Origin of the sequence: Microbulbifer sp. GL-2 (genome assembly GCF_007183175.1) — a bacterium.
In the GTDB taxonomy this organism is placed as follows: Bacteria; Pseudomonadota; Gammaproteobacteria; order Pseudomonadales; family Cellvibrionaceae; genus Microbulbifer.
Genome location: NZ_AP019807.1, coordinates 4,867,142 through 4,950,731, shown reverse-complemented (window position 1 = coordinate 4,950,731; position 83,590 = coordinate 4,867,142). Strand labels below are relative to the sequence as shown.

At 49.9% G+C, this 83,590-nt stretch carries 72 protein-coding genes (1 of these 72 only partly in view); 42 read left to right on the top strand and 30 right to left on the bottom strand.

Annotated features, from left to right (window positions below):
• Window positions 1–34 precede the first annotated feature (34 nt).
• The 3 genes from GL2_RS22080 (at window position 35) to GL2_RS22525 (ending at window position 1,603) form a co-directional block, all read left to right on the top strand.
• A complete protein-coding gene (locus GL2_RS22080; RefSeq protein WP_232053710.1) occupies window positions 35–298 on the top strand; it encodes a DUF4442 domain-containing protein in 264 nt (87 codons plus the stop codon).
• Window positions 299–923: 625 nt separating this feature from the next.
• Complete coding sequence (locus tag GL2_RS21360) at window positions 924–1,106, top strand: hypothetical protein (RefSeq protein WP_143732731.1); 183 nt, start codon at window positions 924–926, stop codon at window positions 1,104–1,106.
• 275 nt (window positions 1,107–1,381) lie between these two features.
• Window positions 1,382–1,603: a cysteine hydrolase family protein gene (locus tag GL2_RS22525; protein ID WP_197736494.1), complete on the top strand. Its 222-nt coding sequence runs from the start codon at window positions 1,382–1,384 to the stop codon at window positions 1,601–1,603.
• Between the two features lie 847 nt (window positions 1,604–2,450).
• On the opposite strand, the gene GL2_RS21350 is transcribed toward GL2_RS22525, so the two are convergent.
• The 7 genes from GL2_RS21350 to GL2_RS21325 all read right to left on the bottom strand — a co-directional run bounded on the left by GL2_RS21350 (window position 2,451) and on the right by GL2_RS21325 (window position 7,361).
• Entirely contained in the window at window positions 2,451–2,684 is a 234-nt protein-coding gene (locus GL2_RS21350; RefSeq protein WP_232053709.1) for a hypothetical protein, read from the bottom strand.
• The gene (locus GL2_RS22245; RefSeq protein ID WP_305072254.1) at window positions 2,651–2,911 is read right to left on the bottom strand and encodes a TM2 domain-containing protein; all 261 of its coding nucleotides are present in this window, start codon (window positions 2,909–2,911) and stop codon (window positions 2,651–2,653) included. Before GL2_RS22245 ends, GL2_RS21350 begins: the two co-directional genes overlap by 34 nt.
• Before the next feature lie 209 nt (window positions 2,912–3,120).
• Complete coding sequence (locus GL2_RS21345) at window positions 3,121–3,708, bottom strand: DUF99 family protein (RefSeq protein ID WP_143732730.1); 588 nt, start codon at window positions 3,706–3,708, stop codon at window positions 3,121–3,123.
• Window positions 3,709–3,722: 14 nt separating this feature from the next.
• Window positions 3,723–4,268: a DUF1415 domain-containing protein gene (locus GL2_RS21340; protein ID WP_143732729.1), complete on the bottom strand. Its 546-nt coding sequence runs from the start codon at window positions 4,266–4,268 to the stop codon at window positions 3,723–3,725.
• A gap of 8 nt (window positions 4,269–4,276) precedes the next feature.
• Window positions 4,277–4,810 (bottom strand): DUF2058 domain-containing protein, encoded by a 534-nt coding sequence (locus GL2_RS21335; protein ID WP_143732728.1) that lies wholly within the window; start codon window positions 4,808–4,810, stop codon window positions 4,277–4,279.
• Window positions 4,811–4,959: 149 nt separating this feature from the next.
• Entirely contained in the window at window positions 4,960–6,054 is a 1,095-nt protein-coding gene (locus tag GL2_RS21330) for a PaaI family thioesterase (RefSeq protein WP_143732727.1), read from the bottom strand.
• A gap of 119 nt (window positions 6,055–6,173) precedes the next feature.
• A complete protein-coding gene (locus tag GL2_RS21325; protein WP_232053708.1) occupies window positions 6,174–7,361 on the bottom strand; it encodes an alpha/beta fold hydrolase in 1,188 nt (395 codons plus the stop codon).
• A 181-nt stretch (window positions 7,362–7,542) separates the two neighbouring features.
• Here GL2_RS21325 and GL2_RS21610 point away from each other — a divergent pair, with 181 nt between their 5' ends.
• The 5 genes from GL2_RS21610 to gndA all read left to right on the top strand — a co-directional run bounded on the left by GL2_RS21610 (window position 7,543) and on the right by gndA (window position 17,079).
• A complete protein-coding gene (locus GL2_RS21610; protein ID WP_172621003.1) occupies window positions 7,543–8,100 on the top strand; it encodes a hypothetical protein in 558 nt (185 codons plus the stop codon).
• 1,724 nt (window positions 8,101–9,824) lie between these two features.
• Entirely contained in the window at window positions 9,825–10,346 is a 522-nt protein-coding gene (locus tag GL2_RS21320; protein ID WP_143732725.1) for an RNA polymerase sigma factor, read from the top strand.
• 320 nt (window positions 10,347–10,666) lie between these two features.
• A complete protein-coding gene (locus GL2_RS22195) occupies window positions 10,667–12,727 on the top strand; it encodes a TonB-dependent receptor (protein ID WP_197736493.1) in 2,061 nt (686 codons plus the stop codon).
• A complete protein-coding gene (locus tag GL2_RS22190; protein WP_197736492.1) occupies window positions 12,727–13,674 on the top strand; it encodes a TonB-dependent receptor in 948 nt (315 codons plus the stop codon). Before GL2_RS22195 ends, GL2_RS22190 begins: the two co-directional genes overlap by 1 nt.
• A gap of 1,884 nt (window positions 13,675–15,558) precedes the next feature.
• Window positions 15,559–17,079 (top strand): NADP-dependent phosphogluconate dehydrogenase, encoded by a 1,521-nt coding sequence (gndA, locus tag GL2_RS21310; protein ID WP_143732724.1) that lies wholly within the window; start codon window positions 15,559–15,561, stop codon window positions 17,077–17,079.
• Window positions 17,080–17,191: 112 nt separating this feature from the next.
• On the opposite strand, the gene rdgC is transcribed toward gndA, so the two are convergent.
• Window positions 17,192–18,184, bottom strand: a complete 993-nt coding sequence (rdgC, locus tag GL2_RS21305; protein ID WP_143732723.1) for a recombination-associated protein RdgC — start codon at window positions 18,182–18,184, stop codon at window positions 17,192–17,194.
• An 899-nt stretch (window positions 18,185–19,083) separates the two neighbouring features.
• Between rdgC and GL2_RS21300 the strand changes: the two genes are divergently transcribed.
• The gene (locus tag GL2_RS21300) at window positions 19,084–19,923 is read left to right on the top strand and encodes a type 1 glutamine amidotransferase domain-containing protein (RefSeq protein WP_143732722.1); all 840 of its coding nucleotides are present in this window, start codon (window positions 19,084–19,086) and stop codon (window positions 19,921–19,923) included.
• Window positions 19,924–20,217: 294 nt separating this feature from the next.
• Entirely contained in the window at window positions 20,218–21,063 is an 846-nt protein-coding gene (locus GL2_RS21295) for an SDR family oxidoreductase (RefSeq protein WP_143732721.1), read from the top strand.
• A gap of 271 nt (window positions 21,064–21,334) precedes the next feature.
• Here GL2_RS21295 and GL2_RS21290 read toward each other — a convergent pair whose 3' ends face one another.
• From GL2_RS21290 to GL2_RS21275, 4 genes are all read right to left on the bottom strand, one after another.
• Window positions 21,335–21,673 carry a hypothetical protein gene (locus tag GL2_RS21290; RefSeq protein WP_143732720.1) on the bottom strand — a complete coding sequence of 113 codons (339 nt, stop codon included), beginning with the start codon at window positions 21,671–21,673 and terminating at the stop codon, window positions 21,335–21,337.
• 10 nt (window positions 21,674–21,683) lie between these two features.
• Window positions 21,684–22,187, bottom strand: coding sequence for a hypothetical protein (locus GL2_RS21285; protein ID WP_143732719.1), 504 nt, complete (start codon window positions 22,185–22,187; stop codon window positions 21,684–21,686).
• An 88-nt stretch (window positions 22,188–22,275) separates the two neighbouring features.
• Window positions 22,276–23,376 (bottom strand): lipase family protein, encoded by a 1,101-nt coding sequence (locus tag GL2_RS21280; protein ID WP_143732718.1) that lies wholly within the window; start codon window positions 23,374–23,376, stop codon window positions 22,276–22,278.
• A gap of 382 nt (window positions 23,377–23,758) precedes the next feature.
• Window positions 23,759–24,157, bottom strand: coding sequence for a VOC family protein (locus tag GL2_RS21275; RefSeq protein WP_143732717.1), 399 nt, complete (start codon window positions 24,155–24,157; stop codon window positions 23,759–23,761).
• 463 nt (window positions 24,158–24,620) lie between these two features.
• Between GL2_RS21275 and GL2_RS21270 the strand changes: the two genes are divergently transcribed.
• From GL2_RS21270 to GL2_RS21255, 4 genes are all read left to right on the top strand, one after another.
• Window positions 24,621–25,544 carry a linear amide C-N hydrolase gene (locus tag GL2_RS21270; RefSeq protein WP_232053707.1) on the top strand — a complete coding sequence of 308 codons (924 nt, stop codon included), beginning with the start codon at window positions 24,621–24,623 and terminating at the stop codon, window positions 25,542–25,544.
• A 219-nt stretch (window positions 25,545–25,763) separates the two neighbouring features.
• The gene (locus GL2_RS21265) at window positions 25,764–26,168 is read left to right on the top strand and encodes a hypothetical protein (RefSeq protein WP_143732715.1); all 405 of its coding nucleotides are present in this window, start codon (window positions 25,764–25,766) and stop codon (window positions 26,166–26,168) included.
• A 100-nt stretch (window positions 26,169–26,268) separates the two neighbouring features.
• The gene (locus tag GL2_RS21260) at window positions 26,269–27,132 is read left to right on the top strand and encodes a GNAT family N-acetyltransferase (RefSeq protein WP_143732714.1); all 864 of its coding nucleotides are present in this window, start codon (window positions 26,269–26,271) and stop codon (window positions 27,130–27,132) included.
• A 74-nt stretch (window positions 27,133–27,206) separates the two neighbouring features.
• A complete protein-coding gene (locus GL2_RS21255; RefSeq protein ID WP_232053706.1) occupies window positions 27,207–28,043 on the top strand; it encodes a polysaccharide deacetylase family protein in 837 nt (278 codons plus the stop codon).
• A gap of 217 nt (window positions 28,044–28,260) precedes the next feature.
• On the opposite strand, the gene GL2_RS21250 is transcribed toward GL2_RS21255, so the two are convergent.
• The 3 genes from GL2_RS21250 to GL2_RS21240 form a co-directional block, all read right to left on the bottom strand.
• Window positions 28,261–28,587 carry a YceK/YidQ family lipoprotein gene (locus tag GL2_RS21250; RefSeq protein ID WP_143732712.1) on the bottom strand — a complete coding sequence of 109 codons (327 nt, stop codon included), beginning with the start codon at window positions 28,585–28,587 and terminating at the stop codon, window positions 28,261–28,263.
• An 807-nt stretch (window positions 28,588–29,394) separates the two neighbouring features.
• Window positions 29,395–30,867: an aminoacyl-histidine dipeptidase gene (locus tag GL2_RS21245; protein ID WP_143732711.1), complete on the bottom strand. Its 1,473-nt coding sequence runs from the start codon at window positions 30,865–30,867 to the stop codon at window positions 29,395–29,397.
• 126 nt (window positions 30,868–30,993) lie between these two features.
• A complete protein-coding gene (locus tag GL2_RS21240) occupies window positions 30,994–32,964 on the bottom strand; it encodes a VacB/RNase II family 3'-5' exoribonuclease (RefSeq protein ID WP_143732710.1) in 1,971 nt (656 codons plus the stop codon).
• 349 nt (window positions 32,965–33,313) lie between these two features.
• Between GL2_RS21240 and GL2_RS21235 the strand changes: the two genes are divergently transcribed.
• Both GL2_RS21235 and GL2_RS21230 read left to right on the top strand, forming a co-directional pair.
• Entirely contained in the window at window positions 33,314–34,402 is a 1,089-nt protein-coding gene (locus GL2_RS21235; protein ID WP_143732709.1) for a Glu/Leu/Phe/Val dehydrogenase dimerization domain-containing protein, read from the top strand.
• Window positions 34,403–34,658: 256 nt separating this feature from the next.
• On the top strand, window positions 34,659–37,475 hold the full coding sequence (locus GL2_RS21230) for a pitrilysin family protein (protein WP_143732708.1): 2,817 nt from the start codon (window positions 34,659–34,661) through the stop codon (window positions 37,473–37,475).
• Between the two features lie 97 nt (window positions 37,476–37,572).
• Here GL2_RS21230 and GL2_RS21225 read toward each other — a convergent pair whose 3' ends face one another.
• Window positions 37,573–38,184 (bottom strand): glutathione S-transferase family protein, encoded by a 612-nt coding sequence (locus GL2_RS21225; protein WP_143732707.1) that lies wholly within the window; start codon window positions 38,182–38,184, stop codon window positions 37,573–37,575.
• Between the two features lie 91 nt (window positions 38,185–38,275).
• Between GL2_RS21225 and GL2_RS21220 the strand changes: the two genes are divergently transcribed.
• Window positions 38,276–39,637 carry an amidohydrolase family protein gene (locus tag GL2_RS21220; RefSeq protein WP_143732706.1) on the top strand — a complete coding sequence of 454 codons (1,362 nt, stop codon included), beginning with the start codon at window positions 38,276–38,278 and terminating at the stop codon, window positions 39,635–39,637.
• A gap of 118 nt (window positions 39,638–39,755) precedes the next feature.
• On the opposite strand, the gene GL2_RS21215 is transcribed toward GL2_RS21220, so the two are convergent.
• From GL2_RS21215 to GL2_RS21205, 3 genes are all read right to left on the bottom strand, one after another.
• Complete coding sequence (locus tag GL2_RS21215) at window positions 39,756–40,469, bottom strand: SIMPL domain-containing protein (protein ID WP_143732705.1); 714 nt, start codon at window positions 40,467–40,469, stop codon at window positions 39,756–39,758.
• Between the two features lie 521 nt (window positions 40,470–40,990).
• The gene (locus GL2_RS21210) at window positions 40,991–41,737 is read right to left on the bottom strand and encodes an aspartate/glutamate racemase family protein (protein WP_143732704.1); all 747 of its coding nucleotides are present in this window, start codon (window positions 41,735–41,737) and stop codon (window positions 40,991–40,993) included.
• A 107-nt stretch (window positions 41,738–41,844) separates the two neighbouring features.
• Window positions 41,845–43,041, bottom strand: coding sequence for a hypothetical protein (locus GL2_RS21205; RefSeq protein ID WP_143732703.1), 1,197 nt, complete (start codon window positions 43,039–43,041; stop codon window positions 41,845–41,847).
• A 75-nt stretch (window positions 43,042–43,116) separates the two neighbouring features.
• On the opposite strand from GL2_RS21205, the gene GL2_RS21200 reads away from it, so the two are divergent.
• From GL2_RS21200 to GL2_RS21165, 8 genes are all read left to right on the top strand, one after another.
• Complete coding sequence (locus tag GL2_RS21200; protein ID WP_143732702.1) at window positions 43,117–43,557, top strand: VOC family protein; 441 nt, start codon at window positions 43,117–43,119, stop codon at window positions 43,555–43,557.
• A gap of 60 nt (window positions 43,558–43,617) precedes the next feature.
• Window positions 43,618–44,724 (top strand): hypothetical protein, encoded by a 1,107-nt coding sequence (locus GL2_RS21195; RefSeq protein WP_143732701.1) that lies wholly within the window; start codon window positions 43,618–43,620, stop codon window positions 44,722–44,724.
• Window positions 44,721–45,392 carry a GntR family transcriptional regulator gene (locus GL2_RS21190; RefSeq protein WP_143732700.1) on the top strand — a complete coding sequence of 224 codons (672 nt, stop codon included), beginning with the start codon at window positions 44,721–44,723 and terminating at the stop codon, window positions 45,390–45,392. The genes GL2_RS21195 and GL2_RS21190 overlap by 4 nt, the downstream gene beginning before the upstream one ends.
• A gap of 337 nt (window positions 45,393–45,729) precedes the next feature.
• On the top strand, window positions 45,730–47,079 hold the full coding sequence (locus GL2_RS21185) for an aspartate aminotransferase family protein (RefSeq protein ID WP_143732699.1): 1,350 nt from the start codon (window positions 45,730–45,732) through the stop codon (window positions 47,077–47,079).
• 124 nt (window positions 47,080–47,203) lie between these two features.
• Complete coding sequence (locus tag GL2_RS21180; RefSeq protein WP_143732698.1) at window positions 47,204–48,589, top strand: glutamine synthetase family protein; 1,386 nt, start codon at window positions 47,204–47,206, stop codon at window positions 48,587–48,589.
• Window positions 48,590–49,078: 489 nt separating this feature from the next.
• Entirely contained in the window at window positions 49,079–50,491 is a 1,413-nt protein-coding gene (locus GL2_RS21175; RefSeq protein WP_232053705.1) for a glycosyltransferase family 4 protein, read from the top strand.
• Window positions 50,491–51,243: a class I SAM-dependent methyltransferase gene (locus GL2_RS21170; RefSeq protein ID WP_143732697.1), complete on the top strand. Its 753-nt coding sequence runs from the start codon at window positions 50,491–50,493 to the stop codon at window positions 51,241–51,243. The genes GL2_RS21175 and GL2_RS21170 overlap by 1 nt, the downstream gene beginning before the upstream one ends.
• Before the next feature lie 5 nt (window positions 51,244–51,248).
• On the top strand, window positions 51,249–52,355 hold the full coding sequence (locus tag GL2_RS21165) for a prenyltransferase (protein WP_172621262.1): 1,107 nt from the start codon (window positions 51,249–51,251) through the stop codon (window positions 52,353–52,355).
• Here GL2_RS21165 and GL2_RS21160 read toward each other — a convergent pair.
• Window positions 52,284–52,901 carry a class I SAM-dependent methyltransferase gene (locus GL2_RS21160; protein WP_143732695.1) on the bottom strand — a complete coding sequence of 206 codons (618 nt, stop codon included), beginning with the start codon at window positions 52,899–52,901 and terminating at the stop codon, window positions 52,284–52,286. The genes GL2_RS21165 and GL2_RS21160 overlap by 72 nt on opposite strands.
• Window positions 52,902–53,008: 107 nt before the next feature.
• Between GL2_RS21160 and GL2_RS21155 the strand changes: the two genes are divergently transcribed.
• Window positions 53,009–53,731 (top strand): DapH/DapD/GlmU-related protein, encoded by a 723-nt coding sequence (locus tag GL2_RS21155; RefSeq protein WP_143732694.1) that lies wholly within the window; start codon window positions 53,009–53,011, stop codon window positions 53,729–53,731.
• Window positions 53,732–53,767: 36 nt separating this feature from the next.
• A complete protein-coding gene (locus GL2_RS21150; protein WP_143732693.1) occupies window positions 53,768–54,280 on the top strand; it encodes a shikimate kinase in 513 nt (170 codons plus the stop codon).
• 48 nt (window positions 54,281–54,328) lie between these two features.
• Here the strand turns inward: GL2_RS21150 and GL2_RS21145 are convergent, their stop codons facing one another.
• Window positions 54,329–54,799, bottom strand: a complete 471-nt coding sequence (locus GL2_RS21145) for an Lrp/AsnC family transcriptional regulator (RefSeq protein WP_020413378.1) — start codon at window positions 54,797–54,799, stop codon at window positions 54,329–54,331.
• Between the two features lie 277 nt (window positions 54,800–55,076).
• On the opposite strand from GL2_RS21145, the gene GL2_RS21140 reads away from it, so the two are divergent.
• Complete coding sequence (locus GL2_RS21140; RefSeq protein ID WP_143732692.1) at window positions 55,077–58,634, top strand: indolepyruvate ferredoxin oxidoreductase family protein; 3,558 nt, start codon at window positions 55,077–55,079, stop codon at window positions 58,632–58,634.
• Between the two features lie 60 nt (window positions 58,635–58,694).
• Here the strand turns inward: GL2_RS21140 and GL2_RS21135 are convergent, their stop codons facing one another.
• Together GL2_RS21135 and GL2_RS21130 are read right to left on the bottom strand one after the other, a co-directional pair.
• Window positions 58,695–60,056 carry an OprO/OprP family phosphate-selective porin gene (locus tag GL2_RS21135; RefSeq protein ID WP_143732691.1) on the bottom strand — a complete coding sequence of 454 codons (1,362 nt, stop codon included), beginning with the start codon at window positions 60,054–60,056 and terminating at the stop codon, window positions 58,695–58,697.
• A gap of 248 nt (window positions 60,057–60,304) precedes the next feature.
• Window positions 60,305–61,195, bottom strand: coding sequence for a TraB/GumN family protein (locus GL2_RS21130; protein ID WP_143732690.1), 891 nt, complete (start codon window positions 61,193–61,195; stop codon window positions 60,305–60,307).
• Between the two features lie 190 nt (window positions 61,196–61,385).
• On the opposite strand from GL2_RS21130, the gene GL2_RS21125 reads away from it, so the two are divergent.
• On the top strand, window positions 61,386–62,492 hold the full coding sequence (locus GL2_RS21125; protein ID WP_143732689.1) for a glycosyltransferase: 1,107 nt from the start codon (window positions 61,386–61,388) through the stop codon (window positions 62,490–62,492).
• Between the two features lie 17 nt (window positions 62,493–62,509).
• Here GL2_RS21125 and GL2_RS21120 read toward each other — a convergent pair whose 3' ends face one another.
• From GL2_RS21120 to GL2_RS21110, 3 genes are all read right to left on the bottom strand, one after another.
• Window positions 62,510–62,947 carry an acyloxyacyl hydrolase gene (locus tag GL2_RS21120; protein WP_232053704.1) on the bottom strand — a complete coding sequence of 146 codons (438 nt, stop codon included), beginning with the start codon at window positions 62,945–62,947 and terminating at the stop codon, window positions 62,510–62,512.
• Window positions 62,948–63,195: 248 nt separating this feature from the next.
• On the bottom strand, window positions 63,196–64,344 hold the full coding sequence (locus GL2_RS21115) for an RNA polymerase sigma factor RpoD/SigA (protein WP_143732687.1): 1,149 nt from the start codon (window positions 64,342–64,344) through the stop codon (window positions 63,196–63,198).
• A gap of 206 nt (window positions 64,345–64,550) precedes the next feature.
• Complete coding sequence (locus GL2_RS21110; RefSeq protein WP_143732686.1) at window positions 64,551–64,970, bottom strand: hypothetical protein; 420 nt, start codon at window positions 64,968–64,970, stop codon at window positions 64,551–64,553.
• 295 nt (window positions 64,971–65,265) lie between these two features.
• Here GL2_RS21110 and GL2_RS21105 point away from each other — a divergent pair, with 295 nt between their 5' ends.
• Entirely contained in the window at window positions 65,266–65,583 is a 318-nt protein-coding gene (locus GL2_RS21105; RefSeq protein WP_143732685.1) for a hypothetical protein, read from the top strand.
• Window positions 65,584–65,653: 70 nt separating this feature from the next.
• On the opposite strand, the gene GL2_RS21100 is transcribed toward GL2_RS21105, so the two are convergent.
• The 4 genes from GL2_RS21100 to GL2_RS21085 all read right to left on the bottom strand — a co-directional run bounded on the left by GL2_RS21100 (window position 65,654) and on the right by GL2_RS21085 (window position 69,236).
• Window positions 65,654–66,412: a YciK family oxidoreductase gene (locus tag GL2_RS21100; RefSeq protein ID WP_143732684.1), complete on the bottom strand. Its 759-nt coding sequence runs from the start codon at window positions 66,410–66,412 to the stop codon at window positions 65,654–65,656.
• Between the two features lie 52 nt (window positions 66,413–66,464).
• Window positions 66,465–67,124, bottom strand: coding sequence for an HAD family hydrolase (locus GL2_RS21095; protein WP_143732683.1), 660 nt, complete (start codon window positions 67,122–67,124; stop codon window positions 66,465–66,467).
• Window positions 67,125–67,136: 12 nt separating this feature from the next.
• Entirely contained in the window at window positions 67,137–67,838 is a 702-nt protein-coding gene (gene ubiG, locus GL2_RS21090) for a bifunctional 2-polyprenyl-6-hydroxyphenol methylase/3-demethylubiquinol 3-O-methyltransferase UbiG (RefSeq protein WP_143732682.1), read from the bottom strand.
• Window positions 67,839–67,910: 72 nt separating this feature from the next.
• Complete coding sequence (locus tag GL2_RS21085; RefSeq protein WP_143732681.1) at window positions 67,911–69,236, bottom strand: TRZ/ATZ family hydrolase; 1,326 nt, start codon at window positions 69,234–69,236, stop codon at window positions 67,911–67,913.
• 189 nt (window positions 69,237–69,425) lie between these two features.
• Between GL2_RS21085 and gyrA the strand changes: the two genes are divergently transcribed.
• From gyrA to GL2_RS21025, 12 genes are all read left to right on the top strand, one after another.
• The gene (gyrA, locus tag GL2_RS21080; protein ID WP_143732680.1) at window positions 69,426–71,990 is read left to right on the top strand and encodes a DNA gyrase subunit A; all 2,565 of its coding nucleotides are present in this window, start codon (window positions 69,426–69,428) and stop codon (window positions 71,988–71,990) included.
• A 168-nt stretch (window positions 71,991–72,158) separates the two neighbouring features.
• A complete protein-coding gene (serC, locus tag GL2_RS21075; protein ID WP_143732679.1) occupies window positions 72,159–73,238 on the top strand; it encodes a 3-phosphoserine/phosphohydroxythreonine transaminase in 1,080 nt (359 codons plus the stop codon).
• Window positions 73,239–73,284: 46 nt separating this feature from the next.
• Window positions 73,285–74,388 (top strand): prephenate dehydratase, encoded by a 1,104-nt coding sequence (gene pheA / locus GL2_RS21070; protein ID WP_143732678.1) that lies wholly within the window; start codon window positions 73,285–73,287, stop codon window positions 74,386–74,388.
• On the top strand, window positions 74,388–76,619 hold the full coding sequence (locus GL2_RS21065; protein WP_143732677.1) for a bifunctional prephenate dehydrogenase/3-phosphoshikimate 1-carboxyvinyltransferase: 2,232 nt from the start codon (window positions 74,388–74,390) through the stop codon (window positions 76,617–76,619). Before pheA ends, GL2_RS21065 begins: the two co-directional genes overlap by 1 nt.
• 75 nt (window positions 76,620–76,694) lie before the next feature.
• Window positions 76,695–77,384: a (d)CMP kinase gene (gene cmk, locus GL2_RS21060; RefSeq protein WP_143732676.1), complete on the top strand. Its 690-nt coding sequence runs from the start codon at window positions 76,695–76,697 to the stop codon at window positions 77,382–77,384.
• A gap of 174 nt (window positions 77,385–77,558) precedes the next feature.
• Entirely contained in the window at window positions 77,559–79,238 is a 1,680-nt protein-coding gene (gene rpsA / locus GL2_RS21055) for a 30S ribosomal protein S1 (RefSeq protein WP_143732675.1), read from the top strand.
• Window positions 79,239–79,379: 141 nt separating this feature from the next.
• Window positions 79,380–79,688, top strand: coding sequence for an integration host factor subunit beta (gene ihfB, locus GL2_RS21050; RefSeq protein WP_143732674.1), 309 nt, complete (start codon window positions 79,380–79,382; stop codon window positions 79,686–79,688).
• Between the two features lie 123 nt (window positions 79,689–79,811).
• Window positions 79,812–80,120 carry a lipopolysaccharide assembly protein LapA domain-containing protein gene (locus GL2_RS21045; RefSeq protein ID WP_232053703.1) on the top strand — a complete coding sequence of 103 codons (309 nt, stop codon included), beginning with the start codon at window positions 79,812–79,814 and terminating at the stop codon, window positions 80,118–80,120.
• A 1-nt stretch (window position 80,121) separates the two neighbouring features.
• Window positions 80,122–81,312, top strand: a complete 1,191-nt coding sequence (gene lapB, locus GL2_RS21040; protein WP_143732673.1) for a lipopolysaccharide assembly protein LapB — start codon at window positions 80,122–80,124, stop codon at window positions 81,310–81,312.
• 75 nt (window positions 81,313–81,387) lie between these two features.
• Complete coding sequence (gene pyrF / locus GL2_RS21035; protein ID WP_143732672.1) at window positions 81,388–82,098, top strand: orotidine-5'-phosphate decarboxylase; 711 nt, start codon at window positions 81,388–81,390, stop codon at window positions 82,096–82,098.
• Window positions 82,099–82,240: 142 nt separating this feature from the next.
• The gene (locus GL2_RS21030; protein WP_143732671.1) at window positions 82,241–82,546 is read left to right on the top strand and encodes a ComEA family DNA-binding protein; all 306 of its coding nucleotides are present in this window, start codon (window positions 82,241–82,243) and stop codon (window positions 82,544–82,546) included.
• A gap of 270 nt (window positions 82,547–82,816) precedes the next feature.
• Window positions 82,817–83,590, top strand: partial view of a glycosyltransferase family 4 protein gene (locus GL2_RS21025; protein ID WP_143732670.1) — the 5' portion only. It continues 114 nt past the right edge of the window; the window shows 774 of its 888 coding nt (coding positions 1–774); the start codon lies at window positions 82,817–82,819; its stop codon lies off the right edge, out of view.

Genomic DNA, 83,590 nt, shown 5'->3' with positions numbered 1-83,590 from the left:
CCTTTAAGGCCCCATATTTCAGGTCTATCAAGCCATGTTTTCTAAAGTGTCAGCGGGGCGTGTAGAAGTACTCCTAAAAAAGCGATGGAGCGTTACTAATCATATCGGCACTGTACACGCTATTGCCATGTGTAATGCCGCTGAGCTCGCTGGTGGTGTCTGCCTGGATGTCTCCCTGGATCGCCGTTTCCGGTGGATTCCGGTAGGTATGGAAGTCAAGTACCTAAAGATGGCGAAGAGTAACCTGAAAGCTGTTTGCGAATATCCAGATTTCACGACTATTGGGCTGGTGATGTAGTCATGCCAGTAGGGTGTTTGATGTGAATGTGAGGAAGTGTTCCATGCGATATCACTATGCGCGTTTCTCCCAGACCAAATACCAAATAGCCATTGATCAGAGCGCTCTTGGGAGCGCTTGCTCTTTTATTCCCTGTTGGTGTAGCAAATGTCTTTGACTCGGGCTGCCCGCTCAGTATCCTTCCTTCTCTTGGCTGACTGCTTTCTGAGCGATCAGGTAGATATTCAACCTGATTTCCATCAATTGAACAGAAGTCAAACAGTTTCTTAATATGAAATCAGTAGATGTTGAGGCTGAGTAAAACCGTAACATACACGCAAGTTACTACAAATGGTTAATTTTCAGGGACATTATGGGACTGGAATGGAAGGAAGATCAATTGTTGAACCCATTTGTTTTGCAAATGATGACAATGGTGAATATGAAGTTTTTACAGCTAAAATGTTGCTGTCTCAATCGATGATATTTATCTAGACCTTGTTAAGTCACTGCAAATGGCTATTTCAAAGCTTGATGTAAATGTCACGGATTCTTCCTTATTCTTTCTGATCCACTGGAGCCGACTTCTTCAACCCTGACAATATCGGTAACTGATGATTGCAGGGCGAACGACTCCAGGGTTATTGTGCGTTGTAATTTTCTGGCGTTGGAGAAGAAAATTCAGGCTGCTGAATCTGCACAGGAGGAGTTTCCGGATACGTTGCGTTTCTGGTGTAAAGAATATTTATCCACCGATCAGGGCTTTGCCCAGTTTTCGCTGGTTGCACTATTTACTGATACAAATAGGGAAAGTGCTGTGATTCTCTAGCTTAAAAATGGTTTTCACAAATATTTAACTATCAATTCTCATGGTTCTGAGCGGGCAGTAAATTGGATGGTTTTCTTCATTATTTATGTGAATATAACGGGACCTGAGTATGGACGTATTATTAATTGTTGATATGCAAGAGGCTTCATTCTCGAATAGAGAGCAGTATGATACGGAGGGTGTCGTTATACGTATTAATGAACTTTCCGCTAAGGTAAGGAGCAGGGTGGAAAGGTTATTTTATACAGCATGATGGAACAGCGGAGGAAGGACTATTGCCCGGTTCGCCGGGTTGGGCACTTCTCGGTAGTTTATTGAAGGATGATAGCGATTTCATTATCAGGAAAACACTCAATGATGCTTTTAGTAAAACAGACCTGGACCTTTGCTTAAGAAATCTTGGTGTAGAACGACTGATTATTTCAGGCTGGGCGACAGATTTTTGTGTCGATTCTACTATTAGGTCTGCAGTGGCCATAATTACAATGTTGTGGTAGCCTCTGATTGCCATACTTTGAGAGACAGGCCTCACTTAAAAGCCTGGCAGGTGATAGAACATCACAACTGGGTATGGAGTGGGCTCCTCTCTGAGTGTTCGGCAGTGAGGGTGGCCCCATTAAGTGAAATTTTTTTGGAAAAATCTGAGTAGCCTAGCCCTTTACTGCAGCTTTGTAGAGTTTATTCTAAAGCTCACAAGTTATTTACAGATTTGTGGTGTTTTAAAACTCGCAGAATTCGGTATGAAGAGTAACCATCGCTAATGTGGTTTTTTTAGTTCCCAGTGTGTTATCCGATTCACCGATGTACTTATGAGGTTGGTACATTAGAAAAAGAATTTTCTATCAACGTGTACTACCTATGCATTGGAGTCCAGGCTTCTTTGCACTTCTTTTGGGATCTCTTGTCACCGCCAATCTTGGCGGTTTTGAAATTGTGGTAGGTCACTCACCAGACCTGATAATACCTTGCACAAATCGGTGAGTACGCATTCAAATATAGCTGAATACGCCTCTCTTTTAATGATCTTCATTTACCTTGCGAGCCTGGGTAAACCGTCCAGTTAGGTTTGGTGGTTTGTGGTCCTGCTCACCGCTTGCCGATATCTTTTCGTGGCTGGAGTTCTACTCCCTTCAAGCATGGCAAGGTCAAACTCAAAGCGTTATATTGGTGCCGAGGGGCCTACTTTTTTGGTTTTAGGGCTGTGTTTCGCGTTTATCTTTCAGGGTGTCAACTGATAACTGGCTAGGCTCGTTATCTTCAGTAAAAGAGGATAGTTAAAAAAGGAAAGACATTTTTTGATTAGGTCTGCCACAAGCTTAGTGGCAGACCTTTGCTATGTATTCTTTACCTGGCCTGCTGAGCCCGCTCAACATAATCTTGGTAGGCGGGAATGGAAACTGCAGCCAATATGCCTATTACCGGAATAATTGCCAGGAAGAAGATAAGTACCAGGACTAATGCTGAGACTCCCTGCTTATTACCATATTTTTGTGCCCAGTTGCTATCGGATGTGCAGAGGAAGACGATTCCCTCAATGAAAGAAACTATACCTGGAATACCTGTCCAGAAGAAAAGCAAGTAAAAAATCCCCACCACTGTCCCAAATAGAATCTATGTATTCCGAAAGTCCCTAAAAATATCGCCAATAGCGCTGCAGAAATTTTCCCCTTTCCACCTATAAATTGCGCCGCGCCACACCCAGGACAGGTGGTAGCACTTACTGAGATCTTCTGGCCACAATCTCGGCAAAATACCAGGTTTTTTTCCAGTTGTGATTCTGGTTGTCTATAGACGTTTTCTGTCATTTTTTATCTCTTTAATCGCGCTTTTCAGCTATTGTGCTTTCATCAGGCCCATTTTGGTGGGCTCTGCTTGTTATCAGTAAGGTCGATAAGTCGACGCCATATTATTATTCTGGGAAGAGGCAGGGCAAGAGGTGGCAATTTCATAAGGAGTGTCAGTAGAATAAAATAATGTAAAGGCAGGAATGGTCTAATAGGGTTGAGTTTTAAGTTTATGCGCGCTTACCACTCTGCCCTGTTATTATTGCGGCGCCAATCATATGGGCTAGACGGAGTGCTTCCGGGACATTGCCGTTATCGGTAATCTGCTCCAGTACCTGGGCGGCAATAAATGGGCTGCAACCGTACGCCTGAAAATGGAAACCTTTGAGGGTATGGACCTCTCCGGCTTTTAATAAGATTTCTTTGCGTGAAGCATAATCGGGAAAATTCTTTAATGCTATGTCAATCGCTGCCATATCTGGTGGTTTTCGCATAACTGCGATACAGGGGCGGTTAAGTACTTTGGCCAGCATTGGCAGATCGATAATATTGAAACCGCCTAGGGCAATGCCATCGATGAGCACTGCATTAATTTGGTTGTAAAATTTACTGCTTTTTAGCAGTTCTGCTAGGACCTGTGTTGCTTCCATGCCATCTTTTGCTACTTCGCCCCAAAGCATACCTTCGAAACGGGTATTGGAGTAGATGATGCCTGCGACTTTTACCGGTGAACCCCGTTCTTTTTCAAACGGGGCGTCGTCGAAACCGATAATGCGTATCAGCTTGTTAAGACGTATCAGCTCTTCCAGTGATTTCATTAATTAGGGTGTTTTTACTGAAACAAGAATGGGAACAAGTGAAGTTTCTCATCCTGAGTGAGAGATTGAACCCGACGGATATTATTCTCCGGGATGCTCTCGGGATCAGGATAGAGGTCAATCATCTTCTCCAGATTTTCTTCACGTAACAGGTGAATAATTGGGTAGGGAGCGCGATTGGTCAGGTTTTCAGTATCTTCTGGGGCAGTATCGGCGAACTGATAATCTGGGTGGAAGCTGGCCAGTTGGTAGGTGCCGGTGTAATTGTTGCGCTCCAGTAACCATTCTGCCAACTGGAGGAACTGATTGTAATCGGCAAAATCATTTAGGTGCTCGGGGATAATGAGTAAAGTAGTGAGTAGCTCATTGTCCGGAGTGCTGTCGAGTCGCTGTAGTTCAGTCAGCAAATCAGCCATCAGGGTTTTATCCTCTGTTGCCGCGCTGACCTTAAAAAGGACCTGACCTGCACGCATAGGTTTACGAGCAAAAGGACAGAGGTTAAGGCCCACCACCACGTCGGTGAGCCATTGTTCCACCTCCTGAATTATTGCTTTTTCCATTAACCTGCTTACCACATCAGGTCGTCGGGAATCTGGAAGTCTGCGTAGGGGTCATCTTCATCTACTGTCGCAGAAGTCTCGGTCGGCTTAACTATGATTTCGGTATTTCGCTCGGCAATCTTGTCGGCGATTATCCTGGGTACCAATTCAAAGCGGTCGCCCAAGGAGACTATCACCAAGCGGCCGGCAATCAGGTGATCACGCAGCTCTTCGTTGACATAAATAGTTTTCACTTTCTTATCGAAAGTGAAGTTATAGGCAGTTTCGCCGGAGTAGGGCTGGCGATTTGTTTCTACTAATTGCTTGATTTGAGCAGCGATGGCTTTCTGTTGTGCAGCTGCATCGCGCTCGGCATTCAGGGTGCGATCACGGGCGGCCTTTTCGGCGAGAGCCTTTTGCGCAGCCAGCTTGGTTTCATCTATCTGAGGTTGCGCAGACTTCTTCGCGACTTTTTGTTGCTTGCGTTTTTCCTTGCTGACTTGCTTTGCTTTCTTTTTGTCAACAAGTCCAGCTTGCAGGAGTTGATCTTGCAATGATGCCATGGTGTGGTTCCTACAGAATTTATAGAAATTGTAATCTACAGCTCTTATTTTTTGTGACTTTTTGGTCATATCTTGCCGAAGCGCGTTGTCCGGCCATGCCTACGCTCATTTTACCTGAAGATGGCCGCAGTGCCGCCAGTCAATTTTACCTAGGGATTCCAGGGCCTGCCGGAGGTGGCTGTGGAAATGATCTCATCGGGCTGTTTGCCATCGGCAAGCATCTGGGCGCCCCCGGGAATCACTAGTGCGGAGCCCGTAGCAATGGCTACACGTTTACCACTGGGTGTGTCGATATTGCAGGACGAAACCCTTAATTGACGACCGCGGTGCAGTACCTGAGATTCCAGGATAAGGTCGCCACTGTTGAGTTTGGCTGGGCGGGCAAATCTAATATGCATATCCAAGGTTGCGAAGATGGACCCTGCGGGTAGGGTGGAGTAAACAGCCCCGCCCATAGTGAAGTCTGCTGCCCAGGCGAGCAGGCCACCGTAAATAGATAAGGTCCCGTTAGAGAACCAGGGCGATGAAGGCATGGTGGAAATACAGCGACCGTTTTCAATCTCCACCGCCCGATAACCGGTAAGTAACCAGACCGGATGCATACGGCCTTCGTTGATCGTCAGGCGTTGAAGCTCAATGGGTACCTGCTCGGGGAAGTGCGCCATGTCGCAGAAGAATGTCTTTGGCGGTGGCCGCAAATAGGGGTCTGGCGGCTCAGTGGGACCAAGGTCTGGTAAGGGCAGCTCCTGGTCGGGGCTGACCGGAAAGTCGGCGATCAGGCAGCGAGTACTCCCGTAAGCCAGGGTCCTACCGTTCTGGTCGTTAATTTGAAGACTGGAGAGCCCAACCTGGCTGCCGGAATGAATTGTTGTGGCCCTACCAACAATATTTTGGGTACTTGTGGTAATGGGGCGGATAAAGCACATGTTGAGCTCTGAAGTGCTCAATACTTTACCGGCGGGCAGGGTAGTCCAGATAGCGGAGGCTAAGGGGGCATCTGCGAACATTGCGTAAATTCCACCCCAATAAATACCGGTACCATCGCATAGCCAGGGCGTTATGGGCATGGAGTATGTGGCTTTCCCTAGACCGGCTTCAATGGGCTGCATGCCTGTTAAATGCCAAAAAGGAGGCCCTGGCAGGCTTCCGCGAATATATTGCTTGAAAGTTTGCAAGCCAGGTTGCTGTAGCGCTCGCAGGTCGCAGATGGCACCGCGATGAACTTCGTCGGTGATATTGGTCATCCCCCGCCTCCAGTTACATCTATTGCAAGGTTAATGTGGCGGGCTGAGGGATGCGAGAGATTGTGGAATGGGGGCTGAGTGGCGTGATCTTGGGACCACACCACTTTTATCTATATCATTTACTCCTCACTGGGAGCCATATTCGGTAGATCTACAGTAAGGGTGGTTTTTTCAATGGGACGCCCCTCCATAAACAGGTTGATAGTGTCCTGAACCTCTTTGGATGCCATGAAAAGATTATGACCGGCATTTTTCACTGTCACATGGGTTACTGTTTTTAGTCCGGCAACGGCTTCTCGCTGGCTTTCAATATAGGTTCTGCCATCCAAGGTGCCACTCAATAAAAGAACGGGGATGTCACCCTCAGGGTTTACCCTAAAGCTATCACCCAGATCCAGTTCTGGCGCCAAGCCATCATAGTGGTAGGAGAAGTTGAGGTAGCTACCCAGGAGTGCAGTTCTGGATTGTTCCCCAATCTGCGCCTTACGACCTTTACTGATACCTGAGGCCATATCCATAGCGGTCGACATAGGACGCAGTGAAATAGCTGATCCCGGGCTCAAGAATCCATCGGGGAAATAGCGTCTGGGTACTTGATCGAAGGCGGGCATCTCCCCTCGATCTATTGCGCGATAAAAAGCAAGCAGGTGCGTTGCACTTTTGGGGTCGGCGATAAATGCTGCTGCGATCTGTTGCATATCTCTACGCTGCAACAGGGAGCCCAGTTTACTTCCATCGCTCTGGGACAGCTGGATCTTTAATGGCTGTCTGTCCAGCTTGGTGTGTACCCGCTGCATCAACCCCTTGATGTCAGGGTAGGCCAATTTGGCAGCGGGTTGTTGGTTCACTGCTAATTGAAGGCGATCCAGATACGATTCTGTCCTGGAAGGCAATTTTATGGTTTGATTCAGACCCTCGGCACTGGAAAGGATAACCCGGTCAATAGATGATTCCATCTCCCTTATCGCGGCCAAAGCCAAATGACTGCCGTATGATGTGCCCCACAATACTACCTTTTCAGCCCCAAGGTGTTGCCGAAGAGCCTCCAAGTCTCTCGCATTTTCTGCCGTATTGTAACCTGCAAGGTCGATACCTTTATCTCGCCAAAATGAGAGACATTCTCGCAGGGCACTACGATGTTGCTTGATATATTGAGTGTCTGTAGTGGGGGCTAGTGGTGGAATTATCTGCTTGGATTTACAATTTTCCAGATTGTTGGATTGCCCTGTACCGCGCTGATCAAGGGCAATAACATCACCGTACCTGCGCAGAGCCATAAACATACCGAAGCGATAGTTTACAGCCATAATTCCAGATCCACCTGGACCTCCAGCCAGATAAACTATCGGAGGGCCTGCTTTCTCTCCAGTTGCGGGAAAACGAACATATTGAAGGATGATTTTCCGGCTGTTTTTACTACTACGATTCTCCGGAACGTCAAAGAAACCACTGTAACCCTCTGCAGTTTCTTTACTCCAAGTGGTAAATGTGTACGGTTTTTCATTTGGAATTGATATTGCGAAGCTGCTAACCGCAGCCAAAAGAAGGCTGAAGAATGTAGTTATAGAAAGGAATTTGTGCTTTCTAAGTGCGTTCATGAAAAGTAGTTCCATCTTAATTATAATTCTATTTTCTAAGTTTTGTCCGGGTAATTTTGTGGCAAGCCAATTGACTATGAAACACGATAATTCTTCGGGCTTCTCTTTTATAGCAAAATGGCCAAAATCTTCAACGGCAAAGGCCAGGAGATCATTGATATGGTCTTTCAGTTCGGCTGTCAACCCAAGGGTTTTAATTTGGGTCCTGGGCGGGCCAAAGATAAAAGTATGGAATATTCAATTACCAATGCAGATTGGATTTTTGAAGCTCGTTCCAGATCATATCCATAGCCCGATACCGGTATATTCCGACCTTAAACTCAGTTCTCCTGAAAATGTCAGCATAGGTTTTCAATATATCCTCTGGGATAAAGAGAGTACTTTGTTTCTGGGGGTTGGGCATCACAGTGGCCAGATCCAGTTTTCTCTCAGGTGCATCTTTAGTTAAGTCAGAAAAATTCTGGGTCTTTAAATAATTTTTCTGGGAAAAGATCGACATTCTTTTTAAGAGTTTTTCAGAGATCTCCGTTTGTTGCATAAAACAGTTGTAGGCTGGCTTGTCGACAATATCTCTAACTTGTACTTTGATTCTGGAAGATCTCTGGGGTGAACATTAGGGGACGTCCCTATTTCAATTAAGCCAGCATAGCGCTCTGGATAGATTAAGGCTATGGCGTCAGCAACCGAGCTACCCCATCATGCCTATTAGATCATCGCAGGCCTCTGTAGTTACGTATGCTTATATATTCTGCGGTATATCGCTACGACCAAATCCGCGCAGATCTGCAACGATTGCTTGGTAACCTGCTTGGCTGCGGCATGCATTTTATAGTGTATAAAAGCGAGCCCAGGAAAGTCGTGGCTGAAGATGATCGGGAAGCCCCCCCCTTTTTTTATAGACGGCTAGGGTAATATTGTTTGTAGGTATAAATAATGAAATAGGGAAGCTGTCTGGTTTGATTTTAGAAGATTTCACTCCAAGAGCTATGTCTGGAGTGATTGGTCCTGAAGCTATAAACACAGACAACCAAAGGAAGTTTCTTCTATGTATTGTTTTTCTCTGGAGAGGCTAGGTGGTCTACAAGTGAAAACCCTGTGTCGAAAGTCCGTTGTTTTTTATCCTCGATAGTTCAACAATTCTTATGTGGACTAATTGGAAGGGATGATACTGAATGAGGGTCAAAAAGAGTTACTAAATAGATAAAGTTGGCGGTCATAAGCGGTGCTATAGAGAAGCAGAGAATCATTATTGTTGTCCTTATAAGATGTGTGTCTGCCTATTTGGCTTTCAATTGTGTATCTTCAGCTTAAGATGTTCGTAATATTTTGATTTTGGATTGTAAAGATAGTCTCCAATTGTCAGCAATGCTACTTAATGTACCGAATAATATAAACAAAGAAAAGAGATTTTTAGTTCTTTAGTCTGTTGATTTGCTGGCTTGAGGGGCCACCCTGGTTGCTGATTTTGTACCAGTTTAAGTAATGGGTAAGTGGTACTTAAAATAAAAGGCATCTTTTTTTGGGGTGCTGGGTTGATATTTTGCTGAACCTTTTTGGAAATATGGAGTGTCTCTGCTGTTCGCCTTCTGTTGCTGCTGCCTGTTATCGATTTGTTCTTTTCTATGAGTTGGATAAATCACCCTGCAAATAAATCGGATTATCCTTGATGTGGAAATTTCTTTGTGTGCCAGTTATACGCGGGTGAATAATTTTTGTTGTTGTTCAGTTGGTGGGGCTTCTAATAGTTTCCATCTGTCTGGTGAAGTGAAAACATTTTTGGTTGGAAAGTATGGCGTTAGATTCCAGGTATTGATGGTGTAAAGGGTATATAGGCGTACGATTCACCATTTCTGCTTGTTGTAGAAGTTTATCAATAAGTGTGCTGAGGTTATTCTGGGTTTTCTGGAAATCGAATAAGTCAAAATAAATGTAGGTAATTTTTCCAAAAAGAAATTTTTTAAATATTTCTCTTGACCTATCAGTCCGTACTTTTGCTTGTTTTTTGTGGACTGTTGGTCAAAGTCTTGTCGGTTTGTGAAATGTTCGTGTCGATTCAAAAAAATTTCTTTTCGTATTCGTCCAGTTTTGAGTGTCTACTTAGCGCTTTTTGAGTTTATGTTAGTATAGCTAAGTAGTTGGCACATTTTCAATTGACCAAATACTTGTTTGTCTATGAACAAAAGCTGCCAAAAAGATGTGGCCGTATGGGTGGGGGAATATCGCTTAGGGTTGAGGCGATACTTTTCTTCCAGGGTAAATTTTTCAGATGTGGATGACTTGGTGCAAGAGGTTTTTACTCATCTTCATTTGCAAGTCAAAAAATCTGACGCGGATATTGAAAACCCAAAGAGTTACATTTATACCATTGCCAAAAATCTTTTGGTTAGCCATGGTCGGTACCAAAAGTCCCGATGCAGGTCCTTCCATGAGTCACTGAGTTGTGAGATGGAGATTCCAGATGTGATCACACCCGAGCGTACAGTAATAGGCATGCAAGACTGCAGTCGTGTCTGTCAGGCTATTTTACGACTACCTCCAAGAGCTGGAACAGCTTTCAAGTTTCATCGTTTTGAAGGATTAACCTATCAGGATATTGCTGAACGTATGGGCATTTCCAGGGAGTCAGTAAAGGAGCTAATACAGCGAGCCCTGGTGAGGGTTCGTAAGGTGATGGAGGAAGTTTCAGAAAATTAAAGGGTTGAGTGTTTGGTGGTTGTTAAATGATTCCTTTAAAGTTTCTATCGGGTTTGATTTTTTGGCTATTATTTTCTGGTTGGAAGTTGGAAGTTGGAAGTTGGAAGTTGGAAGTTGGAAGTTGGAAGTTGGAAGCTTCTGTCAATAAAAATATAAGTTTTTGTTGGTGTTTTTGCTTTTTGTTTGTATCTGGTGTTCACGGGGATGTAAGAGTTTAATCCCCTGCTGTGAGTTTTTTCCGTCTTTAACTCGGTTGGGCCTGAGATAAGGTGCTGTTTGGCTGACTTAAGAATAATAGAGAAAAAATAGAGAAACTCAGTATGATGATGAGCCTTTGTAAGCAAGAAAAGTTGATTGCACGAGCAATTCGTACCACTAATCCAGTCAATAATAATACCCTTTGGTATAGCGTTGCGATTGCTTGTCTGATAATGACATCTACGCCATTGACGGCCTTATCACAGGATGAGCAAAACGATGAGAAGAGTATTCGCACAAGGCAAGCCATTGAGGAAGTGACTGTAACCGCTCAGAAGATAGAACAGAGCATTCAGGATGTTCCCATTGCAGTCTCTGCACTCTCTGGGGATAACATGGATGCCCTAAAGATTGAACGCGGTGAAGAGCTTCTGCGTGCGGTGCCAAATGTTAACTTCTCCAAATCAAATTTTAGTTCTTATAATTTTTCTATTCGCGGTGTGGGTACCAAAGCGGTTTCTGCTGCTTCAGACCCTGCAGTAGCAGTGAGCTTTAATAATGCTCCTCTAATACGTAACCGCTTGTTTGAACAGGAATTCTTTGATGTACAGCGAGTAGAGGTACTGCGTGGACCACAGGGCACTCTCTATGGACGCAATGCTACCGCCGGTGTAGTTAATATGTTACCGATTATGCCGGAGGGAGAATTCGAATCGGAGATTAAGGCAGAGATAGGCAGCTTTAATTCCAAGCGCACTAGCGGTATGTTTAACTTACCCATTGGTGAAACTATGGGGTTGCGCCTTTCTGGGGCTTTAACCAAGCGTGATGGTTTTGATTACAACCTTCATACCGGTAACGATGTTAATGACCGTGACCTCTATTCCACTCGTGTCATCTTTGAGTGGGAGCCGAACGAGTCTTTTAGCGCCAATCTTATCTGGCAGCATTTTGAGGAAGATGACAAACGTTCTCGTACCGGAAAGCAACTATGCACCAAAGATCCTGGGCTATCGAAGATAGGTGATACTGAATTAATAGGCCCTGCCCAGGTGTTTTTCAGTCAGGGCTGCTTGCCTGGCTCGGTTTACAGTGACAACGCTTACGATGTGCCCAATGCTAGGGGTTTTGCCAATATTCTTGCTACGGGGTTAATTTTTACGGATTATGGGCCTGTAATCGATTGGTATACCGATCCTTATGCTAATGCAAGTCAGTCGCGAGATCTTCGTGAGATTGAAACTAGCTATGATCCTGTCTTTCGGGCGGAGAACGACATTGTACAACTGAACTTTGAGTGGGCTCTGGGTGATTCCCTCACATTTTATTCCCAGTCAACTTACGCGAAAGATGATTACTATTCTTCCCAGGATTACAATCGCTACGTTTCAGGTCCTGTTTTTAATGATGGTGGTGACCTCAATCCGACCCCTGGTGGGATTTATACCGATCCGCAACTGGGCCCTTCAGATGGAATACTAGCGGTAGATATTAGTCGTTCCGATAACAAACAGTGGAGCCAGGAATTCCGCCTGCAGACATCTTTTGATGGCCCTTGGAATTTTTCAGTAGGCACTAATTACCTGGATTTTAAAACCCAGGACGACTATTTTATTTTCAATAATATATTTAGCATGCTCGCGGAATATCTATATAACCTGGATCGAGATGAGAATAACAATTTGATTACCCAAAATTGTACAGATCCAGCGGGGAATGTGGGTTCGGACTGTATATATGTTGACCCCAACTCTCTAGAGAATATTGACGAAGAGGGGCATAATTATTTTTTGAGTCGCAACTTGTTAGAAACTCGTTCCTGGGCACTTTTTGGAGAGGCCTATTGGCAAATTAATGACGATGTAAAACTGACCACAGGCCTGCGTTATACCGATGATCGTAAACGCTCAACTCCGATACCCAGTCAGCTGCTATTGGGCACTTTCTATAATATTGATACTGGTGAAATTGGGTCAGGTGAGACATCTGGTGGCCTTATTCACCGTGGTTACCCGGAGGGAAGTCAGTTTACCCTGGGCTGGCAGGAATATACAGGCCGTGCGGTATTGGACTGGCGGACAGAAACACCTTTTACAGATGATACCATGCTTTATATCTCCTTTGCCCATGGTTACAAAGGGGGGGTACCAATCCACCTCGTGCTGAAATTGATCCAACTGTAGTGCAATACCAACCATTGGAAGATAGTTTTGAACCGGAGTTTGTCAATGCAATTGAATTTGGTACCAAAAATATTCTACTTGATGGCAGTTTAACCCTGAATGCCAATGGCTTCTACTACGACTATTCCGACTATCAGGTTTCACAAATTGTCGACCGTATTTCTCTTAATGAAAACTTTGATGCGGAGAGTATGGGGTTGGAACTGGAGTTGGCTTGGCAGCTCACCAATGCTACTCGAGTGGATATGAATATTGGTTACTTAAAGACTCGTATTGCGGATGGAGAAGAGTCTATTGATGTCATGAATCGTACTCAGGGTAATGAAGACTGGGTACTGGTTCGACCAAGTATTCAGGTTCCATCCAATTGTATTGCGCCAACGGATTTGGTTGAAACTATTCTCAGTACTAGCAATGAATACTATGCAGATGCATTTGCTCTCTGGTCGCTTTGCTCCGGGTCGGCGCGGTATGGTTCATTTACGCCAGAGATTGAGACTAGTTTTCGTCACGATATTATCTATGGGGTTGCCCCCTACAACCCGCTCACCGATGCTCCAAACGGAGGGCGCGGCTTTGCCGCGGATCTGAGTGGAAATGAACTGCCAAATGCTCCTCGTTTTACCATCAACTTTGGTGTTGAGCATACTATTCCTATTGAAGATTGGGATCTTACCTTACGGGCAGATTATTATCGTCAATCGGAGAGCTATGCACGGGTTTATAATACGGAGTATGATCGCTTAAAGGCTTGGAGTAATCTCAATGCCTCAGTCAGTCTCAGCAATATTAACTCTGAATTATATATGCAGCTCTATGTGAAAAATATCTTTGATGATGCGCCAATCACGGATATGTTTACCAATAGTGATGATTCGGGGCTTACTACTAATGTCTTTACTTTGGAGCCGCGTATTGTGGGCTTTAGTATTAGCAAAGGATTTTAGTATTCCCATAGGCGGATTGCCATTTGATTGATAGTTGGCCTGTCCGAGAAAATATTTCAGCAAGCAGACCAAATAGGGGTATTGTCTGCTTGCAATTATATTAATAGATTATCTGCAAGACTCTAATTCGATTTTTATTGAACGAAGTGGTTTCTTATATAGTTAAATTGACCAACGAATAAGCGGAGGCGGGGTGCAGCATAATAATGCGTTGCTGTCGGTTATGGGGGAGGTCGGTTGTGTGAGGCAATAATGGAGGTATTAATGGATTTTTTATTTGTTTAATGTATCAATAGTATGGTTGTACTAGTGAGAGTCCCGTACTTTTTCTGAGGGACGGAAATAAAAATCTACACCTGCAGCAAACTCCTGAATGTGGAATGAAGTGTATAAGGAATGAATAAGTAATTTGAGAAAAAGCTACAGATACCACCAGCACCTGTTATCGGTATCTATGACAGTCCATATAATCAGGTAAATTTTAGGGTATAGTGTAAGATGATTGGGGATTGTAGAGGCAGCGCCATTAATTACACAGACACTAGCTGAACCTGAGTTAGATATTTGGGCATTGATAAATATAATCCTTCCGGTTGATTGATCAAACGAGTCGCTCAGACCTCCTAAAGCTAATGGTATTTTTGGCATTGCCAACCAGAGGGTATGGTAGGCTGTTAAATGAGACTCTGCGACAAATATTGAATGTACCACCCGAGAGTGACAGGCTACCTACTGAGGCATCTGCCCCGATTGAATTGACGCTTCAAGAAAGACTGCAGTCAAGCGTGAGGCCTTTTTTATCTACCTGGTTTTCTCCAGAGCGATAGCGCCTGGAGAAAACCAGGTTTCAGCACTCGCAAGCCCGGAAATGCCAAAGAACACAAGGCAGATAAAAACAGTGGTTAGGATCTTTTTAACAATAATATTCCTTGTATCTCAATTAATTATTTGTGCAGGTGTATTGCATAGTACTTAAACATCTTTCATACGCCGCCTTTAAAAACATTTATCATCGCTGGGAGATAGCAGAATTAGATCGACTGTATGAATGAGGCCGGTCCAATTTCTAATACCTTCCATTAGTAAAGACGAAATGGAATAAATTTTTTGTTGGGGGCGGTTCTTCCCAGTATCAGTAATATTTATGCAGCTACTAAATTTTCAGTAAGTGAGTTTGAGAGTTATGTATTTTTAGGATGGTATGTTGGGTGGGCTGGATGATTTCTGAAGCGTATTCGAATTACAGAAAGCCATGAAAATTAAGATGCCAGTGGGATATCGCTATTCAATAAATAGCCTAAGCATATTTTTAGGGTATCTACTTTTTCAATTTCTTTTAACTGTATTTAAATTCAATTCCAAAATTATTTATAACACAGATTTTGGTGGTACGTTAGGGCGTTGTGAGGAAGAAATGTGAGTCTATTAAAGTAGCGCCAACCACATTGTGTGCAAGCTGAAATGGGAACTCGAAATTGACAGGCTTTGAAGGGACTAACTAATAGCGCCAAGCTAAGGATTGAGGCATTGCTCTTATTGGAACTTACGCACTAACGCCTTATTGGGGATATCTAGTACCACTGTGCCCATATTTACACAGTCTGTTCAAATACGTCGGTAAGGCCTAGAAGCCGCTGGAGGGGGCTATAGCGAAGGCATGTGAAGCCAGGATTGTGGCATTAAAGGATAAAATAGGGGCTGTCTGCGATAGCCAACGGAATACTTAGGGCAATGACCTATTTTCACCATTCTCCACGCTTTGTAGGCTGTTTTTACCTTGTTCAGAGGGTATTTTGTTGGGTTTTTGCTCTCCCGGCCACGGATTCATATTGCTATACTCCGCGCCCCAGAAGGCCCCCTATCTTTCTTTATACGGAGAACTTGATGTCTGATTCACAGTGCGATATTGGCTTTATCGGCGCCGGTGTGATGGGTAAAAACCTAATCATGAACCTGGCGGATAACGGCTACAGGGTCTGTGCTTTCGACCTGGATCACAACCGGCTCAGTGCACTGCTGGAGCAGGACAAGAAAGAGCGTGGCGAACAGCCCGCACGGGTGGAAACCTGCAATTCGTACACTGAGCTGTTGGCAAAGGTAAAGGCACCGCATCTGATTATTCTGTCAGTGCCGGCGGGAGCGCCAGTGGACGATGTCTGTGGGAAGCTACTGGATGCGGGTCTAAAAGCCGATGATATCGTGGTGGATACTGGCAATAGTTTGTGGACCGACTCCGTTGAGCGCGCCAAGCGCTATGAAGGCAAACTGATTTTCTTTACCACGGCGGTATCTGGCGGTGAGGTGGGAGCGCGCTTCGGGCCGTCACTAATGCCTAGCGGAGATCGCTATGCCTGGAGTCGTATTGAGCCTGTTTGGCATGCCATCGCAGCCAAGGTAGATAAGGCCAGCGGCCAGCCCATTGAGCGCTTTGAGCCGGGCAATCCTGTGTGTGAGGGGGAGCCCTGCGCAGCTTATATTGGCCCAATCGGTTCCGGTCACTACGTAAAGATGGTGCACAACGGTATTGAGTATGCCGATATGCAGATGATCTGTGAGGCCTACCATGTCATGCGCAGTGCGCTGGCTATGTCCCCGGTAGAAATTGCCGAGGTGTTTCGCGAGTGGAACCGCGGGCCGTTGAATAGCTATCTGATTAATATCAGCGCGGAAGTCCTGTCTACCCTGGATTCAGTTACCGAGCAACCATTGGTGGATGTAATCCTGGATCGTGCCGGCCAAAAAGGTACCGGGTTGTGGACGGCAATGAGCAGTCTTGAGGTTGGCTGCCCTGCGCCGAGTATTGCCGAGGCGGTCTATGCCCGCTCGCTATCTACGCGCAAAACCCTGCGTACTCGAGCGGCACAAAAATTGAAAGGCCCGGAAATTTCCCCAGTGGCGGCGGAGCAGCGTGAGGAAGTCATTCAGCAACTACATGACGCGCTGTATTGCGCCAAGATTTGTGTGTATGCACAGGGCTTCGACCTGATGAAGCTGGCTGCGCGGGAGCAGGGCTGGCAGCTGAACTTCTCTGAGATTGCACGCATTTGGCGTGCCGGCTGTATTATTCGCGCGGTATTCCTGCAGTCTATTAGCGATGCCTATGAGCGCGATGCCAGGCTCTCCAATCTGTTGTTGGATGATTTCTTTACCCAGCAAATTGCCGAGAATCAGGCCAACTGGCGCCAGGCGGTGGCGAGTGCGACTTTGAACGGTATACCGGTGCCGGCGCTATCCTCTGCATTGAGCTACTACGATGCTTTCCGCACAGAATCATTGCCGGCCAACTTGTTGCAGGGGCAGCGGGACTTCTTTGGTGCTCATACTTTCTCCCGTGTGGACCAGCCTGAGCAGCGCAAGTATCACGTACAGTGGGGTGAGCCGGGCCGCCCCATTACTGAGATATAAGGCTCTGATCAAGCCGGGGTCTCAGGCCCCGCTGTGGGAGAACCCGCACAGGGAGAGGCGATATAGCGTTCTCCCCGGCCGACTTACCTGGCGCATCGCGCCGGGTAAGTAATCAAAACACGACTTCCTCCACTGCTCGTGCCAAGTTATCGGCTTCTGCACGGGAGGCCTTGGCCACGATTTCCTCTACGCTGACTGACTCAGTGTTTACTCCACCGAAAGCCGCAAGCAAGTCCTTGAGCAGGGCAGAGATTTCCAGGGTCATTACGGCAAAATCCGCATCAAAGCGCAGTGCTGCGTTATCCGCATCGGCGCTGTCAGCCTTTTCCAGCAACTCATCGCTGAACTTTACCCGCTTCAGGGATAACTGGTCGTCGACCAGGAATTCCACCCCTCCGCGCCAAACAAGGCCCAGTTTATGTACCTGCAGTCCAGCCACCAAGTGGTTGTGGATTTCTTCTGCACACAGATCCTGGTTTTTACAGCGAATAACACTACCGCTGTCTTTAGGGTCACGCAGTTCGCATTCGTGGCCAAATTCGAACTGTGTGGGGGCCTCAGGTGCGGTAAGCCAATGGGTCATGGTCTGCTGCGGCAGATTCTTGGCAGAAAGCGGTATTACCGCAAGACTGCTGATCGCTTCGCGCAGATTTTCCAGCAATTCTTCAGCGGCAGAGGCTGAGGAAGCATCCACTACCACCCAGCCGTCCTGGGGGGCGATGTAGGCGTAGTGCAGTCGCGAACGGGCGAAGGCTTTTGGGCGCATCTCCAGTAGCACTTCATCCTTGAGGTTTTGCCGCTCCTTGCGGCCAACCTGGCGGGCTTCCTTTTCAGAGATGGCTTGGGCAAGCTCCTCCACTTTTTCATTCACGACCGCTGCAGGTAGTACCTTTTCCTGCTTTTTGGCGCAGATCATTAAGTAGCCATTGGTGGAGTGCACCAGTTGGCTGCCATGGCGTCCTAAAGGGGGGACCCAGCCGTAGCGGGCGGAATCCTGGCTGCCACAGGGCACGAAAGCCTGGGTCTCCAGCAATTCGTTCAATTTTTCGGCGTCCAGGCTAAATTCTTTGGTTAAGCGATAGATACGAAGGTTTTTAAACCACATACATCAGGCCATTTTTATTCAGTTGCGTGTGCGGCCTTCAATTATGCGGAAACTGAGACGAAGCAGCTAGTGAGCTGTTTCCAAATGCCAGATTGTCTACTTTCAGACTGCTTCTTTTAGGTGATGATATGGGGGTTATCAATAGAGATCTCCCAGGCTTTTCGACACTTCAGCTGGTGGGTACCGGCTTCCATGACAAAATCGACGGGAGTGAGGCCCGGCAACTTTAATGTAACAGTAGTCTGGTTGATTGAATAAAGCAGCATTGTTCGGGTACGTCACTGCGTCTTCTGAAAGTTGAGCCCAGGAGGGGAATCAAGATCTCATCGGTGCGGGATACCCGAGATGGCTTCCCTTGCGAAGTATCGGGTCAGTGTTGTATCGCTAGTGTGATGCGGCCAGAAACCAACAGTCTCCCCCGAAGTGATAATCAGGTGGAGGTTGTCCCAGCAGTCATTAATTGACTGGGGAGTGTTCGATCGTATTGCAGAGGGAACAGATGCCAAGTATTAGCGGTGTTACTTATTGTTGGGAAGATCATCCTATTCAGCAGGAAAACCAGTAATTAAGCGGATTTATGCGGCACAAGGGTTTGCTGCCACACTCCATGGGGCGACGCTGGTGACAATGAAATCGATGGGGGCTGACTGATTGGATTCTTAAGTAAATAGCAGGATGCCAAAAATGCAGATTCAAACAAGAATGACCGCTACACCAGTACTTTGAGCCTCCTTTCTAGAAGGTTTAAAGGTTCCATGCCTCTGGTGCCAAGTATATGGATTATAAAAATCAACTGTTTCTAAGATGAGAACATTGAGTTTCAAAGTGCCAGATTGTGTCTATTTTGACAACACTTACAATGGATCCCACTTGCAAATGTACTCAAAGAGGTTTTTAAGATGAAAATTAAACAGGTGATAGCGGCTGCAGCCCTGCTATTTAGTCCAGTAGCATTCGCCGACAATATATTGGTGGTTATGTCTGATGCATCTGAGATGATGTTAAAAGGAGGCACCAAATATGAAACCGGTTTTTATAGTAATGAATTAATGGAACCGGTTAAGATTTTTCTGGATGAGGGACACACCCTGACCTTTGCGTCACCAAAGGGAATGGCACCTACTCTCGATGTAAATTCTGATACTCTCGATCATTATAAAAAGGATCAAGAATATTATGACGCGCACAACTCTTTACTTGAGGAATTAAAGATAACTGACCCGAGCAACTCTCCAGTTGTTAGTTTCTCACGCATTGAACAAATTGGTATTGAGAATTTTGATGCGATATTTGTTCCCGGTGGACATGCCCCTCTGGCTGATCTTGTAGCCAATGATAAGCTGGGTGAATTCCTGATTCACTTTAACAAAAAGGGAAAGCCAACAGGACTGGTTTGTCATGGTCCAGCCGCACTATTGTCAGCACTGCCTAATAGTAAGGAATTTGAGGCCAGTATGAAACGTGGTAAAGAGCCGAAGTCTGTGGCTGGCTGGATTTACGAAAACTATGACCTTACCTCTTTTAGTAATACTGAAGAAGCAACTGCAACCAAATATTACTTGAAAGGAGATGAGTTATTTTATACCCCTCAAGATGCTCTGACTTATGCCGGCGGTGATTATAAGCGTTCAAAAGCTGACTGGGGTGAGAAAATTGTTGTTGATCGCGAGCTTATCACTGGTCAAAACCCTGCATCAGCAGTTGGTGTGGCCAATGAAATGCTAAAAATGATGAAATAACCTGCTCTCTGCTTCATATTTAAGTGGTTTGTAAGCCCAGTCTTAACGACTGGGCCATTTTTTTTAATTGTACTATGTATAAACTCTGTATTTGCCCAATATCTTTTATGATATTTTCTTCGTAATTTGGAGGCGGAATAAAAGATTAGTGTGGAATTTTCATTATTGAATACAGGTTGGATAATTCGGGGCTGATAAGGAGTTTATCAGGTTTGGGGAATAAAGTCATGTTGCTAAGGCAGTAGATATTTCCCATACTTCTCTAAGTATTAAATGTATCGCATTGGTAATGCTATGAATGGCTCGATATTTCAGAAAGGTCATGTTGCTATTATTAGTGGTGGCGCTGACGGGATTGGATTGGCGGCGGCAAAGAAATTTTCATCCATGGGGATGAGAGTCGGCCTAATCGACTTGAATGAAGAAAAAATTTCAGAGGCCCTTGAGGTCTTGCCTGACTCTACGCTTTCATTCGTTGTAGATGTTGGGAATGTTCAGTCATTGGAGAAGGTTAAGGCTGAGATTGTTGATAAATTTGGTCGAATAGACCTTCTTATGAATAACGCTGGTGTAGATTTTCCAAACAAGTGTTGGGAAAATTTTGACAACTGGAAAAATATAATCAACACTAATTTTTGGGGTGTTGTTAATTCCATGCATGTATTTGTTCCTCAGCTTATTTCGCAGGAACATGCCTCCTTAGTAATTAATACAGGGTCTAAGCAGGGTATAACAACACCTCCAGGTAATCCAGCCTACAATGCGAGTAAAGCCGCTGTAAAAGTAGTAACCGAAGCTCTTGAATATCAGCTCAGAGAGCTATCCTATGAAGGTGGGCTACGCAGCAAAAGCAATAGGATTTCATCACACCTGCTAATACCAGGGTTTACTTATACGGGAATGAGTAACAGTCCTCAAAAACCCAAGTCGGCCTGGACGCCAGATCAAGTTATTGATTTTATGTTAGAGCGGATTGAACTTGGCGATTTTTATATTCTTTGTCCTGATAATGATGTAACCCGTGAGATGGATAATAAGCGCATAGCTTGGGCGGCTGGTGATATCATTGAGGATCGACCACCTTTGTCCCGTTGGCATCCAGATTATGCCGATGTCTTTAGACAATATATGGAAACCTGATCGCCTGGTATTAGAAAATTGATAGATTTTTGCTTTCTAAGCCGGTGAGCCGGGAAAGTGAAAACAGGTGAATACGGATGAAAGCCTTTGTATGCCGCCAGGCGGGCCCGGTGATTTTTCCAATATCCCTATTGATACTGTCAAATATTGATTGAATGCTGCTCTTAGAGAACTCAAATCCAATGTAGTTATAGACTAAAAAGAAAGAGAGCCTGGCAGCTCACTTTAGTGAGCTGCCAGGGAAGAAGTTTCGGTGATTGCTCGGTGATTGTTAGCAGGCTACTTTTAATGATATCCCAGTGCAGGCCTCTATTGCTGACCATATGACCCCAATGATCGCGTTCCATACCTTCTCAATAGTAACTGCCAGCAGACCTCGCAAGGTCTTGGCAAAGTTCAGGGCCATATCCTCAAGGGAGTCCAGGAAATAATCCCTTAAGTCTTCGTCTATCTCTTTTGTCGCGATAGCTTTGGCGATCAGTTTTGCCTGAAGGGCTAAGGCTGAAAGCTGACGTTCTGAGAAACCGCGAATCTCAGTGACATCGTGGCTGATAATTGAAGAGGCTGCATCTTTGATACTGGAAATCAGCTGGTTTACGTCTAGTGACATGTCGAAGTCCTTAGCGGTTTAAAAAAGATTCGTAGGTCAGTGCCTGGTCCATGGAAATCACAATCTCATTCTTGAAGAGAGCCACAGCGGTAACACGCAGCCCCTTATCTTCGTCTTCTTCACGCATCTGGTTTAGACTGCTGGAAATTCTCTCCAGAGAGGCAACGCTGGGAGGCTCAGCTTCGAAGGCAATATTGGTTCCCTTGGAATTGAGGTAGTTATTGATCTCCTCCAAGGTGCCTTTGTTGGGAATTGGGCGGGTATTTGACTGCATGACCAACGCATCAATTTTCCCAATCAGGGAATGATAGCTTTGACTTCTCTCTTTGTAGGAATTTTTGCTGGTGCCATGGGAAACTGAGGAAAAGAACTGCATCAGTTCAGCGTTAACTTCTGTTAGGTCTGAATAGAGCTCGGCATCATATCTGGGGGCCAGCTGGGTACAGCTACTGATTAGAATCGCCAGAAAAACGCACAGGGTCGAAATAACCCTCATTGGCTGGTTGGGCGACATCTCTATTCTCCTTGCTATTGGCGTGTTGTTGATATTTTAAATGCTCTGGTAATTATCTCCAGAGCAATTAATTTACGTTAGTAATGGACTAAACTGGTTTCAGGGTGACTTCGTCGCTGGGAATGGTTGTGTTATTTTGCCGCTCAAAGTGCGAAAGTAAAAGCCTCACTGCCTCTTGATTGTCGAAGTAGCGGGAGTGGACCCTGGCTGCCAGCTTGTCTGGAAAAGTACCGTAGGAGCCAATAATCCGCTCATAACAATGATGGGCTTCAGGAACCGCAGAGCCGCTGGCAAACCAATCTGAGTGAGATTTAATATCGATCCATTCGATCAGGTCCTGTCGCTGTGACAACGCCAATACCTCATTTTGTAACCACGGCGCCTGCTTGCCCAATACTTCGATTAGGGAGCCCATGGTCAGTATACGCACAGGAATTCCGATGGGCGGAAGGTCGGCAAACAAGTCTACGGTGACCACGCTGCCAAAGCTATGCCCGACAATAGTTACCGACTGGTATTCCTCCTGCGCCAAGTTGTTTTCCAGTTGCTCGCGTACGCGGCGGATAATTTCATAGCGGACTGCAGGCTTACCCCTAGATGCAGGCTCATTGGTGAGATAACGCTTACAGAAATCCGAAATGTCCACCAGTAGCGAGACTGGCATCAAGGCCACCACAGCAGTGGCCACCGCCCAAATCCGCCAGCCGCCAATATACTCCACTGAGTGTTTCAATTTTTCTACCAGGGGGTACAGGGGGTTATCAGCAGCAGGTTCAATCGCTTCCACAAATAAAATAATTGTACCAAGGTACCAAACAATAAAGGCAAGGGCGGACAAGGTAAGACCAAATGTCAGATACTTACGTTGGAGAACTCCCGTCCAGATATGCAGGTTTGCCAGCCAAAACCAGATAAGGGAGAAGCCCCTTGCGAGTCTTGTTTTCAGTGTTTGCTGGGTAATACTGGGAACCAGGTCGTTCCAGTAGGCCTCTGTCAGGTCCAGCTCCAGGGAATGTCTACTGGACGAAACCCGTAAGCGATTTACTCCGGGAGGTACAGACGGGTCTGCGATGGGGGTGAGGGGCATACGCTCACTTGCCGCGATAAGACCTTCGGTAAACTCAGAGAGTTGCGCGGTGCTGGTTACTCTTGTAAGCCCGGGGATCAGCAAAATCAGGCTTCTATTCATGATATTTCCAAATGATCGGCATCAGTAGCACAGGTGTTTCTTGTTGGTTGGAGTCCACTAGCCCTAATGGCCAGATTGGCTTTTATTGATCAGTACTAATTGGTAAAAAGTCAGCAGTACTACATCCCAGTGATGAAAACTTGCTCTATAACCGGATTAACCAGTTAAGTTGAATGAGGCTATGGGAGCCTGTTGCTGATCAAGCGAGTATTGCCGTTTTATATTTGATAGTGAAGGAGAAGTAAACAGCTGGTTATTGGTAAAGCATCGACTATCCATGCAAGTTATGAATTGTAGGTAGCCCTACAGAAGCTTAGGCTGAAATCAGGCAAAGCTCTGAAAGTCAGCTTGAGATGATTGACGATGCTTCGTTCCAGGTTGATTATTCAACAACTTCAGTTTTCAATTCCACAAGAACAAATTCGTTGCCGTATAAATCTTCAAAGTGGGCAAACTCTGCATTGGTTTCAGATCTGTGAGGTTTAGTGAACTCTACGTCATTATTGATCAGGCGTTGGTATTCATCTTCAAAATTATCTGTGTATATCACTGCGCAAGGCTGTCCGGCCGTCTGCCTCCCGATATTTTGCTTTTGGGTCTCAGAGGACGCTTGCAGTAGCCAAATACCCATATCTTTTTGCTTGGGGAGACGAACATGGACAAATCGAAGTGGTGGAGCTTCGGAGTCTATAAATACCTCAAACCCTAATTTATCCCGGTAAAACTGAATAGCTTCATCATAATCCCTTACCAGGATTACCAGTCTCCCAATAGAGTTCATAATTTATCTCCACCGTAATTTGTATAGTTTGTTATTTATATTCTGTCGATGGCGCATATTTTTCCGCCTGTGGAGAATTTTACTGAAGCCCAGGAAGAAGTGAATGTGGTTTGTCGGAAGGTGCGACAGAAATACAGCTTTGGACAGGGTTTTTTTTGAATTAAGACCACACTTCGTGAGCTGGGCATATATTGAGATTCGCTAAAAGACTATTTTTGCCCAGCCTAACCGTATATTCGATTTATTTCCAATAATTCAGCCTTCCAAGAGGAATGGATTCTGGCTGGCCCATAACAGGCGGAGAAAATTTATGGGATTACGTAATATTTGTAAAGCTAGAGTTCTGCTCTGCAGGCTGGTTTCAACTGCCCTAGTTATCCCTTTTACAATTACTACCCCAGCTGAAGCTTGTACACGAATACTATATGAAACTGGTAGTGGAGAGTACATCACTGGAAGAAGCATGGACTGGAGTGATGTTAAGGCGGCTATGGACTTCTGGGCTTTTCCCAAAGGAATGCAACGCAATGGTGGCGTTGGTAAGGGCTCTATATCCTGGAGATCCAAGTATGGCTCTGTCGTAATTAGTATCTATAAATCGGCAACCTCAGATGGCATTAATGAAGCTGGATTGGTAGGAAACCTGTTATATCTGGCTGAGGCTGATTATGGAAACCAGGATGCTCGAGATAAGCCAGGGATCTCAGTTGGGGCATGGCTACAGTACTTTCTGGACAATTATCGCACAGTTGATGAGGCCGTAAGTGCGATGAAGCAGGAGCCCTTTACAGTGGTTGGTACAGATTTACCAAATGGACGGCCTGCATCGGCACATATCGCCATTTCAGACCCATCAGGTGATTCAGCAATATTTGAATATATAAAGGGTAAGTTGCAGGTACACCATGGCAGGCAATATACAGTAATGACCAACTCCCCAGTTTATGGACAGCAACTGGCTATAAATACGTACTGGAACCTTATTGGAGGACAGAATTTTCTGCCCGGTACTATAAGTGCCGCTGATCGCTTTGCCCGAGCCAGCTATGCTCTTAAGTCTTCCCCAAAATACAATGAGCGGCGTGATGCACTAGCTTCTGTATTTTCTCAAATCCGTGCAGTCAGCGTCCCATTGGGGATGAGTGACCCAGAGAAGCCCAATATTGCCTCTACGCTTTGGCGTTCCGTGATAGACCAGACCTCAAAGCGTTATTATTTTGATTCAGTTATAAACCCTTCAGTCATCTGGGTAGATCTGGACAAGTTAAATCTCAGCGCTGGTGCTAAGGTTATGAGTATGAGGTTAGATACTCCTGAAAACCGTGGAGGGGAGGCGGATTCACTGTTTAAGCCGGCGAGCCCTTTTAAGTTCCTGGCACCGGAGTGAGTTAATTATTCGTCAACCATTGATGTGGCACAATTAACACTTGATTATAAAAAATAGAATTATTTCAGTAGAGGGTGTCGCATTTAAATTTCGATATGTATATTTATTAAAGCTCAATTGTCAGATTTGGGGTTCTTGGTTTCACGTTTTAATGTTGAGAAGTTAATTGTGAAAGTATGTTATTGTTGGTTGGAAAATTTAATTTTTATGGGAGTAATTGTGAGTAATGATTTTTATCAGGCACCAAGAGGTGATTTGATGGCGAGTAAAACTGGAGCAAAAAGCGTATCGGAATACTTGACCCAGTCGTGTATAGAGGTGGAGGGAGCTGCAGCTTTATCCCGGATAAAAATTATTTGGGGGCTTCGACTTTCTGGTAACTTCGTATTTCTTGCCGCCCTAGTATACTTTATTGCTTTGTTATTTTCCCTGGAGCTGGATGGAGGGCTAATAGTGCTCGGGGTCTTTATCGGGATGTGGGTATTGGAAAGTTATGTGATTATTGCATTTTTTTCAATAGCGAACCTGGTGTGTAGCTCCTCTGCATATATTTTCAAGCCTTTATTTGTTGAATATTCCATTTGGAACCATTCTCTCTGTAGTTCATTTCGTGAATATAAATAAAGTGCAGTTTGAAAAAGATTAGCAGGTATAAGGTTGAGGTCTTAATTTTATTGTTGTCGACGGGTGATGGAATTCGAAGTGCGACTTGAGGGAGGGAAGAATGTCCGAAGAGCTAACTGTTCGTTTAATGAAAAGAGAGGAAGTTACTCTTTTGGTGGATTGGGCAGCTGAAGAGGGGTGGAACCCTGGGTTAAATGATGCGGAGATTTTTTGGAATACTGACCCTGAAGCGTTTATTGCGGCGGATGTTGGCACAGAGCTAATTGGAGGTGGGGCAATTACTTCCTATGGTGGGGAGTACGGCTTTATGGGTTTTTTTATCATACGTCCTGAATTCCGTAAGCGCGGTTACGGAAACAGCCTGTGGCAGATGCGGCGGGACAAAATGATAGCACGACTCTCTCCTGGGACAGTTGTTGGTTTGGATGGTGTTTTTGAAATGCGGGACTTCTATGCTAGAGGAGGGTTTGTTTTCTCACATCGTAACCTACGTTTTGTTTATAGCTCATCGAGCAGGAAGGTCAGTTTTCATAAAAATATTATTCCTGCCGATCAAATATCTTTTGATCAGTTGGCTCAATATGATAGAACCTGCTTTCCAGCATCCAGAGATAATTTTTTACAGGAGTGGATGTCTCAGCATTACTCCAGGGCCGTTGGTTATGTTGATGATGGGCATCTGGAAGGATATGGAGTAATGCGCCAATGTAGAAAAGGATTCAAGATTGGGCCTTTGTTTGCAAATAATCAACAAACTGCTGAAGTTATTTACAGCTACCTGGTGAATTCTGTAGCAGGCACCGAGGTGTTTTTGGATGTTCCGGAAAATAACCCTGCAGCAATGTCTTTAGTCCGTCAATTTGGTATGAAGGAAATCTTTGGTTGTGCCAGGATGTACCTAGGGTCTACACCGAAAATCATGCATGATCGTGTGTACGGCGTAACAACTTTTGAGCTGGGCTGATGCTAAAGAGAGATCTAACTGGTTATGAGGGGAAACCTCCCCACCCACATTGGCCTGGTGGAGCCCGGGTTGCTGTGCAATTTGTCCTGAATATAGAAGAGGGAGCTGAATCCAGTATTGTTAATGGTGATACTCAGTCCGAATCCTATTTACACGAGTTGGTTGGCAGGCTGCCGCGGGTAGGGAAGAGAGATTTTAGTGTTGAGAGTATGTATGAGTATGGCTCTCGCGCAGGAGTTTGGCGGTTGCTTGACCTTTTTGGGGAGAGAAAGCTAAGCCTGACAGCATTTGCATCGGGATTATCTCTTGAGTTGAATCCTAAAATTGGAAGCGCATTGGTTGCTGCTGGACATGAAGTCGCTGGGCATAGTTACCGTTGGCTGGACTATCAAAATGTCTCAATTGAGGATGAGCGGAGAGATATAAAACGTACTATTAAAATTATCAAACGAATAACTGGATCCCCTCCCTCCGGCTGGTATACAGGTCGAGCTAGCTTGCATACGCGAAAGCTGCTAGATGTTGAGGATGATATTCTGTATATCTCTGATTCATACAGTGATGACCTGCCTTATTGGCAATCAGGTATGTCCAAAAAATTGATAGTGCCTTATACCTTAGTGAATAACGATATGAAATATCTAATGCCTAATGGTTTTCCCTCAGGAGAGGATTTTTTCCTGTTGTTAAAGGATGCCTTTGAGTTCCTTTGGAAGGAAGGCAAAAAGCATCCAAAAATGATGAGTGTTGGCTTACATAGCCGAATTAGTGGGCATCCAGCAAGGGCGATGGCTGTTGCTCGGTTTCTGGATCATATTATGGGGTTTAATTCCGTTTGGATTTGCCGTCGAGAGGAAATTGCTAAACACTGGATGCTTGTGCACCCTGAGGGAGTTAAATCAATAAGGTAACCAGAAATGGAGGTATATCATTTTCGCTGAATGTATAGTTTTAAGTTTGTTTTGGCTATCAAGGGTGTTTTTCAGTTACTTCTCTAGCTACTCCCTATAATTTTTGTATGAACTCTCGATGTTTATGTTATCAATTTGGTTGCAGTAGCTGGCAGCTTTTGTTTATTCGGCTAACCAGCTAGGTGGTATGCGGATCTAAATATTGATAATGAATCTTCTAGTATTGGTGGTTTTTGAGCGAAATATCTCCGTTTTTATATTGCCCATAAATAGTAAAGGGAAGGGCGACTGTATCTGTTGCTGTAGACATAACGCCATCCACCAGATAAATTCCAAGAAGTAAATCGGCGTTTATTGATTCGCTAGCTGAATGCATTTTACAGAAATTATAAGAGAGGCCGCTATATACTCTGGGGATGGATTCGCAGTAAGATTTTTCCTTCTTCAGGCTGGCTGCAATTTCTCGGTCCGTACTGGATAATGTGGTGAAGGTGCCGCAGGCGGTCAGGGGAAGAATGCTTAATATCAAAAATAGTTTTTTCATCTATTATGTTTTCTTTATGGTCTTAAAACTGATTGCCGAGGTGTGATTCAAGCTCTATCTCACCTCTGAGTGAGCTATCCGGGTTTGTCTTGATATAGGCCCTCCTTGAGATTATTTCAATCAGATGCCAGGCCTTTGCATAACTGTTGGATTGGCAAGTAAAAATTCTAAAATACTACTTTTATGTGTCCTTTGTGCTTAACGGATTTAATTGACTGGCCGTTATTAAGTGGATTTGAGCCGAACTTTTTAGTTTATATTCCCGCTTAACTCTTATTTTTTTAATCTCAAGCTGTGGCAGTGTTCGTCATTAAGGCTTCTTTCCCCAGTCTGCGGTTATTCCATATTCTTTCCAATATTGCCGCCTCAACCAATACCAAGGTAAAGCGAACTGGAGCCACTGGGTGCTGAATATTTAAAAAGCTCTATAAACTTCCTTGTTAAGTTCTCTGACAGAATCCCAGTGATGATTCATGTTGGTCGAAAGAATGCTAACTAAAATCTGGCTTCTTATGCTCTCATCCATGTCTTACTTAACGCAGTTGTGTTGACCAGCTTACTCGAAAAAAAGTTCCAAGGAAGCCTTTTATAGAAGGATAAGTTTTCAGGTGGGGTGTTGATGCTTTAATTGAAGATCGAATATTTTCTATTAATGGTATTTCATGATGGGTTCATGATTTTTATGGGTACTGGAGTACGGTTTAGGTGGGTTTGTGTGTAGAGAGTCCGCCTCAGGTCGACCCTGAAAGGCGGAACTAAATATTTTTCTACAGGAAGTGGCTGCTAAGAGATAAGCAGAAGATCCAGTTAGCTTCGTGTCGGAACCGCCTGCACAACCTTAATAAAGTAATCCCAGAAATTGGCAACACTTTGGATGTGAACTCTCTCTTCCGGTGAGTGAGCGCGACGGATGGTGGGTCCAAAAGAGACCATGTCCCAGTTGGGATAAGGCTTTGCCAGGAGTCCACACTCAAGGCCTGCGTGGATGACTTTCACTTCTGCAACTTTTCCAGTCATTTCCTTATAGACGTCTTTCATCTTTGCCAATAAGGGGGAGCTGGGGTTTGGTGTCCAGCCGGGGTAGGCGTTATCCAATCGGGTTTTGGCTCCGGCCAGCTCAAAAGTGGCAGCTACATCCAAACCGTGATGGTCGCGAGCGCTGTCGGATAGACTACGTACCAGACATTGAACTTGAACAAAGCTCTGGCCGTCCTTCTTGCCAGTGGTAACCCGGGCCAGGTTATTGGAAGTTTCGGCGATACCTTCCAATGCTGTGCTCATGCGTTCCACGCCATTAGGGCAGCAGCGTATAGCGCGAATGAATTTTAATTGGGTCTCGGCGTCCATGGTAACCAGAGGAGCTTCGGTATTTTCCAGGGAAATTTCCAAGGCCGCTTCACTATCCAGTTCTTGGGCAATAGTTGAGCTTTCGCGATTAACAATTTGCTTCAGTGTTTCCTGGGCCTCAGCCGGTACAGTGATAGTGCTGAAGGACTCACGAGGAATTGCATTGCGCAGGCTGCCGCCATCAAGCGTGGCGATTCGCAAATCAGGAATATCGCGTAAGGCCGTATCGATAATGCGGTTGGCGATTTTATTGGCATTGCCACGACCCTTGTCAATATCCAGGCCGGAGTGTCCGCCGCGCAGGCCGCGTACAGAGAGCTTATAGGCTTTAACCCCTTCAGCTACGGGTGCTTCGGAATAATTGAGGGTGGCGTTGACATCAACGCCACCGGCGCAGCCAATGTAAAGCTCACCCTCGTCCTCGGTGTCGAGGTTAAGTAATAAATCTGACTCGAAATAGCCCGGTTGCAGGTTTTTGGCTCCAGTCATACCGGCTTCTTCATCAATAGTGAGTAATGCTTCCAAGGCCGGGTGGGGGATGTCGGTGGACTCCATCAGGGCCAGAATCGCGGCTACCCCAATACCGTTGTCGGCGCCGAGTGTGGTGCCTTTGGCGGTAACCCATTCACCGTCTATGTAAGGTTTGATGGAGTCTGTGAGAAAATCGTGTTCGGTATCGGCATTCTTTTGCGGCACCATGTCCACGTGGCTTTGCAGGGCCAGAGTCTTGCGATCCTCCATTCCGGAAGTAGCTGGCTTTTTGATAATGATATTGCCAACTTCATCCAGTTGGACTTTTAATCCGCGGCCTTTAGCAAATTCAACAATATGCTCCACTACACGCTCTTCGTGCTTGGAGGGGCGGGGGATTTCACAGAGCTTGGCGAAATGTTTCCAGAGTGGGGTGGGGTTCAGCTCGGCAATAGTACTCATTGGAGGCCTCGAAATCTTTTGTATGGATTAACCCGTCGCAGTGGGTGCCATAGTGAGAAATCGTAGTACCGGTGTTGCGACGGAAAAGGGCCCGGCTGGAGCCGTGCCCTTTAAGGGAATAGCGCTTTAATTATTTTCCGTAGCGCTGCTGTCTAGGGAGCTTTCTTTTACAAGCTCAAATGCGATACGTCGTTTATCGACATCCGCAGAGACCACTTTAACGGTGACGCTTTGCTCGAGCTGAAAGCTCTGCTCGTCATGGGTCAGGATCAGATGCTTGCCGTCAAAAGTTGGCAGGTTTTTCTTGTTGCCATTCAATCGCACAAATCCGTCGATGCCAAACTGGTCCAGACGTACGCCGAGCCCGGCACCGTTCACCAGGGCGATCTTTCCGGTAAACGCCTGACCAACTTTATCCTGCATAAATTGCGTATAGAGCCATTGCTCCAGGGCGCGGTTTGCCTGACGGCCGCGTACCAGGCTGTCCTGCAAAGCTTCAATCTGTTCATCACTAAGATTTTTTGCAGATGTCTCTTGCTTGGCTGCACGCAGGACACGGTGATTGTGCAGGTCATTGTATTTGCGGATTGGAGAAGTGACGGTGGCGTAAGCGCCCAAGCCCAAGCCCAGATGCGTGCCGGCTTTGTTGTCGAACTGACCGGGTCGCAGCATGCGCTTCAATACGGCGAGCAGGTTGCGCATCTTGTCGTCTTCGTGGGTTTCCAGGTGTTTGACCAGTGCCAGGTAGTTTTCCAGTTGGCTGAGATCTTTCTCAGCGTGCTCGGGCAGCATTTCCTTTAGCAGGCTGCGGACTTCACCCATGCGCTCTTCACGGAAGCCCAGATGTACTGAGAAGCAGCCCTGTTGCAGTTCTGCCAACTTCGCACCGATGCTGATGTTGGTTGCCAGCATGGCTTCTTCAACCATACGCTGGGCAATATTGCGATCCTGTTTCTCGATGCGCTCAATCTTGCGCTGCTCGTTGAGGTGGATCTCGTAGTCGGGACGATCCTCCATTGCCAGGGAGTGGCCTGCGCGATATTTGGCGCGGGCTTTATATAGGGCAGCAAGGTTGCGAAGGCTCTCTTTTTGCTCCTCCGGCACAGCGGTTTCATCACCCACGACAAATTGGCTAACCTGGTTGTAGCTCAGTTTGTGCTGGGAACGAATAGCGGCAAATTCGTATTGGCTGGAAGCAATCTCGCCATCATTCTCGATATCTATATGTACCACTAGTACCGGGCGCAGTTCGCTGGGTATCAGGGAGAAGAGGTCTTCACACAGATTGCGCGGCAGCATCGGCAGGGTTTCGCCGGGGAGATACTGGCTGTGGGCGCGCTTGAAGGCCTCTTGATCCAAGTGGCTGCCCTCTTCGATAACGCTGGAAGGATCGGCAATGGCAATATGTAAAGTCCAGCCGCCTTCATGCGCTGTAACCGCGAGAGCATCGTCCATATCACGGGTGCTTTCCGCATCAATAGTTACGAAGCCCAGCTCGGACAAATCCTTGCGTTCGGCAGTGATGGATGTGATTTGATCAGCAATACTGCCCGCCTGTTTCTCTGCCGCCTGGCCAAACTGCTCCGGCAGTTTGTATTGGGCCACAACATAGGCATGTTCGATCCCGGGCATCTCCGGCTTACCGATAACGGTTTCTACTTTGGCCTGGGCACGTCCATCCTTAAAGGGGTGGCGATTGACTTTACAGGCAATAAATTCGCCAGGTTGTGCTTTGCCGCGTGCTTTGGGGGGCAGAAAGATCCAGCGGGTCAGGCCGTTCTGGGTGGGCTGGATAAAGTGGCCCTGGCCCCGCTGTACATATTGACCTACCAGGTAGTCCAATTGGCTATTGATAAGGGTATCCAGCTCGGCTGTGAGCTTGCCTTTGTTCTCTTCCGAAATGCAGACGCGAACCTGGTCACCAGGGAAAACACGTTCCATCTCATTGGGGGGTAAGAAAGCCTCCCGTCCATCTTCCAGCTCCACAAAGCCAAATTTGCCGTTGCTGCCGCGTACCCGGCCCTCGGCAAACTCCTTACTGGAGCGAATATCTGTTTTCAGTTGTGAAAGTTGTTTCAGAGCGTCGGCATTCAGCATCGAGTTTATCTCTCGGGTCGATTTGGGCGCGGATTCTACCAGACCATGCTGACACGGTGTAACGGGGTCAGGTAATGGAAAAAAGTAACTTAATGCCAGCGGGGCGGTAGGAGTTGGGATGAAGGAGAGGCCAGGATTGCTGACTACCTGGACCACTATATTCCCGAGGGATCATTTGTCCTAAAAAAGTATGCTTTGTGTGACAATTTAGCTATTGCTTTGTGGTTATGTGCAAAATATGCAAACTTTATCTGCCGAAGGTGGATATAATCTTACCCCTGAATAAAAACAGATAAGGGCTGTGGTTGTTCCCCAGCTGTAGAACCGGCTTTCCGGAGAGGAACAGTTAATGAGTATTTTTTCCCATTCCGCCTACGATAAACACGAACAAGTGGCGTTTTACCAGGATGCTAAGAGCGGGCTCAAGGCCATTATCGCGGTGCACAATACGAATTTAGGTCCCTCACTGGGTGGCTGCCGCATGTGGCCATATGCCGATGATGGTGAGGCATTGAATGATGTATTGCGGCTTTCCCGTGGAATGACTTATAAGTCTGCAATGGCAGGCCTCAAACTTGGTGGCGGGAAATCTGTAATTATCGGTGACCCGCGCAAGGAAAAGACCCCCGAATTGCTGCGTGCTATGGGAGAGTTTATCAATACCCTTGGTGGTCGCTATATCACCGCAGAGGACTCTGGCACCAGTGTTGCCGACATGAGTGTTATTGGTGAGACAACCGAATACGTATCCGGTCTGTTTGCGGGCTCTGAATACGGAGGTGATCCGTCTCCCTCAACTGCCTATGGTGTGTTTGTGGGCCTCAAGGCTGCAGTGGAGCACCGTTGGGGTAAAACCGACCTGACCGGCCTGAAAGTATCCATCCAGGGTGTTGGCAATGTGGGCTTCCGGCTGGGTAAATTGTTGAAAGATGCTGGTGCAGAGTTATTTGTAACCGATATTTTTCAGGACAATATCGATCGCGCGGTAACTGAACTGGGCGCCATTGCTGTCACCGCTGATGAAATCTTTGATCTCGACGTAGACCTCTTTGCCCCCTGTGCCATGGGTGCGATTCTCAACGATGACACCATCTCCCGCCTGAAAGTGGGCGCTGTGGCAGGTGCGGCCAACAACCAGTTGGCAGAAGAGCGACACGCTGCGGCACTGCGTGAGAAAGGTATCCTTTACGCCCCTGACTATGTAATCAATGCCGGTGGCATTATCGATGTGTACTACCAGCAAAAGGGTGATTATGACGCTGGTGAGGTCCGTGCGCATATCGAGGCGATTGGCGACACAATGAAAGAGGTGTTTGTGCGCGCAGATGAAACAGGTGAGACCACGGCGCATGTGGCTGACCGTATAGCCGAGGAACGCTTTGGCCATCATTCTGTGACTGGTGATACTGAGAACAAGTCCGGCACAGTAGCCGCATAACCGCTATTCGGCGCTGGAGATGTGCCGGTGACCTGATCGCCACAGGCGATTGGTATCATCGCTTCTCTCTGTGATGTATTTTTTTGGGCACTTTAGTGCCCATTTTTTTGTCTGAAAGTTGTCTTGTCGATCTGGCAACCGGGTAAGATGTCGGATCAACTGTTTGAATGTGCTTGGGGATTTAGCTAAAAGCAGGAGAGAATCCTGGCCTAAACTTGCCATCCTGAAGCTGCGGTTATTAAGAGGGAGTGACAATATGGACTGGCGTCCAGTGCTCATCAGTGTCGTTATCGCCACTGCAGGTTTTACCGGTTGCGGAAAGTCTGTCGACAATACACCCCATGCGCTATCTGTGGATACTGAAGCTGCGGCCAGTAGCAAGGCGGCTGCTTCGGATAAAGAGGCCTATGTTCCGCCACCGGAACTGGATATTCCCTATCACAAAGAAGTGCTGCCCAATGGGTTGACTGTGATCGTCCATGAGGACCGCAAAGCCCCGGTCGTCTCCACCAACATCTGGTACAAGGTGGGCTCCAAAGATGAGCCGAAGGGCAAAACTGGCTTCGCGCACCTGTTTGAACACTTGATGTTTAACGGTAGTGAAAACTATCCCGGTGAGTACTTTGAGCCCTTCCAGCGCTCAGGGGCCACAGATATGAATGGCACCACCAATAACGATCGCACCAATTACTTTGCCACAGTGCCAAAAGGAGCCCTGGATATGGCCCTGTGGATGGAGTCCGATCGGATGGGGCATTTCAAAGGTGCTATTACCCAAGAGGTGCTCGATGAACAGCGCGGAGTGGTTAAAAATGAAAAGCGCCAGGGTGAAAATGCACCTTACGGTAGAGCTTTCGATATCATTGCCAAAAGCACTTTTCCCGCAGATCACCCTTACTCCTGGACACCGATAGGTTCCATGGAGGATCTGGATAATGCCAGCCTGGAAGATGTGAAAAAGTGGTTTGCGGATCACTACCAGCCGGCCAATGCCACTTTGGTGATTGCCGGTGATGTCAGTGTCGATGAAGCCATGGCCAAGGCGCGCAAGTATTTCGGCGATATACCCAGCACGGGTGTTCAACCACGTATTAAAAACTGGGAGTTGCCCACCCAGGTCAATAAGCGCGAAGTAGTTCATGAAAATGTGCCACAAACCCGCATCTACAAAGTTTGGAATGTACCGGCGGTTGGCAGTAAAGAGGAGCACGCACTTGAGCTGATGACTTCTTTGTTGGCGAATCGCAAAAACTCACTACTGTATCGCCGCCTGGTGCGGGATGAAAAGGTGGCGACGAGCGTCAGTGCTTTTTATTACGGGCGCCAGCTGGCTGGGCAACTGATGATTATTGTTGATGTAAAGCCCGGTCAATCTGTCGATAAAGTTGAAAAACTTTTGAATAAGGAGTTGCGCCAGTTTGCAAAGAATGGCGTGAGTGCCGAAGAGTTGCGCCGGGTTAAGCAGGGTGAGTTTGCCGGACTGGTAAAAGGGCTGGAAAAAACCGGCGGTTTTGGTGGTAAGAGCGATATTCTCGCTCGCTCTGAGTTTTATTACGGCAACCCAGGGGCACTGCTTAAAGGTGTGGGGGCCTATGCCAAGGTCTCCGCACTGGAGGTACAGGATGTGGCGAAGCAGTGGCTGAAAGATGACTCCTACACCCTGATTATTGAGCCTGAGAAGGAGTACACGGCTGCCACAGAGGGCGCCGATCGCAGCAAATTACCTGAAGTTGATAAAACGGTAGAGCTGGAACTCCCCAAGCAGCGAGAATTTACTCTAAAGAATGGTCTCAGGGTGGTTCTGGCGGAGCGCCACGATACGCCGGTTGTGTTGATGAACCTTCAATTTCGTAGTGGTGCCTCCGCAGACAGTCATAAACCGGGCCTCGCTTCAGTGGCTGCACAAATGCTCAATGAAGGCGCCGGTGATTTGGACAGTCTGGAGTTCAGTGCGCGCTCGGAGGAACTGGGAGTGAGCATTGGTGGCGGCAGTGGGTTGGATTACAACTCCATCAGTATGAGTGCTCTCAAGACGCAGCTGGAACCCTCACTGGATCTGTTTGCCAAGGTGGTGACTGAACCCCGCTTCCCCGAGTCGGATCTCGAGAGAGTGAAATCCAATCGACTGGATGCCATTGCCCAGGAAAAAGCACAGCCACAGGGCTTGGCCCTGCGTGAACTACCGCCACTGCTGTTTGGCTCCGAGCACCCCTATGGCTCACCCTTGACTGGCTCTGGTACACCGGAAGGAATTAAGTCCATTACTCGAGAAGATCTGGTGAATTTCCAGAAAACCTGGGTGAGGCCGGACAATGCGACTCTGACCGTTGTGGGTGATGTAACGGAAAAAGAAATTGAACCTCTCCTAAACGAGACACTTGGGGGCTGGAAAACACCCAAAGCTGAATTGCCAAAGATTGAGGTGTCCAAAGTGGAGCGGCCGCAAAAGGCCCGGGTGTATTTACTGGATCGCCCCGGGGCACAGCAGAGCTTTATAATGGCTGGGCTGGTTATGCCGCCCTGGCAGCCTCAGGGAGCCGAGGCCTTTGATGCGATGGCCAACATTATTGCGGGCAAATTTACCTCCCGGGTAAATATGAATTTGCGCGAGGATAAGCACTGGTCTTATGGAGCCCGTGCGGTTTCCATGGATACGGAAGGTCAGCGCCCCTATATCCTGTTTGCGCCAGTGCAAACCGATAAAACCGCACCTGCAATAAAAGAGCTGGTAAAAGAATATCGGGATTACCTGAGTGATCGCCCAATTACGGAGAAGGAGCTGGAAGACTATCGCAACGATGAGGTGCTCAAGCAGAGCGCACGTTTCCAGACCAAGGGGCAATTGCTCTCCAGTATCAACTGGCAGGTAGAAAAGGGCTTGCCTGAGGAGTATATCGCCGAATATCCGCAGCGGGTTTCTGCTTTAAATACTGAAAAAGTAGAGGCTTCCGCACAGGAATTTCTCGCGCCCGATCAGTTTACCTGGGTGATTGTTGGAGACCTGGACAAGATCCAAGGAGAAGTAGAGGCATTGGATATTGGCCCGGTGGAAGTCCTGCCTGCAAAAGATTAATACTGCCTCGAAATAATCGCCCCCTCTCATTTGAGTGGGGCGATAGCCTTTTTAAGAGGGGTTGGCTGTGTCCTTCAGGATATTCAAAAATAGATGATCAGGCCTTGAAGCTGGGCCGCAGTTTAAGTTGTTCGCGCCAGCGGATCAGGTGGGGGTGCTTTTCGGCATCCGGTCGCAGGTTTTGTACCTTACCAAAATCCAGGCTGCAAACCATACCTATATCCGCAACTGAAAAATAATCGTCAATCAGGTACTCGTGATCAGAAAAGTGATCGTTCAGCACGCCCATAAACTTCATTGCACGCTTGCCGGCATCTTCTCCAAATTCCGGGTAGACATTCATACGGTCTTTAAAAAACCCTGAAACATGCTGGAAGCACATTCCTACAGACAACATTAAATTGAAGTCAGCGCGGCGAGTCCACATTTCTACCAGTGCTTTTTCTTTGGCATTGCGCCCAAATAGAGGCGGACTCGGGTGTAGTTCCTCGAAGTAACGCTGGATTGCCACGGATTCCGCGATATGGGTGCCGTCATCCAGTTGCAATACGGGCACTTTTTTATTGATATCCTTGCTGCGAAACTCCGGGGTGAGGTTTTCCCCTTTGGTAATATCCACCGGAGCAAACTCAACATCGATGCCTTTTTCTGCCAGGTACATACGAACCCGGCGGCAATTGGGTGCGCTCGCAAACTCATAGATTTTCATAGGGGCTTCCTCTCACCTTGGCGATTACGGTAAATTGTGCGACTTCCAATAAAAACAAGACAAATCTAAGAGAGATTTACTGGTGACGACAATGACAACAAGTGCCAAGAGAAACAGCTTCTTTCACCGCACTGCCATCGCCCTGGCGATTTGTGCCGGTTTTTTCAGCCTGCAGGTATCTGCGGAGAGTATCGCTATCTACGCGGGAAAACTGTTTGATAGCACTAATGGAAAACTACTGGAAGATCGCACTATCCATATTGTCGATGGCCGTATTGAATCAGTGCAAAAAGGTTTTGCAAAGCGGGATAGGGAGTCTCTGGTAGATCTGCGCGACTACACGGTACTGCCGGGGCTGATGGATATGCACAGCCACCTTACTTACGAGTTTGGTCCCCGTGCCTATATGGAGTCCTATACCTGGAACCCAGCGGATTTTACTTTGCGAGGCGTTGATGCGGCCAACCGCACTTTGCAAGCCGGTTTTACCACCATTCGCAATCTGGGGGACCACGATAATGTCACCGTGAGCCTGCGCCGGGCTATTGAAGCAGGCACGATTGAGGGGCCGAGAATTTTTACCGCGGGTAAGTCGATCGCCACTACCGGCGGTCACGCGGACCCGACCAATGGACGTCGTGAGGATTTGGTTGGCAGCCCTGGCCCCGTTGATGGTGTTGTCGATGGACCAATCTCTGCGCGCAAAGCGATTCGCCAGCGCTACAAGGACGGTGCAGATTTGATCAAAATCACTGCTACCGGTGGTGTTTTGAGTGTCGCAAAAAGTGGGCAAAATCCGCAATTTATGCAGGATGAGCTGGAGGCTATCGTCTCTACGGCCAAGGACTATGGGTTTACCGTAGCGGTGCATGCCCACGGTAAGGAAGGAATGATCCGCGCTATCCGCGCTGGAGTGGATTCTATTGAGCATGGGACTTATATGGATGAAGAGGTGATGAACCTGATGCGGCGCAACAATACCTGGTTTGTGCCGACCTTGATGGCAGGGGAGTGGGTGACTGAAAAATCAGCAATTGAGGGATTCCTGCCAGAAATTGTACGACCCAAGGCGGCGACCATGGGTCCGCTTATGCAGGAAACTTTTTCCAAGGCGTACAAGCGCGGGGTAAACATTGCCTTTGGGACCGATACCGGAGTAACTCGACACGGGGAGAATGCGCGGGAATTTATCCTGATGGTGCAGGGTGGAATGAGTCCTGCTGATGCAATCCGCTCCGCAACCTGGAATGCAGCACAATTACTACAAGTCCAGGATGAACTGGGTAGTATTAGTGAAGGCAAGATTGCCGACATTATTGCGGTGGCAGGTGATCCCCTTAAAGATATTTCTGAATTGCAACGAGTGCAGTTTGTGATGAAGGAGGGGAAAGTATTCAAAGAGCCCAATGAGCCCTCTGTTGAAGTATTTATTGAAGGCGAAGTCGAGGGTTGAAGAAAACGAGGGTAATTGCGTGGAGAAATTCTCACTGGCTGCTCCTCGCAGCTTAAATTGAGAGGCAGAATTTGCTACCCGGCCCCCTGAATTATCGGAGGGTCCGGGGTATTTTATCTTAGTCTTCCAGCTCGAATACCAACTCCAGGTTAACGGAAAGGGTTGTCTCACCGGGAGCAATTGGGGTGGAGGCACTTTCTTTTGATGAGGCCATATCGCTGCGCAGCATCATTGGACGCGGCATACCGCCGTTGCCATTCTCGGAGATGCTGACAATTCGACGAACTTTCATCCCCAGCGCTTTTGCATAGATAGTTGCGCGCTCCTGGGCATCTACAAGCGCCTTTTCACGAGCTTCCGCCTTGACTGGGCCCGGTTCACCAATTTCAAAGCTGGGACCGTTTATTTGATTTGCTCCGGCGGCGGCAAGACTGTCCAGAACCTCGCCCAGCTCATCCAGTTTGCGCACTTTAATGCTTACTGTATTACGCGCATTATAACCGACTATTTTCGGTTTTTTGTTCTGCTGGTAATGGTAGCGGGGGGAGAGGCTCACACCGCTGGTTTGGATATCCTTTTTGGCAATGCCGGCTTTCTTTATTGCCGCCATCAGAGAGTCCATTTGCTCAGCGTTATCGCGCATGGCCTTTTTGCTATCTTGGGCCTCGGTTACTACGCCTACGGAAAGATTGGCTACATCTGGTACCTGGCTTGCTTCACCATGAGCCGCAATAGAGACCAGGGTTCCCCGTTCTGAAGGGGCCTGCCCATTTCCGCAAGCGGTGACAAGCAGGGCGAGCAGTGTGATTGTTGAGAATTTTACTAACTTCATGATTTTTCCTTATCAGTCGCTATGGATTTGACTTCACTCCAATGCATTAGGCGCCAAATATTAACAGCGCTTTTCTGAACCGCAGCTGAGCGAGTGTTCCAGCATACCGGATTCACCGTAGAGCAGTAGAGAAACTGCCGGATAATGGGAACTCGTCAACAGGGAAGTGTTGCCTGGTTAGTCAGAGTGGAATAACTACTGGTAAGTTTCATTTTCGGTGTAGCAGCGGTAAAACCCAAATACAGCAGGTGTTGACGCTTGTCGCAAAATACAGCGAGGGCTTTAAGCTCTTTTTGTAATTTCTCTGAGTTTTTTGTTGTACCGCAATCGAAAATGAGAGTTTCCGTGGACTCTTTGTACTGCGAGCTAGTCATCGGTTCCAGCCTTGAATCGGTTGGCAAAAACACAGGCCGCAGTTAGTTTGGAAAAGAAAGCTGGCAGACTAAATCCAATCCCCGTATTCCACTGACCAGAACAACTGAGAGGGGGCGGTATTAGGAGCATGGAGCCAGGAAGAAAGCTCAGTCAGTATGTTCTATCCGCCTGGCGAGTTTGTCGGGGAGGCCGAATGTGTCCTTCGCGGGTGGGCGCGCAAACCCGCCCGCACGGGCAATGCCGGGGCGGAGCCGTACAAGCCCCTCTGCTAATACAACTGCGGCTGGTACTGGGTCCACGACCGGGATTGGCAGGCGTTCAGAAACCTTAGCCGCAAGTCCTGCAAGCGGTCCTCCGGCGAGTATTGCAACATCTGCCTTGTCAATAAGCACGGCTTCTTCGACGAGTTTCACCAAGGTTTCGCCAAGCTCCTCCTGTACCGTTTCGATAGATTGAAAGTCCTCGCGGGGTAGGCGAATGCCTGTGAAGCGCTGTTCGAGACTGGCGCGCCGCACGCCGTCGCAAAACCATTCTGTCAGGCGGTCGCTGAATGTGACAATTGAGAAGCGTTGGCCAAGTGAGCACGCGGTCAGCATGGCCGCTTCAGCAACGCCGATCACCGGAATGTCGAATAATTGACGGGCGCCAATGAGACCTGGGTCCCCGAAAGCAGAGATGATAACTGCATCTACTTGGGTGTGGTGCTCGGCGATCGTCTCAAAGACGTCGCTAGCGATGATCTCGGCTTCAACCCGACTTGAGATGTAAGGAAAACCAATCTTGGCGGTAGTTGGTATGATTTCGGTACCAGGTGATGCAACCCTTGATGCGGCGCCCGCCATGAGCAACGTCATCGATTCTGTTGTGTTTGGGTTAAGGAGGTGCAGTTTCATAATCAGACTCAGAATCACCCATTTTCAAACTGTTTGATGGCCAAATCGCCCGCTTAAGTATGGGTCATTCGAGTCTTTTCAGGCGGATGGCCGGTGCAGTGTGTTGATCATTGCAACGATACTTGAGAATTTCTGCTGGGAGTGCCAAATACCTGCTGATACGTTTCATTTTCGTCGTGGTAGATGGCAAAACCCAGGCGCAGAAGATGTTGGCGCCTGTCGCATAGTACCGCGCGGGCTTTTAGTTCTTTTTGTAACCTCTCTGAGTTTTCAGCTGTGCCGCAATCGAAAGTAAAAAAGTGGCCATGACCTCGCTCAAGATCGTGGTGGATTAGGTGTTGCCGGTTTAGTAATGGGTGGTTGGCCTTATCCATGCTCTGTAGGAAGCGGCATTGGGCATTGAGTACATTGCGATGGATTTTGTCTACAGTGATGCCCTCGCGCCTGAACAAATCGAAAATTGCCAAACCTTTATACAGGCAGGAATAGTCCATAGTGGCACCTGCGAAGCGCAGCCAGTTGTCTCCATAGCCAACACTTTCCGAGCGATTCTCAAGCTCAGCCATCTCGGCGAACCAGCCGGTATTGAGCGGCCGCAAGTTACACTGGGTTGGGATACTCATAAAACAAAGTCCCTCACCAGCGCCCAGGTACTTGTAGGAACCGGCAGTAAAGAAAGCCTTGTCTGCTATACCACTCAGGTCGATAGGTCTTGCATAGAATCCATGGTAGCCATCAATGACAAACTGAGTTTCAGTGGGCTTGTCCTCGGCAATACGCAACAGCTCGGGGAATACTACGCCTGAATCGAAAAATACCAGGCTGGCATAGGCCAGGTGATACTCCCCGCCATGTAATTCTTGTTCAAAGCGCTCTGCCAGTGTGGCGTAGGGTGTTTTAGGAATCCGTGTAACTTCTACGTTGGGCAGTTCTTCAAGTCGCTGCAACTGGCGTGTAAAGCTGTAAAATTCACCGTCGGTAGTGAGAATACGCAGTGGCTGGTCGGGATTGAAGGCGCTGATTAGTCGATAAACCAGCTCGTGGGTGTTGGGCGCAATGGCGATCTGGTTGGGGGCCGGGAGTTTCAGCGTACGTGCTACGGCATTTTGCCAGGCAGGTATTTTTTCTTGAAAAATTGGCCCCCATTTATCATCGGCGAGTAACGCTGCATCGTGCCAGTATTGCTGTACTGCCTCAAGAGTGACGTCGGGCCAATAGTGGTGTGAATGGCAGGCCATATGCAGCATGGCGGAGGGACTGCCGCTGGGTGCTTGTGAAAAGGCTCTATAGAATTTCTTATACATTTATTTTCGCCGTGCGTTACTGAATTATTTATTATTTCGCGATTTTTAGATCCTGTGAACAGGAAGGAGTAGAGGGTGAGGTATCTGCATACAATGGTCCGCGTGGCCAACCTGGAAGAATCTTTGAAATTTTATTGTGAAAAGTTGGGGTTGCAGGTAGTGACGCGAAACGATTATGACCAGGGTCGCTTTACTCTGGTATATCTGGCGGCACCGGAGGATGTAGATGCCGCCCGCGAGAAAAAGGCCCCTATGCTGGAGCTTACCTATAACTGGGACCCGGAATCCTATAGTGGTGGACGTAACTTCGGTCATCTGGCTTATGGAGTTAATGATATTTATGCCGTTTGCCAGCGTATGATGGATGCTGGAGTAACCATTAACCGGCCACCCCGCGACGGCTATATGGCTTTTGTCCGGTCACCGGATGGTATCTCCATTGAATTGTTACAGAATGGAAAGCCGTTAGCTCCGCAGGAGCCCTGGCAGTCGATGGAGAATACTGGCGAGTGGTAATTCCCATGGGAGTTAAACCCAGTACACTTGCGCCTGAATGGATAGCTTAAGAGACACTTTGTGAAGAATTCCAGTTGCATATTGTTGGCCGGGGCAAGCGCGGCGCGCCAGATTCGCGAAGAGGGGTTGCACCAGGGGCAGTTCTCAACCCTGGTTGGCGCCTCGGGAGGCCCCAAATGGTTGGTGATCAGTCAGTTGGACCGGGTGCTGATGGGGGAGTTCTTCAAAGGTCGCCATGAACCTATAACGACGCTGGGCTCCTCAATTGGTAGCTTCCGCAATATGTGTTACGCCATGAAGAGGCCTCTTGCGGCGTTGGAGTGTTTGGAGCACGGCTATATCCATCAGAGTTATGCGTCTGGCAAACCGACTCCGGCGGAGATTACTGCTGCCGGAGAGCGAATACTGCTCGATGTGTTAGGTGAAAGCGGAGCTCATGAGGTAGTGAATAACCCGCGGTGGCACAGTCATTTTGTCACTGTCCGTGGGCGCGGCCCCCTAGCCAGTGAGAGACGTACTTTCCTGGCCCCGGCCCTGCTTGCGTCGGCCCTTGCCAATGTGGTGTCCCGGCACAGTCTCAGAGCATTCTGGGAGCGGGTGGTATTTCACTCTGGTAGCGATGCTTCGGTGCAGTTTGGCAGCCTGAGTACGGTGAATACGGCACTTTGTGCTGAAAATGTTTGTGCGGCAGTCCTAGCCAGTGGCTCTATCCCGCTGGTCATGGCAGGTGTGCAGAACCCCGCTGGTGCGCCACGAGGCAACTATCGCGATGGTGGCATTACCGACTACCATTTTGATCTGCGTTTCCAGCACCCCCAGGGGTTGGTGCTCTATCCCCACTTTTTCCCGTTTATGGTACCGGGCTGGTTTGATAAAGGACTTTCCTGGCGCCGTGTGCGTGGTGATGCCATGGCTTCCACCCTGGTACTAACTCCTTCTCCTGCATTTGTTGAGAGGTTGCCTTATGGCAAGATCCCGGATCGCAATGACTTTTACAAACTGGGCCCAGATGAGCGGGTGCGTTACTGGAAAAGGGTAGTGGAATTGAGTCGGCAGGTTGCCGATGATTTCCATGAAATCTGGCAGAGTGGTCGTGCGGAGGAGCATCTTATTGAAGTCGGCTCCGATGAAATTCCACACAAATTACAGCAGGTCAGGGCCGCATGAATATGGTGCAGGAATTTAACCGTCCGCAGGAGGAGTTTCGCACCACCCAGGAACGGGTCTACTTCCAGGTGCGGGACGCAATTTTACGCGGAAAATTTTTACCAGGGCATGCGATTACTATTCGTGGCCTGGCTGCAGAACTGGATTGTAGCCCCATGCCGGTGCGTGAGGCCCTGCGGCGTCTGACCTCTGAGCGGGCACTGGAACTGTCAGATACCCGCCGTGTCACGGTTCCCACCATGACCCCGGAAAAGCTCGAGGAAATCTGTGCGGCGCGGGTTGCGCTGGAGTGCCAGGCTGCTGAGCAGGCCCTGCCTTATGTGCAGGGCGTGCAACTAGAGCAGTTGCGCGAGCTGGATGAGCGGGTGACTGCTGCATTAAAGCAAAAGGATATAGAGCAGTATGTGACGGCCAATCTCGACTTCCACTTTACCCTCTATCGGCTGGGTCGGCCCCATATCATTCTTTCCCTGATCGAAAGCCTGTGGCTGCAGACAGCGCCTCTGCAGCACCTTGTATTCCAGCGTTTCGGCGTTCAAGAGCTGCCGGACCGCCATGAGGACCTGCTGGATGCGATTGCCGGAGGGAGTGTGGAGAAGGTTCGTCTCGCTATTCGACAGGATATTGAGGAAGGATTGGGCTCCATTTCTGCAGAGGAACTTCTCTAGTGGCCAGGGACCACTACTTTTCAGGCACCGTTACCCACGGTTTCTGCCTCGATTGATGTTGTCAGGCCTGAAAATGACCTCTTAGTCCCGCACAATTCCGCTTGCTCAACCCTATTCGACCTTAAGGTTGCAATGAGGCATCAATAGATCTTGCGCTTCTGTGAGTCTCGCCACTAAAATGTGATCACAAATTTTGGTAGTAATAATTTGCCTTGTTATGCCCTTTGCCCGGTACAACAGGGCGGGTGACAGATTGAGGGATACCCTCCACTGAGCAAACACAGACTGATTGTGCAGTGTGTTGGTAGAGCCCCAGAGCAAAAGCCAGGAGCGAAAAATGAACAAAAGTGAGCTGCAACAACACGACCGCGAGCACCTGCTGCATCCTTTTACTGACTTCAATGACTTGGGCCAGCAGGGCACCCGCTTGATCACCAGTGCCGAAGGTGCCTATATCACCGATATTGATGGCAACCGTATGCTGGATGGCATGTCGGGCTTGTGGTGCTGTAACCTGGGTTACAGCCGCAAAGAAATTAGCGATGCCATTTATCAGCAGTTGAATACCCTGCCGTTCTACAACAGCTTCTTCCAGTGCACTACCGTGCCTTCTATCGAGCTGGCTGATGCCTTGGCAGAGGTGACCCCGGCAAACATGAACAATGTGTTCTTCACCGGCTCCGGCTCTGAGGCGAACGACACTAACTTGCGCCTGATCCGTCGTTTCTGGGACCTTCAGGACAAGCCGGAAAAACGTATCGTGATTTCCCGCAAGAACGGTTACCACGGTTCCACTATCGCCGGTGCCAGCCTGGGCGGTATGAGCGGTATGCATAAGCAGTTCCAACCACTGGACTACATTGAGCACGTACAGCAGCCTTACTGGTTCGCTGAGGGCGGCGATATGTCCCCGGAAGAGTTTGGAATTCAGGCCGCACGCAGCCTGGATGAAAAGATTCAGGAGCTTGGACCCGAGAAAGTAGCCGCCTTTATTGCCGAGCCGGTCCAGGGCGCTGGTGGTGTTGTGATTCCACCGGAAACCTATTGGCCGGAAGTGAAGAAGGTACTGGATCAGTACGATATCCTTCTGGTGATGGATGAAGTGATCTTCGGCTTTGGTCGTACCGGTGAGTGGTTCGGCGCCGACTACTATGGTATCAAGCCCGACCTGATGACTTTCGCCAAAGCGGTAACCAATGGCTACTTCCCCCTCGGTGGTACCATGGTGAGCGATCGTGTTGCCGAGGTAATCAAGAGTAAGGGTGGTGAATTTACCCACGGCTACACCTACTCAGCACACCCGGCGGCTTGTATGGCGGGTTTGGCAACTATTAACATTCTGCGCAACGAGAAAATTATCGAGAATGTTCGCGATGTAACCGGCCCTTATCTTGCCAAGCGCTGGGCCGAATTGGCTGAGCACCCAATTGTCGGTGAGTCGCGCAGCCTGGGCATGGTTGGTGCACTGGAACTGGTGAAAGACAAGTCCAGCCGTGCCCGCTTCGATGATGATTGTACTGCTGGTGCAGTATGTCGCGACCAGAGTATTAAACATGGCCTGGTAATGCGCGCTGTTGGGGATGCAATGGTTATCGCACCACCACTGATTATCACCACTGAGCAGGTGGATGAACTGGTGGAAAAGGCACATCGAGCTCTGGACGACACTGCTAAAGCACTGGCGTAGACTCGCTGTATCGCACCTTCTTTGTAGAAGCGGCCTTAGACTGTCACTCATTGTCCACCGGTGGTGGAATGGTTGGCGGCCTGGGGCCGCTTCTGCGGTTTGACTGGACTACCTCAGGCAACTTATGTCTCAAGAAAAAGAATTCACTGCCCAGCCAGAGCTGCTGGAACAGTCGCGTAAATTCCTGGCAGAGCATTCAGACTTAAAGTGGATTGAAGGCTTTATGTTTGACATTAATGGTGTGCCCCGCGGTAAGTGGCTGCCTGCCGAGGCTGCGGAAAAACTGCTCAAGGGAAGCCTGCAAATGCCGCGCAGCGCCGTCAGCCTGGATATCTGGGGGCGCGATATTGAAGACAGTCCCCTGGTATTTGCCAGTGGCGATAGCGATGGCGTCTGCTTGCCGGTGTCGCCGATCAGTCTGGCGCCTTGGCATCGCGAGGAAACCGCCCAGCTGCATATGCAGCTACATGAGGCGGATGGCTCTTTTCTCTATGCCGACCCACGCGCGCAATTACAACGGGTGGTAGATCGATTGAAAAAGCTCGGTTACACGGCGGTTTGTGCCACCGAGTTGGAGTTCTACCTGCTGCGGGATGAAGTGGACCACCTGGCGCGGCCGCGCCCGGTCAGTGACAACGATGCCGAGCTGGTACCCTCCACAGATGTGTACGACTTGTCTGAGCTGAATGCACAGCGTCATTTCTTTGCCGATGTTCGAGCTGCCTGTGAGGAACAGGGGATTCCGGCGGATTCCGTGTTGTCTGAATGCGCGCCTGGTCAGTTCGAAATTAACCTGTTGCACAGTGCAGATCCGGTCAAGGTTGCGGACCAGACCCTGCTCTTCAAGCGATTGCTGAAAGGGGTAGCGCGCAGTCATGGTTTCCGCGTGAGTACTATGGCTAAGCCGTTTGGAGACCAGGCAGGCAATGGTATGCATGTGCATATGAGTCTGATCGATAGCTCTGGCAAAAATGTCTTTGATGATGGCAGCGCGCAGGGCTCAGACTTATTGCGCCAGGCAGCGGCTGGCATGTTGGCAACTGCCAATGATGCGATGGCGTTTTTTGCGCCGCACAGCAACTCTTACCGTCGCTTCCAGGAGAGTTCTCATGCACCGTTAAACCTGTGCTGGGGTTATGATAACCGCACCACGACACTGCGGGTTCCTGCCAGTAACCCGGAAGCGCGTCGTATTGAGCACCGGATTGCCGGAGCGGATGTGAACCCTTACCTGGTCCTGGCGGGTATTCTGGCGGGAGTGTGTCACGGTCTGGAAAACCAATTGCAAGCGCCGGCCCCGGTGGAAGGTGATGCCTACCAGGTTAAGAGTGAACAATTGATCAATACCTGGGGCGATGCACTCAAGCGCTTTGAGCAGAGCCCTCTGTGGCGTGAGTACCTTGATCCGCGTTTTGTCGAGCTGTTTCTGTTACTTAAGCGCCAGGAACAATCAGAAATCGGCGCACGGGTTACCGATGTGGAATACCAGAGTTATTTACACCGTGTTTAGCGCTGCCTCGCGGGGTGCTCTGGTACCTGCGGCATGAATACTGAACGGCTTTTACGACAGGAGCGGCGGCGAGTTGTAATACTCTGCTATACCTAAATTTAAGTGCGTAACGCGCTTGAAACTCTCCTCCTGAAAGTGTGTTCGAGAAACCTGGCCCGCCATTTGGCGGGCATTTTTTTGCCCCCAAATATCTCCTTCCGTTATTTCATGCGCCATCGCGGGTTTTATCACTTGCCCTGATGCTCGTTTTTCTGGGAATAGGTAATTAGTCGCCAAGCTGGGGGCCAGGGCCGGTTTTTCTAAATCCGGGGGCAAATTATTTTTCGAGGGGAGCTATGCGTCAACAGTGACTTTTGACTTGGCTTGGGAAGCCACATAGCGGTCAGACTTGCCAATAGTGTGGACAGCTTCTGCCTAGCAGTCATTTCCACGCCAGTGTATTCTTCCGCTTTACCAGCGTAAGGCTCCGGATTAATCGACCGCCGCAGCATGGCCCAGAACAGTGTTGCGCGTTTGATTGAAGATAAGCGGGCCTCAGAACAAGCATACGGGGAATCTATGACCGCCTTGGGAAATTGTGCAGACGGTCCAATGGCTGGCAAGACACGGCCGCTAAAAATTTGTCTATTAGGTTATCGCAGCAATCCACATAGTGGTGGCCAGGGCATCTACCTTCGCTACCTGAGCAAGGCGTTGGTTGATGCAGGGCATTCAGTGGATGTTATTTCAGGCCAACCCTACCCGGAGCTGGATGCGCGCGTAAAGTTGATCAAGATGCCCGGGCTGAACCTGTATGAGGTTGAGCGGCCATCTCGCGCGTTGAGAGCGAGACACTTGCTTTCCTGGGCTGATTTCTTTGAGTGGTGGAGCAAGCTGACTGGGGGGTTTGCCGAACCCTATACGTTTGGTCGTCGTGTGGCCAGGTACTTGCGTAAACACGGCCGCCACTATGACATAGTGCACGATAATCAATCACTCTGTTACGGCCTGCTGGATATCGAGAACAGTGGGCTGCCGGTAGTTGCGACTATTCATCATCCTATTACCCGTGATCGTCAACTGGCGCTGGATGCGGCACCAGATTGGCGCCTTCGTCTGCTGGTGCGCCGCTGGCATAACTTTCTGAATATGCAGATCAAGGTTTCGCGAAAGTTGCGCCATATTGTGACGGTATCGCGCCAGTCTGAGCAGGATATCATCGAGCAATTTGGTGTGGCGCCAGAGCAGATACACCTGATTTACAACGGTATCGATACAGAATTATTCAGCGCCAGTGATAAAGTTGAGCGCCACCCGCTCAGGATTATGACAACTTCATCGGCGGATCAGCCGCTCAAAGGTTTGGGGGTGTTACTCAGGGCCCTGGCCGAACTGCGCAAAGAGTTTTCCGGCCTGGAATTATTGGTTGTGGGGCGCTTGAGAGAAGGCGGTGATACCGAGAAACTCCTACATCGGTTGCAGTTACAGGAAGCGGTTAAATTCGTTTCGGGCATTTCCAATGAGGAGCTTGTGGATTGCTACCGCAGTGCGACAGTGGTTGCCTGCCCATCGCTATACGAAGGATTTGGCCTTCCGGCCGGTGAAGCTATGGCCTGCGGGGCACCGGTGGTTTCCAGCGATGGCGGAGCATTGCCCGAAGTCGTCGGTGATGCTGGTATCGTTGTGCCGGCCGGTGATGAGCGGGCACTGGGCCAGGCGCTTGGCAGAGTTCTGGCGGATAAATCCTTACAAGCAGATATGGGGGCTCGAGGTAGGGCTCGTATAGAGAGTAAATTCTCCTGGAGCTTGGCGGCTGCGAATCTAGTGGCCTACTACCGTGAAATCTTGGGCGAGCCCACAGCGCAACAACAGGATGAGTCAGAGTTGGTTGGCGCAAATATTAGCGGTGTGGAGGCGGCTTAATGATTACAGTAGATCCGCAAAACTTAAACCTCTGCCCCGGTCAAAAAGTCCTCGACCTCGGTTGTGGTGAAGGGCGCCACTCTATTCACCTGATGATCACCGATGAGGTGGATGTCTACGGTATCGATTTGTGCCTTGACGATGTGCGAACAGCCAGTGAGCGAGCAGAGCCCTTTATTAGTCCCGAGCACGCGAAAGGGCGCCTGTTGTTTGGGGTTGCCAATGGGCTGCAGCTACCTTTTGCCGATAGCACTTTCGATGTGGTGATCTGTTCCGAGGTGCTGGAGCACATCGAGGACTATAAGGCGGTCCTTGCAGAAATTGATCGGGTATTAAAACCTTCCGGTATTTTTGCTGCTACCGTGCCAGCTTACTTTCCCGAATGGATCTGTTGGAAACTCAGTGATGAATATCATCAAGTGGAAGGTGGCCACATTCGTATTTTCCGTGAAAAAGAACTTCGAGGGAGTATAGAGGCGTTAGGACATCGTCATTTTGCCCGCCACAAGGCCCACGCTTTGCATTCCCCATACTGGTGGCTGAAGTGCCTGTTTTGGGATAAACCAGGCTCCCGCCTAGTTGCTGCCTATCATCGCCTATTGGTTTGGGATTTGATGAAACAACCGACGCTCACCCGTGTTGCAGAAAAATTACTGAATCCGCTGTTAGGTAAAAGTATTGCGCTTTATTTTGTCAAAACAGAACAAGAAGCGCCGGAGACACTGCGCTTGGCGGGCGAGGTGACCCCGTGAGTGAGATGGCGATTCCCCCAGTAAAAAACACGAATCTGTTTCCCGATGGGTTTGTCCGTGACAGTGCGGCTTATATCCTCTCCCAGCAATTAAATGATGGCTCTATTCCCTGGTTCAAGGGGCACTATGCCGACCCCTGGGACCACGTCGAGGCGGCCATGGGCCTGGCAATTGCCGGCGAGTTTGTCGCTGCGGAAAAGGCTTATCGCTGGCTTGCGGATATCCAGTTGGTTGATGGCAGCTGGTGGGCGGCTTATAAAGATGGTGAAGTCGATAATCGTGAGCGCCGCGAGACAAATTTCGTTGCTTATGTAGCGACCGGCATTTGGCACTACTTCCTGATTAGTGGTGACAAGGGTTTTCTGCGCCGCTACTGGCAGATGGTTGAACGCGCTATTAATTTTGTGTTGGCATTGCAGACCGAGCACGGGGAAATTCACTGGGCGGTAGATGAGGCAGGTCAACCTAAAAAGGATGCGCTGGTCACCGGCTGTTCCTCAGTTTACAAAAGCCTCGAGTGCGCCATCAATATTGCCTGCGAGCTGGGCATTGCCCACCCTAATTGGGAGCGAGGGCGTCAAGCTCTGGGGCAGGCTTTACGCTACAAACCGGAACGTTTTGATCGCACCTGGGAGAGCAAGGCACGTTTTTCCATGGATTGGTTTTATCCGGTTTTAACCGGGGCCTTTTCCGGTGACGCCGCTCGCGCTCGTCTGCAGCAGCGCTGGGATGAATTTGTTGTGGCGGGATTGGGTTGCCGGTGTGTTAATGATGAGCCCTGGGTTACGGTGGCGGAATCCTGTGAGTTGACTATGGCGTTGTTAGCCGCAGGGCAGCGTTCCCGTGCTGAGATTATTTACCGGGGGCTGCACCGTTGGCAGGATAGCGATGGTGGCTATTGGACCGGTTATGTCTATCGGGATGAGGCGGTTTGGCCGGAAGAGAAAACTACTTGGACGGTGGGTGCGATGTTGCTGGCGGCGGATGCACTCGCCGACCTGACGCCGGCAAGTGGTTTATTTACTTCCGTGCGGCTGCCTTTAAATGCGACGCAGGATGCCCAGAGTATCCACAGTTTCGACGAGCTCGAACTGAGCGGAAGCCAGGGCTAACTTGTAAATATCGTAGGGGGCCTGGCCGCCATCGGCGGGGTCAGGGAAGATGTCGTGGATAGCGAGATAGCCGCCGGGAACGATATGGCGAGACCAGCTGCGATAGTCGGTCATTGCCGCTTCCAGGGAGTGGCCGCCATCGATAAACACCAAACCGAGCGGCGTATTCCAGTGGCGTGCTGCGATAGCTGATGGGGCCACAACAGGAACTACCCAGTCTTCAAGTTCCGCTGTGCGGATATTTGCGCGAAAGTTGCGAAAGCTGTCCATTAATTGGGCTCTCTGGTCGAAGAGATCAGGGTCGTGGTATTCCTCACCGGGTTGATGCTCCTCTGAGCCGCGGTGGTGGTCCACGGCGAAGACTACATTGTCAGTGAGCTTGCAGGCGGTGGCTATGTAGACGGTGGATTTCCCACAGTAGCTGCCGACTTCCAGGCAGGGACCCAGCCCACTGGCCTCTGCGGCGAGATGGTAAAGTGCTTCACCCTCGTGGGCAGCGAGAAATCCTTTGATGGCTCGAATATCGATAGGCAATTTAATGGACATGGGTAACCGCTTGCTATTTTTTGTGGCCCAAACACTAAACTGCCACTTTCACAAAAGCAATTGCGATTTCCATTGTTTCTAATGTCGAATCAAACAGAATTTAATGTATGCGTAAGGACCACCGACCCTATTGGATGAAGCGCTTGCAGTTGCGTTGGCGCAACTGGCGCACAGAGTATTTTCTACTGCCACAATTTGATGCTGTGGGTGTTGAGCCCGAGGTTATGGACCCCTCATCAGTCCACGTTTTTGGCAGCAATATTCGTATTGGTAATTACCCCCACTTAATTTCCAACGCGGAAAAGTGTATCCGCTTTACCACATTTGGCCATAAGGGTGGCGAGGCATTAATTACTATTGGTGATTATGTGCTGATTTCTCCGGGAGTGCGTATCTCTGCAGCGCAGTCAATAGAAATTGGTAATGCCTGTATGATTGCCGCCAATGTGTATATTTCCGATTCGGATTGGCATGGTCTCTACAATCGCACCAGACCTTTTCGCTGCACCGCACCAGTGCGTCTGGGGAATAATGTTTGGATTGGCGATAGCGCGACGATATGTAAGGGGGTGAAGATTGGGGATAATTCGGTGGTTGGAGCGGGCAGTGTGGTTACCAAAGATGTCCCCGCAAATACTGTGGTGGCTGGCAATCCCGCAAAACCGATAAAAACCATCAACCCCAATCGGCGAATGATTACTCGTGAAGCATTGTTTGCAGATGCCTTTCGCCAAGCACACAATCTGGATGAGCTTGATAAAATGATGTTGAAAGGCAATGGCCTGCTCGGCTGGTTGCGCTCTGTATTCTTCCCTCGTCGTGGCGATTAAAAAATATGCCTGATCTATTTTTGATTATTTGAACCGATGAAAAAAAGAAAAAGCATTGTTCTGATTGGTATGCCGGGTGCTGGTAAAAGCACCTTGGGTATTTTACTGGCAAAAGAATTGGCCCTGGATTTTGTCGATACCGATGTACTGATCCAGACGCGGGAGGGAAAAACCTTGCAGGAGATCATGGCTGAAAGTGACTATCTGAATCTGCGGGCTATTGAAGGCGAGGTGATCGCTGCTGCCCGATTGCCCGGCCATGTGATCGCCACTGGCGGCAGCGCTGTGTATAGCCAAGAGGGTATGGCCAATTTGAAAGAGCTTGGCACAATCGTGTTCTTGGAGTGTTCCGCTGAGGAATTGCGCAGGCGAATTCACAATTATGAAAGCCGCGGAATTGCCAAGGCTCCGGGGCAGACTTTTGAGGCCCTGTTTGCCGAACGGCAAGCCCTGTACCGGGAATATGCGGACATTACTGTGGACTGTGATGGACTGACGATGCAGCAGGCATTGGACCGGTTGTTAAACCAGTTGCCGTCGCAGGCCTAGAATGTCGCAAGAGCCCCTTGATTGCAGGGGCTCTGACTTATATCTTCCTCAGAGAGGCAGCTGGGTGGTGTACTTCACCTGCTTTAAGGCGAAAGTGGAGTTCACCGAGGCCACGTTGGGCAAGTGCACCAGGGAGCGCTTTAGTAGTTGCTCATAGTGCTCTACGCTATCCACGACGACACGCAGTACGTAGTCCTTGTCACCACTGGTTGAATAGCACTCTACTACCTCCTGGACATCCTGAACCGCAGACTCGAAATTATTCAGGGATTCTTCGTCGTGGTTGTGGATTGTGACATAGCAGTATACTGTGACTCCCAGGTCCAGTTTGCGCGGGTCCAGCAGTGTAACCCGACCGCGGATAATGCCTTCCGCCTCCAGTCTTTTGATGCGGCGCCAGCAGGGGGTGTGGGAGAGGCCGACTTTGTCTCCTAGCTCCGCCATGGAATAATCGGCGTTCTCCTGCAGCGCTCGCAGAATCTTGCGGTCAAAATCATCCAGGTCTGTCGAACGCTTCATAAAGACTCCTATCCTATAAAAATTTGATCGGTCGAGATTTCTATCACAAATTTACGCACATTTACGTAAATAAAGCAATGCTCTGTTGCGCTTAACGAACTAGTATGACCTGACCAATCCGTCTCAGGATGGGTGCTTTTTGTGATTGCCCGCCTAGGGACCCTTCGGGCCGATCACGACTGGGGCATCCGGCTGCTGATACGAGGCGATTCGGAAGAATAATGACTCATAACTCGAACCGAGTTTCGAGAAGAATAAACGACCGGAAGTTAGGTGTATGACTGATAACGTAACCAGTCCCCAGCGCGCGGCGGACACCCAGGTAAAGAAGCAAATATCCCTGGACGATCGCTATACCATCCTTAAAGGCCGTGTGCTTCTCTCTGGTATCCAGGCGCTGGTGCGCCTGCCGATCGACCAGATGCGTATGGATCAATCCCGCGGTCTCAATACCGCGACTTTTATTTCTGGTTACCGAGGCTCTCCGCTGGGTGGCTACGATTTGCAACTGTCCCGTGCCAAGAAACTGTTGGAGCAGAACAATATTCGCTTCCAACCGGGTGTAAACGAAGAGCTGGCCGCCACCGCGGTATGGGGCTCCCAGCAAGTGGGCCTGTTCGAAGGGGCTGAAGTGGAAGGCGTCTGCGGTATCTGGTATGGCAAGACGCCGGGGATAGACCGCTCTTGCGATGCCTTCCGCCATGCAAATGCGGCGGGTTCCTCTCCTAAAGGTGGTGCCTTGATAGTGGCTGGCGATGACCACGGTTGTAAGTCTTCCTCTTATCCGGGGCAGTCGGAATTCGCTTTCGTAGATATGCATATTCCAGTGCTTAACCCTGCCACAGTGCAGGAGGTACTGGATTATGGTCATTACGGCCTGGAACTATCCCGCTTTAGCGGTTGCTGGGTGGCGATGATTACCCTGGCGGAGAATATGGACAGCTCCGCCACAGTGGAAGTGGGCTCTCAACGTGTGCAGTTCAGCTATCCGGAAATCGAGCGCCCCGAGGGCGGACTCAATATTCGCAAGCAGGACAATCCCCTGGAGCAGGAAGAGCGCCTTTGGCGGTACAAGCGTCCAGCAGCACTGGCATTTGCCCGCGCCAACAAACTGAACAAAGTCGTGCTGGAAAATCCCGGGGCCAACCTGGGGATCGTTACTACGGGCAAAGCCCACCTGGACCTGATGCAGGCTTTTGAAGATATGGGGATCGATGAAGGCCAGGCCAAACAGCTTGGTATTCGTATTCTCAAGGTAGGCATGACTTACCCCCTTGATGTGCCCGGTATTCAGGAATTCGCTCGCGGTTTGGATACTCTGCTGGTGCTTGAAGAGAAGCGCAGCTTGATGGAAGTTCAGCTCAAAGAGGAGCTGTACAACGTCCATGTTAAAGACCCTCATTTCCCGCGTATTCTGGGTAAGGTAGATGAGCACGACCAGCCACTGATGCCGGCTTACGGTGAGCTCTCCCCGGCGATAATTGCCCAGGTACTGGGTTTTGTGCTGGGTGATGACAAACTGGGTGAAAGCGGCCGCCATCGCCTGATGCGGCTCAATGCTCTGGCGGAACGAATTTCCCAGCAGGCTGGCTCCAGTGTTTCACGCCTGCCCATGTTCTGTGCCGGTTGCCCCCATAACCGCTCGACTAAAGTCCCCGAGGGGAGTCGAGCACTTGCCGGGATTGGTTGCCACTATATGGCCCAGTGGCTCGATCGCGAGACTTATACTTTTACCCAGATGGGCGCCGAGGGCGTCAACTGGGTTGGACAAGCGCCTTTTACCAGTGAAAAACACGTATTCGTAAACCTGGGGGATGGCACTTATTTCCATTCCGGTATCCTGGCCATTCGCGCATCTGTCGCCGCCAGGGTGAATATTACCTACAAAATTCTGTTTAACGATGCGGTTGCCATGACTGGCGGCCAGCCCCATGACGGTGAGCTGGCGCCGGATATGATCTGTCGCCAGGTGTTGGCTGAAGGGGTGCAGAAAGTTGTGCTGGTGATGGACAACCCGGATAAATATAAGGGTGCCTTGTCCTTTCCCTCCGAAGTGGAAATTCGCCACCGAGATTACATGCCTGCAGTTATGGAGGAGTTGCGCGAGGTCGAAGGTTGTACGGTAATAATCTATGACCAGACCTGCGCCACCGAGCTGCGCCGCAAACGCAAGCGCGGCCTGTTGCCCCAGGCTGAGGGGCGCCCGTTTATCAATGAGCTGGTGTGTGAAGGTTGCGGTGATTGTGTACAGCAGTCCAGTTGTATCGCAGTGGAAAAAGTCTCTACTGCCATGGGGGATAAGCGGCGCATTAACCAGACTGGCTGTAACCAGGACCTCTCTTGTGTCAATGGTTTCTGCCCTTCGTTCGTCACGGTAAAGGGTGGGCGCCTGGCAAAAGGGGCTGGTGTTGGCGATGTATTGCGCACTGAGGCGAACAAATTACCAGTGCCACAGCTGCCATCTTTGAGTCAGCCGTTTAATTTCCTGGTAACCGGCGTAGGCGGTACTGGGGTTGTTACTATTGGTGCGTTGCTGGCGATGGCGGCCCATATTGAGGGCAAGGCCTGTAGTACCTTGGATCAGACTGGTCTCGCTCAAAAGGGTGGGGCGGTTTACTCCCACATCCGCTTTGCAGCAAAGCCTGATGCACTACAGGCAGTACGTATTTCTGATGGCCGTGCTGATGCGCTGATGGCCTGCGACCTGATTGCTGCGGGCAATCTTGCTGCCTGCCTGGCCAAGCTGGATGAAACCCACAGTCGCGCGGTAGTAAATACCCATCTCAGCCCAACTGCTGCTACCGTTTTGGGACGTGAAGATGCACATTCACCCCAGGCAGTTCTGGATACTTTGAGTAGCGCTGTTCGTGAGTTGGAGTCTGTAGAGGCGCACCGACTTACCAAGTCGGCCTTGGGTGATACCCTGGCCGCGAATATCTTTATGCTGGGCTTTGCCTGGCAGAAGGGATTATTGCCGCTTTCGCAGGAGTCATTGTTGCAGGCAATTGAGCTGAATGGCGTTGCGGTAGAGGGTAACTTACAGGGTTTTGCCACAGGTCGCCTTGCTGCTGCTGATTCCAGGGCCTTAAGCAAATTACTTGCTCACGATCAGGCGCCAGTTGCGCTGCCGCAGGGACTGGAAGAAATTGTTGCTCACCGGGTTAAGCACCTCTCTGGTTACCAGAATGCAGATCTGGCGCAGCGCTATCAAAATCTGGTGGATAAGGTGAAGGCTGCGGAAGTGCTCAAGGTGCCAGGTAACCTGAAGCTTGCGGAAGTTGTCGCACGTAATTACGCCAAGCTGTTAGCTTACAAAGATGAATATGAGGTGGCACGCCTGTATACCGATGGGCGCTTTACTCAAGCCCTGCAGGAAAATTTCAGTGGAGAGTTTGAACTGGAGTTCAACCTGGCTCCGCCATTATTGGCCCGTTTCGACAAGATTTTAGGGCACCCGCGCAAAATGAAGTTTGGAGGCTGGATGTTTAAGGCTTTCGGTGTTCTGGCCAAGCTGAAATTCCTGCGCGGTACTGCACTGGATATATTTGGATATACTGCTGAGCGTAAGATGGAGCGAGCCTTGATCGGTGAGTATGAGCAATTGGTCGATAAGGTAGTGGGTGAGCTGAATGCACAGAACCATACTGCTGCTATCGATTTACTCAGCTACCCTGAGGAAATTCGCGGCTATGGCCATGTAAAAGAGGCTAACCTGGTAAAGGTCAGGCATCAGCGTGAGCTGGCGCTCGAGCGTTTCGAAAGCCCTGTACTTGATATCAAGCGGTCCACTGAGGTGGAAATTTTTGATCCTGCTAACGCTCAACAGGTAGGATAATTTTTTGCAGGGGGCGACTCTTTTCTTAAGAGTCGCTTAATTGAAAGTTTATTGTCCTGTTTACCAACGGCCCTGCATACGAATGGCGAATTGTTTGGTTTTGTCGTCTATAAAATCGTTATTTCCCAGGGTTACATTCAACATTAGGCGTACTTTGGGATTGAAATAATAATTAAACCCGAAAATAAAGTTACTTGCTTTCATATTTGGAATATCCCTGTTTTCGATGGTGTCGTACCGTGCGGTCAACTCAAAAGCCCCTATAGGCGGGGTGGGCTTAATAGATTTGAAAACACCGTCTTTTGTGTCGTAGGGCTTGTGTTCTCCTGTTACAGCCCAGCTGCCCATGATATACCACGTGTGAACACTCTGGTCTCCAATAAAGCAGCCAGTAAACGGGTCGCAAAAAAAGTTTGGGGGAGCGCCAAAAAAATCTACAAAAGTAAATTCGGAGAGAAATATACCGCCAGAAAATTTGCCTAAAGCGTACTCCGATTGGGCAAAAAATGGCCCGTAGGTTCCGGCTAATTCCAGGCCTAGTATCGACACATCCCCTTCTGAGTTACCGAGATAAAACTCTTCATCGCCAAATTCCCCAAAAAAGAGATCGCGCCCGCCGGGACTTATTGCAATTAGTTGTTCCGGACCGCGCCGCCCGGCATAGGCTACTAGAGCTGTACGTGGAAGGGTGTTTTGTTTGGCATCCTCATAGCTCAGTGATGCGCCAAGATGCAGAGTTTTAACTTCGTCTTCATTGATTGGAGCCCAGGTTAACCTGGTTGCAGCACCTATCCCCTCGTTGCGGGGGTCTCCTGGGTTGCGCAGGTTAAATAGGTTGATACCAAATGTATGGCAACACCAGTGTGCGTACCAGCCAATCCCCTGTTGCCGGCCGCGATCTCTATAAATACCTGGAGTTGCAGTAAAGGCACGCTCCATCATGGTGGTCTGATTAGAGCTGGTTAATTCACTGAGGGAGCGGCTGGGTTTAAAGTTTCCAATATAAAGTTTACCGTTCAAAACTTCAGTGGCAAGGTAGACATCCCTAAGCCCGCCAGTACCGCTAGAGGAAAAATCTCGCTCTAATTTGTATTCCCACTCCCACAGCTTCCCTCTCATTGCTAAGCGGGCACGGCGGAAGTCTGTGGTGCTGACCGGACGTTCAATGTTTCTAAGGCGGATCAGGAGTTCTTCTCTACCAAAGAAAAATGGGTCATCATCAAAAAAAAAGCGGTCGTCTTTGTCAAAAATATAGGTGTCAAAATGTATACGACCGCCAAGCTCTGCGGAGAAATTGCCATCCCCAGAAACGATTTTCAGCCCTCCTTCGGTTTCAGCTTTATCGGCTTCATCTTTATCGGCAACAGCGGATTGGGAAAAAATTACGCTAGCTAGGGCACAGTACAGGCTATAGCGCTTCATATGACAGTCCATGTCAAAGCTATTGTTATCAGGGCGGCGTATTGCTACAGCTTAGCAAGTGTGGATAGAAAAGTTATCTCGGAGATGGGACAGGTCGTGTCTGTCAATGATCGCTTGATTATTTGAAATGCTGTTTCAAGGATCAGAGGAATCGCTGGCGGAAACCGGCGATTCCGGTGCCTAAACCGATAGCTAGGGGTAAGAAATCGTTTTGATACCAATATACTGTTTGATGGGCTAGGTTGGCGCTAGATACGCTCCAATGAGTACCCGCTTTTTTTCAGTAGTTCCACAACACTACCTTCACCCACCAGATGCCCAGCCCCGACGATAACGAACAAGGACTGGTAATTTGGCGCTTTTATGACGATCCTCTCGGCCATGTTTTCGTTACGCTGAAAAAATAGCTTGTCATATAAGGGCTTGTACTCAGGATTTTCCTTGAGCCCGTCTAGAATAATTAGCTGGTTCAGGGACTTCTCATCACCGGCTTTCCAGGCTTTGGTAAGCTTGGGCAGGAAGCTGGAAATATCTTCCAGTTGCTCTAGTGTTTGCTGTAGCAGGAGTGCTGGGTTATCCAAACCGTTAAGTAACTGGAACTGCTGTAGAACTCCTTCCAGCTCTACTACCTTTTTTTTATCTTTCTTGGCTTTCTGTAGAAAGTGGCGATCTATGCCTAATTCCGGGTTGAGGCCGTGAGCCTGCATTTCGATCATGCTCATCGAAATCATGGCGATTGCAGGGCGCTGGCGAACAAACATTGCTTCTGGCATGTTGTGTTTCTGCATCCACGCCTGTAGCTGTTTGTAAATTTCGGGAGGCAAGTCGTCGCGCAGACTGCGGTCGCCCTGGTAAACAGACTCCATCATGATTTTTTGCTGTAGCAGCATGTCGCCTTCTGCAGCGAGGATATCCGCCTCTACGGCAATGGCATCACTTTTGGCGTAGGCGTGCTCAATCTGAGGGCGCATGGGATAGAAGTCTTCAGTCGCCAAGTGTATAGAGCCAAGTAGATAGACGGTTTGATTTTTCTTAGTAGCTTTCCAGAATATGCCCTGATCTGTTTCTGCGGCATTTACGATGCCGACAGCCAACAAAAAAAATAGTGCGGTCAATTGTGACAAGTAGCGATGTATCATTGCTTTTCCCTGATCTTATTTTAGCCAGTGAATACTAACACTCTGGAGAGTCTTACTCATACTGGTGACTCAGGTATAGGCAAATTGGCCGTGCAAGTTGGTTTTGATGCAAGCTTGTGCGGAATTTACTGGGAAATTGGATCTGTGAGATCCAAAATAGTCATTTTGCTTCATTGACGCGGTAACCATTTTGAGAATCGTACAAGTTTGGCCTGAACTGGAGCCTGGTGATACAGGAAAGGCCGCACTGGATTTTGTTCAAGAATTGTCCCGGCAGGGGTGTGAGCCCATTGTGATCTCGGCTGGAGGGGCATTGGTCGCGCGTCTTGAGTTACATGGCATTAAGCACATACAGCTGCCTGTAAACAAGAAGCCATTTTTGACTACGCGACTTGTACGGCGCCTGGCTAAGACCATAGCCGGGTTGCAGGCGGATATTGTACACGTACAAGGCCGGTTGGCCGCTCTACTGGTTTGGCGAGCTTGGCGGAGTATGGACGAAACGAGTCGTCCCGGCCTGGTAACCCATGCCGATTGTATACAGCCCCCCAGTCGTCGGGATATGGGGCTGATTTCGGGAGAGCGTGTGATAGCAGCTTCGAGTGGAGTGGCAGGCCAATTACAGGAGCATTATGGCGAGAAGTTAGCTGCTCCAGCTTGTGTTATTCCTAGGGGTATTAGCGCGAAAGAGTTTGATAGCAGCAAACCGGTTTCCGGGCAGTGGCATCTACGTCTGCTTAATAGTTACCCTCAACTGGAGGGAAAAAACTGGTGGCTGTTTTCGGGGGATTTATCTCTGGATGGAGAGCTGGGAGCTTTTCTTAAAGGGCTTGCGCATGCGGCAGATCGACGAGAGGATATTTTCGGCCTGGTTGTTGGAGAGCAGCAGGAGGGTGATCTGCGCAATGTCCGTGAGCTGGAGCTGCAAGTCCAGGAGTTGGGTTTGGAGGGGAGGGTACTGTTCCTCGGTGCACGCCGGGATATGCGTGAATTGTATGCCTCATCACAGCTGCTATTCAGCCTTGCTCGCCCTTTGGACTCCTGTGGCAAAAACGCTATGGCAGCACTTGCAATGGGTTGTCCGGTGGTAGCGTATAAGGATACCTGTGCGGGGGACGTATTGACGCACTGTTTTTCTCAGGGGGTGATAGAGCGTGGTGGAGCAGATGCCTTATCTGAAGTCGGCCTGGCTTTAACCGATCGTCCCTTGAAAGCCGGATTGCACAGTTTTTTCCATGAAGATTTAGTAAAGCAGACAATTAATCTTTATCGTGAGTTGCGAGATGCATCCACATAATGGATTTGTCGGCTTGGCTAGAAACTGAAATGGCCATTCAGTGATGCAAAGTCAAAACCGGGATTGGGGGTGTTAGTCCGGGCATTGGAAAAGTGGCTGTAGCGCAATGATAGGGTATGGCCACCGGAGAAACGATATCCCAGGGCGAAATGCAGTGCGAAGTTGAGTTTTGTACTCATCCTGATGTCACCAAAATGTTCTCGGCTCAAATAGGATGCACCCACACCTGCTTCTCCGAATCCACCACGGGGTTCATTACGTGGATACCAGCGCAGCAGGGGTTTAAATTCAATAATATTTTGTTGCTGATGTTCGTTAAGGTGTTTTATCCGCATAAAGGAGTAGCTACTTTGTCCCCACCACTGCCAGAAATGATTGGCCAGGTTGGATGATGCGAGCAGGTGGGAGTAGCTAAGGCCTGCCATTTCTGCGGTTGAGATAGAGTGTACTTGCATCAAGTCACTTCCCAGCCCTTTGCCGGCGCTAGCAATGAATTCTGATTCTGCGGAAGCGGTGGAGTGTATTAAAAATCCAAAAGTAAAAAAGAGTGCGCAACATTTAAGTGTGTTGCGGCCCGTATAGAAGACCACTGATTTATACATAACTTCGCGGCGTTTACTGATTGAGCTGTATTAAGACTAGAGACAAAGGGGTCAATGGCAAGCTCTAGAGAGAAGGCTTGCCATCAACTTCTTCCTTTATTTCAGCGCCATTGCCGTTTCAGTTGCCGAAGTGCGTCGGAATGCAGTTGCCGTGCGCGCTCCTGACTAAGCCCCAATTGCTCACCAATAACCCGAAAAGAACAGTCTCTGTCGGATACCAGGCCATAACGAAGATTTAATACAGTTCTTTGTCGAGCGGGCAGTCGTGCAACGGCTTCGCGTAATCGCTCCGCCAATTCCTGGTTGGTTACCAGTTCGTCAGTGTTATAGAGCTCATCGGCCGGAGCGTAATCAAGTCGTGTGCTGCTTTGATCATCTGCAACCGGGTCGTCCAGGGAACCGGTGGGGCCTGGTAGTTTCAGCAGGCTTTGGATGCGCTCCAGATCCAAGCCTGTCTGCTTGGCAAGATTCTCATCGGATGCGGGCAGCCCCAGGGCGCGGACTTCGCCAATCGCGCGGTAAATAGCCCGAAGATCATCCTGAACGTTGGCGGGCTGTCGAACCAGGTCTTCATTGCGGCGCAATGCCAGCTGGATCTCCTGTTGGATCCACCAATAGGCATAGGTGGAAAAACGGTAACCCATCTGTGGTTTGAAGCGCTCTATGGCTTTCATTAGGCCGACGTTGCCTTCCTGGATAAGATCAATAAAAGGTACCGATGGGTTGCGGAAGCGTTTGGCTATGGCGATCACCAGGCGCAGATTGCACTGAATCAGTTTCTTGCGCTGTTTTTGAAAGCGCTTCAGAACCCCGCCGAGTCTGCTGCGCTCCCGGCGTGATAGATGGTCAAGGGTCAGTAAAACTTCGGTGCGCTCTATAATCAGACCATGATCGTAGGCGCCTGTACTACCTCGCTGCTCGACACCTTCGCTGCGTAATTGCACCAGCTGGGTGCCATATTGCTGCAAGATGATAATCAATTTGTCTTCCAAGTCCCGGAGCAGGCAGGTGGTGCTGTGCTCCTCTTCGGGAGTGAGCAGCTGCAAGCGATATAAGTGCTTTAAATAGCTCTGCATGGGGGTGGTGCCACTCTCTGAGAGCGGTTCCCCAACTGAATGAATCTCTTCGACATCGGGTCCAGCATCAGCTGCCTGGTCTCGATCATCTGCATTGGAGCAGTTATCGGAGAGGGTGTTGTCTGTATCCTTCAGCCAGTCTTCATCCCTTGAGTAGAAGTTTTCTCGGGACAAGTGCTTAACCTTCTGTTGACTGCGTGAACGATATGTATTTTTCAGTCTCTCAGGGCAGCCTATGGCGCCCATTTCACCTTAACAATAGATGAAAGTTGATTATCGCGCCTTTCTATCGGTGACTGAAAAGTTTTGATTGCTGGGGTTTACTAATGGAGGGGAGGGCAGCCATTTGGGATGGTTCTGCCCCTGGGGCATAGAGGGGGTTATTTCAGGCGTTTTACCCGCATTTTGCGGCCACCATCTGCGAGCTTCATGAAAAAGGAGCCAAACAATGCGCGCTCTACCGTGACCCGGTCACCGGAACTCCAGTGCGTGCGTGCACTGTCATTTTGCTTCCAGATCTGGCCGTTATCCAGCGTGATAATTTTCTTATCGTAGGCACCTTTCTGTATATTGGCAATTTTTGCCTCAATGGATTCTGGAGCTTCCGAGACCTGCTTCAGCTCCTGGCCAAAGTCCTGTTCTGCGCGTTGTTCGAGGGAGTTGCTGAGCCCGTCATAGCAAACCAGTCGGTCACTATCCTGCATGATTTCGGAGCATGCTTTGAGTTGTTTATTTATGGAGTTTGCGTAGACGCTGCCTGTCAGCAGGGTGAATAGGACAATTGCAAGAACAGATTTCATAATTTTGTCATACACGCTATTGCTAATTATTAGTTTTATTCTGCCCGAGTTGGTAGGGCCGGACAATTGAATTTGTGCGGACTTTCACGCTTTTAATGGAACCAGCGTGAAAAAATAACCTCAATGCAAAGTTAGATTGGCTTTTAGCTTTTAGCTTTTAGCTTTTAGCTTTTAGCTTTTAGCTTTTAGCTTTTAGCTGACAGGGTATTCAGGCGCTGTTTTAGCAAACTCGGCCATGAGCATCCATTTATCAATTGGAAGAATGCTATAAATTAAAACTATCCAGGGGTGGAAAATGAAAGGTCTGATAACTCCAGTAATCTCACTAGCCATTGTGGCAACTTATCTTTGTTATGAGGGCGTGCGACTCTCGGTTTCGGATACAGCATTCGCCTTGGCAGCCAGTCAGTCCCAGCAAGGCCAGGGAGCTCAGCAAAGCCACTTTGATATCAATGGCCAGGGCGGTAAAAAGCCCGAGATGCTCGGAGGTGGTGAAATGATGGAGTTTGAAGGAGACATTTTTGCCGATGTCCCAGAGCATGTGAGCCCAGATGAGGGGGCTGGCGAAGAGGGTGAGTCAGATAAAGTATCCCTAGGGCAGCGCAAAGGCTGATTCATTACGTTACCCAATACAATAATAAAACCGGGCTCTGCCCGGTTTTATTATTGATCGCTTGGTGAGCTCAGCGCTTTTGTGCACTGAAGTGCTTGCCGCTATGCGCCCGGCTGTCTGCCCCCATTAGATATAAATAGGTAGGCATAATTTCCTCTGGGGCTACGACAGACTTGGGGTTTTCGGCCGGATATGCTGTGGCGCGCATGGACGTTCGGGTAGCGCCGGGATTCAGGCTGTTTACTCTGATATTTGACACGCCATCCAGTTCATCCGCCAGCACCTGCATCAATCCCTCGGTAGCAAACTTTGATACCGAATAAGCGCCCCAGTAGGCTCTTCCCTTTAAACCCACACTGGAGCTGGTAAATACTATTGATCCAGCTTCAGACTTTTCCAGAAGCGGCAGTAAGGTTTTGGTCAGCCCAAATGTAGCATTGACGTTTACCTGTATAACTTCTTGCCAGGTGGCGAAATTGTAGCTTGCCAGTGGTGTGCGCTGGCCGAGAAGGCTGGCATTGTGTAGGAGTCCATCAAGGCGGCCGAATTCCTGGTCGATTGCCTCGGCAAGGTTTTCAAAGGTTTCAATGCGAGCCTCGTTCAGGTCCATCGGGAATATGGCCGGCTGCGGTCCGCCAGCGGCCTCTATTTCGTCATAGACCATTTCCAGCTTAGGCGTGGTGCGCCCCAAAAGAATTACGGTTGCTCCATGGGCGGCAAATGTCTTGGCTGCTGTTTTTCCGATGCCATCACCAGCACCAGATACAAGAATTATTTTATCTTTGAGCAGGTTAGAGGGCGCAACATAGTCGCCGGCAAATTCTGACATGAATAATCCTGATACTGTCGCCCGGCATTAGAGCCGGGCACTACTTCGAAGGTTAAATATAGTGTTGCCTTAGCAGTGGCCAAATCTCGTCAACTGCGCTGACCAGATGATCTGCACCCCAGCTGGCTGGATTGTCAGAAGCATCGATGTAGCCGTAGCTGCAGGCGATAGTGGGCATACCCGCACGTTGCCCTGCAATAATATCGCGCTTATGGTCACCAATATAAACGGCTTCAGAAGGGGCGCAACCAATTTGGCTGCAAGCTAGGAATATGGGTTCCGGGTCTGGTTTTGTCTTGCTCACATGGTCGGGGCAGATCACGGCAGCCGCAGGTGGCAGGTGCTCAAATGCCTGCATCAGAGGCAGCGTAAATGCTTCGGGTTTATTGGTTACAATTCCCCAGGGAATCCTGTTATCTACGAGCGTATCCAGTAAGGCTTCAATGCCTGGAAAAGGTGCTGTCTGCTCTGCGAGATGAGCGAGATACAGGTCCAGCAGGCGCTGAAGCAGACTGCCAAATTCGGGGTCACCTTCCTCTTTGCCAAATCCCAGTGTTACCAGCGCACGGGAACCGTTAGAAACAGTGCCGCGGATTATTTCATCTGGGAGTGGGGGCAGTTGCTCCTGGTGTCGCAGCTGGTTGAGTACAACAATAAAGTCTGGAGCGGTATCGAGGAGTGTCCCATCCAGGTCAAATAAAACAGCTTTCATTTTATCGTCCGCTTACTCGGGTTTGCCGGCATACATCAAGTAGTTGACGTCGACGTCACGCGTGTTCAGCTTGTAAGAACGGGTTACCGGGTTGTAAGTCATGCCGGTTATATCGCGCAATTCCAAATCAGCCTCCCGCAGCCAAGTGCCCATCTCAGATGGACGGATGAACTTGCTGTATTCATGGGTGCCTTTGGGTAGTAAGCGTAGGATATATTCCGCTCCCACTACTGCGAACAGCCAGCCTTTGGGGGTGCGATTAATCGTTGAAAAAAACAAGTGACCGCCGGGCTTGGCCAGTTTTGCACAGGCGCGGATTACCGACGATGGGTCAGGTACATGCTCAAGCATTTCCAGGCAGGTAACGATATCAAAGCTACCCGGCATTTCTTCTGCCAAGTCTTCGACAGCGACCCGTCGGTAATCCACATTCACACCGCTTTCGAGTGCATGCAGCTTGGCGACATTCAATGGCGCCTCTCCCAAATCGATCCCAGTAACGTCGGCGCCTCTTTGCGCCATGGATTCTGTTAAGATTCCACCGCCACACCCAACATCCAGCAATTTTTTACCAGCGACCGATACATGCCCATCGATATAGTTGGCGCGTAGAGGGTTGATTTCATGCAGGGGTTTAAATTCGCCTTCTTTATCCCACCAGCGGCTGGCGAGTTGCTCAAATTTGGCGATTTCTGCGGGATCTACATTACTCATTAACTTCTTTGCAAACTCCGTCGCTATTAGTCGGCAAGTACCGGCTGTTGGATCACTGGGATCATTTCGCGCTTAGCGCGAATTGCCGGCGATTCTATCACGCCACAGTTGGGCTCGCTGGATTACCTCTGTTTCATTTAATGTCTGCAGCCTGCGTTGTTTTAAGAGTTGTCTGCCTGTCACCCACACATCGCTTACATTGTGGCCCCCGCCGGTATAAATCAGCTGGGATATGGGGTCATGCACGGGCTGTTGTTCAAGGCCTCCAAGGTCGACAGCAGCAATATCGGCACTTTTGCCAATCTCCAGGCTCCCGGTGATCTCCTCTATTCCCAGGGCGCGGGCGCCGTTGATAGTGGCCATTGCCAGGGCTTGGTGAGCGGGCAGAGCGGTGGCTCGCATGCTAACTGCTTTTGCCAATAATGCTGCAGTATTGGCCTCGGCAAGTAAGTCCTGGCTGTTATTGCTGGCAGCGCCATCGGTACCAAGTGAAACATTGATGCCGGCATCAAGCATCTCTGTCACAGGGCAGAAGCCTGATGCCAATTTCAGGTTGGAGGAGGGGCAGTGTGCTACGTGAGCGCCACTTGTGCTCAGTAATTCGATATCCCTATCGTTTGTGGCGACCATATGTACACAGAGGGTTTGCGGGCCCATCAGACCAAGGCGCAGTAGTCTCTCTGTTGGGCGCTCACCATTTTCCGCAAGGGCGGCTTCCACTTCTTGATGGGTTTCGTGCAGGTGTATCTGTACAGGGATCTGTGCCTCTGCGGAGCATATGGCGATCCTTTCCATAGTCTGGTCCCCTACCGTGTAGGGAGCATGTGGGGCGAATACGACTTCAATACGCTCGTGTGCCCGGTAATCGTCGCGCAGGGCCAATCCCTTGTGTAACGCCTCTTCGCTGTGACGACTCCAGGGAGTTGGTGCATCTAATATAGGGAATGCGATATGGGCCCGGATACCGCTCTCCCGAGCGGCAATGGCAACAGCTTCAGGGAAGAAATACTGGTCGGAAAAGGTGGTTGTCCCCGATCTCAGCATCTCGGCAATTGCGTGACGACTGCCATCGGCAACAAATTCCGGGCCGACCCAGCGTTGTTCCGCTGGCCAGATATGCTGCTCCAGCCACTCCTTTAGAGGACGGTCATCGGCGTAGCCACGCAACAGGGTCATGGGGGCGTGATTGTGGGTATTAATCAAGCCTGGAATCAGTGCATGTTGATTGAGGTCCACCTCCTGACTCGCCTTAAAGCGTGCTTTGGCTTCAGCGGAGGGCATTAGTGCGGTGATTCGCCCTTGTTCGATGGCCAGAGAGCAATTTTCATACACTTTTTGCTCGGGAATCACTGGAATAATCCAACGTGCGTGAATCAGTGTGTCTACGGATTGGGGCATGGGCGCTCATTGGCGGCGGTTAAAGTGGTTTCAACTTTAGCGGTAGAGCACAGTTGCGGCAACCGGGGCCTGAGGTAGGGGTTACTAGCATTCCCTCCAGCCCCTCCAACGGCGTCAAACTATGCTAGAATCGCCCGCTTATCCGGGCTCAGTACACATGCCCGCGCTATAAAAGGAACGCCGTAAGCCATGGGCGAATTAGCCAAAGAAATCTCTCCGATTAATATCGAAGAAGAACTCAAGCAGTCTTATCTCGACTATGCCATGAGTGTGATAGTCGGGCGCGCACTGCCGGATGTACGCGATGGCCTCAAGCCGGTACACCGTCGTGTGCTCTACGCGATGAGCGAGCTTAAAAACGACTGGAACAAACCTTATAAAAAGTCAGCGCGTGTCGTTGGTGATGTAATCGGTAAATACCACCCGCATGGGGATTCCGCGGTATACGACACCATAGTGCGTATGGCCCAGCCCTTCTCTATGCGCTACACCCTGGTGGACGGCCAGGGTAACTTCGGTTCTATCGACGGGGACAGCCCGGCGGCCATGCGTTACACAGAGATTCGCATGGACAAGTTGGCCCACGAGCTGCTGTCTGACCTCGATAAAGAAACCGTTAATTTTGTCGATAACTACGATGGCTCCGAGCAGATGCCGGAGGTGTTGCCCTCACGCGTGCCGAATCTGCTGGTCAACGGCTCTTCTGGTATCGCAGTGGGGATGGCCACTAATATCCCTCCGCATAATTTAGGTGAGGTGATCAAGGCCTGCCTGGCCTTGATTGAAAACCCTGAGCTGTCCGTCGATGATCTGATGGAGCATATTCCCGGGCCGGATTTTCCCACCGGCGCAACCATCAATGGCCGCGCTGGCATCCTGATGGCATATCGCACTGGCCGCGGGCGTATCTACGTGCGTGCCAAAGCGGATGTTATTCGCGATGATAAGACTAACCGCGAGACCATCATTGTTACCGAGATCCCTTTCCAGCTGAACAAGGCGCGCCTGATTGAGCGTATTGCCGAGCTGGTAAAAGAGAAAAAGATCGAGGGTATCTCCGAGCTGCGCGACGAGTCCGATAAAGACGGTCTGCGGGTTGTGATCGAGCTGAAACGCGGCGAGCTGGGTGACGTGGTCCTCAACAACCTCTATTCCCAGACCCAGCTGGAGAGTGTGTTCGGCATCAATATGGTGGCGCTGGTCAATGGTCAGCCCAAGGTGCTGAACCTTAAAGAGCTGCTTGAGCACTTTGTGCGCCACCGCCAGGAAGTGGTTACCCGCCGTACCGTTTATCTGCTTCGCAAGGCGCGTGAGCGGGGCCATATCCTGGAAGGTTTGGCGATTGCGATTGCCAACATTGACCCGGTGATCGAGTTGATCAAATCCTCCTCCACTCCAGCGGATGCCCGAGAGGCACTTCTGGCCAAGGGGTGGCCTGTGGGGAATGTGGAGCAGTTCCTGGAGCGTGCCGGTGCTGATGCCTGCCGTCCGGATGATCTGCCGAAAGAGTTTGGTCTGCGTGAGGATGGTGCCTACTATCTGTCTCCCGCACAGGCCCAGGCAATCCTTGAATTGCGCCTGCACCGATTGACAGGCATGGAGCATGACAAGTTGCTGGCGGAATACCAGGAGCGATTGGAGCAGATTGCCGAATATCTGCATATCCTGGGTAGTTTCGAGCGCTTGATGGAGGTGATTCGCGAGGAACTGGAGCAGCTGTCAAAAGACTTTGGCGATGAACGCCGCAGCGATATTGTGGCTTCTCGTCAGGACCTGACTGTTGAAGACTTGATCACCCCGGAAGACAAGGTGGTGACCATCTCCCACGGTGGTTACGCCAAAAGTCAGCCTCTAACCGACTACCAGGCCCAGCGCCGCGGTGGTATGGGTAAGTCGGCGACCCAGGTGAAAGATGAGGACTTTGTCGAGCATCTCCTGATCGCGAATTCGCACGACACCATTTTGTGCTTCTCTAACAAGGGTAAGGTGTACTGGCTTAAGGTTTACGAAGTGCCTACTGCCGGCCGCGCCTCCCGCGGGCGCCCAATGGTCAATATGCTGCCCCTGGAAGAGGGCGAGCGCATCAGTAGTCTGATGCCGGTGTCTGAGTATGATGAGGACCACTTTATCTTCTTTGCTACGGCCAATGGCACTGTGAAGAAAACACCGCTGACTGCTTTTGCCCGCCCGCGTAGCGTCGGTTTGCGCGCGATTGAATTGGAAGAGAGCGATCGCCTGGTAGCAACTGCCGTTACTGATGGTGAGCGCGACGTAGTGCTGTTCACCAGTGCTGGTAAGGCCGCACGCTTCTCCGAAGCCAATGTTCGTTCCATGGGACGTGTGTCACGAGGTGTGCGCGGTATCCGTATGCAGGAGGGGCAGCAGGTTATTGCCATGGTAATTCCGGAAGAGGGAGGCTCCGTGATGATGGCCACTGAAAACGGTTACGGTAAACGTACCGCTATTAGTGAATTCCCCACAAAGGGACGCGGTACCCAGGGCGTGATTGCAATTGCAGAGAGCGAACGCAATGGTGCGCTGGTTGGGGCCTGTCAGGTGCATCCGGGTGAAGAGATGATGCTGATTTCTGACCAGGGCACGCTGGTGCGTACCCGTGTCGATGAGGTCTCTGTCCTTGGACGCAACACCCAGGGGGTGCGAGTGATTCGCCTCAAGAGCGGTGAAAAGCTTGTCAACCTCGGGCGTATCGAGGAGACCGAAGACGATGGTGAAGAAACTGGTGGGGAAGAGTGACCCACCTCTCGATACCAATAAGAAAGGCTGCGTTTATCGCGGCCTTTCTTGCCTTTGGCACCCTAAAAAATGCCTAAAAGCGTGATATCTGTCTCCCCCAAAGGCGGTTTTTGCGTCGGCATATCTAGTTGTATTTGAAACCATTTATTGTTTTCTGGAAGTTAGGTCATGAGGAAGTTTAATTTCTGTGCCGGCCCTGCCGCGTTGCCGGAGCCGGTACTGCAGCAGGCGCAACGGGAACTGCTCGATTGGAGTGGTCTCGGCTGCTCGGTAATGGAAGTCAGTCACCGTTCGCCGGAGTTTGTGCAGGTGGCAGAGCGGGCTGAACAGGATTTGCGCGACCTGCTCAATGTGCCTGGAAATTATAAGGTGCTTTTTCTGCAGGGTGGCGCTACAGGGCAATTCAGTGCGGTGCCCTGGAACCTTTTAGGTGCGGGATCGAAGAAAGCAGACTTTATTCACTCCGGACAGTGGGCGGCCAAGGCAATTCGGGAAGCCCGGCGCTATGGTGAAGTGAATGTGATCGCTTCCAGCGAAGATCGCAATTTCAGTTATGCGCCTTCAGCAGATAGCTGGCAGCAGAGCCGTGATGTGGCCTACCTGCACTATACCCCCAATGAAACTATTGGCGGGGTGGAGTTTGATTATGTGCCTGAGGTGGACTGTCCTTTAGTGGCCGATATGTCCTCCAATATTTTGTCGCAGCCGATTCCGGTGGAAAAATTTGGAGTGATCTACGCTGGTGCCCAGAAAAATATTGGCCCATCGGGAATCGCTGTGGCCCTGGTTCGGGACGATCTGCTTGATCGCGCACTGGAAAATATTCCGCGTAGCCTGAGCTGGAAGGTGGCGGCGAATGCCGGTTCTATGGATAACACGCCACCCACTTTTGCCTGGTACTTATCCGGTCTGGTTTTCCAGTGGCTTAAAGCCCAGGGTGGCGTTGAAGCGATGGCGATTCAGGCCGACCTTAAATCCAAGATGCTCTATGAGTTCCTGGATAACAGTGCTTTCTACTCCAGTCCGGTGGAGGTGGGTAGTCGTTCGCGCATGAATGTGCCCTTCGTGCTGGCTGACGCCGGTCTCGACAAGCTGTTCCTGGAAGAGTCTGAGGAGGCTGGGCTGTTGAGTTTGAAAGGGCACCGTTCCGTCGGCGGCATGCGTGCATCGCTGTATAACGCAGTTCCATTGGAGGCGGTGGAATCCTTGGTGGCATTTATGGCGGATTTTGAGGCTCGCCGGGGTTAGAAAGCCAAAAGAATATTGATGAATTCACAGGAAAGTAGAAAGCCGGATGACAGAGGAAACTGCAAGTAGCGACCAGCGTCTGCTGGAGCTGCGCAATCGTATAGACAGCATCGATGCTGAAATCGCACAGCTTATTAGTGAGCGGGCTCGTTGTGCGCTGGAAGTCGCTGTGGTGAAAAAGGCGACAGGTGAGGATGCGCTGTATTATCGGCCCGAGCGGGAGGCGCAGGTGTTGCGCAGGGCTATGGAGCGTAACCCGGGCCCCTTGACCGATGAGGAAATGGCGCGACTATTCCGCGAGATTATGTCCGCCTGCCTCGCGTTAGAGGAACCGGTTAAGGTGGCATACCTTGGCCCCGAGGGTACTTTTACCCAGCAGGCCGCACTGAAGCATTTTGGCAATTCCGCCCAGAGTCGCCCACTTGCAGCTATTGATGAGGTATTCCGTGAAGTTGAGGCCGGTGCGGTGAGCTATGGCGTAGTGCCGGTGGAGAATTCTACCGAGGGCGTGATCAATCACACCCTGGATAATTTTATGAATTCCAACCTGAGTATCTGCGGTGAGGTAGAGCTGCGGATTCATCATCACCTGATGATTTCGGATGTAACCCGGCCGGAATCCATTACCCGTATTTATTCTCATGCGCAGAGCCTTGCGCAATGTCGGAAATGGCTAGATGCACACTATCCCAATGTGGAGCGGGTGGCAGTTTCCAGTAATGCCGATGCAGCGAAGCGTGTCAAAGGTGAGTGGAATGCCGCGGCTATCGCCGGCGATATGGCCGCTGGCTTGTACGGCCTGAAGGTTTTATCGGAAAAAATTGAGGATCGCCCGGATAACTCCACACGCTTCCTGATTATTGGTACCCAGCAGGTCCCTGCTAGTGGCGATGATAAGACCTCCTTGATGGTATCCATGCGTAATGAGCCGGGTGCACTGCACGACCTGCTGGAGCCTTTCCGTCGTTACGATATTGATCTCACCCGGGTAGAAACCCGGCCTTCCCAGTCCGGGAATTGGACCTACGTATTCTTTATCGATTTCAAGGGGCACCGGGATATTGGTGACATTGCCGCAGCCCTGAAGGAAATTGGGGGCTGTGCCTCTGACTTGAAGGTGCTCGGTTCCTACCCTCGCGGTGTGTTGTGATGGGGCAGGCGCAAATTGGCCGACTGCTGGTTGTTGGGGTCGGTCTTATTGGTGGTAGTTTTGCGCTCGCACTAAAAGCCGCGGGTGTTTGTCGCGAGGTGATCGGTGTCGCTCTTGAAGAGAGCACCTGTGAGGATGCCAGGAAGTTGGGCATTGTCGATCGCACCAGTACACGCCTTGAGGATGTCCTGCCACAGTTAGAACCTGGCGACCTGGTTTTTGTTGCAGTACCCACGCTCGCGGTGGAATCTGTATTTGCACAGATTAAAGGGTTAATGCCTGATGGTATCACTGTTACTGATGGTGCCAGTGTTAAGGGCAGTGTGGTCAGGGCGGCAGAGAGGGTGTGGGGGAGAGTACCGGATTTCCTGGTGCCGGGCCACCCGATAGCGGGTTCCGAAAAGAGTGGTGTGACGGCGGCACGGGATGATCTCTACCGCGATCACCGTATTATCCTGACCCCGCTCCCGAATACCGGTACGGAGCACTTACGGTTGGTAGAGCGGGCATGGCATGCGGTGGGTGCCGAGGTGCTGAAAATGCCGGTAGAGGAGCATGACGAGGTGCTGGCTGCAACTAGCCATCTGCCGCATGTCATCGCCTTTAGCCTTGTAGATACTCTTGCCCACGATGCGGAAAATGAAAATATCTTCCGCTATGCCGCTGGTGGTTTCCGTGATTTTACCCGTATCGCTTCCAGTGACCCGGTGATGTGGCGCGATATTATGCTGGCTAACCGGGATGCCATTTTAAAGGCAATAGATCTCTACAGCCTCAACCTTTCTTCCCTGCGCGGTGCCATCGCCTGCGGCGATAGCGCAACGCTTATGGGTGTCTTTACCCGTGCCAAAGCGGCCCGGGATCACTTCACAAAAATGTTGGCGAAACAAGCGTACTCAGATTCTATGCAAGCACAGGAAATTACTTTTATCGCGCAGCCCGCGGCCACTGTCACTGGCAGGTTACGGGTGCCTGGGGATAAATCCATGTCTCACCGCTCCATTATGCTGGGCTCCCTGGCGGAGGGTGTCACAGAAGTGGAGGGTTTTCTTGAGGGGGAGGATGCGCTTGCAACCTTGCAGGCTTTCCGTGATATGGGGGTGGTTATAGAGGGGCCTCACGATGGCCGGGTAACTATTCATGGGGTCGGCTTGCGGGGCTTAAAGGTGCCGCCGGGGCCGCTGTACCTGGGGAATTCTGGTACCTCCATGCGCCTGCTGGCGGGCTTGCTCGCCGGGCAGGATTTCGATGTGACCTTGACCGGAGATGAATCCCTGTCCAAGCGCCCTATGAACAGGGTGGCTAATCCTCTGCGTGAGATGGGGGCGAAAATTGAAACCGGGCCGGAAGGGCGGCCGCCTCTGGTAATCAAAGGTGGTGGTCAGTTGGAGGGAATTAACTACCCATTGCCGATGGCCAGCGCCCAGGTGAAATCCGCAGTACTGCTTGCGGGACTCTACGCAGATGGCGCAACGTCTACTGTAGAGCCGGCGCCTACCCGCGATCATACCGAGCGTATGCTGCAAGGGTTTGGATATTCGGTGGAGCGAAATGGTGCCCAGGCAACCCTGGGGGGTGGCGGTACGCTCAAGGCCTGCCGTATTGATGTGCCGGCAGATATTTCTTCTGCTGCCTTCTTTATGGTGGCTGCGGCTATTTCTCCAGGATCGGATATTGTGCTGGAGCATGTCGGAATCAATCCGACACGTGATGGTGTGATTAATATCTTGAAGGCTATGGGGGCTGATATTGAGTTGGTGAATGTCCGCGAAGTGGGCGGCGAGCCAGTGGCAGATATCCATGTGCGTTATGCGCCACTGAAAGGTATCCGTATCCCGGAAGATCAGGTGCCCCTGGCAATAGATGAATTCCCGGTATTGTTTATTGCCGCTGCCTGTGCGGAGGGTGAGACAGTACTGACGGGGGCTGAGGAGTTGCGGGTTAAAGAAAGTGACCGCATCCAGGCAATGGCAAATGGATTGGCTGGGCTGGGGGTGGAGGCCAAGGCAACGCCTGATGGCATTGTAATTCAGGGTGTCCGGGAGGGGGCTGTATTCTCTGGTGGAACCGTTGACAGTCTCGGTGATCACCGTATTGCCATGGCATTTGCAGTGGCATCCCTGCGTGCAAAGGATACAATTCGCATCCTCCATTGCGCCAACGTGGCGACCTCCTTTCCGAATTTTGCGGAGCTGGCGACTGGTGCTGGCTTGAAGCTGCAGCTGGCCTGATCTCCAGGTGGGGTATGGGAGGCCGATGTTGCCGGTTTGCGCGACTAACTAAGAAGTAGAGTTGTATAGGACGATATGAGCGATTCGAATAGGCTGCCGCCGGTAGTCACTATTGATGGACCGAGTGGTTCAGGCAAGGGCACCATCGCCAAGTTATTGGCGGACAGATTGGGTTTTACCTTGCTTGATTCCGGTGCCCTTTATCGGGCTGCTGCCCTGGCAGCATTGAACGGGGCAGTTGACCTGGCTGATGAGGAGGCGCTCACTCAGGTGGCAAAGACACTGGATGTTCACTTTGCTGTGAATGGTGGCCAGTTGCAGGTACTGCTTGAGGGGCGCGAGGTCACAGAGGATATTCGCATGGAGCGGGTAAGCATGGCCGCCTCATCAGTGGCTGCAATTCCCGGTGTACGTGCGGCGCTGTTGCAGCGCCAGCGGGATTTTCGCATGGGGCCAGGCCTGGTGGCTGACGGTCGTGATATGGGTACCACCGTATTCCCCGACGCCCCGGTCAAGGTGTTCCTGACCGCAAGTGCCGAGGAGCGCGCCAGAAGGCGCGAAGCGCAGTTGCGGGAGAAGGGGGTTTCTGTTAGCCTCCGCGACCTGCTGGAGGACATCCGTGCCCGAGATGCACAGGATATGAATCGAAAAGCCTCTCCCCTGGCTCCCGCTGAGGATGCGGTTGAGCTCGATAGTACCGGGGTTGATATAGAGGAAGTCCTTCGGAGAGTGCTGTCATTGGTGCAGGGGCACATTTCATCCTGAAGCCAGTGTTATCAGTAACATACATTTTTTAACGATAACGGCCGGGTTTTGCCAGAATTGCCCGGCCGTTGTTGTAATCCGACCCGCGTGCTGGCAGCGCGGTTGGGGTCGCGGCTGGCGGTTGACTAAACTTAAAAGTTACCAACGGCTGGGCCCAGCAATATAGGTATTGTAATGAGCGAGAGCTTTGCTGATCTATTTGAAGAGAGCCTGAAAAGCGTCGAGATGGCACCGGGCGCTATTGTCACTGGTGTTGTAATTGACGTAGACAAAGACTGGGTAACCGTTCACGCGGGCCTGAAGTCTGAAGGCGTTATCCCTGCTGCACAGTTCGCCAACGACAGGGGCGAAGTTGAGTTGCAGGTGGGCGACGAAGTACAGGTTGCCCTGGAAGCTGTTGAAGACGGTTTCGGTGAAACCCGTCTGTCCCGCGAAAAAGCCAAGCGTGCTGAAGCCTGGAAGATCCTCGACGCAGCTCACGCAGCTGACGAAGTGGTTAAAGGTGTTATCAGTGGCAAGGTCAAGGGTGGCTTTACTGTCGATGTTGCCAATATCCGTGCATTCCTGCCCGGCTCTCTGGTTGATGTCCGTCCGGTTCGCGACACCGCGCACCTGGAAGGTAAAGAGCTCGAATTCAAGGTCATCAAGCTCGATGCCAAGCGCAACAACGTTGTTGTATCCCGCCGTGCAGTAATGGAAGCCGCGACTTCCGAAGAGCGTGAAGCACTGCTGGCCAGCCTGCAGGAAGGCATGTCTATTAAGGGTATCGTGAAGAACCTGACCGACTACGGTGCTTTCGTAGACCTCGGTGGTATCGATGGCCTGCTGCATATTACCGATATGGCTTGGAAGCGCATCAAGCATCCGAGCGAGATCGTAAATGTTGGCGACGAAATCGAAGTAAAAGTACTGAAGTTCGATCGCGAGCGCAGCCGCGTTTCCCTGGGTCTGAAGCAGTTGGGCGAAGATCCCTGGGTATCCATCAAGCAGCGTTACCCGGAAAACAGCCGCGTAAAAGCAGTTGTTACCAACCTGACCGACTACGGCTGCTTCGCCGAGCTGGAAGAGGGTGTGGAAGGTCTGGTACACGTTTCCGAAATGGATTGGACCAACAAGAACATCCACCCGTCCAAAGTTGTCCAGGTGGGTGACGAGGTAGAGGTGATGATCCTGGATATCGACGAAGAGCGTCGTCGTATCTCCTTGGGTATCAAGCAGTGCCAGGAAAATCCGTGGGATGCCTTCGCGCGTAAATTTGCCAAGGGCGATAAGATCTCCGGTAAGATCAAGTCCATCACTGACTTCGGTATCTTTATCGGTCTCGACGGCAGTATCGATGGCCTGGTACACCTGTCCGACATCTCCTGGAACGAAGCTGGCGAAGAAGCTGTTCGCAAGTTCAAGAAAGGCGACGAAATCGAGACTGTTATCCTGGGTATCGACTCCGAGCGCGAGCGTATCTCCCTGGGTGTCAAGCAGCTGGAGTCCGATCCGTTCTCCGACTACGTTGCTACCAGCGACCGCGGCAGTATCGTAATTGGTACCGTTAAGGAAGTTGATGCCAAGCAGGCTGTACTGACCCTGGCAGGCGAAGTGGAAGGTGTGTTGCGCGCTTCTGAAATCAGCCGTGACAAGGTTGAAGATGCTCGTAATGTCCTGAAAGAAGGCGAAGAAATAGAAGCTAAGATCACCAGCGTGGATCGCAAGAACCGCGTGATCAGCTTGTCTATCAAGGCCAAAGATCAGGATGACGAAAAGCAAGCCATCAAGGATCACAGCAAGAAGCAGACTGACCAGGTTCAGCCCGCTACTATTGGTGACCTGATCAAGGCACAAATGAACAACAAAGACTAATCATCTTTGACTGTTCAATGCTCCAAGTGAAGTGTTTGGAGTAACTCGAAAGCCGGACTGGGGTTGCCCAGTCCGGCTTTCTATTAGATGATTGACGCTCTACTCCAGAATAATCAATGACTTAGAAAGGTTGCAGGGCACATGACCAAATCCGAACTGATCGAAAGGATTGCGTTGAGGTTGGATCAGCTGCCAGTGAAAGATGTGGAGCTGGCGGTCAAGGTGATGTTGGACTCCATGTCTGATGCCCTATCCCAGGGGGAGCGCATTGAGATACGTGGGTTTGGCAGCTTTTCGTTGCACTACCGTGCACCGCGCACAGGGCGGAACCCGAAAACGGGGGATGCGGTGGATCTGGCCGGTAAATACGTCCCTCACTTTAAGCCCGGCAAAGAACTGCGCGACAGAGTCAACCGCAGTATGCACTCTGAGGCAGGGATCGGGGTATGATTACATCGCTGCAGCGGCCGGTTATGGATCACACTGGACCTTGTGGTTTTCCTGGTGTGTAGTTTCCCTGGATAGTCTTTATGGCTGGATAAGAAGGCCATTTTGTGGAACGTGGAGGTTCCCTTGTCATTCTTGCGTTGGTTGATGCACTTTTTTTTCGGCTTTGTGGCCCTTTTGTGTGTCGCCCTCGGCATCTATATAGCAGTAGAAAACCCCCAAATTATTTCCCCGGTTATTGCCGGGTATGCCCCATTCTCTGGCAGTGTGGGGGTATGGCTTATTGGGATGTTGCTGCTCGGGGTCTTGCTGGGCTTTCTGGCAAGCTTGCTACCCCTTTTCTCACAGCGCCGCCGAGCACGGGGGTTGAGTAAACAGTTGAAGAAATTGGAGCGCGAGCTTCAGGCCGCTCACCGAAAGGTTTCCGGAGACTGATTTGCTCGATTTTGCCTATTTCTTTTTCCTGCTGGCAGCCATCTCAATAGGCTGGGTGCTGGGGCGGGGCAGCTCAAAGCGAAAGCCGGACTTCAGTGAGCAGGAGGAATCTCTGGCGCGCTCCTATGCGCAGGGGCTCAATTATCTATTGAGCGAACATCACGACGACAGTATTGATAAATTTATTGATTCACTTGAGGTGAGTCCGGCAACTTTCGATACGCACCTGGCGCTGGGTAACCTCCTGCGTAGGCGCGGTGAGTATGACCAGGCAATAAGGGTGCATCAAAATTTGCTGGCGCGCCCGAGCTTGGCTAGGCAGAGCCAGCACAAGGCTCAGTTTGAGCTGGCATGTGATTATATTTCTGCCGGGTGGCTCGATCGCGCTGAACGCCTGCTGCAGGAGTTGGTGGAAACCTCCCAGGAGTTGCGCGCAACCAGCCTTGAGCACCTGGTGGAAGTTTATCGGGATGAGCGTGAGTGGGCTAAGGCAATTCACGCTGTTAACTTGTTGCATGGTCGCCGCTTTAAGCGCTTGTCCGCAGACTGGGCGCCCGTGCAGGCACATTTTTGCTGTGAGTTGGCAGAGGAGGCAATCGCAGGCAAGGACTACCTCAGTGCACGCAAGCACTTGGATGCAGCTTTGGGGTATGATCGCAGCTCGGTCAGGGCCTGCCTGCTTTGGGCGCGCCTTGAGTACCTGCTGGGCAAGCCGCGCGACGCCATCAAAGTCCTACAGAAAATCCCCAAGCAGAGTCCTGATTATATCCCTGAGATCCTGGGGCTTTTGCTTACCTGTTATGGTGAGTTGGGTGATGGTAGAGGTCTGGATCGTTATTTGGAATCCCTCCTTAAGGAGTATCCATCAAACAGTGTGTTGATCGCATTGGCTGAGCGAATCCAGGCCCAGGATAGTGAAGCTGCTGCCGCTGCATTTATGGGTGAGCAGTTGGCTCTGCGCCCTTCCCTGAGGGGGTTGGGTCGCTTTCTCGATCTTTATATTGGAACGGCTCAGGGGAGGGCACGAGAAAACCTTTCCCTGCTCAAGACCCTGGTCGATCAGTTGATCGCCAGTCGCCCCCATTACCGCTGTAGCAATTGCGGCTTTTCTGGTAACCAGTTGCACTGGCTCTGTCCCAGTTGCAAACACTGGGATTCAGTCCGCTCGGTTAAAGGTATTGAGGGCGAATAGCTGCAGTTGTTTGGTGGTTATTTTCACGGCTTTATCCAGTCATCGTGTAAACAAAATTTTTTATGAGGTCTCTCTTTGCACTCTCAAGTCTCCTCTCCGATCGTTGTTGCTCTCGATTTTGACAATGCTGATGCCGCACTGGCTATGGCTGACCAGCTTGATCCGACGCTCTGTAGGGTAAAAGTTGGAAAAGAGCTTTTTACCATTGCAGGTCCTGACTTGGTTCGCGCTTTGGTTGAGCGGGGTTTTGAGGTCTTTCTCGACTTGAAATTTCACGATATTCCAAACACCGTTGCTTCTGCGGTAAAGGCGGCTGCACGCCTGGGTGTATGGATGGTTAACGTACATGCCAGTGGTGGTGAGCGCATGATGCGCGCAGCAGCTGATGCATTGAGAGAGTTTGGCGACAGCAAGCCCCTGTTGATTGGGGTTACAGTGCTGACCAGTACAGCCCCGGAAGAGTTGGCGTCAATTGGCGTCGAAAAGCCGCTGGGGGAGCAGGTTGTCGACCTCGCCTCGCTGGCTAAAGCCTGCGGCCTGGATGGGGTTGTGTGTTCTGCGCGTGAGGCGCAGGAGTTGAAAGAGATCTGTGGCCGCGATTTTGCGTTGGTAACTCCCGGAATTCGCCCGGCGGGTAGTGATGCTGGAGATCAGCGCCGCACCCTGACCCCCTCTGAAGCCCTTGCCCAAGGAGCTGACTACCTGGTAATCGGCCGCCCAGTTACTGCCGCAACCGATCCGTTGCAAGCGCTGCAGAATATATTGGATGAAATTACAGATAAGTAAGGATTGTTTGCCTTGGTCGATTGTGATGTAGTGTAATCAACGTTGCACGGAGCGTCGTTCGGCACATTGGTATCATTGTGCGGCTTGGGGGGGTATCAGTAGTCCCAGCGTGAAACAAGAACACTTTCACTGGGAGTCGACGATGAAAAATATTCGTATATTGCTTTCTGCATTACTTGTAGCGCTTTTTTCCTTCTTTTTGTCGCCAGCAATTTATGCAGATGGTGCAGATAATGTGGTAGAGCAGGTTGTATTTGAGGTTAATGTAAATAGTGCCTCAGCCACGGAACTGGCAGAAAAATTGGATGGTGTCGGTGAAGCTCGGGCGCAGCTGATAGTTGAATATAGGGAAAAGCACGGACCTTTTACTTCCCTCGATCAGTTGCTGAGTGTTAAAGGTATTGGTACGGCGACACTCGAGAAGAACCGCGAAAAAATTCGCCTGTAGTGATGATTTGATCGCCTGCGCCGGCAGTGCATTTGCAGGCGTGGATTTTTGATTTATACCGCCAAGTATTTTGGCTCGGCTTGATTGTTGAGCTATTTTGGCGGTATTTCATATTGATAAAACTGAATTTGCTCGCTAGATGTTGAGGCTGAAGTTTTTACTGGCTGGGCTGTCGGGGGAGTCCAGTTTGATATCTATAGGATATTTATTTCGCTGGTTTTTAGATCTGACATGTATTAATGCTTTGTGGTATTTCGGAGGGAATGGTTGGTGGAGCCAATATCAGAGTGGTTGCTTCCAGTCGCATCTGCAGTCGTTATTAGTTATTGCCTAACAATAGTTCTGCTCTCGCGAATGAAGTATCTGGCACTGGATGTGCCCAATCATCGATCTATGCATAGCTTGCCTGTGCCCCGTACCGGTGGATGGGCTCTATTGGCTGGCTGTGGCGTAGCGCTGGTCATTAGTCCCATTTCATTGCCTTATTTCGTGTATCTGGCATTTCTGCTATTGCTGGCGGTTTCGGCGCTGGATGATTTGCGACACGTTCCTGCCTCTGTGCGCTTTGGTGTACAGCTATTGGCTGTCAGCTTGATTATTTGTGCACTGCCTAATGGTTTGCAATGGTGGTTCCCTTTTCTCGCACTATGCGGTGTTTGGGTTGTCAATTTGTATAACTTTATGGATGGAATGGATGGTTTGGCGGGGAGTATGACCGCTGTGGGGTTCCTCGGACTTGGCCTGGCTTGCCTGGTCGGTGGTGACTTAGGGTTAGCGGGTGTGTGTGCTCTGGTTTTTGTTTGTGCGTTGGTCTTCCTGCATTTCAATTGGCCCCCTGCGCGTATTTTTTTGGGGGATGCAGGGTCTACGTGCCTGGGGTTGACAGTCGTCACTGTAAGTCTGTTTGGTTGGCAGCGGGGGGCTTTTGAATTATGGTTGCCGGCGATTATATTTACCCCCTTTTGGCTGGATGCGACTTATACCTTGCTGCGCAGAATGATAAGGGGTCAGCGCTGGTGGGAGGCTCATCGTGAACACTTCTAC

Coding starts and splice junctions, on each gene's coding strand:
- GL2_RS22080 (WP_232053710.1), top strand. CDS start 35: ATGTTTTCTAAAGTGTCAGCGGGGCGTGTAGAAGTACTCCTAAAAAAG.
- GL2_RS22245 (WP_305072254.1), bottom strand. CDS start 2,911: ATGACAGAAAACGTCTATAGACAACCAGAATCACAACTGGAAAAAAAC.
- GL2_RS21345 (WP_143732730.1), bottom strand. CDS start 3,708: ATGAAATCACTGGAAGAGCTGATACGTCTTAACAAGCTGATACGCATT.
- GL2_RS21340 (WP_143732729.1), bottom strand. CDS start 4,268: ATGGAAAAAGCAATAATTCAGGAGGTGGAACAATGGCTCACCGACGTG.
- GL2_RS21335 (WP_143732728.1), bottom strand. CDS start 4,810: ATGGCATCATTGCAAGATCAACTCCTGCAAGCTGGACTTGTTGACAAA.
- GL2_RS21330 (WP_143732727.1), bottom strand. CDS start 6,054: ATGACCAATATCACCGACGAAGTTCATCGCGGTGCCATCTGCGACCTG.
- GL2_RS21325 (WP_232053708.1), bottom strand. CDS start 7,361: ATGGCTGTAAACTATCGCTTCGGTATGTTTATGGCTCTGCGCAGGTAC.
- GL2_RS21320 (WP_143732725.1), top strand. CDS start 9,825: ATGAACAAAAGCTGCCAAAAAGATGTGGCCGTATGGGTGGGGGAATAT.
- GL2_RS22195 (WP_197736493.1), top strand. CDS start 10,667: ATGATGATGAGCCTTTGTAAGCAAGAAAAGTTGATTGCACGAGCAATT.
- gndA (WP_143732724.1), top strand. CDS start 15,559: ATGTCTGATTCACAGTGCGATATTGGCTTTATCGGCGCCGGTGTGATG.
- rdgC (WP_143732723.1), bottom strand. CDS start 18,184: ATGTGGTTTAAAAACCTTCGTATCTATCGCTTAACCAAAGAATTTAGC.
- GL2_RS21300 (WP_143732722.1), top strand. CDS start 19,084: ATGAAAATTAAACAGGTGATAGCGGCTGCAGCCCTGCTATTTAGTCCA.
- GL2_RS21295 (WP_143732721.1), top strand. CDS start 20,218: ATGAATGGCTCGATATTTCAGAAAGGTCATGTTGCTATTATTAGTGGT.
- GL2_RS21290 (WP_143732720.1), bottom strand. CDS start 21,673: ATGTCACTAGACGTAAACCAGCTGATTTCCAGTATCAAAGATGCAGCC.
- GL2_RS21285 (WP_143732719.1), bottom strand. CDS start 22,187: ATGTCGCCCAACCAGCCAATGAGGGTTATTTCGACCCTGTGCGTTTTT.
- GL2_RS21280 (WP_143732718.1), bottom strand. CDS start 23,376: ATGAATAGAAGCCTGATTTTGCTGATCCCCGGGCTTACAAGAGTAACC.
- GL2_RS21275 (WP_143732717.1), bottom strand. CDS start 24,157: ATGAACTCTATTGGGAGACTGGTAATCCTGGTAAGGGATTATGATGAA.
- GL2_RS21270 (WP_232053707.1), top strand. CDS start 24,621: ATGGACTGGAGTGATGTTAAGGCGGCTATGGACTTCTGGGCTTTTCCC.
- GL2_RS21260 (WP_143732714.1), top strand. CDS start 26,269: ATGTCCGAAGAGCTAACTGTTCGTTTAATGAAAAGAGAGGAAGTTACT.
- GL2_RS21250 (WP_143732712.1), bottom strand. CDS start 28,587: ATGAAAAAACTATTTTTGATATTAAGCATTCTTCCCCTGACCGCCTGC.
- GL2_RS21245 (WP_143732711.1), bottom strand. CDS start 30,867: ATGAGTACTATTGCCGAGCTGAACCCCACCCCACTCTGGAAACATTTC.
- GL2_RS21240 (WP_143732710.1), bottom strand. CDS start 32,964: ATGCTGAATGCCGACGCTCTGAAACAACTTTCACAACTGAAAACAGAT.
- GL2_RS21235 (WP_143732709.1), top strand. CDS start 33,314: ATGAGTATTTTTTCCCATTCCGCCTACGATAAACACGAACAAGTGGCG.
- GL2_RS21230 (WP_143732708.1), top strand. CDS start 34,659: ATGGACTGGCGTCCAGTGCTCATCAGTGTCGTTATCGCCACTGCAGGT.
- GL2_RS21225 (WP_143732707.1), bottom strand. CDS start 38,184: ATGAAAATCTATGAGTTTGCGAGCGCACCCAATTGCCGCCGGGTTCGT.
- GL2_RS21220 (WP_143732706.1), top strand. CDS start 38,276: ATGACAACAAGTGCCAAGAGAAACAGCTTCTTTCACCGCACTGCCATC.
- GL2_RS21215 (WP_143732705.1), bottom strand. CDS start 40,469: ATGAAGTTAGTAAAATTCTCAACAATCACACTGCTCGCCCTGCTTGTC.
- GL2_RS21210 (WP_143732704.1), bottom strand. CDS start 41,737: ATGAAACTGCACCTCCTTAACCCAAACACAACAGAATCGATGACGTTG.
- GL2_RS21205 (WP_143732703.1), bottom strand. CDS start 43,041: ATGTATAAGAAATTCTATAGAGCCTTTTCACAAGCACCCAGCGGCAGT.
- GL2_RS21190 (WP_143732700.1), top strand. CDS start 44,721: ATGAATATGGTGCAGGAATTTAACCGTCCGCAGGAGGAGTTTCGCACC.
- GL2_RS21185 (WP_143732699.1), top strand. CDS start 45,730: ATGAACAAAAGTGAGCTGCAACAACACGACCGCGAGCACCTGCTGCAT.
- GL2_RS21180 (WP_143732698.1), top strand. CDS start 47,204: ATGTCTCAAGAAAAAGAATTCACTGCCCAGCCAGAGCTGCTGGAACAG.
- GL2_RS21175 (WP_232053705.1), top strand. CDS start 49,079: ATGGCCCAGAACAGTGTTGCGCGTTTGATTGAAGATAAGCGGGCCTCA.
- GL2_RS21170 (WP_143732697.1), top strand. CDS start 50,491: ATGATTACAGTAGATCCGCAAAACTTAAACCTCTGCCCCGGTCAAAAA.
- GL2_RS21165 (WP_172621262.1), top strand. CDS start 51,249: ATGGCGATTCCCCCAGTAAAAAACACGAATCTGTTTCCCGATGGGTTT.
- GL2_RS21160 (WP_143732695.1), bottom strand. CDS start 52,901: ATGTCCATTAAATTGCCTATCGATATTCGAGCCATCAAAGGATTTCTC.
- GL2_RS21155 (WP_143732694.1), top strand. CDS start 53,009: ATGCGTAAGGACCACCGACCCTATTGGATGAAGCGCTTGCAGTTGCGT.
- GL2_RS21150 (WP_143732693.1), top strand. CDS start 53,768: ATGAAAAAAAGAAAAAGCATTGTTCTGATTGGTATGCCGGGTGCTGGT.
- GL2_RS21145 (WP_020413378.1), bottom strand. CDS start 54,799: ATGAAGCGTTCGACAGACCTGGATGATTTTGACCGCAAGATTCTGCGA.
- GL2_RS21140 (WP_143732692.1), top strand. CDS start 55,077: ATGACTGATAACGTAACCAGTCCCCAGCGCGCGGCGGACACCCAGGTA.
- GL2_RS21135 (WP_143732691.1), bottom strand. CDS start 60,056: ATGAAGCGCTATAGCCTGTACTGTGCCCTAGCTAGCGTAATTTTTTCC.
- GL2_RS21130 (WP_143732690.1), bottom strand. CDS start 61,195: ATGATACATCGCTACTTGTCACAATTGACCGCACTATTTTTTTTGTTG.
- GL2_RS21120 (WP_232053704.1), bottom strand. CDS start 62,947: ATGCAAGTACACTCTATCTCAACCGCAGAAATGGCAGGCCTTAGCTAC.
- GL2_RS21110 (WP_143732686.1), bottom strand. CDS start 64,970: ATGAAATCTGTTCTTGCAATTGTCCTATTCACCCTGCTGACAGGCAGC.
- GL2_RS21105 (WP_143732685.1), top strand. CDS start 65,266: ATGAAAGGTCTGATAACTCCAGTAATCTCACTAGCCATTGTGGCAACT.
- GL2_RS21100 (WP_143732684.1), bottom strand. CDS start 66,412: ATGTCAGAATTTGCCGGCGACTATGTTGCGCCCTCTAACCTGCTCAAA.
- GL2_RS21095 (WP_143732683.1), bottom strand. CDS start 67,124: ATGAAAGCTGTTTTATTTGACCTGGATGGGACACTCCTCGATACCGCT.
- ubiG (WP_143732682.1), bottom strand. CDS start 67,838: ATGAGTAATGTAGATCCCGCAGAAATCGCCAAATTTGAGCAACTCGCC.
- GL2_RS21085 (WP_143732681.1), bottom strand. CDS start 69,236: ATGCCCCAATCCGTAGACACACTGATTCACGCACGTTGGATTATTCCA.
- gyrA (WP_143732680.1), top strand. CDS start 69,426: ATGGGCGAATTAGCCAAAGAAATCTCTCCGATTAATATCGAAGAAGAA.
- serC (WP_143732679.1), top strand. CDS start 72,159: ATGAGGAAGTTTAATTTCTGTGCCGGCCCTGCCGCGTTGCCGGAGCCG.
- pheA (WP_143732678.1), top strand. CDS start 73,285: ATGACAGAGGAAACTGCAAGTAGCGACCAGCGTCTGCTGGAGCTGCGC.
- GL2_RS21065 (WP_143732677.1), top strand. CDS start 74,388: ATGGGGCAGGCGCAAATTGGCCGACTGCTGGTTGTTGGGGTCGGTCTT.
- cmk (WP_143732676.1), top strand. CDS start 76,695: ATGAGCGATTCGAATAGGCTGCCGCCGGTAGTCACTATTGATGGACCG.
- rpsA (WP_143732675.1), top strand. CDS start 77,559: ATGAGCGAGAGCTTTGCTGATCTATTTGAAGAGAGCCTGAAAAGCGTC.
- ihfB (WP_143732674.1), top strand. CDS start 79,380: ATGACCAAATCCGAACTGATCGAAAGGATTGCGTTGAGGTTGGATCAG.
- GL2_RS21030 (WP_143732671.1), top strand. CDS start 82,241: ATGAAAAATATTCGTATATTGCTTTCTGCATTACTTGTAGCGCTTTTT.